At 72.8% G+C, this 115,343-nt stretch carries 81 protein-coding genes, 4 tRNA genes and 42 pseudogenes (2 of these 127 running past the window's edge); 78 read left to right on the top strand and 49 right to left on the bottom strand.

From position 1 onward, the window contains the following. Nucleotides 1-724 (bottom strand): annotated as a pseudogene (locus tag UG55_RS31770) (MMPL family transporter) (its annotated part extends 206 nt beyond the left edge of the window); the annotation flags it as partial. Nucleotide 725: 1 nt separating this feature from the next. After that, nucleotides 726-1,451 (bottom strand): MMPL family transporter (locus UG55_RS31765; protein WP_242423650.1); only part of this gene is annotated, 726 nt, incomplete at its 3' end. A gap of 579 nt (nt 1,452-2,030) precedes the next feature. Between UG55_RS31765 and UG55_RS03095 the strand changes: the two genes are divergently transcribed. From UG55_RS03095 to mnhG, 9 genes and pseudogenes are all read left to right on the top strand, one after another. Then, a complete protein-coding gene (locus tag UG55_RS03095) occupies nt 2,031-4,784 on the top strand; it encodes a bifunctional SulP family inorganic anion transporter/carbonic anhydrase (protein WP_242423649.1) in 2,754 nt (917 codons plus the stop codon). A gap of 172 nt (nt 4,785-4,956) precedes the next feature. Next, on the top strand, nt 4,957-5,481 hold the full coding sequence (locus tag UG55_RS03090; RefSeq protein ID WP_066062392.1) for a DinB family protein: 525 nt from the start codon (nt 4,957-4,959) through the stop codon (nt 5,479-5,481). A gap of 1,497 nt (nt 5,482-6,978) precedes the next feature. Continuing rightward, nucleotides 6,979-9,722: pseudogene (gene mbhE, locus UG55_RS03080) on the top strand (hydrogen gas-evolving membrane-bound hydrogenase subunit E); the annotation flags it as partial. Between the two features lies 1 nt (nt 9,723). Further along, a partial coding sequence (locus UG55_RS31760) for an MnhB domain-containing protein (RefSeq protein WP_255360408.1) occupies nt 9,724-10,011 on the top strand: 288 nt, incomplete at its 5' end. Next, nucleotides 10,008-10,583: a Na(+)/H(+) antiporter subunit C gene (locus UG55_RS03075; protein WP_066062389.1), complete on the top strand. Its 576-nt coding sequence runs from the start codon at nt 10,008-10,010 to the stop codon at nt 10,581-10,583. The genes UG55_RS31760 and UG55_RS03075, both read left to right, overlap by 4 nt. Further along, nucleotides 10,580-12,187, top strand: coding sequence for a Na+/H+ antiporter subunit D (locus tag UG55_RS03070; protein ID WP_066062710.1), 1,608 nt, complete (start codon nt 10,580-10,582; stop codon nt 12,185-12,187). Before UG55_RS03075 ends, UG55_RS03070 begins: the two co-directional genes overlap by 4 nt. Further along, nucleotides 12,184-12,792 carry a Na+/H+ antiporter subunit E gene (locus UG55_RS03065; RefSeq protein ID WP_066062386.1) on the top strand — a complete coding sequence of 203 codons (609 nt, stop codon included), beginning with the start codon at nt 12,184-12,186 and terminating at the stop codon, nt 12,790-12,792. The genes UG55_RS03070 and UG55_RS03065 overlap by 4 nt, the downstream gene beginning before the upstream one ends. Next, nucleotides 12,789-13,055 (top strand): monovalent cation/H+ antiporter complex subunit F, encoded by a 267-nt coding sequence (locus UG55_RS03060; RefSeq protein WP_066062383.1) that lies wholly within the window; start codon nt 12,789-12,791, stop codon nt 13,053-13,055. Before UG55_RS03065 ends, UG55_RS03060 begins: the two co-directional genes overlap by 4 nt. Beyond that, nucleotides 13,055-13,420: a monovalent cation/H(+) antiporter subunit G gene (gene mnhG, locus UG55_RS03055; RefSeq protein ID WP_066062380.1), complete on the top strand. Its 366-nt coding sequence runs from the start codon at nt 13,055-13,057 to the stop codon at nt 13,418-13,420. The genes UG55_RS03060 and mnhG overlap by 1 nt, the downstream gene beginning before the upstream one ends. Before the next feature lie 28 nt (nt 13,421-13,448). Here the strand turns inward: mnhG and UG55_RS03050 are convergent, their stop codons facing one another. From UG55_RS03050 to UG55_RS03035, 4 genes are all read right to left on the bottom strand, one after another. Continuing rightward, nucleotides 13,449-14,372, bottom strand: a complete 924-nt coding sequence (locus UG55_RS03050) for a PAC2 family protein (RefSeq protein WP_066062377.1) — start codon at nt 14,370-14,372, stop codon at nt 13,449-13,451. A gap of 133 nt (nt 14,373-14,505) precedes the next feature. Beyond that, nucleotides 14,506-15,291: a DUF1707 domain-containing protein gene (locus UG55_RS03045; RefSeq protein ID WP_083986331.1), complete on the bottom strand. Its 786-nt coding sequence runs from the start codon at nt 15,289-15,291 to the stop codon at nt 14,506-14,508. 777 nt (nt 15,292-16,068) lie between these two features. Then, nucleotides 16,069-17,244 (bottom strand): LCP family protein (locus UG55_RS31755; RefSeq protein ID WP_242423648.1); only part of this gene is annotated, 1,176 nt, incomplete at its 3' end. Nucleotides 17,245-17,418: 174 nt separating this feature from the next. After that, nucleotides 17,419-18,225 carry a class I SAM-dependent methyltransferase gene (locus UG55_RS03035; protein WP_066062374.1) on the bottom strand — a complete coding sequence of 269 codons (807 nt, stop codon included), beginning with the start codon at nt 18,223-18,225 and terminating at the stop codon, nt 17,419-17,421. A 396-nt stretch (nt 18,226-18,621) separates the two neighbouring features. Between UG55_RS03035 and UG55_RS03030 the strand changes: the two genes are divergently transcribed. Continuing rightward, on the top strand, nt 18,622-19,593 hold the full coding sequence (locus UG55_RS03030) for a sugar nucleotide-binding protein (RefSeq protein ID WP_066062371.1): 972 nt from the start codon (nt 18,622-18,624) through the stop codon (nt 19,591-19,593). 486 nt (nt 19,594-20,079) lie between these two features. Next, nucleotides 20,080-21,405, top strand: a complete 1,326-nt coding sequence (locus UG55_RS03025; protein WP_242423647.1) for a UDP-N-acetyl glucosamine 2-epimerase — start codon at nt 20,080-20,082, stop codon at nt 21,403-21,405. 19 nt (nt 21,406-21,424) lie between these two features. On the opposite strand, the gene UG55_RS03020 is transcribed toward UG55_RS03025, so the two are convergent. Then, nucleotides 21,425-22,303, bottom strand: coding sequence for an inositol monophosphatase family protein (locus UG55_RS03020; RefSeq protein WP_066062364.1), 879 nt, complete (start codon nt 22,301-22,303; stop codon nt 21,425-21,427). 134 nt (nt 22,304-22,437) lie between these two features. On the opposite strand from UG55_RS03020, the pseudogene UG55_RS31750 reads away from it, so the two are divergent. The 4 genes and pseudogenes from UG55_RS31750 to UG55_RS03010 all read left to right on the top strand — a co-directional run. Continuing rightward, nucleotides 22,438-22,795, top strand: a pseudogene (locus UG55_RS31750) (class I tRNA ligase family protein); the annotation flags it as partial. Nucleotide 22,796: 1 nt separating this feature from the next. Further along, nucleotides 22,797-24,046: pseudogene (locus tag UG55_RS31745) on the top strand (class I tRNA ligase family protein); the annotation flags it as partial. 1 nt (nt 24,047) lies between these two features. Continuing rightward, nucleotides 24,048-25,080, top strand: a 1,033-nt coding sequence (locus tag UG55_RS31740) for a class I tRNA ligase family protein (RefSeq protein WP_242423645.1), incomplete at its 5' end; no start/stop codon positions are given. A gap of 138 nt (nt 25,081-25,218) precedes the next feature. Further along, on the top strand, nt 25,219-25,737 hold the full coding sequence (locus UG55_RS03010; RefSeq protein ID WP_066062362.1) for a gamma carbonic anhydrase family protein: 519 nt from the start codon (nt 25,219-25,221) through the stop codon (nt 25,735-25,737). Nucleotides 25,738-25,873: 136 nt separating this feature from the next. Here UG55_RS03010 and UG55_RS03005 read toward each other — a convergent pair whose 3' ends face one another. Beyond that, on the bottom strand, nt 25,874-26,218 hold the full coding sequence (locus tag UG55_RS03005; RefSeq protein WP_242423644.1) for a DUF4235 domain-containing protein: 345 nt from the start codon (nt 26,216-26,218) through the stop codon (nt 25,874-25,876). A gap of 504 nt (nt 26,219-26,722) precedes the next feature. Between UG55_RS03005 and dut the strand changes: the two genes are divergently transcribed. The 5 genes and pseudogenes from dut to UG55_RS02985 form a co-directional block, all read left to right on the top strand. Continuing rightward, nucleotides 26,723-27,283 (top strand): dUTP diphosphatase (gene dut / locus UG55_RS03000; RefSeq protein ID WP_396230784.1); only part of this gene is annotated, 561 nt, incomplete at its 5' end. Further along, on the top strand, nt 27,264-27,953 hold the full coding sequence (locus UG55_RS02995) for a DUF3710 domain-containing protein (RefSeq protein ID WP_066062357.1): 690 nt from the start codon (nt 27,264-27,266) through the stop codon (nt 27,951-27,953). The genes dut and UG55_RS02995, both read left to right, overlap by 20 nt. A gap of 323 nt (nt 27,954-28,276) precedes the next feature. Then, nucleotides 28,277-28,466, top strand: a pseudogene (locus tag UG55_RS46605) (DNA-binding protein); the annotation flags it as partial. A gap of 1 nt (nt 28,467) precedes the next feature. Further along, nucleotides 28,468-28,663: OB-fold nucleic acid binding domain-containing protein (locus UG55_RS46600; RefSeq protein WP_396230783.1), on the top strand; the 196-nt coding region annotated here is incomplete at its 5' end. Between the two features lie 31 nt (nt 28,664-28,694). After that, on the top strand, nt 28,695-29,513 hold the full coding sequence (locus tag UG55_RS02985; protein WP_083986329.1) for a DUF3159 domain-containing protein: 819 nt from the start codon (nt 28,695-28,697) through the stop codon (nt 29,511-29,513). Between the two features lie 41 nt (nt 29,514-29,554). Here UG55_RS02985 and UG55_RS02980 read toward each other — a convergent pair. The 3 genes and pseudogenes from UG55_RS02980 to UG55_RS02975 all read right to left on the bottom strand — a co-directional run. Further along, nucleotides 29,555-30,227 (bottom strand): annotated as a pseudogene (locus UG55_RS02980) (potassium channel family protein); the annotation flags it as partial. Nucleotide 30,228: 1 nt separating this feature from the next. Further along, on the bottom strand, nt 30,229-30,322 hold a 94-nt coding region (locus UG55_RS45105; RefSeq protein WP_255360416.1), incomplete at its 3' end, for a hypothetical protein. A 25-nt stretch (nt 30,323-30,347) separates the two neighbouring features. Beyond that, the gene (locus UG55_RS02975; protein WP_066062351.1) at nt 30,348-31,010 is read right to left on the bottom strand and encodes a TrkA family potassium uptake protein; all 663 of its coding nucleotides are present in this window, start codon (nt 31,008-31,010) and stop codon (nt 30,348-30,350) included. 241 nt (nt 31,011-31,251) lie between these two features. On the opposite strand from UG55_RS02975, the pseudogene UG55_RS31735 reads away from it, so the two are divergent. The 7 genes and pseudogenes from UG55_RS31735 to UG55_RS02955 all read left to right on the top strand — a co-directional run. Then, nucleotides 31,252-32,506, top strand: a pseudogene (locus tag UG55_RS31735) (APC family permease); the annotation flags it as partial. 1 nt (nt 32,507) lies between these two features. Beyond that, nucleotides 32,508-32,826, top strand: a pseudogene (locus UG55_RS31730) (DNA-binding protein); the annotation flags it as partial. Between the two features lies 1 nt (nt 32,827). Then, nucleotides 32,828-33,290: pseudogene (locus UG55_RS31725) on the top strand (DNA-binding protein); the annotation flags it as partial. Then, on the top strand, nt 33,287-34,894 hold the full coding sequence (locus UG55_RS02965) for a class I SAM-dependent RNA methyltransferase (RefSeq protein WP_242423643.1): 1,608 nt from the start codon (nt 33,287-33,289) through the stop codon (nt 34,892-34,894). The pseudogene UG55_RS31725 and the gene UG55_RS02965, both read left to right, overlap by 4 nt. Nucleotides 34,895-35,685: 791 nt before the next feature. Continuing rightward, nucleotides 35,686-35,829: pseudogene (locus tag UG55_RS31720) on the top strand (1-deoxy-D-xylulose-5-phosphate synthase N-terminal domain-containing protein); the annotation flags it as partial. Between the two features lies 1 nt (nt 35,830). Next, a partial coding sequence (gene dxs / locus UG55_RS02960) for a 1-deoxy-D-xylulose-5-phosphate synthase (RefSeq protein ID WP_242423642.1) occupies nt 35,831-37,644 on the top strand: 1,814 nt, incomplete at its 5' end. Between the two features lie 142 nt (nt 37,645-37,786). Next, a complete protein-coding gene (locus UG55_RS02955) occupies nt 37,787-38,812 on the top strand; it encodes a lysylphosphatidylglycerol synthase transmembrane domain-containing protein (RefSeq protein WP_066062687.1) in 1,026 nt (341 codons plus the stop codon). Between the two features lie 87 nt (nt 38,813-38,899). Here the strand turns inward: UG55_RS02955 and UG55_RS31715 are convergent. The 7 genes and pseudogenes from UG55_RS31715 to UG55_RS02925 all read right to left on the bottom strand — a co-directional run. After that, nucleotides 38,900-39,540, bottom strand: a pseudogene (locus tag UG55_RS31715) (3-hydroxyacyl-CoA dehydrogenase family protein); the annotation flags it as partial. Nucleotide 39,541: 1 nt separating this feature from the next. Further along, nucleotides 39,542-40,055 (bottom strand): annotated as a pseudogene (locus UG55_RS31710) (3-hydroxyacyl-CoA dehydrogenase family protein); the annotation flags it as partial. Between the two features lies 1 nt (nt 40,056). Next, on the bottom strand, nt 40,057-41,062 hold a 1,006-nt coding region (locus UG55_RS31705), incomplete at its 3' end, for an enoyl-CoA hydratase/isomerase family protein (protein ID WP_242423641.1). A gap of 140 nt (nt 41,063-41,202) precedes the next feature. Further along, nucleotides 41,203-42,408, bottom strand: a complete 1,206-nt coding sequence (locus tag UG55_RS02945) for a thiolase family protein (RefSeq protein ID WP_066062684.1) — start codon at nt 42,406-42,408, stop codon at nt 41,203-41,205. A gap of 230 nt (nt 42,409-42,638) precedes the next feature. Next, complete coding sequence (locus tag UG55_RS02940) at nt 42,639-44,225, bottom strand: HRDC domain-containing protein (RefSeq protein WP_066062337.1); 1,587 nt, start codon at nt 44,223-44,225, stop codon at nt 42,639-42,641. A gap of 111 nt (nt 44,226-44,336) precedes the next feature. Beyond that, the gene (locus UG55_RS02935; protein ID WP_066062334.1) at nt 44,337-44,990 is read right to left on the bottom strand and encodes a DUF3000 domain-containing protein; all 654 of its coding nucleotides are present in this window, start codon (nt 44,988-44,990) and stop codon (nt 44,337-44,339) included. Nucleotides 44,991-46,537: 1,547 nt separating this feature from the next. Next, the gene (locus UG55_RS02925) at nt 46,538-46,936 is read right to left on the bottom strand and encodes a DUF3817 domain-containing protein (RefSeq protein WP_066062328.1); all 399 of its coding nucleotides are present in this window, start codon (nt 46,934-46,936) and stop codon (nt 46,538-46,540) included. Between the two features lie 165 nt (nt 46,937-47,101). On the opposite strand from UG55_RS02925, the gene hemE reads away from it, so the two are divergent. The 6 genes and pseudogenes from hemE to UG55_RS31690 form a co-directional block, all read left to right on the top strand. Further along, a complete protein-coding gene (gene hemE / locus UG55_RS02920; RefSeq protein ID WP_066062325.1) occupies nt 47,102-48,184 on the top strand; it encodes a uroporphyrinogen decarboxylase in 1,083 nt (360 codons plus the stop codon). 330 nt (nt 48,185-48,514) lie between these two features. Beyond that, nucleotides 48,515-49,927, top strand: a complete 1,413-nt coding sequence (hemG, locus tag UG55_RS02915) for a protoporphyrinogen oxidase (RefSeq protein WP_066062322.1) — start codon at nt 48,515-48,517, stop codon at nt 49,925-49,927. Nucleotides 49,928-49,997: 70 nt separating this feature from the next. Continuing rightward, entirely contained in the window at nt 49,998-50,858 is an 861-nt protein-coding gene (hemQ, locus tag UG55_RS02910) for a hydrogen peroxide-dependent heme synthase (protein WP_242423640.1), read from the top strand. Nucleotides 50,859-52,115: 1,257 nt separating this feature from the next. Beyond that, nucleotides 52,116-52,674: pseudogene (locus UG55_RS31700) on the top strand (nucleoside-diphosphate sugar epimerase/dehydratase); the annotation flags it as partial. Nucleotide 52,675: 1 nt separating this feature from the next. Continuing rightward, nucleotides 52,676-53,243, top strand: a pseudogene (locus tag UG55_RS31695) (sugar transferase); the annotation flags it as partial. Nucleotide 53,244: 1 nt separating this feature from the next. Next, the coding region (locus UG55_RS31690) for a sugar transferase (protein WP_242423639.1) at nt 53,245-53,572 on the top strand (328 nt) is incomplete at its 5' end. On the opposite strand, the gene cysC is transcribed toward UG55_RS31690, so the two are convergent. After that, nucleotides 53,566-55,335 (bottom strand): adenylyl-sulfate kinase, encoded by a 1,770-nt coding sequence (gene cysC, locus UG55_RS02900; protein WP_066062678.1) that lies wholly within the window; start codon nt 55,333-55,335, stop codon nt 53,566-53,568. The two genes, UG55_RS31690 and cysC, sit on opposite strands and share 7 nt — an antisense overlap. 128 nt (nt 55,336-55,463) lie before the next feature. Between cysC and UG55_RS02895 the strand changes: the two genes are divergently transcribed. Further along, complete coding sequence (locus UG55_RS02895) at nt 55,464-56,660, top strand: ATP-dependent DNA ligase (protein WP_066062314.1); 1,197 nt, start codon at nt 55,464-55,466, stop codon at nt 56,658-56,660. A gap of 41 nt (nt 56,661-56,701) precedes the next feature. Here the strand turns inward: UG55_RS02895 and UG55_RS02890 are convergent, their stop codons facing one another. The 12 genes and pseudogenes from UG55_RS02890 to UG55_RS31655 form a co-directional block, all read right to left on the bottom strand. After that, a complete protein-coding gene (locus UG55_RS02890) occupies nt 56,702-58,837 on the bottom strand; it encodes a hypothetical protein (protein ID WP_128422823.1) in 2,136 nt (711 codons plus the stop codon). Between the two features lie 18 nt (nt 58,838-58,855). Beyond that, nucleotides 58,856-59,323 carry a hypothetical protein gene (locus UG55_RS02885; RefSeq protein ID WP_199865009.1) on the bottom strand — a complete coding sequence of 156 codons (468 nt, stop codon included), beginning with the start codon at nt 59,321-59,323 and terminating at the stop codon, nt 58,856-58,858. A 190-nt stretch (nt 59,324-59,513) separates the two neighbouring features. Then, nucleotides 59,514-60,362 carry a pyrimidine reductase family protein gene (locus tag UG55_RS02880; protein ID WP_066062672.1) on the bottom strand — a complete coding sequence of 283 codons (849 nt, stop codon included), beginning with the start codon at nt 60,360-60,362 and terminating at the stop codon, nt 59,514-59,516. 276 nt (nt 60,363-60,638) lie between these two features. After that, nucleotides 60,639-62,426, bottom strand: coding sequence for a malto-oligosyltrehalose trehalohydrolase (gene treZ, locus UG55_RS02875; protein ID WP_066062311.1), 1,788 nt, complete (start codon nt 62,424-62,426; stop codon nt 60,639-60,641). A gap of 51 nt (nt 62,427-62,477) precedes the next feature. Beyond that, nucleotides 62,478-62,832 (bottom strand): annotated as a pseudogene (locus UG55_RS31685) (malto-oligosyltrehalose synthase); the annotation flags it as partial. A 1-nt stretch (nt 62,833) separates the two neighbouring features. Further along, a pseudogene (locus tag UG55_RS31680) lies at nt 62,834-63,342 on the bottom strand (malto-oligosyltrehalose synthase); the annotation flags it as partial. A 1-nt stretch (nt 63,343) separates the two neighbouring features. Continuing rightward, nucleotides 63,344-63,400 (bottom strand): annotated as a pseudogene (locus UG55_RS31675) (hypothetical protein); the annotation flags it as partial. Between the two features lies 1 nt (nt 63,401). Then, nucleotides 63,402-64,330, bottom strand: a pseudogene (locus tag UG55_RS31670) (malto-oligosyltrehalose synthase); the annotation flags it as partial. Nucleotide 64,331: 1 nt separating this feature from the next. Further along, nucleotides 64,332-65,054, bottom strand: a 723-nt coding sequence (locus UG55_RS31665; protein ID WP_255360407.1) for an alpha-amylase family glycosyl hydrolase, incomplete at its 3' end; no start/stop codon positions are given. Further along, nucleotides 65,044-66,511 (bottom strand): annotated as a pseudogene (gene glgX, locus UG55_RS02865) (glycogen debranching protein GlgX); the annotation flags it as partial. The pseudogene glgX and the gene UG55_RS31665, both read right to left, overlap by 11 nt. A 1-nt stretch (nt 66,512) precedes the next feature. Next, nucleotides 66,513-66,665: pseudogene (locus UG55_RS31660) on the bottom strand (hypothetical protein); the annotation flags it as partial. A gap of 1 nt (nt 66,666) precedes the next feature. After that, nucleotides 66,667-67,251, bottom strand: a pseudogene (locus UG55_RS31655) (glycogen debranching enzyme); the annotation flags it as partial. A 125-nt stretch (nt 67,252-67,376) separates the two neighbouring features. Between UG55_RS31655 and UG55_RS02860 the strand changes: the two are divergent. The 4 genes from UG55_RS02860 (at nt 67,377) to UG55_RS02845 (ending at nt 70,040) form a co-directional block, all read left to right on the top strand. Then, entirely contained in the window at nt 67,377-67,877 is a 501-nt protein-coding gene (locus tag UG55_RS02860; protein ID WP_066062304.1) for an NfeD family protein, read from the top strand. A 67-nt stretch (nt 67,878-67,944) separates the two neighbouring features. Next, nucleotides 67,945-68,868 carry an SPFH domain-containing protein gene (locus UG55_RS02855; protein WP_066062666.1) on the top strand — a complete coding sequence of 308 codons (924 nt, stop codon included), beginning with the start codon at nt 67,945-67,947 and terminating at the stop codon, nt 68,866-68,868. A 154-nt stretch (nt 68,869-69,022) separates the two neighbouring features. After that, nucleotides 69,023-69,556: a DUF3145 domain-containing protein gene (locus tag UG55_RS02850; protein ID WP_066062301.1), complete on the top strand. Its 534-nt coding sequence runs from the start codon at nt 69,023-69,025 to the stop codon at nt 69,554-69,556. A 193-nt stretch (nt 69,557-69,749) separates the two neighbouring features. Then, nucleotides 69,750-70,040, top strand: a complete 291-nt coding sequence (locus tag UG55_RS02845; RefSeq protein ID WP_066062298.1) for a DUF4193 domain-containing protein — start codon at nt 69,750-69,752, stop codon at nt 70,038-70,040. Between the two features lie 45 nt (nt 70,041-70,085). Here the strand turns inward: UG55_RS02845 and UG55_RS02840 are convergent, their stop codons facing one another. Continuing rightward, entirely contained in the window at nt 70,086-70,676 is a 591-nt protein-coding gene (locus tag UG55_RS02840; RefSeq protein WP_066062295.1) for an isochorismatase family protein, read from the bottom strand. Between the two features lie 81 nt (nt 70,677-70,757). Here UG55_RS02840 and UG55_RS31650 point away from each other — a divergent pair. From UG55_RS31650 to UG55_RS02830, 3 genes and pseudogenes are all read left to right on the top strand, one after another. Then, nucleotides 70,758-70,911: pseudogene (locus UG55_RS31650) on the top strand (DUF3097 family protein); the annotation flags it as partial. 1 nt (nt 70,912) lies between these two features. Beyond that, nucleotides 70,913-71,570 (top strand): DUF3097 family protein (locus UG55_RS02835; RefSeq protein ID WP_242423638.1); only part of this gene is annotated, 658 nt, incomplete at its 5' end. Between the two features lie 196 nt (nt 71,571-71,766). Then, nucleotides 71,767-72,696 (top strand): N-acetylmuramoyl-L-alanine amidase, encoded by a 930-nt coding sequence (locus UG55_RS02830; protein WP_066062290.1) that lies wholly within the window; start codon nt 71,767-71,769, stop codon nt 72,694-72,696. A 187-nt stretch (nt 72,697-72,883) separates the two neighbouring features. Here the strand turns inward: UG55_RS02830 and UG55_RS02825 are convergent. From UG55_RS02825 to UG55_RS02815, 3 genes are all read right to left on the bottom strand, one after another. After that, a tRNA-Val gene (locus UG55_RS02825) sits at nt 72,884-72,958 on the bottom strand. A gap of 13 nt (nt 72,959-72,971) precedes the next feature. Next, nucleotides 72,972-73,043 (bottom strand) — tRNA-Cys (locus UG55_RS02820). Between the two features lie 43 nt (nt 73,044-73,086). Continuing rightward, nucleotides 73,087-73,158 (bottom strand) — tRNA-Gly (locus UG55_RS02815). Between the two features lie 423 nt (nt 73,159-73,581). Here UG55_RS02815 and UG55_RS02810 point away from each other — a divergent pair. Further along, nucleotides 73,582-74,701, top strand: a 1,120-nt coding sequence (locus UG55_RS02810; protein WP_242423637.1) for a chorismate-binding protein, incomplete at its 5' end; no start/stop codon positions are given. Between the two features lie 220 nt (nt 74,702-74,921). Here the strand turns inward: UG55_RS02810 and UG55_RS02805 are convergent. Then, nucleotides 74,922-75,353, bottom strand: a complete 432-nt coding sequence (locus UG55_RS02805) for an SsgA family sporulation/cell division regulator (protein WP_018500117.1) — start codon at nt 75,351-75,353, stop codon at nt 74,922-74,924. Nucleotides 75,354-75,904: 551 nt separating this feature from the next. On the opposite strand from UG55_RS02805, the gene UG55_RS02800 reads away from it, so the two are divergent. The 3 genes and pseudogenes from UG55_RS02800 to UG55_RS02795 all read left to right on the top strand — a co-directional run. After that, nucleotides 75,905-75,976 (top strand) — tRNA-Val (locus tag UG55_RS02800). A 449-nt stretch (nt 75,977-76,425) separates the two neighbouring features. Next, nucleotides 76,426-76,669 (top strand): annotated as a pseudogene (locus UG55_RS31645) (HIT family hydrolase); the annotation flags it as partial. 1 nt (nt 76,670) lies between these two features. Continuing rightward, on the top strand, nt 76,671-77,094 hold a 424-nt coding region (locus tag UG55_RS02795), incomplete at its 5' end, for an HIT domain-containing protein (RefSeq protein WP_242423636.1). 147 nt (nt 77,095-77,241) lie between these two features. Here UG55_RS02795 and UG55_RS02790 read toward each other — a convergent pair. Next, complete coding sequence (locus UG55_RS02790; protein WP_066062284.1) at nt 77,242-79,500, bottom strand: elongation factor G-like protein EF-G2; 2,259 nt, start codon at nt 79,498-79,500, stop codon at nt 77,242-77,244. Between the two features lie 277 nt (nt 79,501-79,777). Between UG55_RS02790 and UG55_RS31640 the strand changes: the two are divergent. The 26 genes and pseudogenes from UG55_RS31640 to cutA all read left to right on the top strand — a co-directional run. After that, nucleotides 79,778-79,925 (top strand): annotated as a pseudogene (locus UG55_RS31640) (CDP-alcohol phosphatidyltransferase family protein); the annotation flags it as partial. A 1-nt stretch (nt 79,926) separates the two neighbouring features. Further along, on the top strand, nt 79,927-80,590 hold a 664-nt coding region (gene pgsA / locus UG55_RS31635), incomplete at its 5' end, for a phosphatidylinositol phosphate synthase (protein ID WP_242423635.1). A gap of 23 nt (nt 80,591-80,613) precedes the next feature. Beyond that, complete coding sequence (locus UG55_RS02780; protein ID WP_066062278.1) at nt 80,614-81,513, top strand: phosphatidylinositol mannoside acyltransferase; 900 nt, start codon at nt 80,614-80,616, stop codon at nt 81,511-81,513. Continuing rightward, entirely contained in the window at nt 81,510-82,670 is a 1,161-nt protein-coding gene (locus UG55_RS02775) for a glycosyltransferase family 4 protein (protein WP_066062275.1), read from the top strand. The genes UG55_RS02780 and UG55_RS02775 overlap by 4 nt, the downstream gene beginning before the upstream one ends. 94 nt (nt 82,671-82,764) lie before the next feature. Beyond that, a complete protein-coding gene (locus UG55_RS02770; protein WP_066062272.1) occupies nt 82,765-83,328 on the top strand; it encodes a hypothetical protein in 564 nt (187 codons plus the stop codon). 1,446 nt (nt 83,329-84,774) lie between these two features. Continuing rightward, nucleotides 84,775-85,721 (top strand): pyridoxal 5'-phosphate synthase lyase subunit PdxS (pdxS, locus tag UG55_RS02760; protein WP_304440377.1); only part of this gene is annotated, 947 nt, incomplete at its 5' end. After that, a pseudogene (locus UG55_RS31630) lies at nt 85,718-85,966 on the top strand (pyridoxal 5'-phosphate synthase glutaminase subunit PdxT); the annotation flags it as partial. The gene pdxS and the pseudogene UG55_RS31630, both read left to right, overlap by 4 nt. Nucleotide 85,967: 1 nt before the next feature. Next, nucleotides 85,968-86,329 (top strand): pyridoxal 5'-phosphate synthase glutaminase subunit PdxT (gene pdxT, locus UG55_RS31625; RefSeq protein ID WP_242423634.1); only part of this gene is annotated, 362 nt, incomplete at its 5' end. Beyond that, the gene (locus tag UG55_RS02750) at nt 86,326-87,081 is read left to right on the top strand and encodes a YebC/PmpR family DNA-binding transcriptional regulator (protein ID WP_066062261.1); all 756 of its coding nucleotides are present in this window, start codon (nt 86,326-86,328) and stop codon (nt 87,079-87,081) included. The genes pdxT and UG55_RS02750, both read left to right, overlap by 4 nt. A 136-nt stretch (nt 87,082-87,217) precedes the next feature. After that, entirely contained in the window at nt 87,218-87,754 is a 537-nt protein-coding gene (gene ruvC, locus UG55_RS02745) for a crossover junction endodeoxyribonuclease RuvC (RefSeq protein WP_066062259.1), read from the top strand. Then, nucleotides 87,751-88,518 carry a Holliday junction branch migration protein RuvA gene (gene ruvA, locus UG55_RS02740; RefSeq protein ID WP_066062663.1) on the top strand — a complete coding sequence of 256 codons (768 nt, stop codon included), beginning with the start codon at nt 87,751-87,753 and terminating at the stop codon, nt 88,516-88,518. Before ruvC ends, ruvA begins: the two co-directional genes overlap by 4 nt. A 43-nt stretch (nt 88,519-88,561) precedes the next feature. Beyond that, nucleotides 88,562-89,629 carry a Holliday junction branch migration DNA helicase RuvB gene (gene ruvB / locus UG55_RS02735; protein WP_066062660.1) on the top strand — a complete coding sequence of 356 codons (1,068 nt, stop codon included), beginning with the start codon at nt 88,562-88,564 and terminating at the stop codon, nt 89,627-89,629. 111 nt (nt 89,630-89,740) lie between these two features. Continuing rightward, complete coding sequence (yajC, locus tag UG55_RS02730) at nt 89,741-90,235, top strand: preprotein translocase subunit YajC (protein ID WP_066062256.1); 495 nt, start codon at nt 89,741-89,743, stop codon at nt 90,233-90,235. 348 nt (nt 90,236-90,583) lie between these two features. Continuing rightward, nucleotides 90,584-91,958 (top strand): annotated as a pseudogene (locus UG55_RS02725) (SecDF P1 head subdomain-containing protein); the annotation flags it as partial. Nucleotide 91,959: 1 nt separating this feature from the next. After that, nucleotides 91,960-92,629: MMPL family transporter (locus UG55_RS31620; RefSeq protein ID WP_242423633.1), on the top strand; the 670-nt coding region annotated here is incomplete at its 5' end. Nucleotide 92,630: 1 nt separating this feature from the next. Next, nucleotides 92,631-92,856: pseudogene (locus tag UG55_RS31615) on the top strand (protein translocase subunit SecF); the annotation flags it as partial. A 1-nt stretch (nt 92,857) separates the two neighbouring features. Further along, nucleotides 92,858-93,113 (top strand): annotated as a pseudogene (locus UG55_RS31610) (protein translocase subunit SecF); the annotation flags it as partial. Nucleotide 93,114: 1 nt separating this feature from the next. Further along, nucleotides 93,115-93,848, top strand: a 734-nt coding sequence (secF, locus tag UG55_RS31605; RefSeq protein WP_242423632.1) for a protein translocase subunit SecF, incomplete at its 5' end; no start/stop codon positions are given. A gap of 177 nt (nt 93,849-94,025) precedes the next feature. Beyond that, nucleotides 94,026-94,472 (top strand): annotated as a pseudogene (locus UG55_RS02715) (adenine phosphoribosyltransferase); the annotation flags it as partial. Between the two features lies 1 nt (nt 94,473). Continuing rightward, nucleotides 94,474-94,580 (top strand): annotated as a pseudogene (locus UG55_RS31600) (adenine phosphoribosyltransferase); the annotation flags it as partial. A 204-nt stretch (nt 94,581-94,784) separates the two neighbouring features. Beyond that, a pseudogene (locus UG55_RS02710) lies at nt 94,785-97,239 on the top strand (RelA/SpoT family protein); the annotation flags it as partial. A gap of 1 nt (nt 97,240) precedes the next feature. Then, on the top strand, nt 97,241-97,373 hold a 133-nt coding region (locus UG55_RS31595), incomplete at its 5' end, for a hypothetical protein (RefSeq protein ID WP_242423669.1). Between the two features lie 23 nt (nt 97,374-97,396). Beyond that, a pseudogene (locus UG55_RS31590) lies at nt 97,397-98,457 on the top strand (HD domain-containing protein); the annotation flags it as partial. 1 nt (nt 98,458) lies between these two features. Next, nucleotides 98,459-99,989, top strand: a pseudogene (locus UG55_RS31585) (TGS domain-containing protein); the annotation flags it as partial. Between the two features lies 1 nt (nt 99,990). Beyond that, nucleotides 99,991-100,045: hypothetical protein (locus tag UG55_RS45100; protein WP_255360414.1), on the top strand; the 55-nt coding region annotated here is incomplete at its 5' end. A 197-nt stretch (nt 100,046-100,242) separates the two neighbouring features. After that, nucleotides 100,243-100,572, top strand: a complete 330-nt coding sequence (gene cutA / locus UG55_RS02700; RefSeq protein ID WP_066062238.1) for a divalent-cation tolerance protein CutA — start codon at nt 100,243-100,245, stop codon at nt 100,570-100,572. A gap of 194 nt (nt 100,573-100,766) precedes the next feature. On the opposite strand, the pseudogene UG55_RS31580 reads toward cutA, so the two are convergent. Continuing rightward, nucleotides 100,767-101,424 (bottom strand): annotated as a pseudogene (locus tag UG55_RS31580) (XRE family transcriptional regulator); the annotation flags it as partial. Nucleotide 101,425: 1 nt separating this feature from the next. Further along, nucleotides 101,426-102,239: helix-turn-helix transcriptional regulator (locus UG55_RS31575; protein ID WP_242423631.1), on the bottom strand; the 814-nt coding region annotated here is incomplete at its 3' end. A 224-nt stretch (nt 102,240-102,463) separates the two neighbouring features. Between UG55_RS31575 and UG55_RS02690 the strand changes: the two genes are divergently transcribed. Continuing rightward, the gene (locus tag UG55_RS02690) at nt 102,464-104,254 is read left to right on the top strand and encodes a DEAD/DEAH box helicase (protein WP_066062229.1); all 1,791 of its coding nucleotides are present in this window, start codon (nt 102,464-102,466) and stop codon (nt 104,252-104,254) included. Between the two features lie 99 nt (nt 104,255-104,353). Here UG55_RS02690 and UG55_RS02685 read toward each other — a convergent pair whose 3' ends face one another. After that, nucleotides 104,354-105,190 carry a peptidylprolyl isomerase gene (locus tag UG55_RS02685; RefSeq protein ID WP_066062226.1) on the bottom strand — a complete coding sequence of 279 codons (837 nt, stop codon included), beginning with the start codon at nt 105,188-105,190 and terminating at the stop codon, nt 104,354-104,356. A 467-nt stretch (nt 105,191-105,657) separates the two neighbouring features. On the opposite strand from UG55_RS02685, the pseudogene serS reads away from it, so the two are divergent. Together serS and UG55_RS31570 are read left to right on the top strand one after the other, a co-directional pair. Then, nucleotides 105,658-106,718: pseudogene (serS, locus tag UG55_RS02680) on the top strand (serine--tRNA ligase); the annotation flags it as partial. A gap of 1 nt (nt 106,719) precedes the next feature. After that, a pseudogene (locus tag UG55_RS31570) lies at nt 106,720-106,920 on the top strand (serine--tRNA ligase); the annotation flags it as partial. On the opposite strand, the gene UG55_RS02675 reads toward UG55_RS31570, so the two are convergent. The 8 genes and pseudogenes from UG55_RS02675 to crtI all read right to left on the bottom strand — a co-directional run bounded on the left by UG55_RS02675 (nt 106,893) and on the right by crtI (nt 112,801). Further along, the gene (locus UG55_RS02675; protein ID WP_066062220.1) at nt 106,893-107,903 is read right to left on the bottom strand and encodes a phytoene/squalene synthase family protein; all 1,011 of its coding nucleotides are present in this window, start codon (nt 107,901-107,903) and stop codon (nt 106,893-106,895) included. The pseudogene UG55_RS31570 and the gene UG55_RS02675 overlap by 28 nt on opposite strands. 26 nt (nt 107,904-107,929) lie before the next feature. After that, nucleotides 107,930-108,889, bottom strand: coding sequence for a VWA domain-containing protein (locus tag UG55_RS02670; protein WP_066062217.1), 960 nt, complete (start codon nt 108,887-108,889; stop codon nt 107,930-107,932). After that, nucleotides 108,886-109,791 (bottom strand): annotated as a pseudogene (locus UG55_RS02665) (DUF58 domain-containing protein); the annotation flags it as partial. The gene UG55_RS02670 and the pseudogene UG55_RS02665, both read right to left, overlap by 4 nt. 1 nt (nt 109,792) lies before the next feature. Further along, nucleotides 109,793-109,932 (bottom strand): annotated as a pseudogene (locus tag UG55_RS31565) (DUF58 domain-containing protein); the annotation flags it as partial. Next, nucleotides 109,929-110,274, bottom strand: a pseudogene (locus UG55_RS31560) (ATPase); the annotation flags it as partial. The pseudogenes UG55_RS31560 and UG55_RS31565, both read right to left, overlap by 4 nt. A gap of 1 nt (nt 110,275) precedes the next feature. Further along, a pseudogene (locus UG55_RS31555) lies at nt 110,276-110,629 on the bottom strand (AAA family ATPase); the annotation flags it as partial. Between the two features lies 1 nt (nt 110,630). Continuing rightward, on the bottom strand, nt 110,631-111,143 hold a 513-nt coding region (locus tag UG55_RS31550), incomplete at its 3' end, for a MoxR family ATPase (protein WP_242423630.1). A 137-nt stretch (nt 111,144-111,280) separates the two neighbouring features. Beyond that, complete coding sequence (gene crtI, locus UG55_RS02655; RefSeq protein ID WP_066062207.1) at nt 111,281-112,801, bottom strand: phytoene desaturase family protein; 1,521 nt, start codon at nt 112,799-112,801, stop codon at nt 111,281-111,283. A gap of 342 nt (nt 112,802-113,143) precedes the next feature. Between crtI and UG55_RS02650 the strand changes: the two genes are divergently transcribed. From UG55_RS02650 to UG55_RS31545, 3 genes and pseudogenes are all read left to right on the top strand, one after another. Next, entirely contained in the window at nt 113,144-113,833 is a 690-nt protein-coding gene (locus tag UG55_RS02650; RefSeq protein ID WP_199865008.1) for a DUF4097 family beta strand repeat-containing protein, read from the top strand. A 141-nt stretch (nt 113,834-113,974) separates the two neighbouring features. Beyond that, nucleotides 113,975-114,579, top strand: a pseudogene (locus tag UG55_RS02645) (methylenetetrahydrofolate reductase); the annotation flags it as partial. Nucleotide 114,580: 1 nt separating this feature from the next. Then, the coding region (locus tag UG55_RS31545) for a methylenetetrahydrofolate reductase (protein ID WP_242423629.1) at nt 114,581-114,877 on the top strand (297 nt) is incomplete at its 5' end. A gap of 136 nt (nt 114,878-115,013) precedes the next feature. Here the strand turns inward: UG55_RS31545 and UG55_RS02640 are convergent. Then, nucleotides 115,014-115,265, bottom strand: a complete 252-nt coding sequence (locus tag UG55_RS02640) for a hypothetical protein (protein ID WP_066062198.1) — start codon at nt 115,263-115,265, stop codon at nt 115,014-115,016. On the opposite strand from UG55_RS02640, the pseudogene UG55_RS31540 reads away from it, so the two are divergent. Continuing rightward, nucleotides 115,228-115,343, top strand: a pseudogene (locus tag UG55_RS31540) (CDP-alcohol phosphatidyltransferase family protein) (its annotated part continues 276 nt past the right edge of the window); the annotation flags it as partial. The gene UG55_RS02640 and the pseudogene UG55_RS31540 overlap by 38 nt on opposite strands.

Below are 115,343 nucleotides of genomic sequence, written 5' to 3'. Positions count from 1 at the left end.
CGCTCGTCGCTCGGCCCGACGGTGGGCGTCACGATGATGACGGCCGCCCGCCCGCTCGGCGAGAGGAGTGGCGGCCTGACCACCGCGACGTCCGGCGTCGCCGCTATGCGGTCGACCAGGCCGCCGAGCTCGGTGGCGGGAACCCTGCGCAGGTCCACCGCGACGATCAGCGGGCCGTTGGCACCCGGTCCGTACTCGGCCGCGATCAGGTCGTAGGCGCGTCGCTGATAGGTGGACTCCGGCTGGCTGCCGGCGTCCTGCGGCCAGGTGCGCATGCCGAGGATGGGCGAGGCGATCAGCAGCAGGAGCAGCAGCGCGCCGATCGCCCACGGCCCGGGACGGCGGCCGACCCGATCCGCCCAGGCCGCCGTCAGGGTGCGCCGCGGCGCCGGGCGCGCGTCGGTCTCGCCCGCGGTGTCCGCAGTGGTGCTCGCAGTGGTGTCCGCGGCGAGGGCGGCCCGAGCGCGCCGCCCGAGCAGCCGGGTGCCGGCCAGTCCGCACAGCGCGGGGACGAGGGTGACAGCGGTGACGACGATCGTCACCACCATCGCCGCGGTGGTGAAACCGGTGGTCACGTAGGTGTTCAGTCCGACCAGCCGCAGACCCAGCAACGACAGCACGACGGTGACCCCGGCGAACAGCACGGAGACACCGGCGGTGCCGTTTGCGCGGGCCGCGGCCTCCCGCACGGTCAGTCCGCCGCGCAGGCCCTCGACGTGCCGGGNGACCAGCAGCAGCGCGTAGTCGATGCCGACTCCGATGCCGACCATGGACGCCAGGGTCGGCGCGATGGCACTGACGTCGGTGCTCGCCGAGAGGAGCGTGATCCCGGCGGTCCCGATGCCGAGGCCGATCAGCGCGACGGCCAGCGGCACGCCGGCCGCGATGATCGAACCGAAGGCCACCAGCAGGATGACCAGGGCGAACGCGATACCCACGGCCTCAGCCCGCCCGTTTACCTCCTGGATGTTCTCGGCGACCTGGCCACCGAACTCCGTCGTCAGACCGGCGTCGGTCGCGGGCGTGGCCGCGGCGACGAGGGCGTCGATCGCCTCGACGCCGTCCAGGTCGGTGACCGGCCGGTCGTAGTTCAGCGTGAACAGCGCGGTGTCGCCGTCGGCGGAGAACACCGGGGGGCTGACCACCGCTACCTCGGGCACCTCCGCGAGCCGCCCGGAGACCGTGGTGGCGAGCTCGGCGCTGACCCGACTGCCGTCCGTGGTGTGTAGCAGCACCCGGGCCTGGGCCTCCGCCAGCGCGGGGAACTCGGCGCGCAGCAGGTCGGTGCCCCGCTGGGATCCGGTGCCCGGGGCGTCGTAGTTGTCGTGGGGCTCGCCCCCGAACGCCGCCGCGAGCACGGTGGCGATCACGAGGGCCGCGACCCAGGCGCCGATCACTCGCCAGGGCCGGCCCGCGGCCGCCCAGCCCACCCGGTACAGGAACCCGGACATCACTTCTCCTCGATGTGTGCTGGGCGGCTGGCCTGTGCCGTCCAGGCGACGGTGTGCCGCCCGCGCGTGCCGGGGTGGGACGTCGGTGTCACCTGTGGTGATGGTGGCGGCGGTTCTGACTGTGGCATCGATCTGGGCCCTGATGTCGCGCCGTGTCCCGATGTGTCGGGCACGTGACGGCTCCCGCCCGGCGAAGAGGCCCGCCTCCGGGCGCGCCGGTGAATCCGGCGCGGAGGAGTTTCCGAGTCGGGCCGAAAGCCCCGCGCCGGGACGGGACACAGGTAGTCGGGCGTCCGGACCTTTACTCCCAGGTCGGTCGCGACGGCCACTCTATGATTTCGAAGTGACGCGGCGAGCGTCCATTTCTGGTTTCCCGCCTGGGTATCGCACCCGGCGACAGCATCCCGCCTACCACGGAGTGGTGGTGTGGGCGGGAGTTCCCGCATCAAGTCACGTAACGTGTTCGAACCTGTACTACTCAACATCGAGATCTTGATGGCCTGACGCTGACGTTGCGCCCTCGCCGAGGAGACGATCGTGCACGCCGAGCACCACGAGCCAAGGAACCGACCACGGCCGGTGACGTCCACCCCGGCCGCGTTGCCCTATCCGTCCGAGATCGATTCCCGGCCCAGACACGGCCCGGCGGGCCGGCCGCCCAGCGGCGAGCGCACCACGAGCAGCCGGCACGAGGAACATCCGAGCTTTCCGGGCATCGAGGAGCCGGGAGTGGGGATCCTCGCCGGCCGCGGTGGCATCTCCACCGGTCCGGCGGATCATGCCGCCCCGGGTCAGCCCGGCCTGGCGGATCGCACCGGCCTGGGCGAGCCCACGGACGCCGACCTCGCGGACCCCGTCGCGGGAGCCGATCACGCGGGCGCGGCGGGGACCGCGGGCACAGCGGCGGCTGCCGGGCGGTTGCGGACGCGCCCCGCGGGGCGCGCTCCAGGTGGTCCTGGGGGGCACCGCGCGGCGACCCGCGGCCCGCGCAGACGTGCCCGGGGCGCCGCCTCGGCAGCCCCCGCGGAACCCGCCGCGGTGGGCTCCGCGGGCCGGGGTCACGGTTCGCCGCGAGGGGTCTGGCGCGCCGACCTCGAGGCGTCGGTTGTGGTCTTCCTCGTGGCCCTTCCCCTCTCGTTGGGGATCGCGGTGGCCTCCGGCGCGCCGGTGGTCGCGGGCATCATCGCGGCAGTCGTCGGCGGGATCGTCGCCGGCGCCCTCGGGGGAGTCCCCCTGCAGGTCTCCGGGCCGGCGGCGGGTCTCACCGCCGTGGTGGCGGAGATCGTCCTGACGCACGGGTGGCGGGTGGCGTGTTTCGTCACCGCCGCGGCCGGGGTGGTGCAGGTTCTGCTCGGGCTGAGCCGCGTCGCCCGAGCCGCGCTGGCGATCTCGCCCGCGGTGGTGCACGGCATGCTGGCAGGTATCGGGCTGACGATCGTCATCGGCCAGCTGCACGTCGTTCTCGGTGGTACCGCCGGTTCGTCGGCGTGGGACAACCTGGTCGTACTGCCCGGCGAGCTCGCGTCACCCGCCGTCCCCGCCGCCGCGCTGCTCGGCCTGATCACCATCGTTCTCACCGTGCTGTGGCCCAGGCTTCCGCGGCCGGTTTCGGCCGTGCCGGCGCCGCTGGCGGCGGTGTCGGCCGCCACGGTCGTGTCGCTGCCGTTCGACGTCCCGCGGGTGTCCCTGCCGGACAACCTGCTCGGTGCCATCGCGCTGCCCGAACTGCCCACCGGCGGGGCGTGGGGGGCGGTGGTGCTGTCCGTCCTGACCGTGGCCCTGGTCGCGAGCATCGAGTCGCTGCTGTCCGCCGTCGCGGTGGAGGCGATGCACTCCGGGCCGCGCGGGGACCTCGACCGCGAGCTGCTCGGCCAGGGCGCGGCCAACACCCTGTCCGGACTGCTCGGTGGCCTGCCGGTCACCGGAGTGATCGTCCGCAGCTCGACCAACGTCCAGGCGGGCGCCCGGAGCAGGCGGTCCGCGATCCTGCACGGCCTGTGGATGGCCGGCTTCGCGTTGCTGCTGGCCCCGGTGGTCGTGCGCATCCCGCTGGCCGTCCTCGCCGGCCTGCTGGTCGTGATCGGTATCCGACTCGTCGATCTCGCCCACATCCGGGCGATCGCCCGCCACGGCGAGCTCGCGATCTACCTGACGACGGTGCTCGGCGTGGTGCTGCTGAACCTGCTGGAAGGTGTCCTGCTGGGCATCGCCACGGCGCTGCTGCTGGCGCTGCGCCGCACGCTGGTGGCCCCCGTCCACGTCCACCCGCCGACCACGCCGGGCTCGCCCTGGCGGGTGGTGGTCGAGGGCGCGCTGACCTTCCTCTCGCTGCCTCGGTTGTCCCGCCGGCTCGCGGAGGTGCCGCCGGGTGCCCCCGTCCGGCTTGACCTCGCCACCGACTACCTCGACCACGGCGCACACTCGATGCTGGACGGCTGGATCGCCGAGCGGCACCGCGCGGGGGCCGCGGTGACGGTCGACCCGGTCGGAACCGGTCCGCTGGCGCTGCCGTCCGGGCCGGTCGGGCCCCAGCAGGGCGGCTTCCTGTCGAGCCTGCTCGGCGTGCGCCCCGGCGGCCGGCATGCCCGGGCGCAGCCGCCCCGCTGGCTGGCACCGTGGTCGTCCTGGCAGCACGGCCAGGACCACGACCGGCGGCACCTGCTCAACGGTGTGGACGAGTTCCATCACCGGACGGCGCCCATGATCGAGCCCTATCTGACCGAGCTGACCGCCGGGCAGAGCCCGTCGACGCTGTTCATCACCTGCAGCGACTCCCGGCTTGTACCGAACGTCATCACCAGCAGCGGGCCCGGCGACCTGTTCACCGTGCGCACGCCGGGGGCCTTCGTCCCCGGCCCACAGACTGTCGGCGATTCGACGCTGGCCGCGATCGAGTACGCGGTCGCGGTGCTGGGGGTGCGCACGATCGCGGTCTGCGGGCATTCGGGATGCGGGGCGGTGAACGCGCTGTTCGACCGCGACGCGCTCGGCGCTGTCCCGGGAGCCGAGTCGCTGCGCAACCTGCGCGCCTGGCTGCGGCACGGCGAGCCGGCGGTGGCCCGCGCCGAGCGCGCGGCGGGGGGGCTGCCGGCGGACGCCGACGAGCTGAGCCGGATCAGCGTCGCCCAGCAGCTCGTGGCGCTGCGGGAGCTGTCCGTGGTTCGTCGCGCGGAGGCGGCGGGACGGCTGCATCTGGTCGGGATGTGGTTCGACATCGCCACCGCCCGTGCGATCGTCCTGGACGAGGCCACCGACCGGTTCGAGGTGCCTTCGGTGAGCCTCGCGCCGGCGCTCGAAAGCGGCCAGCGGCTGGCGGACGCCACCGGCAGCTGAGCTGTGGCCGAGTGTGCTGCCGCCGGTGAGCGGTGGCCGGGACGGTCGGGTCCGGCGGCGATTCAGGACCGAAGCTGTCCGCGACCGGTTCTACCTTGGGTTCAAGTGAGACAGGCAACCGGGCGAGTCCTCGAACACGACGGACGCGGCCGCACTACCCGCGAGGTGGGACATGGGCAGCACCCTGGAGATCGACGGCGTCACCGCGGCCGGGACGGTCAGCGAGAAGGAGGACCTCCTCGAGACCCTGGCACGGCACCGCCAGTTTCTGCGTTACACCGTTCGCGACCTCGACGACGATCAGGCGGCCCGGCGCACGACCGTGAGCGCGCTGTGCCTGGGCGGCCTGATCAAGCACGTCACGGCAGTCGAGCGCAACTGGATCTCCTTCATCCTCGGTGAGTCGGAGGAGGCATCCGAGGAGCAGTGGGTGGACCAGTTCCGCATGCTGCCGGGCGAGAGCCTCACCGGACTTCTCGCCGCCTACGAGCGGACCGCCGAGCGCACCACGGCCGTCGTCGAAGCGCTGCCGGATCTCGGCGTGAGCAGAGCGCTGCCGTCCGCGCCCTGGTTCGAGCCGGGTGCCCGTTGGTCGCACCGGCGGGTGCTGCTGCACCTGATCGCGGAGACGTCGCAGCACGCCGGCCACGCGGACATCATCCGGGAGGCCCTGGACGGCAGCCGCACCATGGGGTGAGCGCACACCCTCGGCCCGGTGCAGGTCGGGCCGGGGCCGGTTCACGGCGGTGACTTTCGGCCGGAGGCGCTATGCCCCGCCGGTCGGAGTCACGCCGGTCGGAGTCACGGCCGCCGGATCGTCCTGCCCGGCATCCGCGGCGGCCGTCGGCCTGCCGGGGCGGGGTGGGCGAGCGGCGGCCCGGCGGCCCCGGCCGGTCCGGCCCCACGGCTTCAGGGTCGACAGGAAGGTGGCTGTGATGAAGAGCGCGTTCATCAGGCAGGCGCCGGTGATGATGGCGGCCGTCGGGGTGTCGTACTGCACCGATCCGTCGGCGGTCGCGTGGCCGGCCCGCACGATCAGAGTTCGCATGAAGAGCGCCGCGAAGATGATGGCGAAGACGGTGATCACGAGCTTCGCCGCGACCCACCAGNGACGTAACAGGCCCCAGCGGCTCCGCAGCGAGATCAGGATTCCGGTGGCGAGGGTCAGCAGCGCGAGCGGGATATTGAGAGACCGATCCAGCACGTGCATGAGCTCGTATGCGGGATGCCGGATTTCGTCGTTCGCGGAGGCCGTGACCGCGAGCGCGAGCTGGCCGAGAGCCACGCCGTTCCAGCCGACGCTGACCAGGACGTGCGCCGTCAGCAGAAGCTGGCGGGTGACCCGCCGCCGCGGTTTTGCCGAGGTCTTGGCGGAAGCGATCGCGGTGGCGGTCATGCCTCGACTCCGAGGGTCGGTGGAACAGGCCGGAAAGTGCGGTCGCGCGGCCCCGGTCGTCCGTGCCGCCCGAGTTACCCAGTTTGGCGGAAATCACAACACATCGCATCTTCTGGCCGAATGGTAGCTCGTTGGTGCCATGATCGCGGGTCAATGCCGAGGTGCGTCCTCCGGCGCGAAGGCCGTTATTTTCGCGGATGGTGCTGGTCGGCCACGCCGAGGGAGCCGAGGGTNGCCGCAGCGGTTGGGGTGCGTCCGTGGTGCCGGCCGGGCGCGGCGGGGAAGGTCGCTACCAGGAGTAAGCGGCAATGCCCATCGATTGAGTTGTGTATGCTCAATGAACGCAGGTCGCAGAGGTCGTGGCGGTCGGGGCGCTAATGCGCCTGACCTCATTGGTAACAGCGCGTGAGAACTGTGACGAGGCTCTCCGTCCGTCGCGACCTGGCGGAGCTGTGGTGCTGGGCTGGGCTGTGCTACTTGCGAGGGTCGCCCGGCCGGGTCCGCGTACCGGCTGGAGGCTTGCTCGGCCCTCTCGGCGCCGAGCCGTGGACCACGCTGTCCGCAGGCCGCTCGCCGTAAGGCGCCGGTTCTCGGTGTCGGCGGCCGGCTCGGCCGTGGTGGTGTGACGGTTGCTCCCGTCCTGGCGGGTGGCGGTCGGGACGGGCCTGCCCGTGCGCTGGCGCGGCGGGGACGGCTGTTCCCTGCGCAGCGTGACACCTTGACAACTTGACACTGGGGATGTGAACCGATGGCCAGATCGACGAGACCGTCCGAAAGCAGGCATGAGCGGAGCGCCGCATGCCTGTCGCCCTAGTCGCCCACCTCGTCGTCGCCGCCGCGCTGCCGGCCCTGACGGGCCGGCTCGGGCGGGCCACCTTCCTGCTCGCGGCCGCGGTGCCGGGAGCGACCTTCGTCTGGCTGGCGACCCGCATCCCGCCGGTGCTGGATGGCGCCGGGGCCGCCCACGGCATGGCGCGCCAGCCGGCCCAGGACGGACTCACGCAGGTGGTTTCCTGGGCGGGGGCAATCGACCTGCAACTGGCCTTCCGGCTTTCCCCGCTGGCGTTGCTGATGGCCCTGCTGGTCACCGGCGTCGGCGCGCTCGTGCTGGTCTACTCCTTCGCCTACCACCATCAGGCTGATCCGCAGAACTGTGATCCGCCGGACTGGGATCCGCACCGTCCGGTACCGAATCCCGCGTCCGGATCGGTGATCGCCCCCGGCGCCGACGCGCGGCCGGGACCGCGGCCGGGTGGCACCAGCGCGCCGCTGTTGGCGTTCGCCGGCGCGATGCTTGGTCTCGTCCTGTCGGACGACCTGATTACTCTTTATGTTTTCTGGGAGCTGACGACCGTCCTGTCATTCCTGCTGATCGGGCAGGACGGGGTCAGCGCGGGCAACCGCCGTTCCGCGGTCCAGGCGCTGCTGACCACGACGCTCGGCGGCCTGCCGATGCTGCTCGGTTTTGTGCTGCTCGGCCAGGCCAGCGGCACCTACCGGATCTCCGGGATACTCGCCGCACCACCGTCCGGCACGGTGGTGACCGTCGCTCTCGTTCTTGTCCTGGTCGGGGCGTTGTCGAAGTCCGCGCAGATTCCGTTCCATTCGTGGCTGCCGGCGGCCATGGTCGCGCCCACTCCGATCAGTGCCTATCTGCACGCGGCGGCGATGGTGAAGGCCGGCGTCTTTCTCGTCGCGACCCTGACCCCCGCGTTCGCCGGAGTGGCCGAGTGGCGGATTCCCGCGGTGGTCATCGGTGCGGCGACGATGCTGCTGGGCGGGCTGCGCGCGCTGGGGCAGACCGATCTCAAACGCCTGCTCGCCTTCGGCACCATAAGCCAGCTCGGCTACCTGACCGCACTGGTCGGCTTCGGCTCACGGACGGCGGCACTCGCCGGGGCCACCCTCATCCTGGCACACGGGCTGTTCAAGTCCGCGCTCTTCATGGTGGTGGGCGTCATCGACCATCAGGCCGGCACCCGGGACATCGGAGAGCTGTCCGGCCTGTGGCGGAGCATTCCCGGCGTGTGCGCGGTCGCGGTGCTCGCGGCGGCGTCCATGGTCGGCCTTCCGCCGTTCCTCGGGTATCTGGGCAAGGAGGCCGCTTTCGACGCCTTCGTCCACGGTGGGCCCGGTGAGCTGGCGCTGCTGGCGGTGATCGTGGCCGGAACGGTGCTCACCACCTGCTACACGCTGCGGTTCCTGTGGGGGGCGTTCGGGTCCCCGGCGGATCGCCCACCGCGGGCGGTGATCAGGCCGGCCGCGCTGTTCGTGATCCCGGCGGCGGTGCCGGCGGCCGCCGGGCTCGGCCTCGGGATCAGCTGGCCGGCGGTGGACCGCCTCGTGGCCGCCTACGCCGATGGGTTCGCCGGCGGCGGGGAGCGGGCGGAGCGGTACCACCTCGCGCCCTGGCACGGTCCTGGCTGGCCGCTCCTGCTCACGGTGATCGCCCTCGGCGGCGGCACCCTGCTCTTCGCGGCCCTGGCGAAGGTCCGGCCGCGCGGGTGGCGGCTGCCCACCGTCCTGGACGCGCAGCGCGGCTACGAGCAGGCCGTGCGCGCCCTCGACCGGCTGGCGGTCGCGGTGACCGGGCGGCTGCAGGCGGGCTCCCTGCCGGCCTACCTGGGAGTGATCCTGGTGATGCTGCTGGCGGAGCCCGGTCTCGCGCTGCTCACCACATCGTCCTGGCCCGAGCACCTGCCGCTGTGGGACTACCTCATCCAGGTTCCGCTGGCGGTCGGCGTGGTCCTCGCCTCGGTGGCCGTCGTCCGGGCGTCCGGGCGGCTGACCGCGACCCTGCTGCTGGGCACGGTCGGCTATGGCATCGGCGCGCTGTACGTGGTGGAGGGCGCCCCGGACCTCGCCCTCGCCCAGTTCCTGGTCGAGACCCTGTCGCTGATCGCGTTCGTGTTCGTGCTGCGCAGGATGCCGGTCCGCTTCTCGACGGCGGACCGGTCGGCACCGCTGCGACTCGGCCGGATCGCCGTGGCGGTGTCCGTCGGGGTGTTCGTGGCCGGCTTCGCGATCGTGACCAGCGGGTCCCGGGCCGGGCAGGCGGAGGTGAGCAGCGAGTTCATCGCGCGCTCGCCGGTACAGACCGGTGCGACGAATGTGGTGAACGCGATCCTGGTGGACTTCCGGGCGTTCGACACCCTCGGCGAGATCTCCGTGCTCGCGGTGGCAACGCTCGGGGTGGCGTCGCTCCTGCTGTACACGGGCTCTCCGGAGGGGCGCCCGACCGGTCTTCGCGCGGGGGCCGCTTCCGCCGAGGGCGGGCGCCCACCGGTTCCGGGGCGATCGGTCCTGTTGGAGGTCACGACCCGGGCGGTGTTCCCCGTGGTCCTCGTGTTCTCCCTGTATCTGCTCTTCGCCGGCCACACCAGAACGGGCGGTGGTTTCTCCGGCGGGCTCGTGGCCGGGCTGGCCTTCGTCCTGAGGTATGTGGCCGGTCAGCGGCAGCGGGTGGGCGCCGCGGTGCCGGTGATCCCGACGAAGGTGATCGGCACCGGCCTGGTGGTCGCGGCCACCGCGGGCCTGGCACCNGCGTTGGCCGGCGACCCCGTCCTGGAGAGCTTCGTGTTCAAGGGAGATCTGCCTGTCCTCGGTCATGTCGAACTGGCGACCAGCGTCTTCTTCGACATGGGTGTCTATCTCCTGATCATCGGAGTGGTCCTGGAACTGCTGCGCACTCTCGGCACCGCGGTCGACAAGGAGGCCGACGCCGAGCGCGCGGCCCTGCTGGCACCGATCGACGCGCCGGCCGGCGCACTGGCCCGGACCAGCGCACCGGTCCGGACCGGCGGGGAGACCCAGGAAGGCAGGCCCCTGTGAGTCCGGTGAACCTGACCTCGGCCCTCGTGGTCGGCGCCCTGTACACGGCAGGCACCTACATGCTCCTGCAGCGTTCCCTCATGCGGGTGCTGATCGGGCTCGTCCTGCTCGGGCACGGCACGACCCTGCTCCTGCTGCTGGTCGGCGGGGAAAGCGGGCTGCCGCCGATGGTGGGGTCGACCGGCCCGGAGGCGATGTCCGATCCGCTCCCGCAGGCCATGGCCCTCACCTCGATCGTCATCACCTTCGCGTTGACGACGTTCCTGCTCGCCCTCGCCTACCGGGCCTGGACTCTGCTCGGCGACGACGAGGTCCGCGACGACATCGAGGACGCCCGCATCGCCCGGACGGACCAGAGAGCGGATCGCCGGCTCGACCGCCGTGGTGGCCGCCGCGAGGACCCGTCACATCCCCGGGGTCAACGGCCCGCCGGGCCCGCCGGGCCCGCCGGGAACGCGGAGCCGGCCGGTGGGCCGGCGGAGCCGCGTACGGAGGCCATCCGGCGTGAACCGGGCGAACTGGCCGTGCCCGGACTGCTGGAACGCCAGGACGTCGGCGGGTGGCGCCCGTGAGCATCCTCGCCGTCCTGCCGGTGGTGGTCCCGCTGCTCGCGGCGGGCGCGGTGCTGGTCCTGCGGGGCTGGGTCCTGGCCCGCCAGGTGCTGGCCCTCACCGTCATCGCCGGCGTCGCCGCGGCCGCGGCCGCGATCGTCGTGATCGCCGACACCGATGCCCCGCTCGTGGCGCACCTGGGCGGGTGGCCCGCGCCGATCGGCGTCACGCTGGTGGCGGACCGGCTCTCCGGTCTGCTCCTGTTCACGTCGGCGGTCGTGACCTTCGCGGTCCTCGTCTACGCGATCGGCCAGGGCGTCACCGAGAAGGCCCGGCCCGGCCAGGGCGCGGTCTTCGACTCGGTGTACCTGGTGCTCGTCGCCGGGGTGGCGCTCGCCTACCTGACCGGTGACCTGTTCAACCTCTTCGTGGCGTTCGAGGTCATGCTGGTCTCGTCCTATGTGCTGATCACCTTCGCCACCACCCCGGGACGGATCCGGGCCGGGATGACCTATGTGATCGTCAGCATGACGTCCTCGCTGCTCTTCCTCACCATGCTGGCGCTGGTGTACGCGGCGACCGGGACGGTCAACCTCGCGGATCTCGCGGAACGGATGCGGGCCCTGCCCCCCGGGCTGGCGGAGACGGTCGGACTGATGGCGCTCGTCGTCTTCGGGATCAAGGCCGCCGCGGTGCCGCTGCACTTCTGGCTGCCCGACAGCTACCCGACGGCCCCGGCCCCGGTCACGGCCGTTCTCGCGGCTCTGCTGACGAAGGTGGGCGTCTACGCGCTGCTGCGCACCCACACCCTGGTGTTCAGGCATGACAAGGCGTGGGTGCTACTGCTGGTCACCGCGTGCGCGACCCTGCTGGTCGGCGCGCTGGGAGCCATCGCCCAGGACAACCTGAACCGGATGCTGTCCTACCTGCTGGTCAGCCATATCGGGTACATGCTGTTCGGGCTGTCGCTCTTCACGGTCCTCGGGCTGACCGGCGTGATCATCTACATGGTGCATCACATCCTTGCGCAGGCGGCGTTGTTCCTGGTCAGCGGCCTGATCACGCGGTATTCCGGGACGCCGGTGCCCCGCCGCATGGGTGGGCTGGCCGCGGTCATCCCGGTGACGGCGGCACTGTTCGCGCTGCCGGCCCTCAGCCTGGCGGGAGTGCCGCCGTTCTCCGGCTTCGTCGCGAAGCTCGCGCTGCTGGAGGCCGGGGGTGAGGTCGGGAGCTGGCCGGTCTACCTCGCCCTGGCCGCGGGCCTGATCACCAGCCTGCTCTCGCTCTACGTCATGGCACGGGTGTGGACGCTGGCCTTCTGGGGCCCGCGGCGGGCCGAGGAGCCCGCCGCGGCGCGCCCCGCCACCGTGCCGGCTGGAGTTCCGCCGGCTGGAGTTCCGCCGGCTGGAGTTCAGTCTGCTGTCGACCTGGCCGGCGGCGCGGAGACGGTGACCCGTCCGATGGTTCTCGCGACCGCGGGGATCGTCGCGGCCGGGCTGGCGGTCGCGGTTCTCGCGGGGCCGCTGGCCAGCCTGAGCGAGCGGGCGGCGGAGGATCTGCTGGAGCCCTCGGGGTACATCGAGGCGGTCCTGCCCGGCTCGGGCACCACGGGGGCGGGAAGATGAGCCCCGGTTCCACCGGCGCTCAGGAGGCAGGCGCTGCCGCGGCCGCGCGCGCCCTCCTGCGGCGCCCGGGACGCCTGATCTGGCTGTGGGCCGTGTGGATGATGCTGTGGGGCAGACCCACGCCGCTGACCGCGATCAGCGGTGTGGTGGTCGCGGCCGCGGTGCTGCTCCTGTTCCCGCTGCGCGCGGATGCCGACGCCACCGGCCGCTTCCGGCCGTTGCCCGCGCTCGCGCTGCTGGGCCGGCTCCTGGTCGATCTCGTGCCGTCGGCCCTGTCGGTGGCGAAACAGATGATCGTTCATGGGCCGCGGACCCGGTCGGCGATCATCGAGGTGCCGTTGACCGTCTCCTCCGAGGTCGTGGCCACGCTGACGGCGAACGCGATCTCGCTCGCGCCGGGGGCCTTCGTCCTGGAGGCCGACCATGAGGCCGGCACCATGTACGTCTACGTCCTCGCCGCCGAGGACGACCGCACGCGGGCGGCGGTCCGAGCCTCCGTGCAGGACATGCAGCACCGCGTGCTGGACGTCTTCGGCGGCGACGAGCGCACCCACCGCGAACGGGCACCGAATCGCCGCCGTCGCAACGAGGAGGAGAAGCGATGACAGCCGTCTACACGATCACTCTTGTCCTGCTCAGCGTCGCGGGGATGCTCACCCTGGTCAGGGTGCTGGCGGGCCCGTCCGACCTCGACCGCATCGTCGCGCTGGACGTCCTGGTGATCCTCATCGTCGCGGGGGTGGCCGTCGAGATCGGGATGCGCGGGGAGGGCTGGAACATCGCGCTCGTCGCCGTCGTCGCGCTGCTGGGCTTCCTCGGGTCGGTCACCGCGGCCCGACTGGTCGAGCGACAGGGAGCGGAGAACTGATGGCCCGGGATGTGATCTCGGCTGTGCTGCTGCTGACCGGGGCGGTGTTCTGCGTGCTCGGCGCGTGGGGCCTGATCCGGTTCCCGGACGTCCCGTCCCGCCTGCAGGCCGCCACGAAGCCGCAGACGGTCGGTCTGGTGGCGATCCTGCTCGGCAGCGCCGTCCAGCTCGCGCCCCGGCACGCTGCCGGCCTGCTGCTCGTGGCTCTGCTGCAACTGGTCACGGCGCCGGTGGTCGCGCAACGGGTCGGCCGCGCCGCCTACCGCACCGGGTGTGTGCGGCACGACCTGCTGGCCGTGGACGACCTGGCCCGCCAGCACGGGCGGCCGGCCGGCACCTGGCCGACCGGCCCGGCTCCGCGCTGACCGCCCGGCTCCGCGCTGACCGCCCGGCTCAGCCTGGCTGCGGGCCGCCCGGCTCACTCTGCTCGGCGAGGAAGCGCTCCAGCTCCGCAGCCAGCTCGTCGGGGGTCGGCAGCGGCTCCGCGCTGTCGACGACAGGCAGGTGGGAGCCCTCGCGACCGCGGTGGAACGCGTCGTACTGCTCCTCGATCGCCCGGACGACGTCCGCGGCCTCGCCGCCGTTGGTGATCTGACTGTCGATCTCGCCGCGGACCTCCTCCGCGGCCGACCGCAGACCGTCCAGCGGCAGCAGCAGCCCGGTCGATCGGGACACCGCGCTGAGCAGGGCCTCGGTCGCCGCCGGGTAGGTCGCCTGGGACAGGTAGTGGGGGACGTGTGCCGCGAAGCCCATCGCGTCCGCCCCGGCCCGGCCCAGCTCGTACTCGAGCAGGTGACCGGCGCTGCCGGGAACGGAGACCCGGCGGATCCACGGGTCGTTGCCGATCAGCAGTTCCTTGCGGGTCGCGTGCGCGGTGACGCCGCAGGGCCGGGTGTGCGGCACCGCCATGGGGATCGCGTTGAGACCCACCGACATCCGGACGCCGAGATCTCTCATGATCATCCGCACCGCGCTGGTGAACCGCTTCCAGTGCAGGTCCGGCTCGGGCCCGGACAGCAGCAGGAACGGCGTGCCCGCTTCGTCGCGCATCACCTCGATGCCGAGGACCGGGTCGTCGTAGCTCTCCCAGTGGTCCTCGTAGAAGACCATGGGTGGCCGCCGGGAGCGGTAGTCCATGAGCTGGTCGATGTCGAACGTCACGATCCGCTCGTGCGGGAGCGTCGTCGTCAGGTGTTCGCTGGCCAGGCCGACCGCACCGCCGGCGTCGACGACACCCGTCATCGCCTCGATGAGGATGGGGCGGCCCAGGTCTTCCAGGTCACTCCTGATTTCGTAGAGCTCTCTGGGGTCAAGCATCGGTCGAGCCCTCCCTCACCGATCTGGTCCGAGGGGGTTCCCCGGTGGCACCCTCGGACTAGAAGGTCGCCGCGGCGGCTCCGCATTCCCGGACATGATCGAGAGTACCAACGTCGCCGCATGTCGTGGGCTGTCAGCCGCCCGCGGGCTCGGGCGGCTGACCTAGCAGTGCGGCGCTGGTGACCCGGACGTCGCCGATCAGACCGGCGAGGCGCAGCCGGAGCCGGGGCGTTCCGGGCCGGACGGGGACCGCGGCGAGCTCAAGACGGCGGTCGCCGAGCACGATCAGCCCGCTGACGTCGACCGCCACGCCGTCGGGAACGCTGATGACGAGGTCGCCGAGCAGGGAGAGGAAGCGAAGGTCGACCGCGGTGTCGGCGAGGATGTTCTCGTCCAGGAGTGCTCCGCGCAGGTCGAGGGTCCAGTTCCCGAGCACGTTGACGATCGTTGTTCGGCGGGCGAGCCGCCAGCGCCCGAGCCGCCGGCCGTCACCGAGCAGGCTGACGATCCAGGTGGGGCGCATCCGGCTCCCGCCGCGCTCCGCGGCTTCGGTACCGGCACCCGCCGCTGCCGCCGCTGCCGCCGCTGCCGCCGCTGCCGCTGCGTCAGCCGAGGGGGCGCCGCCCGCGACCGCGGGGCCGGTGTCACCGCTGTCCGGCTGTCCGAGGCCCGCACGTTCGAGATCAGCCTGGGTTCGAGCCGTCCAGACCTGCCCCATCCGCTGGCTGAACTCGTCGAACGTCAGCCCTCCGCCGGCACAGGCCGCGCGGAGCCGGTCGGTGTGCGCGCGGCGGTCGGCTCCGCTGACGGACCACCGCTGGACGGCCGGCGCCGGTATGCGCGGTGTGCCGGCACCGCCGGTGGCCACGGCGGCCCCGGAAGCGGGTGCGTGGTCGTGACCGGGAGAGACGGCTGGCATGTCCTGACCGTAACGGGACGTCCGCGGGGCTGGCCGTGGCGGCCACCGCACCTCGGTGGGGACGCCGGCGTTCGCCCGACCCGAGGCCGGCGGTCCGAGGGCGGCGGGAATCAGCGGGAATCAGTAGATGCAGGCGGCCGCGGCGGTCACCGGTGCCTCGCCCGCTTCCCCTGTGTCCGCCGCCGCTGTGTCCGCCGCTGTGTCCGCCGCGCCCCCCGTCCCCGCCGCCGCGGAGACTGCGGCTGACGGGCTGGTCGGCGCGGTGGCGACCGTGCGGCCGGTGGCGACCACGTTGGTCCAGCTCGCCCGCCGGACGCCGAGCGCCGTGCTGGCGGGGGCGGTGGGCCACGGCCAGGACCAGGTGCCGGGGCTGGTCGGCGCGGCGGAGGGCGGTGCCTCCGGTGCGACCGTGGCGCCGGGCCGGGGCGTGGCCTCCGTGCCGGCGCCCGTGCCGGTACCTGTGCCCGTGCCCTGTTCCGGCTCGGTCGAGCCGTCAGGTGCCCCGGCGCCCGCCGGGGAACCGGTGGCTGCCGGCGTGGACGACGGCCGCGGCGACGGTGCGGCGGCCGTGGACGGCGGCGGGGTTCGCATGCCGTCCGACCGGCGCGACTCGCCGCCGGCCGGCCCAGTGGGGGTGAGCGAGCCACTGAGCTCCAGCGGGTCCATGAAGGTGTCCGCTGGCTCGAAAGGCGTCGTGTCGCCGGTGATGTCCCGGAAGAACTGCCGCATCTCGTCGGGGTCGTAGAGGAAGTAGAAGGCGGGCGCCGTGACCTGCCNGGTGATCGGCACAGTGGCGAACGACACGGCGCCCGTGGTCATGCCGTGCATCCGGCTGGCGAGCGCGCGCAGCTCGGACAGGCCGGTCTCCTCGTCCAGGACCACCGAGTGGGTGACGGCGTTGAGGAAGGAGGCCAGCCTGGTCGGGCTGAGCAGCACCTGTTCGCTGGCCACCTTGCGGAACATCGCGGCGAGGAACGCCTGCTGGCGGCGGATGCGGGAGAGGTCCCCGTCGGCGAACCCGTGCCGCTGCCGGACGAAGGCCAGGGCGTTCTCGCCGATCAGGTGGTTCGTTCCGACCTGGCCCACAAACCCGGAACTCGGGTCGTTCAGGTTCGTCGACCGCACCCGTCGGTGGTTGTCCAGCTCGTGGACCTCCACGTAGGGGGAGGAACGCAGGCAGACGTCGATGCCGCCGATGGCGGAGGTCATCTGCTGGAAACCGGTGAAGTCCAGCTCGGCGTAGTGGTCGATGCGCAGGCCCGCGACCTGCTCGAGGGTGGCGACGAGGAGCGCGGGACCGCCCGCGCTGAAGGCGGCGTTGACCTTGTCGGCACGGGCCCGGTGCCGCTGCCCGTCCTCGTCAGTCCAGGCCGGGATGGGAACGCGCAGGTCGCGGGGGATGGAAACGACCTGGGTGGTGCCGTCGGACGACAGGTGGGCGATCATCATCGTGTCCGACCTGGCGCCGCTGACTTTCGCGGCGTCCGAGCCCGTGCGCACGTCGGAGCCCACGAGCAGCCAGGTCTCGGAGCCGACCGGTGCCGGTGGTGGGCGGGTGACGGTGATGTCGGCTGGCGGCGCGATCGTCTCGCGGTCTATCTGGCTGTCGTACCGGGTCACGACGACCCAGCCGGTGACGGTGGCCACGACGATCGTGAGCGACAGCAGTGAGGTCAGGACGAGCAGGAACCGGCGCAGGGGTCCGCGCCGTCGGGGCCGGGCCGATCGGTCGGGACTCGGCGGCCCGCCCGTCTCCTCGCCGTCGGCCGCGTCAGCCTCGCTGATCTCGCTGATCTCGCTGACCGGGTCGGCCGGGTCGGCCGGGTCTGGCGGGTCGGCCGGCGGCGGAGTACCGGAAGCGTCGTCTTCGCGGAGAGGTCGCTCACCCTCGGTGACGACGTGCGGAACCGGCCCGGAGGGTTCGTACGCGGGCCGCGCACGTTCCTCCGTCATCCTGCCGCCTCTCACCGCGCCGGGAACCGGAGCAGGGCTGCCGGTGAATGTCGACGATAGGTGAGCGGATACTGATGTTGCCTGGCTGACGAGGTGGATGTCACCAGGTTCGTCCTGGTCAGGCCCGTAAGTCCTGGTCAGGCGCGGTCTGCGGGCAGACCTGGGCGGACCGGGTCAGGCCCGCACACCTACCAGATGGAGTGAGGCCGGATCGTTCTCGGCCAGCCGGCTGCTCGGAGTCGGCAGGGATTCGATCTTGAAGCCGGCCCCGACCAGCCGGCGCTGGGCCGTGTGCTCGTCGTAGTACCAGCCGCCCGCCGGCCCGCGGCCGCCGTTTCGCCGCTGCCAGGTGACGAGTTCGTCGGCGTCGATCTCGCCGCGCACGTAGTGGTCGACCGCCTGGCGCAGATCCGGCAGGACGAGGTGGAGCGTGCCGCCGGGCCGCAGGACCCGGGCGTACTCCGCCAGCGCCCGGCCGGCCAGCCGCGGCGGGAGCTCCTGCAGGACGTGCGCGCACAGGAGGTGATCGACGGAGCCGTCGGCCAGCGGCAGGCGCCGTCCCGCCCGGTGGCGGGCGATGACTGCCGCGCGCCGGGCCTCCCACTGCCCGCGGACGGACCAGCGGCGTGCTCGCCGGGCCCGGTCCCCGGACCGGACGCGGGGCGGCCGGGGAGCGAGGCGGGCAATCATGGCGGCGAGCCGCGGCTGCCGGGCCGCCCGCCAGCCGGCCGCCCCGGCTCGGCGCAGCGCGTCGAGCGTGCGCGAGGCCCGCAGGGCCCGCCGCAGGGCGCGGGCCCAGGCCAGCGCGGGGTAGGCGGTGACGAGCGCGGGCGCGTAGCCCGGGTCGAGGTTCACGAAGTCCGTCAGCACCAGGTGGGAAGAGGTGATGTTCACCCACAGCTCGCCCCGGCTGTTGCGGTGGTGCCGCAGGCGCCGCGCCCGGGCTGGCGCCGCGGTGAGCCGCCCCGTCCTGTCTGTCATCCGCCCCGTTCTCATCCAGTGGTCCGTCACGGTCCGCGGGAGCCGTCAGTCAAGTCCCGACCAACCCGAAGAGTTCCTATGCTGATGCTGAGAGTAATGCAATCTTGGCGGCTTTCCGGTATCTCCGACCTGGCGTGACGAAGCTGTCGCTCCGAGGTTGCCCATGGCGCGCCGCGGGGTGGCCCGGCTTTGCCGGCGGCTCCGGCGCGTCACGCTTCGGATAGCGATCAATTGACTACGTAGGGCCATACTTGGCTGGCGTTCATCGGATGGAAGCGACCGGAACGCCGGGCGGCCGGGCGCGGGTGGCCGAGGGGCCGGTGGTGCCGGCCAGGTGGCCCGGAGCTGCCCGGAGTGTTGACCCCCGGCGGGACCGTGGTCGGTGAAGGAGAACTGATGCGCGTACTGGTCCTCGGCGGCGACGGAATGCTCGGTGGTGAGCTGGTGCGCCGACTGGTCCGCGACCACGACGTCACCGCGACCGTCCGGACCGCCGTGCCGCCGTCGCCGCCGCCCGCCGACCGCGTCCTGTGCGGAGTGGACGTCCGGCATCCGGACAGGCTGGTCGAGGCGTTCGCCGTGGCCCGGCCGGATGCCGTCGTGAACGCCGTCGGCCTCGTCCCGCGGCGGATCGAGGAGGACGGCGCGCCGGCCGCGATCGAGGTCAACGCGCTGTTCCCGCACCGCCTCGCGCGGTTGTGCGCTGCTGCGCGGGCCAGGCTGGTGCACGTCTCGTCCGACCGCGTGTTCTCCGGCCGGCTGGGGGAGTACCACGAGGCGGACGTGCCCGACCCGGTCGACCTGCACGGGATGACCAAGCTGTTGGGCGAGCTGGGCGAACCGGGAACACTCACCCTGCGGACCGCCGTCATCGGGCTGGAGACGTCCGCCGCGCCCACGGGTCTGATCGAGCGGTTCCTGGCGGCCAGCGGCTCGGTCCCGGGGCAGCGCCGGGTGGTCAGCAGCGGGGTCACCGCGGCCGAGTTCGCCCGGTTCGTGCATCTCGCTCTCGTCGGGCATCCGGACCTGACCGGAATTTGGCACCTGGCCGCTGAGCCGATCACCAGCTTCGACCTGCTGACGATGCTGGCGGCCCGGCTCGGCCGGCGCGATCTGGAGATCGTCCCGCACGACGACGAGGTATGTAACCGCGTGCTGACCGCGCGCCGGCTGTGGTCGGTGACGGGCTACCGGCCACCGGCATGGCCGGTGATGGTGGACGAACTGGCGGCCGCGATCGAGCGCCGCGAGATCGAGGGCGTCACCACCCGGCGCGATCCCGCGCGGGTCAGTGACCTGGTGGCTGGGCAGCGAGCGGCCTCGCCGCTGCCCAGCTCGACTCCGAACGGGGTTCACACCGACGCCTGACGGGCGGACCGAACCGGTGGATCTTCTCCGGTAGAAGAGGAGAACGACGTGTCGAGAACGACGGGCGGCACCGACAACCCGGGCGGCACCGAGCCCGGTGGAGAGTCCGACGGCGCCGAACTGGCCCGGACGGGCTTCTTCCGGGCATGGTTCCCGGGGGCGAGGCCCAACCGCCAGCGTGGCGCGGCCACGTCGAGACCACCGGGGGCCACAGATGCCCACGGCGAATCCGACGGCGCAGGCGCAGGCGTCGCCGCGGCCCGCGGTGCCGAGGCAGCCGGCGAAGCCAGTGCGCGGGTGCCGCACCGGATACCGGCGGCCAGGTCGGGCCCATCCGCAGCACCCGGCCCATCCGGCCCATCCGGCCCACTGGACGAAGACCCCGCGGAATCCCGGGACGAGGCTGCTTCCGGTTCCGTCCCCGGCTCCGCCGGCCCCTCCGTTCCCACCGCCCCGTACGCCCCCACCGGGCCGACCGTGCCGACGGTGCCCAGCCGCCGGCTGTCGCCGGACCGGCAGGAGTCGGCCGGCCCGCGCACCGTGCCACAGCGTGGGCCGCTAACCGAGGTTCTGGGTGAGCCGTCCCCGGTACCGAGGGGCCGGCCCGGCCCGGCCGAACACCGGCCGCGGGTCATGGTTCTGGTCGGCACCCGGCCGGAGCTCGTCAAACTCAGCCGGGTGATCGTCGCGCTGGAGCGGGCGGTCGACCTCTGTCTGGTCCACTCGGGGCAGAACTACGACTACGAACTCAACCAGGTCTTCTTCGACGAGCTCGGCATCCGCAAACCGGACCACTTCCTGGACGCCGTCGGGGCCAGTGCGGCGGAGACCATCGGCCGGGTGATCGCCCGGGCCGACGCGCTGTTCGCGGACGAGTCACCCGACGCGCTGCTGCTGTACGGGGACTCCAACACCACGCTGGCGGTGATAGCGGCCCGGCGGCGCCACATCCCGGTGTTCCACCTGGAGGCCGGGAAGCGCTGCTTCGACGCCCGGGTGCCCGAGGAGACGAACCGGCGGCTCGTCGACCACCTCAGCGACGTCAACCTCCCGCTCACCGAGCACGCCCGGCGCAACCTGCTGGCCGAAGGGCTGCCAGCCCAGCGGATCTTCGTCACCGGCTCGCCGATGAAGGAGGTGATCGCCGCCTATCTGCCGCTCGTCGAGGCCTCCCAGGCGCTCACGACGCTGGGCGTCACACCGGGACACTTCCTGGTCGTCAGCGCGCACCGCGAGGAGAACGTCGACCGCCCGGAGCTGCTCGCCGCCCTGCTGGAGACGTTGAACGCGCTGGCGGCGCGCTACCGGGTGCCGGTCATCGTGTCCACCCATCCGCGGACCAGGGACCGCATCGAGGCGCTGGACGCGGCGGGGCGGGCGCCAGCTCTCGACGGGCTGGTCCGGCTGTGCCGTCCGTTCGGGTTCGCGGACTACACGGCGCTGCAGCGGGCCGCGCTGTGCGTGGTCTCGGACAGCGGGACGCTGACCGAGGAGGCGTCGCTGCTCGGCTTCCCCGCCGTGCTGATCCGGGAGGCGCACGAGCAGCCCGAGGGGGTGGACCACGGGGTTGTGGTCTCCTGCGTGCCGCGTCCCGACCGGGTGCTGGCCGCGGTCGGCCTGGCCACCGGCGAGGCCCGGCACGACCGGGGCTCCCGGGTCGTGCCGGGCTACGACGTGGACGACGTGTCCCGCCGGGTCGTGCGGATCATCGTCGGCAACATCGACTACATCCGCCGGACGGTCTGGTTCGAGCGCCCGGCGGACGGTGCCGGCGAGTCGAAACCGGGCGGAACCCCGCTCGCGTTCCCCTGAGCGGCCGGCGATCGCCGGCTCAGTGCCCCAACTGGTCGCTGTCGGCTCGGGGGTGCTCGGCGAGCAGGGCGGTGAGGGCCCCGAACAGCGCCGGGGGAGCGGCGACCACCAGGTCCTCGCTCTGCCGCCGGCCGTCCAGGCCACCGACGAGCAGGCCCGCCTCGGCCGCGACCAGTGCCCCGGCGGCGTGGTCCCAGGGGTGCAGGCCGCGTTCGTAGTAGGCGTCGACCGTTCCGGCCGCGGCGGCGCACAGGTCGAGGGCGGCGGCACCCATCCGGCGGATGTCGCGCACCTTCGGCACCACTCTGGTCAGCACGGCCACCTGCGCCGTCCGCCGCCGCTCGGTGTAGCCGAAGCCGGTCGCGACCAGTGCGCGGCGCAGATCCGTCACCGTCGAGCCGGTGAGCGTCTCGGGCCGCCCGGTCCCGCTCCGGCGCAGGGCGCCGCCGCCGCGCACCGCCGTGTAGGTGAGCCCGAGCGCCGGAGCGTGCACCACGCCGGCGACGACCTCGCCCGCGACCTCGGCCGCGATCGACACCGCCCAGTTGGGCAGGCGGTACAGGAAGTTCACGGTTCCGTCGAGCGGGTCGACGATCCAGCGGACCCCGCTGGTGCCGGAGGTGTCCGAACCCTCCTCCCCGAGCAGCCCGTCGTGCGGGCGGGCCTCCCGCAGCCGGCGGGCGACCAGCGCCTCGGACGCCCGGTCCAGCGCGGTGACGATGTCGGTCGGCGAGGACTTCGTCGCCTCGGCCTCGACCGTGCCCGCGCGGCCGGCGAGCAGCAGGGCACCGGCCTCACGGGCGACGTCCAGGCCGAGATCGAGCAGGTCGGCGGGAGCCGGGAGGGCGTCGGCGGGGGCCGGGAGGGTGTTGTCGGGGGACGCGTCCACGGGTCTCATCCTGCCAAGGCCGGCAGCCCGCGTGGGCCGTGGCGGCCCTCGCGGGCGGCTCGCGACCGGCTCGCGACCGGCTCGGCCCACCGGGCGGCTCCCGCCGCCGGGGGGACGATCGCGGGACCCGTAGGATTGTGCGCGTGGTGGCAACGGACAGTACGGAACGGCCGACCCGCGCGGTGCCCGGCAAGCCGACTTTGGACGGTATCGAGGCACGCTGGTCGCGGGAGTGGCAGGAGCGCGGGACCTACGCCTTTGACCGGTCGGTTCCGCGGGAGCGGGTCTACTCGGTGGACACCCCGCCGCCGACGGTAAGCGGCTCCCTGCACGTCGGCCACGTGTTCTCGTACACCCACACCGACCTGATCGCCCGCTTCCAGCGGATGCGCGGCCGCGAGGTCTTCTACCCGATGGGCTTCGACGACAACGGGCTGCCCACCGAGCGCCGGGTGCAGAACTACTACGGCGTGCGGTGCGACCCGTCGCTGCCCTACGACCNCGGGTTCACCCCGCCGGAGAAGCCGGGCAAGGAGCAGATCCCGGTCTCCCGGCGCAACTTCGTCGAGCTCTGCGAGCAGCTGACGATCGAGGACGAGAAGGGCTTCGAGGAGCTCTGGCGCCGCCTCGGGCTGTCGGTGGACTGGACCTACACCTACGCGACGATCGACACCCGGTCGCGCGCCGTCGCCCAGCGGGCCTTCCTGCGCAACCTCGCCCGTGGCGAGGCCTACCTGGCCGAGGCGCCGACCCTGTGGGACGTCACCTTCCGCACCGCGGTCGCGCAGGCGGAGCTGGAGGACCGGGAGCGTCCCGGCGCCTACCACACGCTGGCGTTCCCGCGGCCCGGCGGTGAGCCGGTGGTGATCGAGACGACCCGCCCGGAGCTGCTGCCGGCCTGTGTCGCCCTGGTGGCGCATCCCGAGGACGAGCGTTACCAGCCGCTGTTCGGGCAGACGGTGCGCACGCCGCTGTTCGAGGTCGAGGTTCCGGTGGTGGCGCACCGGCTGGCGGATCCGGAGAAGGGCTCCGGCATCGCCATGATCTGTACCTTCGGCGACCTGACCGACGTCACCTGGTGGCGTGAGCTGCGGCTGCCCGCGCGTGCGGTGATCGGCCGCGACGGCCGGCTGATCGCGGAGGCACCCGAGGCGATCACCTCGCCGGCCGGCAGGGAGCACTACGCCCGGGTGGCCGGGAAGACGATCGCCGCGGCCCGGGTGGCCATCGTCGAGGCCCTGCGGGAGTCCGGGGCGCTGCTCGGCGAGCCGCGGGCGATCACCCACCCGGTGAAGTTCTACGAGAAGGGTGACCGGCCGCTGGAGATCGTCTCCACCCGGCAGTGGTACATCCGCAACGGCGGGCGGGACGAGCCGCTGCGCGAGCAGCTGCGGGCGCGCGGCAGCGAGCTGAGCTGGCACCCGGACTACATGCGGGTGCGGTACGAGAACTGGGTGGACGGCCTCAACGGTGACTGGCTGATCAGCCGGCAGCGGTTCTTCGGCGTCCCCTTCCCGGTGTGGTACCCGCTGGACGAGGCGGGCGACCCGCGTTACGACGCTCCGATCGTCGCGGCCGAGTCCGCCCTGCCGGTCGACCCGTCCAGCGACCTGCCGCCCGGGTACACCGCCGAGCAGCGCGGGGTTCCCGGTGGCTTCATGGCCGACCCGGACGTCATGGACACCTGGGCCACGTCCTCGCTCACGCCGCTGATCGCCAGCGGCTGGGAGAGCGACCCGGCCCTGTTCGCCCNGGTGTTCCCGATGGACCTGCGCCCGCAGGCACACGAGATCATCCGGACCTGGCTGTTCTCGACCGTGCTGCGCAGCCACGCCGAGTTCGGTGCGCTGCCGTGGTCGGACGCGGCGATCTCGGGCTGGATCCTCGACCCGGACCGCAAGAAGATGTCGAAGTCCAAGGGGAACGTCGTCACGCCGATGGGCCTGCTCGAACAGCACGGCTCGGACGCGGTCCGGTACTGGGCGGCCTCGGGCCGGCCGGGCACCGACACGGCGTTCGACGTGGGCCAGATGAAGACCGGCCGGCGGCTGGCCATCAAGATCCTCAACGCGAGCCGGTTCGTCCTCGGGCTGGCCGAGGCGGGTGACTCAGCCGACGCCGGGCAGCCGGGTCACGCGGGCCAGGCGGTCGCGGCCGGTGGCGGCGCGCCGGGCCCGGAGGCCGTCACCGAGGCGCTGGACCAGGCGCTGCTCGCCGAGCTGGCCCGGGTCGTCGCGGCGGCGACCGAGTCCTTCGAGGCCTACGACTACACCCGGGCGCTCGAGGTCACCGAGACGTTCTTCTGGCGCTTCTGTGACGACTACGTCGAGCTGGTCAAGGGCCGCGCCTACGGGGCGCACGGAGCGGCCGGCGCCGCCTCGGCCCAGGCCACGCTGTCGATCGCGCTGGCGGCGCTGCTCGCGCTCTTCGCCCCCTTCCTGCCCTTCGTCACCGAGGAGGTCTGGTCCTGGTGGCAGGAGGGGTCGGTGCACCGCGCGAGCTGGCCGGAGGCCGAGCGGATCCGCGCGGTGGCCGGTGACGGCAACCCCGAGCTGCTGGACGCCGTCGGAGCCGCGCTGTCGGCGGTCCGCCGGGCGAAGTCCGAGGCGAAGGTCTCCATGAAGGCCGAGGTCGCCACCGCCCGGGTCAGCGGCGAGGCGGGGACCGTCGCCCTGGTCGAGCGGGCCGCCGCGGACCTGCGCAGCGCCGGCGGCATCTGGGAGCTGACCCTGGCGCCGACCAGCGGTGAACTGGCCGTCGACGTCGTGCTGGTGCCGACCGGCTGACCGGCTGACCGCGCCGAGGCCGACTGGTCGACCGCCGGGCGCCTGCACCGCCTGGCGGGGCCGGGCGTTCCCGGTGCCGGAGTGCCGGGGCAGGAACGGTGCGGCGCGGGCGGATGCCTGATCGGGCAGGATGGGCTCGTGGCCATCTACGCGCTGGGGGATCTGGTCCCCTCCATCGACCCGTCCGCTTTCGTCCATCCTGACGCCACCCTGATCGGGAACGTCTCGATCGGGCCGGAGTCCACGGTCTGGCCCGGAGTCGTGATGCGTGGGGACCACGGCGAGATCAGGGTCGGAGCGCGGACGTCCATCCAGGACGGTTCGGTCATCCACGCGACCGCGCTGTTCCCCACGATCGTGGGTGACGACTGCGTGATCGGGCACATCGTGCACCTGGAAGGGTGCACGATCGAGGACGGCTCGCTGGTGGGTTCGGGCTCGATCGTCCTGCACGAGGCCCGGGTCCGGCGGGGGGCTCTCGTCGGTGCCGGCGCGGTGGTCGGCAACCGGGTCGAGGTCCCGGAGGGGGCCATGGCGCTGGGGATCCCGGCGAAGATTCGGGAGGGCGCCGCCTCCCAGGAACTGATCCGGCTGGCCGCCGAGTCCTACGTGGAGAACGGCCGGCGCTTCCGCAAGGAGATGCGCCGCATCGACTGATCGACGGGCACCCGCTTCAGCGGGAGGCGGGCGGTGCGGACCGGGCGGTCCGCACCGCCCGATCCGCTGCCGCCCCGGTCGAGGTGTCACCCGCGGGCTCACCCGCCTGCTGCGGCCCGCGCTGCCGACCGCCCGGCTAGGCCGAGTTCGCCGCGGAGCTTGTCGTCTGCCGCGCGGCCTTCGCCGACCCACCGTTCTTCGAGGTCATGCCCGGCGGCAGCGAGCCGGTCGCCCGCACCCAGCCGCGCGCCGCCGTCCGCTCGGCGGCCAGTCGGCCGAGCCCCACGGCCAGGCCGGACGCCGCCGCCCAGACGATCGCCTCGGGCCAGGCGGTGTCCGGATCGGCCGGGTTCTTCGGCGGGTCGGTCTTCCTTATCCTGCGGTACGCCACGGTGACCGCCCGGCTCGCCGCGGTGCCCGCGAGCGCCGTCGCCGCCCCGCCGACGACCTTCCATCCCATCTTCGATCCCGGTCCGGCCACCCCACACCTCTCGTCGGTCCGCCCCGCCGGACTGTCCGCCGGGGCGTGCTGTTTCGCATCTCGTGGAGCCGTTCAGGCTCTGAGAGTTACCACGCAGCCGCTGAGTTGCCACGCAGTCTCTGTCCTACCCGTCTCTGCCCTACCCCGGCGCGCGGATACCTCCTCGCGGCGCCGGTCGTCCGGCCGGGGTGGTTCAGGTGGGTCGTTCAGAGCGGGTGGTCCGGCGCTCTCGGGCCGCCAGCCATGCGCCGGCAGTCGCCGCCGGGCGGGTCGTTAGTGTCGCGGACAGCCCGCCCGGGTGGTCAGGGGCACCCAGGAGAATCCTGATGTCCCCCTCCGTGAGCACCATCGCCCGTTGGGTGGTGGGCTGAGCCGGAAACGGGACATGTGTCAGATCTTACCGATTGGACATGATTCAATGCTCATCGTGACAAGGCGGCGGTTCCTTCTCGTCGTGGACGGCGGGGTCTCCACGCCGTTGGCCCGATGACCGCGGCCACCCCNCCACCTTCCGCCGTCCCGCTTCAGGGCGAGATCTCGGCCGGTGGTCCGCCGCCCGCGCCGCCCGCGCCGCTGGAGGTGCTGGTGCGGCGGCTGGATCCGGATCTCCCGATCCCGGCGTACGCCCAGCCGTCGGACGCCGGCGCCGACCTGGCCACCACCCAGGACGTGACGCTGGCGCCGGGGGAGCGGGCCATCGTCGGGACGGGGCTCAGCATCGCGCTGCCCGCCGGCTACGCGGCCTTCGTGCACCCTCGCAGCGGACTTGCCGCGCGTCATGGACTCACCGTGGTCAACGCCCCCGGTACCGTCGACGCCGGTTACCGTGGAGAAATCAAGGTGAATCTCATAAACACCGATCAGAGTGAGTCGATCACTCTCCGTCGGGGAGACCGGGTGGCGCAGCTCGTGATCCAACGCGTGGAGCACGCCGTCTTCCGTGAGGTCGCAGAGCTCCCCGCCTCCGTGCGGGGAACCGGCGGGTTCGGGTCGACGGGGGGGTTCGGTCCCTCCTCCGACGGTGGGCCGCGAAGGGAGGAGCACGGTGTTCGGTCGCGGTCGTAAGGCGTCCGCCGAGGTGTCCGCCGAGGCGGGCGCGACTCGGGCGGGCAGGGTGGATGTCGATCGGGTCGGTCCCTTCGACGCCGCCGAGGCGCCCGAGGACGACATGCATCGTCTTGATCTCGGTGCGTTGCGCGTACCGGCACTGCGCGGGGTGCAGGTGCAGTTCCAGGTGGAGGAGTCCACCGGCCGGCCGCTGACGATCGTCGTGACCGACGGGCGCAGTGCGATGGAGCTGGCCGTCTTCGCCGCTCCGAAGACGGCGCCGCTGTGGGACGAGGTCCGGGCCGAGATCCTGGAGACGCTGCGGGCGTCCGGCGGTGTCGAGGGGGAGGGCCCCTTCGGGCCGGAGCTGCGTATGCGACTGCCCACCAACCGCCCCGGGGAGACCGTTCCCGGTCGCATGATCGGCATCGATGGGCCCCGCTGGTTCCTGCGCGCCGTGGTGACCGGGGCGGCCGGTCAGGACCTCTCCGCCGGGCCGTTGCTGGACGAGACACTCCGGCGGATGGTGGTGGTGCGGGGTGACGAGGCGATGCCCGTCCGCGACCCGCTGCCGCTCCGACTGCCGAAGGAGGTGGCCGACCAGAACTCTGACGGCCAGCCGGAAGGCGCGGCGGAGAGCCGGCCGGCGATGCCCGCCCCCGGGGTGCGGATCAGCGAGACCCGCTGACCGTCGGCGAGACCCGCTGAACCGATCTGCGCCGTCCGTCTACCGCGTCCGCCGGCCCGCCGCGTCCGCCGGCCGAGCCGCCCCCGCCCGCCGGCCGAGCCGCCGAGCCGGCCGGCCGGTGCGCCGAGGCCGCGGGTGGGCTCGCGATATGCACCGTCCTGACCGGATCGGTGGTGGCGGGGGTCCGTCCACCTCATAATCCCGGTTCAGGGCGCCGATGCATGGCCGTCTGGTGGGTTTTCCACTCACTGGTCAGACGACGTCCCGAGGTTCGTGAATCCGTCGCCCGGGCGGTCGGGAGCGGTTCGACGATCGGAGGAGCCGTGGGCGAAGGGCGCAGCTGGTGGGGGCGACGGTTCCACCAACTGACAGCGGACAACCAGGAGCTCGAGGACGAGGATCTGCGCCGTGCCTCGGTCGAGGCCGGGGCGGCGCCGATGCTGGCCTGCCGGGACCGGGAGGAGGCCTGCGTCGCTGGATCGATCCGTTCGGTGACCGTGCGGGCGCGTTCTGNGGCGCCCAGCCTTGAGGTCGACCTCTATGATGGGAGCGGAACCGTCACTCTCGTGTTTCTTGGCCGCAAACATATCGCGGGCATCGAGGCCGGCCGCTCGGTGAAGGCCTCCGGTCGAGTGGTCCTGCGCGACGAGCGAACCACGATCTTCAACCCGCGATACGAGCTGCTGCCAGTCTCCTCGACCAGCGCCTGAACGGTGCCCGGAGGACAGGACGCCATCGCCCATGCCGCCAGCCTCGCCGTCGGACCAGCAGCCCCCGCCCGCCCCGGACCGGGGGGCTGACTCAGCACCAACGCTGGCCGAGGCGGTGGGCGGCCCGCGCGGGATCATCGACAGCGCCATCCCGACGGTGGCTTTCGTCACCGTGAACGCCGAGGCCGGCCTGACCGCGGGGATCATCGTCGCGATCGCGGCCGCCTTCGGGCTGGTCGCCCTGCGCCTAGTCCGCCGTGAGCCGGTCCAGCAGGCGTTCTCGGGCCTCTTCGCCGTTGGCTTCGCGGCGTTCATCGCGTCCCGGACGGGCCAGGCGGAGGGCTTCTTCCTCCCCTCGATCGCCAAGAACGCGGTCTGCGCGGTCGTCGGGCTGTTGTCCGTCCTGGTCGGCAGGCCCGTCGGCGGCTACGTGATGGTCGGTTTCGACAAGCGCTATGCCGGCTGGCAGGAGAAACCGGCACTGCGGCGGGCGGCCGTGTGGGCGACCCTGGTCTGGATCGCCGTGTTCGGCCTGCGGTTCGTCATCCAGGGCCTGCTGTACCTCGCCGGTGAGACCGGCTGGCTCGCGGCGGCGAACATCGCCCTGGGCCTGCCCCTCTTCGGGGCCGCCGTGCTCGCGACGTTCGCTATCGTCCGTCGCCTCGCGCCACCGGTGGATGACGCCGTGCCCGTGGATGACGCCGTGCCCGCGGGCGACGCCGTGCCCGTGGACGGTGCGGCCCCGGCGGTGGTCGGTGGGGTGCTGCTGGCGGATGGCGAGGCCGCCGGCCCGGCCGAACACGGGTCGGCCGAGGGCGCCGAGCCGACGGTGCGCCGGCCCGGGAACTGATCCGCGCCCGGCCGGGACTGATCCGGAGGGGTGGCCGCCGGTCACAGCGGCCCCGGCGAGCCCTCCCGGTGGGGGTGCCCTTCCGGCACCGCGCCGAGCAGGGTCGCGAGGTGCTCCTCGGCCTCGCTGGTGGTCGCTACGGCCAGTACCTCGTCTCCCGACTCCAGTGCGCAGTCCGCGGACGGCACGATGGGGTGCCCGTCCCGCAGGATGACGACCAGCGCCGAGTCCGGCGGCAGGTCGACGTCGCCCAACCGCAGGCCGACGACCGGGGCGTTCGCCGTCAGGGTGAGCTCAACCAGGGAGGCGTCGCTCTGCCGGAACTTCATCAGCCGCACCAGGTCGCCGACGCTCACCGCCTCCTCCACCAGCGCGGTGAGCATGCGGGGCGCGGAGACGGCGACGTCGACACCCCACGAGTCGGTGAACAGCCACTCGTTCTTGGGGTGATTGACCCGGGACACCACGCGCGGCACGCCGAACTCGGTCTTCGCCAGCAGGGAGACGACGAGGTTGACCTTGTCATCGCCGGTGGCGGCGACCATCACCGCGCAGGTGCTGAGATCGGCGTCGTCGAGTGAGGACAGCTCGCACGCGTCGGCGAGCAGCCACTGGGCCGCGGGCAGTGCGTCCCGGAGGACCTTGTTGGGGTCCCGCTCGATGATCAGTACCTCGGAGCCGTTCTCCAACAGCTCCGCGGCGATCGAGCGGCCGNCCTTGCCCGCCCCGGCGATCGCCACCCGACGCCCTCGGCGGGCAACCGGGCCGCTCTGTTCCACCGGTTCCAGCCCGCCCGCGTTCACCGTCATCGCCACGCCTCCATGCCCTCGTAGGTCAGTCGTGCCCGGGACCTGCGTGGATGATGGCGTCGGCCGCGGTGGCCCGAGCCTTCGTCACCGCGATGTGCAGGACGTCACCGTCCTGGACGAGGGTTCGCGCGTCCGGCAGCCGCCCCTCACCGAACCGGGTCACGCACACCACCCGGACCTCGGCCCGGGACTCCAGCTCGGTCAGCCGCCGGCCCACCCAGCCGCGGGCGGGGGTGACGGCGGTGACCATCACCGTGCCGGAGGTGTCCGTCCACTCGGGCGTCACGGCCTCCGGGATGAGCCGGCCCAGGATCTGGTCGCGGGTCCAGCGCACGGTGGCGACGGTGGGGATCCCGAGCCGCTCGTAGACCTCGGCCCGCCGGGGGTCGTAGATCCGGGCCACCACCCGCTCGACGCCGAACATCTCCCGGGCGACCCGGGCAGAGATGATGTTCGAGTTGTCGCCGCTGGAAACGGCGGCGAAGGCGGTGGCCTCGGCGATGCCCGCCTCGATCAGGGTGTCCCGGTCGAAGCCCATGCCCGTCACCCGCCGACCGCCGAAGCCGGGGGAGAGGCGGTTGAACGCCGCGCGGTTCTGGTCGATCACGGCGACCGAATGGCCGAGCCGTTCGACAGCACCGGCCAGAGACGAGCCGACCCGGCCGCAGCCGAGGATCACGACGTGCACGGGAAGTGAGCGTAGTCCGACCGGGGTTGCGGGGTCGATGCCTCGGCCTCGGCCGTTCCGCCGGCCCGGTGGGGTCCGGCCGGCGCGGGGTTCTCCGCGGTGCGCCAGGTCACACAGGACGGGTGCGCCACGTCACACCCTCTGGGGAGGTGTGACGGAGGTCGGTAGCATCGCCGCGTGGCGCTCACAGACCGGTTGAAGCGCGGCTTCGTCGGTCGTCCCATCGGCAGTGACCGACTCNGGGAGACCCTGCTGCCGAAGCGGGTCGCACTACCCATCTTCGCGAGTGACGCACTCTCCTCCGTTTCCTATGCCTCCGAGGAGATCCTTCTCGTCCTCGCGCTCGGTGGCCTCACCCTGCTGCACTACACGCCGTGGATCGCGGGCGCGGTCGTGGTCCTCATGCTCACCGTGGTGGCGTCGTACCGGCAGAACGTGCACGCCTACCCCAGCGGCGGCGGTGACTACGAGGTCGCCTCGGTCAACATCGGGCCGCGGGCCGGGCTGCTGGTGGGCAGCGCGCTGCTGGTGGACTACGTGCTCACCGTCGCGGTGTCGATCTCGGCCGGTGTCGCCAATCTGACGTCGGCGGCCACGGGGCTGGCCGATCACAGGGTGCTGTTGGCCTCCGTCCTGGTGGTCCTGCTCACCCTGGTGAACCTGCGCGGCGTGCGTGAGTCCGGCAGCGCGTTCGCCATCCCGTCCTACGGCTTCATCCTGGGCATCCTGGTGATGATCCTGACCGGGCTCGCGCAGACGCTGCTGGGTGACGCCCCGCGGGCCGAGAGTGCCGAGTACCAGGTCCACGCGGAACAGGACTTCGCCGGTCTGGCGTTGCTGTTCGTCATCCTGCGGGCCTTCGCATCCGGTTGCACCGCCCTGACCGGCGTCGAGGCGATCAGCAACGGTGTCCCGGCCTTCCGCCGGCCCAAGAGCCGCAACGCGGCGACGACGCTGCTCATGATGGGGGCGATCGCCGTCACGATGTTCGTCGGCGTGACCACGCTGGCGCTCATCTCCGACGTCCACGTGGCGGAGAACCCCGCCGATCTCATCGGGGGTGACGGCGGGCACCAGCGCACGGTCATCGCCCAGATCGCGGCGGCGGTTTTCGGTGACGGTTCGCCCGGCTTCGTCTACGTCACGGCGGCCACGACGCTGATCCTCATCCTGGCGGCGAACACGGCGTTCAACGGCTTCCCGGTGCTCGGCTCGATTCTCGCGCGGGACGGGTACCTGCCGCGCCAGCTGCACACCCGCGGCGACCGGCTCGCCTACTCCAACGGCATCGTCCTGCTGGCCGGCTTCGCGATCATGCTCATCGTGGTGTTCGACGCGCAGGTCACCGCGTTGATCCAGCTCTACATCCTGGGCGTCTTCATCTCGTTCACGCTGAGCCAGGCCGGCATGGTCCGGCACTGGGCACGTCTGCTGCGAGTCCCGGGTGCCACCACGACCGGGGCGGTGGCCGGGACCGCGGGTGCTGCCGCCGCGGCNGGTGGCAACGGGGGAGCCCGGATCGACGACCAGCTGACCGGACGCGTGCCGCTGGAACCCGGCATGCGTGGCCGGGTCCGGTGCTACCAGGTGGTCAGCCTCCTGGGCGCCGTCCTCACCGGCGCGGTTCTCGTCCTGGTGTTGATCACCAAGTTCACCCGCGGGGCCTGGATCGTCTGCATCGCCATCCCGGTGATCTACCTGTGCATGCAGGGCATCCGGCGCCACTACGACCGGGTCGCCGCCGAGCTGACGCCCGAGCCCGGTCCACCGACACTGCCGTCCCGCGTCCACGCGGTCGTGCTGGTGAGCAAGATTCNCGCGCCCACGCTGCGTGCGCTGGCATACGCGAAGGCCACCCGGCCGCACACACTGGTCGCCACGACCGTCGCGGTGGACCCGGCCGAGACCGAGCGGCTGCGGCAGGCCTGGGAGGAACGTGACATCAAGATCGACCTCGTCGTCCTCGCGTCGCCCTACCGGGAGGTCACCCGGCCGGTGCTGGAGTACGTCGCCGGTATCCGGCGGGAGAGCCCGCGGGACGTGGTCGCGGTGTTCGTCCCGGAGTACGTGGTCGGGCGGTGGTGGGAGCATCTGCTGCACAACCAGAGTGCCCTGCGGCTGAAGGCCCGGTTGTTGTTCCAGCCCGGGGTGATGATGATCAGCGTTCCCTGGCAGCTGGAGTCCAGCTCCCGCGCCCGCGGCAGGCGCGAACACGCAGGTGTGGGAGCGGTCCGGCGAGGCCGGGCCGCCCTTCCCGTCGACGTCGAAGGCGAATCATGAGCAGCGGCGGCAGCGGGGCTGGCAGCGGCGGCGGGGCCAGCGGTGGTGGCGGTGGTGGCGCCGCGCGTCGGGCGGCTCCCGCCCGGCGCACCGGTGGGCCGGGGCAGGACAGCCGGGCCGAGCGCGCCGATCGGTCGGCCCGCCGCCGGGCGACCGGCGCCGTGAGCTCCATCGGAACCGGCCGGGCCCAGCCCGGTCCCACCGGCCGGGCCCGGGCGACCGGCGGGGCGGGGCGTGCCGACCGGACGGCGCCAGCGGCCCCGGCGCCCCCCGGCGAGCTCGTCGAGCTGGAGGTCGGGCCGGTCGCGCACCACGGCCTGTGCGTCGCCCGGGCGGACGGGCGGGTCGTCTTCGTCCGGCACGCGCTGCCGGGCGAACGTGTCCGGGCCCGGATCACCGACGTCTCCCATGACCGGTACTGGCGGGCCGACGCGATCGAGATCCTGGTCGCCTCCCCCGACCGGGTCGAGCCACCCTGCCCGCACGCCGGCCCCGGCCGGTGCGGGGGGTGCGACTGGCAGCACGCCTCACTGGAGGCGCAGCGGCAACTCAAGGCGCGGGTGGTCGAGGAGTCGCTGCGGCGGATCGCGGGCCTGGAGCTCGCCGTCGAGGTCGAGGCGGTCACGACCGAAGCACCGGACGGTCTCGGCTGGCGGACGCGGATGCGCTTCTCCCGGTTGCCGGACGGCGGGGTCGGACTGCGTGCGCACCGATCGCATCAGGTGGTGCCCACCCCTGACTGCCGGATCGCGGACCCGCTGCTCGCGGCGGTGATCGCGGATCCGGCCTTCCTCCTGGACGTGGCGCCGCCCGAGCGCACCGGGCAGGCCGTGGAGCTCCTGGCGATGCCACCTTCGGCGCAGGTACCCGCGGTGGATCAGGGCGGTGCCGTCGCGTATTCGACCAGATCGGGGAACTGGCGGGCGTTCCCCGTGCGATCGGGGGACGGGCCGCGATCCCCAGGAGCGGACGAGGGCGCCGAGGTGACCGAGGTCGTCGAGACCGTCGAGGGCCGCTCGTTCCGCCTGGAACCGGGGGTCTTCTGGCAGATCCACCCGGCCGCGGCGGCGACTCTTGTCGCGGCGGTCCGGGCGGCGGTCGCGGCCAGGCCCGGCGACACGGCTCTTGATCTGTACTGCGGGGCCGGTCTGTTCGCCGCGTTCCTCGCCGTGGCCGTCGGGCCGGCGGGAAAGGTCATCGCGCTGGAGTCCGAGGAGGCCGCCGTGCGGTCCGCCGCGCGCAGCCTTGCGGACCTGCCGTGGGTCTCGCTGCGCGCGCTGCGGGTCACCCCGGCGACGGTGCGCGGGCTGATCGGCACCGGTTCGCCGTCCGGCGGGGGTGTCGACGTGGTCGTCCTCGACCCGCCGAGGACCGGAGCCGGTCGCGAGGTGATGGCCGAGCTGCTCGCGCACCGGCCGCGCCGGGTGGTGTACGTGGCGTGTGACCCCGCCGCCCTCGCGCGTGATCTCGCGGCCGCCGCGGCTGAGGGCTACCGCCTCACCGCGTTGCGCGCCTTCGACATCTTTCCGATGACCGCGCACGTGGAGTGCGTCGCCACCCTGGAACCGGCACCCGCGGAGCCGCCCGGTCAGACCGGGGCATAAAAGCCGTGGCGCGTTGAGGAACGTCCGGAAAAGGGCTGTTCGTTCCCGGCCGCCTACCTGGCTGAGACCTGCCCGGTTCGGCCGGCACGTGCTTTCCGTGGAATTCACCGGCTGGCCCTCCGGTTGCCGCCCGATCGGCCGATCGGCCGATCGGCGGGGACGGGCGGCGGCGCCGGGTGATGGGGATCTGTACGGGTTCGACGGGCCTCGCGCGGGCCGCCGCGGGGGTCTCGGCCGGCTCCCGGCGCCGGGCGGAGGGTCGAGTCGGCGGGCGCGGCGGCCGCGCGCCGGTGCGGTCGGCCCACCCGCGGAGTCCACGTGCGGTCGTGACTTCCGGATCCCGGCCGTCCGGCCGGCTGGCCGGATGTGGCCGGGCCGAAGGACGCTGACCCTGGGTGACCAACGCTCGCACGTCCGGGGGCGCCCGTAACAGCCATCGCAATGTCACGAGAATGTCACGGGAAGATGACATGTGGATGGAGGGTCGAGCGAAGATCCCAGTGGTGGGAGAAAAAGCGCCGCCCGATGGCTCCCCGAGCCGTGGCCGGCTGGCGCGAACCATGTGGTCCGTCATCGCCGTCGACGCGTCACGCCTGGTTCACCGGCACACTTGCGTGGTTACCCGTCGCACATTCCCGGCCGCGGGAGGTGGATTCTACCGCGACTGGGCAGAATACCTGACGCTCTCCGGGCAACTCACATGTCGGGAGCCTGTCTGCGGAGCCCGGGGGGTGCTGCGTAGACTTTGCCGGACCCGGACCGATCCCCTTTCGGGGGAGGGAGAGCACGCCGTGTCGCTTCTGTCGACGATCGACAGCCCGCAGGACGTCAAGCGCCTCGACCACGAGGAACTGGTGGCGCTCGCGGCCGAGATCCGTGATTTCCTCATCCATGCGGTTGCCCGTACAGGCGGCCACCTCGGGCCGAATCTGGGCNCTGTCGAACTGACTCTCGCAATTCACAGGGTCTTTGACTCACCATTTGACCGTGTCCTGTGGGACACCGGACATCAGTCATATGTCCACAAGATTCTCACCGGCCGTCGAGAAGCTTTCGACCGCCTTCGTCAGCGTGGCGGACTCTCCGGCTACCCGAGCCAGGCCGAGTCCGAACACGACATCATCGAGAACTCCCACGCCTCGACCGCCCTGTCCTACGCGGACGGGCTGTCCCGGGCCTACGCACTGCGCGGCGAGAACCGGGCCGTCGTCGCGGTCGTCGGCGACGGCGCGCTCACCGGCGGCATGTGCTGGGAGGCGCTGAACAACATCGCGGCCTCCGACCGGCAGGTCGTCATCGTCGTCAACGACAACGGCCGGTCCTACTCGCCGACCATCGGCGGGCTGGCCGACCATCTCGCGTCGCTGCGGCTGGCACCCGAGTACGAGCAGGTCCTCGACGTCGTCAAGCAGGTGCTGGGGCGCACGCCGCTGGTCGGCGCGCCGCTGTTCGACGCCCTGCACGGCATCAAGCGGGGCATCAAGGACGTCGTCACCCCGCAGGGCATGTTCGAGGACCTCGGCCTGAAGTACGTCGGCCCGATCGACGGCCACGATGTGGCCGCGATGGAGTCGGCGCTGCGCCGGGCCAAGGACTTCGGCGGCCCGGTGATCGTGCACGCGATCACCCGCAAGGGCTTCGGCTACCCCGCGGCCGAGCAGGACGAGGCCGACAACTTCCACGCCGTCGGGGTCATCGACCCGGCGACGGGCAAGCCGGTGTCCGCGGCCAAGGGCACGTCCTGGACGTCGGTCTTCTCCGAGGAGATCGTGCGGATCGGGGCGGAGCGTCCCGACGTCGTCACGATGACGGCCGCGATGCTCCAGCCGGTCGGCCTGAAGGCGTTCGCCAAGGCGTTCCCGGACCGGGTGTTCGACGTCGGCATCGCCGAGCAGCACGCCGTCACCTCGGCGGCGGGCCTGGCGATGGGCGGCCTGAAGCCCGTCGTGTGCATCTACGCCACCTTCCTCAACCGGGCGTTCGACCAGGTCCTGATGGACGTGGCGATGCACCGCCAGCCGGTGACGTTCGTCCTCGACCGGGCCGGCATCACCGGTGAGGACGGCGCGTCGCACAACGGCATGTGGGACATGTCCTTCCTGCAGGTCGTGCCCGGCCTGGCGATCGCCGCGCCGCGGGACGAGGCCACCCTGCGCGCGGAGCTCGACGAGGCGATCTCCAACAGCGACGGCCCGACGGTCGTGCGCTACCCCAAGGGCAAGATCGCGGCGCCCACGCCGGCGATCGATCAGGTCGGCGGGGTGGACGTCCTCTACCGGGCGCCGGCGGTGGCCCGGCACCGCGAGGTGCTGCTGGTCTCGGTCGGCGCGATGGCTCCGACCTGCCTCGACGTGGCGGCCCGGGTCGCCAGCCAGGGCATCGGCATCACCGTCGTCGACCCGCGCTGGGTCAAGCCGCTCGACCCGGCCCTGGTCGACCTCGCCCGTGAGCACGACCTCGTGGTCACCGTCGAGGACAACGGCCGCGTCGGCGGTGTCGGCGCGTCGCTGGCCCAGCTCCTGCGGGACGCCGACGTCGATGTCCCGCTGCGCGAGTTCGGTGTCGCCCAGCGGTTCCTCGACCACGGCAAGCGGGACGAGGTGCTCGCCGAGGTCGGCCTCGCGCCCCAGGACCTGGCCCGCAAGGTCATCGAGGCTGTCGCCCGCCGGCAGAACTCGCTGGTGGACGACGAGGTCGGTGCGACCGACACGGACAGGTCCGACCAGGCGCCGGCCACCGGCCAGGCCTGACCGTCGCAGCCGGGCCGCGCCTGTCCCGCGCGGCCCGGGTGCCCGTGGATCAGCGCGCGGTGTCGCGGGTCGACGGCCCGGCGCCGGCCGCGCGGACGGGACGCCATAGTCTGACCCAGTGAGCGGTGTCGACGGGGCGGACCTGCCCGGGGGCGGGCGGGCCGGTGACGGTCCGGCCCGGCCCCGGGGCGCACGCTGGTGGGCGGTACGCGGCGCGCTGCTGCTCGCCGCGGTACTGCTCGGCGTGGCGCTGGTGGGGCAGTGGAACGACGTCCGGGACTCGGTCGGTGAGCTGACCGTCCTCGGCCTGGTCGGCTCAGCGGTCGCCACGGTGGCGGCGGTCGGCGCGACCGTGCTGTCCTGGCGTGCGGTGCTCGGCGGGCTCGGGGCGGTACTGCCGCTGCGGGCCGCCATCCGGATCTTCTGCGTGGGTCAGATCGGCAAGTACATCCCGGGCAGCGTCTGGCCGGTTCTCGCCCAGATGGAACTCTCCCGCGACTACGGGGTCTCCCGGCCGAAGTCGGCCTCGGCGAGCCTGGTGGTGCTGGCGCTGGCGGTGCCCTGCGGTGGCGTCACCGCGGCTGCCACGCTTCCCTTCGTCTCCCGCGAGGCCCTCACGGACTACTGGTGGGCGCTGGCGGTCGTGCCACTGTTCGCCGTCGTGCTGTACCCGCCGGTGCTCTCCCGGCTGCTGGGCCGGGCCTTCCGCCTGCTGCGCCGCCCGCCGCTGGCCGAGCCGCTCACCGCCCGGCCCATCCTCGCCGGCGCCGGCTGGCTGATCGCCGGCTTCGTCTGGTACGGCGTCGGCACCTGGTTGCTCGTGCGTGACCTCACCCCGGCCGTCGACGGCGCCCGGCTGGTGGCTCTCTGCGTCGGCGCCTACGCGCTCGCCTGGACGGCGGGGTTCCTGGTCCTGGTGCTGCCGGCGGGGGCCGGGGTCCGCGAGGCCGTGCTGGTGCTCGCGCTCGCCCCCGCCCTGCCGAGTGGCCCGGCAACCCTCATCGCCGTCGTGGCGCGGCTGCTGGCCACCATCGCGGACGTCGTCTGGGCGCTGGTCGGGGTTGCGCTGCGCCCGCGGGGCGAGCCCACCCCGGACGAGCGGCCCTCGCCGGTGCTCCCGGCCGAGCCGGGCGCGGACCCGCGGGAGACACCCAGCCGGGCGAGGTGACCAAAGCACGCGGGCCCGGTCCGGGCGGGTGCGTAACCCGCTCGGACCGGGCCCGAGATGCTGACCGGCGGTCAGATGGTCAGATGGTCAGGCGATGGTGGCGACGCCGGGCGGGCTGAAGCGCTGGCCGGTCGCCCGCTCGCTGATCCCGGTGCGATCCAGGTACGGCGTGATGCCGCCCAGGTGGAACGGCCACCCCGCCCCGAGGACCATGCACAGGTCGACGTCCGCGGCCTCGGCGACGACCTTCTCGTCCAGCAGCAGCCGGATCTCCCGCGCGAGCGCCACCAGCGCCGCCTCGCGAACCTGCTCCGCGGTCATCGCCGTCGCACCGGCACCGGCACCGGCGCCCGCGTCGCCGCGGACGAGCGCGGTGACCTCGTCGTCCACGACCTGCCGGCCCTGCGGGTCGGTGGTGTAGAAGCCGGTCTTGCCCGCGGCGACGACCCGGGCCAGGCCGTCCGGTGAACGGAAGCGGTCCGGCCAGGCGCTGTGCAGCGTCTGCGCCACGTGCAGCGCGACCGGTGGGCCCACCAGCGACAGCAGGACCAGCGGCGACATCGGCAGGCCCAGCGAGTCCAGGGCGGTGTCGGCCACGTCGATCGGCGTTCCCGACTCGGTGGCGGCGAGGACTTCGCCCATGAACCGGGTCAGCAGGCGGTTCACGACGAAGGCGGGCGCGTCCGCGACCAGGACGGCGTTCTTCCTGAGCTTCTTCGCGACGTCGANGGTGGTCGCGATCGTCGGGTCGTCGCTGGTGGGCGTGCGGACGACCTCGACCAGCGGCAGCACCGCGACCGGGTTGAAGAAGTGCAGGCCCGCGACCCGCTCGGGGTGGGTGAGGTCGGCGGCCATCTCGGTCACCGACAGCGCCGAGGTGTTCGTGAGCAGCAGCGTCTCCGGCTTGACGTACGTCTCCAGCTCGGCGAGCACCGACTTCTTGATCGCCATGTCCTCGAAGACGGCCTCGATGATGAGGTCGGCGTCCGCGAACGCGTCCTTGGTGAGCGATCCGCTGACGTTCGCCTTCAGCCGGTTCGCCCGGTCGGGGGAGATGCGCCCGCGCAGGAGGAGGTTGTCGAACTCCTGGTGGACCCGGGCGACCCCGGCGTCGAGCCGGGCCTGGTCGAGGTCGGTGAGAACGACCGGCACCTCCAGCCGCTGGGCGAACAGGGCCGCGAGCTGGCTGGCCATCAGGCCGGCGCCGACGACGCCCACCTTCGTCACCGGCCGGGCCAGCGAGNGGTCGGGGCCGCCCACCGGGCGCTTGGCCCGCTTGTTCACCAGGTCGAAGGCGTAGAGGCCGGCGACCAGCTCCTCGCTGGCGCCCAGGTCGGCCAGGGCCGCGTCCTCGGCGGCGTAACCGGTGTCGCGGTCCGCGGTCTCGGCCAGCGCCATCAGTTCGAGCGCGCGGTAGGCGGCCGGGGCGGCGCCGTGCAGCCGGGCGTCGGCCAGGGCACGCCCGCGGTCGAGTGCCGCGGCCCACGCCGCTCCCCGCTCCACCGGCTGCCGGCCGGCGGCGGGGTCCACCTCGCCGCGCAGGACTTGGCCCACCCAGCGCAGGGCCTCCTCCAGGAAGTCGGCGGGCGCCAGCAGCAGGTCGCCGATCCCGAGCTCGAAGGCCTGCTTCGCGCGCAGCGTCCGGTTCTGGCTCAGCGCGTTGTCGATCATTACCGTGACGGCCTTCTCCGGGCCGATGAGGTTCGGCAGGAGCTGGGTGCCGCCCCAGGCCGGCACGAGGCCGAGGAAGACCTCGGGCAGCGCGAGCGCGGCGATGTCCGTCGACAGCGCCCGGTAGTCGCAGTGCAGGGCCAGTTCCAGCCCGCCGCCGAGGGCCGCGCCGTTGACGAGGGCGAAGGTCGGGACCTTCCGGCCGGCGAGGCGGCCCTCGCCGACCCGGCGCAGGGCCGTGTGCCCGAGTTCGCCGAGTGCGGTCAGCTTGGGCCTGACCTCTTCCGGATCGGTCAGCGAGGACCGGTAGGACAGGTCCGCGCCGACACAGAAGATGAACGGCTTGCCGGTCACCGCCACCGCGGCCACCGGCGGGTCGTGCTCCTCGATCTGGTCGACCGCCGCGAGCAGGGAACGCAGCCCCGCCGGGCCGAAGGTGCTCGGGCGGGTGTGGTCCAGCCCGTTGTCGAGGGTGATGAGCGCGACCGGTCCATCAACCCCGGGAAGCTGTACATAGCGGACATGGGCCTGCGTGACGACCTCGTCCGGATGTTCAAGAGTCACCGCGGCGCTGCTCATGCTCCGTCTCCCATTTCGGCCGAAGATGCTGAGGTTCGAGGGTCCCGGCCGACCTGGCTGTCGACCGTGGGTGCCCGGGAACGGCGGGCGGGCCCCGAGGGAGGGGCCGCCCGACCGTGTTCCCGGTGAGGCGGGCCGGCTCAGGCGGCCTGGTGGTGCGGGTTCTCCCAGATGGTGGTCGCGCCCATCCCGATGCCCACGCACATCGCGGTCAGGCCGTAGCGCACCTCGGGGTGCTCCTCGAACTGCCGGGCGAGCTGGGTCATCAGCCGCACGCCGCTGGAGGCGAGCGGGTGGCCGTAGGCGATCGCGCCGCCGTAGGGGTTGACCCGGGGGTCGTCGTCGGCGATGCCGAAGTGGTCGAGGAAGGCGAGCACCTGCACGGCGAAGGCCTCGTTCAGCTCGAACAGGCCGATGTCGTCGATGCTCAGGCCGGTGCGGGCCAGCGCCTTCTCCGTGGACGGGATCGGGCCGACGCCCATGACCTCGGGGTCGACACCGGCGAAGCCGAAACCGACCAGGGTCATCTTCCGGGTCAGGCCGAGCTCAGCGGCCACGTCGGCCGCCGCCAGCACGCATCCGGTCGCGCCGTCGTTGATGCCGGCCGCGTTGCCGGCGGTGACCCGCCCGTGCGGCCGGAACGGCGTCTTCAGCCCGGCCAGCCCCTCCACGGTGGTGCCGGGGCGGGGCGGCTCGTCGGCGGTGACCAGCTCCCAGCCGCTCTCCAGGTGCCTGGCGGCCACCGGGACGAGATCGGGCTGGATCTGCCCGTTGGCGTAGGCCTTGGCCGCCTTGGCCTGCGAGGCGACGGCGTAGGCGTCGGCCCGGGCCCGGGTGATGCCCGGGTAGCGGTCGTGCACGTTCTCCGCGGTCATGCCCATGACCAGTGCCGAGGGGTCGACGAGCTTCTCGGAGACGAACCGGGGGTTGGGGTCGACGCCCTCGCCCATCGGATGGCGCCCCATGTGCTCGACGCCGCCGGCGATGGCGATGTCGTAGGCACCGACGGCGATGGCGGAGGCGGTCGTGGTCACGGCCGTGACGGCGCCCGCGCACATCCGGTCGATGGCGTAGCCCGGCACCGATCTCGGCAGCCCGGCCAGGATGCCCGCGGTCCGCCCGATGGTCAGGCCCTGGTCGCCGATCTGGGTGGTGGCCGCGATGGCGACCTCGTCGACGCGCTCCGGGGGCAGCGACGGATTGCGCCGGATGAGCTCCCGGATGACCTTGACCACCAGGTCGTCCGCCCGGGTCTCGGCGTAGACCCCCTTCGCCTTGCCGAACGGCGTGCGGACGCCGTCGACGAACACCACATCACGCACCGAACCCTGCGCGCTTACGAACACACCGGCCTCCTCGACGCCCTTGTCCGTCGACGGCGAGTACTCGACTCCCGCCGCCACCGGTGTCGGGCCGGAAGCCTGAAGGTGGTGCCGACCGCGACGGACACCAGCCTACGGCAGGAGTTACCCGTGGGTAGGTAATGGGTGTCACGTCTGATGGTCGAGGAGTGCCCTGGATTGCCGGCTAAAATCCGCGATCGCCGTGGGCCGGATTCCGATCAGCCGGATTCCGATCAGGAGGCCGGCGGCTGCCCGTCAGCGGCGGCGGGTTCCGCGTCGCCGGCGGGCGGGCCGGCCGGTCGCCGTGCCCTGGTGGCCCTGCGCGGGGCGGTGCCGCCGGCCTGGCCGCCCTCGGTCGTGCCGCCGTCTTCGGTCGTGCCGCCGTCTTCGGTCGTGCCTCCGCCGGGGGTCGTGCCTCCGCCGGCTCCGTCCGCCGTGGGGTTCGAGGCGTTGTTCCGGGCGGCCTTCGGGCTGGTGGCGGTGCCCGCGGGCGGGTCCACCAGCGCGGTGGCCACGGCCGCCGCCGTGAGCTCCACCTGCCAGGGCCGGGCCCCGCCCGCGATGAGTGCGGCCGTCACCGACGCGGTGTCCCGCGGGGTGGGTGGGGTCCAGGTGACCCGGCGGGCCACCGCGGGTTCGAGCAGGTTCTCCACCGGCATGCCCAGTGACGTGGCGATGGCGTTCAGCGCGGAGCGGACCCGGGCCAACCGGGCGGCGGCCACCGGATCACGCTCCGCCCAGCGGTTCTGCGGCGGCAGGCCGTCGCCGCCGGGGCCCGCGGAACTGGGGAGCTGGCTGTCGGGCAGCTCCGCGGCGGCCCGGAGCGCGTCCATCCAGGTCGTGGCCGACCGGCGCAGCTTGGGTCCCGAGAAGATGGGCAGCCGGGTCAGGGCGGCGGCGTCCTCGGGGGCCTTCAGGACAGCGTCCATGATCGCGTTGTCGGGCAGTATCCGCCCGGGGGCGATGTCACGGGCCCGGGCGACCTTGTCCCTGGCCTGCCACATCGACCGGACGGCGGCGAGCTGGCGCCGGGTGCGCGCGCGATGGATCCCGCTGGTGCGGCGCCACGGCTCGGCGCGGGGCTCCCGCGGGGGAGCGGCGGCGATCGCGGCGAACTCCTGTGCCGCGAAGTCGATCTTGCCTTGTTCGATCAGCTCCGTCTCCAGCCGGTCACGCAGCTCCACCAGCAGCTCGACGTCCAGAGCGGCGTAGCGCAGCCATGGCTCGGGCAGGGGTCGGGTCGACCAGTCGGCAGCGGAATGCCCCTTCTCCAGCCCGTAGCCGAGCACCCGCTCGACCATGGCGCCGAGCCCGACCCGCTCATAGCCCAGCAGTCGGCCGGCGAGCTCGGTGTCGAACAGGCGGGTCGGACGCAGCCCGAGCTCCGCGAGGCAGGGCAGGTCCTGACTGGCCGCGTGCAGGACCCACTCGGTCCCGCCCACCGCCTCCTGCACGACGGTCAGGTCGGGCAGCGCCACCGGGTCGATGAGCAGGGTGCCGGTGCCGCGGCGGCGGATCTGCACCAGGTAGGCACGCTGGCTGTACCGGTAGCCGGAGGCGCGCTCGGCGTCGAACGCGACCGGCCCGGTGCCGGCAGCGAGGCGTTCCGCGGCCTGCGCGAGCTGCCGGGGGTCGTCGAGGACGGGCGGAACGCCGTCCGCGGGCTCCAGCAGGGGGATCGGTACGGCCGCTGACGCCTCGGCGGCAGCCTCGGCTGCCGCACCTTCACTGACCAGGTGCGTTGAGTCAGGAACCGTCGACGTCACGATCGGCGATGGTACGTGTGAATGAGCGTGCTGGCAGCCCAGTCGGTCGAGCATTCGGGCTAATTATACGCTTAGTGTTCGTCTTTGGCGTCGAGGTAGTCATCCCGGACGCGTTCTGTTGACATAGCCGCCGCGCAGTGTCCCCACGGGGAAGCGCCCAGTGACTCAGGCTCGACGCGCAGGTAGCGGAACAACCCCGGAGAGACGCGGCGGGAGACCCGCCATCGCGGCCAGCAGATCGGCGAACGAATGCAGGTGTGCCGCGACTTCCGCGGGGTCCCAGGCGTGCCCCGGTGCGGCCTCCCCGCCCGGGCTCGCCGGGACAGGCCCGGTGAGCCCCGACCCGGCCCAGGTCGGCGACCACGAGCAGCGCAGCTCCACGTCGAAGTTGTCGCCGTCGGCAGCCAGCACGCCGAACCGGCGGGACGACGTGGTCGTCACCGTGCCGCCGAGCGCGCGGACCTCGGCGCCGTGCGACTGCAGCGACTCCCGCAGCCAGGACCAGGCGACACCGGGCAGCAGCGGGTCGTCCGCCACCTCCGGGTCCACCGACGCCCGGGCGTAGCAGACCACCCGGCTCGGGCCCTCCCAGGCGTCCTGCCCGTCGGGGTCGAACAACAGCACGAACCGGCCGGACGCGGTCTCGTCGTCGCCGGTGAGACCGCCGGCCAGCGCGTAGGCGAACGGCGCGATCCGGGACGGCGCGGGGATCTCCCGAATGGTGACGTCGGGCCGCAGGTCCTCCAGGCAGCCCCGGAGAGCGTCGGTGGCGGCGGTGAAGAGGGCAGGCGCGGTGAGCGGTGGCCGTGTTCCCCCCATGGCCGCAACGTTAGGTGCTGCACCGTGATCACGCTGGCCGGACGTCGGAGAAGGGCGCTTGGGGTTCTCCGTGCGGGCCTGGCCGGTTCTGGGCCACGACGGCGGGGCATGCTCCGGCTTCGGCGGCGCCGCGGGACGGGTTCCGCCGGCCGGCGCGGGGCCACCCAGCGCCGTCGCCGGGCGCAGCGGCGGGCGGTACGCGGCAGGCGGGACCTCCGGGCCCGGCTCCGGGCTGTGCAGGCTCACGTGGCGGCCCTGAGAACGGGCACGCCGGGGGCGGGGAGGCTGTCGACGAGCATCGCGTGCCCGCACACGGTGCAGGCACGCTCGGGGCAGTCGCTACCGTGACCGTGTGCACACGGTGGCCGCTCGAAGAGCCGCTCGCCCGCGCACCCCGCGCAGTAGCGGATGCGATCCTCCGTGCCCACCAGGACCTGGTCCACTCGCGCATCACTCCCCGGGCACGGTCGCCTCGTCCGCCTGGCCGCGGCCCACGGGTTGCCGGGGAGGGCGGGAACCTCGACCGGAGATCACTCCGAACCGGGCCCACCGCGAGCCGCGCGTGCCGCGCGCCACCCNGGCCGCAGGGCACGGACGCGCCCCGGCCGCTGCCCAGCTGGGAGCGCCGCCGAGGAGTCCTGCCTCCGTTGGCCGGTCGGAAAGGGCCGAACGCTGGACATTGCGGACCGTTGCCGCCCATTCCGACTGGACTGACGGTGCCATGAGTAAGGCGGTTCTCCGCGCATTCCCCCCGGCGTGTCGCGTGCGGCCGGCTGTGCGTGGTGCGCGATCGAAGCCCCATCCGGGTGGGTGGGGGCGATTCGTGCCGGCTCGTGGGCACGGGCTCGTGGGTACGGGCTTGTGGGCCAGGCGTTTCTCGTGGATCAACGCGGTGGTTCGGGGTGGCGGTTCGGGTGGTTGACCCGAGGTTTTCGGGTGGTTGACCCGAGGTGGCGGTGGCGGTGGCGGACTCGGGGTCGGGGTCGGGGTGCGGGTGGCCGGCTCGGGGTCGGGGTGACGGACCTGTCTGATGGGACGGGGCGCCCCGGTGGCGAGGCGGTCGGGAGGCCCGTGGTGCGACGGCCCCGGGCCGGTGTCGGGACACCACCGCCCTGTCCCTTCCGGCGTCCAGCGCCGGGCCCGCGGGCATCTTGGCCGGCGGCCGCCCGGCCGAGTCGCGGCGATCGGGCCGCTGCTCCCCGGTGGAGCCCGCCGCGATGCCGCCACCAGGGTGTTCAGAGGGCGTACAGGCCCCGAAACGGCCGTCGCCCACCCTGTGTCACGGGTCCGCGGGTGTTCGCCGACGGCGGCTGAAGGGCTCGTTGTGTCTCCGCTTCCAGCGGGGTTGCACCCCCTCCACCGCCGGGGTTGTCAACACCTCTCCCGAGGAGACACAGCGAGCTCTTCAGTCGCCGCATCGCCACTACGCCGCCCGCACCCGAAACGCTGACCACCACCGTCAGACCACCCGCCCGCACCCACCGCACCCGCCCGCACCCGCGAGCTGGGTCCCTCGGCCCGCCACGAGGCGGACTGCGCGAAGCTGCCTAGTTCGCGGGCGCGGAGCGCGCCGCTCCTCCCGCGGGGCCGGGCTGGCGGGGCGCCCCGCCCTGGCTGCTGTCGTCCCCGGCGGAGGCGGACAGGGGGCGCAGCCAGTGCCGCTCCACGAAGAACGGCGCCACCGGCAGTACGGAGGCCCCGAGGGCGAGCAGCGTGCGGCCGGCGCGCCACCGCCGCAGCACCGACACGTACAGCACCAGCAGGCAGTATGTGACGAACAGGGCGCCGTGCAGCGGGCCGAGGATCCGCACGCCGATTTCCTGGTCCGCCCCGTGCTTGACGGCGGTTGCGACCAGCAGCAGGAGGAACGAGGTGGCCTCCGCGAGCGACACGGCCCGGGCTGCGCCTACCGGCCAGAAGCCGTCCTGAGCGGCGGGTTCGGACATCAGATTCTCCTCGACGGTCGCCGTGCCGCACCGGTGCGCTGTGGTCTCCGGGGGCCTGGTCTGATGGTGGACTGGCCCGATCGACTTCTACTGCCAGTAGAAGATATCGCACACAGTCGTGTGCCCCAGCCGGCATCTGTTCGCCCGGCGTGCAACGATCGGGCCATGTCCCTCGGAAGTACCGCCGTCGCGCCGCCTCGTTCCGGGGTTTCGCCCCGCCGAGTGGGCCTTGCCGCGACCTCGCCGTTTCTGCGCGCCGCGGCCGGGGACCGCCCGGACCGTGTGCCTGTCTGGTTCATGCGCCAGGCCGGTCGGGTGCTTCCCGAGTACCGCGCGCTGCGCGCCACCACAGCCATGCTCGACTCCTGCCGCAACGCGGACATGGTCACGGAGATCACGCTGCAGCCCGTCCGCCGGTTCCGGCCGGACGCGGCGATCTTCTTCTCCGACATCGTGCTGCCGCTCGCCGCGGTCGGTGTGGAAGTCGACATCGTCGCCGGAGTCGGACCGGTGGTGGCCCACCCCGTCCGGGCCCGCGCGGATCTCGACGTCCTGCGCCCGCTGCAACCCGACGACGTGCCCTATGTCAGCACGGCCGTGGGATCGCTGGTCCGTGAGCTCGGGGCGACGCCCCTGATCGGGTTCGCGGGCGCTCCGTTCACGCTCGCGAGCTACCTCATCGAGGGAGGACCCAGCCGGAACCACACCCGCACCAAGGCACTGATGTACTCCGAGCCGGAGCTGTGGCACGACCTGCTCGGCCGGCTCGCCGACATCACGGCCGGCTTCCTGCGCGTGCAGGTCGACGCCGGCGCCGACGCCGTGCAGCTGTTCGACTCGTGGGCCGGTGCGCTCAGCGAGGACGACTACCTGCGGTACGTGGCCCCGCACAGCCGCCGCGTGCTGTCGGCCTTCGCCGACGACGGCATCCCGCGGATCCACTTCGGGGTGAACACCGGGCAGCTGCTCGGCGCCATGGGCGAGGTCGGCGCCGACGTCGTCGGGGTCGACTGGCGGGTCCCGCTGGACGAGGCGGTCACGCGGATCGGCCCGGGCCGGTCCGTGCAGGGCAACCTCGACCCCGCCGCCGTCTTCGCCCCGTCCGACGTGCTGGCGGCGAAGGTGCGGGACGTCTGCCGGCGGGGGGCCGCGGCTCCCGGGCACATCTTCAACTTCGGGCACGGTGTGCTTCCGGAGAGTGACCCCGGTGTCCTGGCGCACATCGTGGACCTCGTTCACCAGTTCTGAGCGGGTCCGGTCCACCGCGGCACGGCGCGGCGTCCACTGGCCCGACCGGGGGATGACCGGGGCCGGGGCGAGCGGACGCACGCGGGGCCCGGCACGGCGGGTACCGGGCCGGACGCACGTCCGGCCCGGCTCCCGGGACGGCAGGACGTGTACTGACGGGACCCACGGTGTCGCGGACGCGGATCCACGGACCAGACTGGGTCCCGGCGGGACACGGGTTTCGACCGCGTGGCCGGGCGTGTCCGCCGGCAGGAGGCCGGCGTGCACACGCCGGCGGTATCCCCACCGGTACGGCCGTATCGGGGACGGCGTGAGGGGGCTGGGAGACACGTGCGGGTCGTGATCATAGGTGGGGGCATCGCGGGGCTGGCCGCCGCGAACGCCCTCGCGGGCAAGGCCGAGGTCACCGTGCTCGAGGCGGGGGACCGGGTCGGCGGCAAGCTGCGGACGACCCCGATCGAGGGGCTCGCGGTGGAGGAGGGCGCGGAGTCGTTCCTGGTGCGGGTGCCGGAGGCGCTCCGCCTGGCACGACACGTCGGCCTCGGGCACGCTGTCGTGCACCCGGCGACCACCGCCGCGTCGCTGTGGGTCGGGGGGCGGCGCCGCCCGATCCCGCCGAACACCATGCTGGGCGTCCCGACCGACGTGTTCGGCCTGGTGCGTTCCCGGGTGCTCTCCCCGCTGGGGCTGCTGCGCGCCGCGGCCGACCTGGTGCTGCCGCGGACTGCACTGCCGGACGACCCCACCGTGGGCGGCTACGTCGGTGCCCGGGTGGGCCGCGAGATCGTCGACCGCCTGGTGGACCCGCTGCTGGGCGGTGTGTACGCCGGCCGTGCCGACGCGTTGTCACTGCGGGCCACCGTCCCCCAGCTCACCCCGATCGCGACCGAGGACCGGTCGCTGCTGCTCGGCGCGCACCGGGTCCGGGCCCGGACGGGACCGGCGCCGGCGCACACGCCCGTGTTCGCCTCGCTGCGCGGAGGTCTCGGCCAGTTCGCCGAACAGGTCGCGAGCTCCAGCGGCGCGCAGGTGCGGACCGGCCTGATGGTCCGTGAGCTGCGGCGGACGTCCGAAGGCTGGCAGGTGAGCTGTGACCCGATGGGCGGCGGCGAGGTCCCGGCGCCCATCACGGCCGACGCGGTGATCCTCGCCGTGCCGGCGGGTGCCGCGCGCGACCTGCTGAGCCCGATCGCTCCGCACGCCGCGGCGCCACTGGCGGGAGTGCCCTACGCGTCGGTGGGGCTGGTCACCCTGCTCTACCGGGGTGCGTCGCTGCCGGCTGGGAGCGGCCTGCTCGTGCCGGCCCGGTCCGGGCTGTCGATCAAGGCGGTGACCTACCTGTCGGAGAAGTGGCCGCACGTGGCGGCGGGCAGTGGCCTCACCGTCGTGCGGGCCAGTGTCGGCCGGGCGGGCGCCGAGGGTGAGCTGCGCCGGGGCGACACCGAGCTCGCCGGGGTGGTCGCCGCCGAGGTCGCCCAGGTCACCGGAGTCATCGCTCGTCCGATCGCCTTCCGGGTCAGCCGTTGGGGCGGCGCGCTGCCGCAGTACCTGCCCGGGCACCCGGGCCGGATCGAATCCGTCCGGCGGGCGTTGCCGGCCGGCCTCGCACTCGCCGGAGCGGGCTATGACGGGGTCGGGATCCCGGCCTGCATCCGTTCCGGCGAGGCCGCCGCGGAGGCCGTGCTGAGCGGGCTGCGTGCCGGCGGCGCCCCGGCGGCGGAGTCCGAGCCCGCCGGAGCCTGACCGGGCCCGGCGGCACCGGAGGCTGGCCGAGACTCTCCGCGATCTCGCCTCCCGGGTGGACAATGGTGTCATGTCAACAGGCGACGACGTCCAGCGCAGCGGCACCTCATCGGCGTCCGCGCCCACCTCGGGTGCCCAGCACCCGGCCCCGCCCACCAGCGCCGCCCGACCGCCTGCCGCGGCGGCGCACGGCGGGGCCCCGCACGGCTCCGGCTCCGCGGCCGTGACCGACCCGGTCGCTGCCGACGGCAGGTCGGCCCGGGAACTCAACGACGAGCTGCTCTACACCGGTTGGTCGGTCTTCGCGGCCCGGCGCCCGCTGCCCGCGGACCGCACCGAGATCACCGCGGAGGCCGCGGCGCTTCTCGACGGCGCGCTGGCCAAGGACGTGTACACCCGCGGCGTGTACGAGATCTCCGGGTACCGGGCGGACGCCGACGTGATGATCTGGTGGACCTCACCAGACCCGGACCTGCTCCAGGAGACCTACCAGCGGTTCCGGCAGACGGCCCTCGGGCGGCATCTGGAGCCGGTGTGGTCCGCGGTCGGTCTGCACCGCCCCGCGGAGTTCAACCGGAACCACATCCCGGCCTACGTCCGCCGCGAGGACCCGCGCGGCTACATCTGCGTCTATCCGTTCAACCGTTCGCTCGAGTGGTACCTGCTGCCCGACTACGAGCGCCGCGGGCTGCTCGCCGAGCACGGAATGATGGGCCGCGAGTACGAGGACGTGCGGGCGAACACGGTCGCCGCGTTCGGCCTGGGCGACTACGAGTGGCTGCTCGCCTTCGAGGCCGACGAGCTGCACCGGATCGTGGACTGCATCCGGCACCTTCGTGCCAGTGCGACGCGGCGCCACACGAGGCTTGAGACGCCGTTCTACAGCGGCGCGCGCAAGCCGCTGGCGGACGTCGTGCGGGCACTGCCGTAGTGACCTGACCCGGATCGGCGCCGCCGGTGGCCTGATCCGGTCGTGGCCTGATCCGGTCGGTGGCCCGATGCGCTGGGCCCCACCGAGGGGAGGTCGGCACCTGCCCGGGCGCCCCCACCCGTCCGGCAGGCGCCGACCGCCCCGTTGCTGCCCCCACGGCCGGGCGAACGATGTCGACCCGGGCGGGCAGAAACCACCGGTGGACGAGGGCCCGAAGGGCCGCGGCCGACCGGTGGACGGCGGCCGGGCGCTTCCCGGACCGGCCATGACTGACAGTAGCATCGCCGCTGGTTTCTGTCTGCTACCCGTCAACGGAGGCGACCAACGGTAGACGTTGGGCGGCACAACTCGGGTGATCGGGCAGTTTTTCTACGGAGGGTTACTGGTAGACGGAGGGCTCCCGTCACTCTTTGTGATGGGAGTGCGTGGGCGTCCATCGCGAGCTGTCGTGAAGAAGGCTTCCGCGCCGGGCGGGGCGATGGTCCGCTGTGACGCGGGTGCCGGTAACGTTGCCGCCTGACCATCGAGCGCCGCATGTCGGTGCTGGTGCGGGCCACATCCGGGCCGTACCGCGGTCCGCGTCGGGAGCCCATCGCCGCGCGCGGACCGCGCGGACGGTGTGCCGCAGACCGGCGCGGCCGCCCGGGTCACACGGTCGCGGGAGGCTCGGAGTCGGTGATGTCGCGAGTGGACAGGTCGCAGGGGCAGGTGCCCGCGAGCGCCGCTGTGGCGTGGGACGCCCCCGGTCGCGCGTACCGACTACAGGGCCGCACGTGTATGGGCGAACCGCCACACCAGAGGGTGATTCCTGATCGACAATTGGCCCGGCAGGGGGAGATCCGGGAGGTGGTTGCCGCGCGCCCGGTCCGTCGAACGGTACTGACAAGCCGAAGGCCAGGGGGGGTCCTGCAGTGACGGATACGGTTTCCGGCGGGTCGAGATCTTTCGGAGGTGGCCCGCGGGGATCCGGCGGGCCCAGGCCATCCGGCAGCCCCTGGCCAGCGGGCGCGACGGGCGTGGTGCCCGATTCCCGCGGCTACTTCGGGCAGGACGAGGCGGTCCATGCCGGTCCACCGGCCCAGCATGACTGGGCCGCGGCTCCGGCCCCACCGGGCTGGCCGGCCCCGCGGGTGGGGCCGGACCGGGAGGGCCGGGAGGGCCGGGAGGAAAGGCCAGCGTTCCCGCCGGGGGGGCGGCACGCCTGGCCCGCGGACGGGGGGCCGTACTCCTTCGCGCAGGTCCACCCGACCCCGGACNCGAGGGACTACCGCGCCCAGATCGGCTGGGAGCGGCGATACGTCCGCCTGCTGGTGCTCTTCGACGCGATCGCCTGCGTGGTCTCCGTGGGTCTTGCGTACTTCGTGCGTTTCGGCGATGTCGTCGACTTCGAGACCAAGCCGGTGTCGTCGAGGCCCTACATCATCATGACGGTCCTGCTGCCGCTGGCCTGGGTCCTGTCGATGTCGCTCAACCGTGCCTACGAGAGCAGGTTCCTCGGCGGCGGCTCGGAGGAGTTCCGCCGGGTGGTGAACGCCGCGGCCCGGCTCACGGCGCTGGTGGCGGTGGCCTCCTACGCGACCAAGGCCGAGATCGCCCGAAGCTATGTGCTCATCGCGTTCCCGGTGGCGACGATGTTGTCGGTGGCCGGCCGGTCCGCGGGCCGCGGCATCCTGCACCGGATGCGGCGGCAGGGGCGCTGCCTGCACCGGGTGCTGGTCGTGGGAGCGGGTGAGTCGGCGGCCACCCTCGTCCGGCTGGCCCAGCGCGACCCCACCTCCGGGTGGTCCGTCGTCGGCGTCTGCCTGGACCGGCTGCCNGGCCGGCACAGCCACGACCGACCCGAACGCAGCGGGTTCGACCTGCTCGGCGTGCCCATCGTCGGCACCTCGGAGAACCTGCACACCGCCATCCAGGCCACCCATGCCACCACGGTCGCCATCGGGCCGCAGATGGACGGAGAGACCCTGCGGCGGGTTCTCTGGGCGCTGGAGGGAAGCGACGTGGACGTCCTGGTCAGCTCCGCGCTGACGGACGTCACCGGGCCGCGGATCTCGATCCGGCCGGTCGCCGGCCTGCCGCTGCTGCACATCGAGGAGCCCGAGCTCAGCGGCACGCGCCGGCTGATGAAGATGGCCTTCGACCGCGTCGTCGCCGGTATCGCGATCCTGCTGTTCTCGCCGCTGCTGATCGGGCTCGGTCTGGCGGTGCGGCTCACCAGCCGCGGCCCGGCGATCTTCAAGCAGACGCGGACCGGCCGCGGTGGGGCCGAGTTCCGGATGTACAAGTTCCGTTCGATGTACGTCGACGCCGAGGCCCGCAAGGCCGAGCTCGAAGCGCTCAACGAGCGGGGCGAGGGCCTGCTGTTCAAGATGCGCGACGACCCCCNGGTCACCAAGGTCGGCAAGTTCCTGCGGAAGTGGTCGCTCGACGAGCTGCCCCAGCTGTTCAACGTGGTCAACGGCACCATGTCACTGGTCGGGCCGCGTCCGCCGCTGCCCTCCGAGGTCGCCCGCTACGAGGACGACGTGTACCGCCGGCTGATGGTCAAGCCCGGCCTCACCGGGCTGTGGCAGATCAGCGGGCGCAGCGATCTGGAGTGGGACGAGTCGGTGCGGCTCGACCTGCGTTACGTGGAGAACTGGTCACTCGCCATGGACTTCGTCATCCTGTGGCGGACGCTGTTCGCGGTGCTCCGCCGCGAGGGCGCCTACTGAGGTTCGCCCTCGATCCAGCCGTCCCGGGCCAGGTGTGCCAGCACCTGGCCCACGGCCTCGGCGGGTGACAGCTCCGCCGTGTTCACGACGACGTCCGCGTTCGTCGGCTCCTCGTAGGGGTCGGACACGCCGGTGAAACCGGGGAGCACTCCCGCGCGGGCCTTGGCGTAGAGGCCCTTGCGGTCTCGTTGCTCGCACACCTCTCGTGGCGTCGACAGGTACACGAGCACGAAGCCCGCGCCCCGGGCCGCACTCATCGCCCGGACCTGCTCCCGCACCTCGGCGTAGGGCGCGATCGGTGCGCAGACCGCGGTACCGCCGGCCCCCGCGACCTCCGCGGCGACGAAGCCGATGCGGCGCACGTTGGTCTCCCGGTCGGCGCGGGAGAAACCCAGGCCCTGGGACAGGTGCGTCCGCACGACGTCCCCGTCCAGCAGGGTGACCCGGCGGCCTCGTTCCAGCAGCCGGCAGACCAGCAGCCCGGCCAGCGTCGACTTGCCCGCTCCGGAGAGCCCGGTGAACAGGATCGTCAGCCCGCGCCGGGACCGCGGCGGGACGGCGCGGACGAGCTCGTCGGCCACCCCCGGCGGCGTCAGCTCCGCCGGCAGCGGGGCACCCACGTCCAGCAGGGCCGCCAGTTCGCCGGACCCGGGAGCGCCGATCGCCGGCCCGGTGAGGCTCCCGCCGCAGCCGTAGACCTCGGCGAGGTGCGCGCGCAGGGCGATGATCTCGGCCGTCGTGTCGATCAACGGCCCGCCGGCCTCGGGCTCGTCGGGCAGCCCCCCCGGCGAGGTGGCGCTCATCGTGGGCTCGCGGGGGGCCGCGAGCTCGCTGGCCGGCACCACCGGTACCAGTACCAGCATGCTCCGGTGACCGCCCGGCTCCGGGCCGGCCGCCTCGGGCGGCGAGGCCGCCGGTCGCCCCCGGGCGCCGTTACCGCGGACCGCCTCCGACGCGAACGGCTCATGGGCCAGCGTGGCCTCGGCCGGCCGCGGGGCTGCGTCGATCGCGTTCAGGGCCGCGAGCAGGCAACGCACCCGGAGATGGTGGGCTCCGTCGGCCGGATCGGCACCGCCGACCGGAGCCAGAATCACGCAGTGCCGGCCGCGGCGGGTCAGCGCGCGGATCCGCCCGACGTCCGCCGTATGCAACAGGCCGTCAGCCCAGACTGCCCAGGGTGCGCCGGTCCCGGACGCCGTCCAGCCGCGGGCGGCGAGCTCGGCCCGCAGCTGTGCCGGGGTGAGCCGCAGCGCCGGGTAGTCCGGGTGGCTGGGGAGCTCCAGGCCCTCGACCGTTCCGACCAGACGCGTCCGCGCGTGGCCCGCGGATGTTCCGGCGGGCACGGGTTCGACCGCCAGCAGCCGCAGCGCGGCGATCATCACCCCCTCGCGGTCCCGCAGCGCGACGTCCGTGCCGGTGGTCAGCTCGGCCGCGACCTCCGCCGGCACCGACAGCTCGGGCACCGGCGGGCCACCGGGCTCCCGGACCTGGTCGAAGTAGCTCGGCGCGGGGCCGAAGGCACCCAGCAGCATCAGCTCCAGATCGGCGAGCTGGCGGGCGTCCAGGACGATCGAGGGCCAGGACAGCGAGGCGGCACGCAGCTCACGGGCCCGCTCGGGCCGGACGATGCCGCTGGGCTGGCCCGCTGGCGCGTGGAAGTGGTCCTGGTCCTCGGGGGCGGCGGGCAGACCGGCCGCGTCGTGGACACCGCCGCGCGGGTTCCGGGCGAACGAGCCGACATCGTTGTCGGAGGTGGCGCTCACACCGCGACGGTAACGGGTCCGCCACGCCTCGGTGAACCGCACGGCGCCGCCCGGGGGTGCACATCCGACACACGACCGCAGCCCCGGCATGCTCGCGGCGGCCCGTCCCGTGCGCGAGTATCGGTCCCGTGGACCTGCCTGTGTCGCCGCCGGTGAAGCCGATGCTCGCCCGGGCCACGGCCAGAATCCCCCCGGGCATGTTGTACGAGCCGAAGTGGGATGGTTTCCGCGCGCTGGTGTTTCGCGACGGTGCCGAACTGGAGATCACCTCGCGGAACACCCGGCCGATGACCAGGTACTTTCCGGAGTTGGTCGAGGTGCTGCTGGCGGTCCTGCCAGACCGCTGTGTCCTGGACGGCGAGATCGTGGTCATCGGCCCCGGGGGTCTGGACTTCGAGGAGCTCGCCCAGCGGGTCCACCCCGCGGCCAGCCGGGTCGACCGGCTCGCGCGCGAGACTCCGGTCTCGTTCGTGGCCTTCGATCTGCTCGCGCGCGGCGACACCGCGCTGATGGGCCAGCCGTTCGCGCGGCGGCGGGCGGCGTTGGAGGATGTCCTCGGCGGCAGGTCCGCGCCGGCGCTGGCCACCGCGGCACGGGAGGAGGCCACGGCGGAGCGCGCCGCCACCGGGCCCGCGCCCGGGCGTCTCCCGGCCGCGGTCTACCTCACGCCGTCGACAGCTGACCTGGGGCTGGCCACGGAGTGGTTCCACCGTTTCGAGGGCGCCGGGCTCGACGGCCTGGTCGCCAAGCCGCCCGACGGGCGCTACGAGCCGGACCGGCGTTCCATGATCAAAATAAAGCACGAGCGCACCGCGGACTGTGTCGTCGCCGGCTACCGGCCCTACCGCAATGATCCGGCGGCGGTCGGCTCCCTCCTGCTCGGCCTCTACACCGACGACCACCTGCTCTCGGTCGGGGTGACATCGGCCTTCCCGATGGCCCGCCGCCGGGAGCTGGTGGGCGAACTCGCGGACCTGGTGAGCCCGATCGCCGGGCATCCCTGGGACCGGCCCGGGGCCCGAGCCGGGGCCGGAGCCGCCGGGGAGACGGAAGCGGGACTCGCAGGCGCAGCCGTGGCCACGCGGACGCCGTGGGACGCGGGCGAGAGCAGGTGGTCCCGAGGCCGGGATCTCTCCTTCGTCCCGTTGCGGCCCGAGCGAGTGGTCGAGGTGCGGTATGACCATATGGAGGGACCCAGGTTCCGCCATACGACCCAGTTCGTCCGGTTCCGCCCTGACCGTGATCCGCGCGAGTGCACCTATGCGCAGCTCGAACGCCCGGTGAGCTTCGACATCGCCGACGTCCTGGGTCTTCCGCCGGCCTGACCCGGCTGACCGCGGGCATCCGTCGTTCATCGCGCGCTCCGTCATCGCGGTGCCGGGTCCTCGGCGGCCGGAGGCTGGGCCCACCCCGGCCCCCACCCGGGGGCCACGTCAGCCGGGAGCCCGCCGAGCGCCGACGACAACCGGTCGTTGTTCGCCACGATCGCGGGGCTGGCCAGCCAGCGGGCGTAGGCCGAGCGCTGCTGAAGGCTCATGGCCTCCACGGCGATCGGCTCGTCGCCGGGGCCGAGGAAGTCGTCCCGCGGGCCGGTGATGAAACCGTCGGAACGGGGATCCCCGGTGTAGACGCGGATCGAGCCGTCATCCGCCGTCACGCGCACCGGACGCGGCGGGTCGCTGTCCCGCCGGCGCCACAGGTCCGCCACGGAGGCGCGGTAGCGGGACTGCCAGCCGGGATACCGCCGGAGCCCGGCACGCAGGTCGGCCAGGATCGCGCGGGAGCCCTCCGTGGGCAGGGTGGAGACGGCCTGCCGGACCCGCGCCTCCACGATCTCGACGGTCAGCCCGCGCGCGAGGTTCGTGAGTGTCCTGACCAGGCTCGTGCCGTCGATGGACTTGGCCGTCTCGGCCAGGATGTCCAGCAGCACCGCGGTGCGTCGCTGGTGGGCCGCCAGCGCCGCCGCGTAGGCGTTGAGTTCCGCCTCGGCGGTGGCCGTGAGGGCCGTGCCGAAGAAGGCCGCGACCTCGTTCGACTGGTGGTAGGCAAGCGCTCGGGGACTCGCCGGGTAGTGCCCCGTGTCGGCCCGGTTGTAGCCGCGGGTCGCCGCCCAGGCCCGCTGCTCCAGGTCGGCGGCGAAGGTCACGGCGTCGGCCGCGAGCAGCGGGGCGCTGGACCCACCGCGCAGGCTTGCCCGAAGCAGCGCGGCCCACCGCCCGGCGTCGAGCCCGAGGCCGGGCACGTCGGAGCCGTCCTCCGCGGAAGCCGACGCCGCAGCGGAAGCCGACGCCGCAGGTGCCGGCCCGCCGGGCGGCAGCGGAGTGGTCACGGCCGCATAGAGATCATCTCGCCAGGCGTGCAGTACCTGACCGTAGGCGGCGCTCATGTGGGGGGAGACCCGGCCGCCCCCGCCGCCGGACTCTCCGCCGGCCCCGGACACCAGGTTGACGAGGCGAGTCACGAAGTCCTGGGCCGCGGCCGGCGCCGCTGCCCGTGCGGCGGCGCCGCCGGCCGCGGCGACCAGGTCCGCGCGCGGGCCCTCCAGCCGCGCGGACCAGGCGTCGCCACCAGGGCGCAGGCCCGCGGGCAGGCCGTCACCGAGCAGCTGGGAGGCTCCCAGGATGCGGGGAAGATGGCGGGCGGCGAACGTCGGCGCGAGCCGTGGATCCGCCGCGATCGCGCGCAGCAGCGCGGCACCGTAGTCCTGGTGGGCGGGCCCGGGCGGCCATGTGCTCCCCCGGCGGTCGCCCCGCGGCCCGACCTGTAGGCCGACGTCACGCAACGAGGTGTCGGCCGTGCCGAGGAACAGATCACCGAGGAGCCCCAGCAGCTTTGGCGCGAACCGCCCATGCCCGAGCAGCGGCCCCAGCAGGGTGGTCTCCACCCGGTCGGGCCGCCCCTGCCGGTTGAAGGCCCGCAGCCAGGACCCGGTCAGGTCGCGCAGGCGGCTGTAGACGGCGAGGCCGCGCCCCAGGACTTCCACCGCGCGCGGCTGGGCGGCGGGACCCGCGGGCTCGAACAGCCGGTGCAGGAGGCGGGCGAGATCAGTGGGTCCGAGACGGTCGTAGAAACCGGCGACAAGATCCGGATCCGTCACCCGGCCGTCCAGGATCGCCAGGACCTCGGCGATCCGGTCCCGGCCACCGGGATCCGGCCGCAGCAGGCGATCGGCAAGCGCGCGGCCCGCGGCCGACGCCTGCTCGGACGTCTCGTAGGCGTCGGGAGCCACCGGGAGGAACACCGCACGGCCCTGACCGCCGGCCCACGGGTCGGCGGCTTCGGCCAGCACCAGGCGGCGGTGCAGCCGGGGCACCTCCCGGTCGGCCCAGGCGTCCACGGCTCGCAGGCGGGCTGGTGTGTCCACCGCCAGCGGGACGGACCCGACGTGGTCCGCCAGCAGGCGCTGCTGCGCCCGCACGGCCTGGCGGAGGTCGCCCATCTTCGTGATCATTCTGTGCAGTGCGTCGGGATCGATGACGACCCGGTCAGCTGGCCCGGACACGGCGCGCCGCCCGCCGGGCTACCGCGGGCCGACCCGCGGCGCGGGCATCGCCCGGGCGGGCCCGGGATGCCGTGCCCGTGGATCCTCGGGGCCCACCTGCTCGGGTTGGGTCGCGAGCAGCTGCCGGCAGGCGGCCACGCAGACATCGACGCTGCCCAGCGCGGCCGCCCGCTGATCACTGGCCTGATGCCACCAGTCGTCGGCCGCCCGGCCCTGCCAGCCGCCCGCGTCGGCCTCGGTGAACAGGGCGCCGAAGACCTCCGCGAGGGCGGCCCGCCCGGTCACCGCCGCCACCAGCGTGGCCTCGACGGCCTCCCGGTAGCGGTTCGGGCTCGGCGTGGCCGGTGTGACCTGCGCGGCCGGTGCGAGCTGTGTGGCCGGTGCGAGCTGTGTGGTCTGTGTGAGCTGTGTGGTCTGTGTGGTTCGTGTTGGCTGCGCGGCCCGTGTGGGCTGCGCGCCTGTGCCGCTGGGATGTGGGGGAGTCATCGAGGCCGCCGTCCGCCGCAGTGATCCGTCAGGTTCCGCGGCCGGGCCCGCGGGATGCGGGGTGGCCGGCCTCGGAGTCAGGAACGACGCTAGCCGCGGGCGGCGGGGCCGGGCCCGGCCCGGGCGGGGCTGTGGACAACGCGGATTCGTTCGGTCGGGCGGGCCCCGGCTGACCGCGCGGCGCGGGAGCTCAGGCGGCCGGGGCCGGGGTGTCGCGACCGAGGCGGAGGAAGAGCACCCCGTCCTCCTCGAGGACGTGCACGAGCCGCAGACCGATCGGCGCCGACCACGGTGGGCCCATCATCATGCCGAGTCGGCCCGGCCCGGCGAGCACCGGCGCGACCGTCACGCACACCTCGTCGAGCAGGCCGGCCGCGGCGAACTGCCCGTGCAGGGTGGGCCCGCCCTCGGTCAGGACGCGCCGCAGCCCCCGGGTGGTGAGCGCGGCGAGGGCGGCCGGTGGCTCGACGGACCGTTCCCCGCAGATCACGATGTCCGCCACGGGCTCCAGTGCGCGCCGCCGGTCGGGCGGAGCGGCTTCACAGGTCAGCAGCAGCGGGCGGACCGGCCCGCCGAAGAGCCGGGCCTGTGGGTCCAGGTCGAGGCGGCCGCTGACGACCGCCACCGGGGGGATGGGCGCGAGCCCGGCCGCGACCCGCCGCTCCTGCCGCTCGCGGGGCACCGGGACAGGACCGTAGTTCTCGGTGCGGGCGGTGCCGGCGCCGACCAGCACGACGTCCGACAACCACCGCAGGAGGCGGAAGACCTTCAGGTCGGCCGGGCCGCCCAGCGCACCCGAACGGCCGTCGATCTCGATCGCGCCGTCGACCGACGCGACGAAGTTGGACCGCACGTGCGCCGCCCCCGCCGCGGGCTCGGGAACGGCGTAAACGGCGTCGAGGTCAACGGTGCCCCCGCTCGCGGGGCCGGAGCCGGCCGCGGCAGGGCTGTCCGCGGCAGGGGTGCCGGCGGCAGGGCTGCCAGCGGTGACGGCGCTGTCCGACGGAACCGGGATGCCAGCGGACAGAAGGATGCGCATCCCCACGACTGTATCCGGGCGACCGCCACCCGCGCCGCGACACCGGCGCCGCACCGCCAGCGCGGTCCGCACCCGGGCTGCTGCCAGGATGGATTCGTGAACACGTACGTCGCGCTCCTGATCGGTGTCCTGATCGTCAGCCTCGCCGGGCTCGGTCTGCTCTATCGCGGCCTGTCCCGCGCCTCCGCCCGCCGTCGCAACGCCCGCTGATCACGCGGCCGCGCACGGGCCGGCCCGTGCGCGGCCGGTAGCCGCCCTTGCGGCCGGCGGCCCCGCTCAGGGCGCAGGCAGGAGCCGCACCACGACGACGGACTCGCCCTCCAGTTCGACCCGGCCCGGCATGTAGGCGAACCCGGGGCTGGAGGCCGCCGGCGCGTCGAAGGGCACGCCTTCCACCGGCACGGCCTGGCGTTCGGCGGCCAGGTTGCAGACCACGGCCACATCGCCGCCGCGGGCGAGCCTGCGCAGCACGAACCAGTTCGCGTCCTCGTCGTAGGTGCAGCGCACCGACGCCAGCGAGGGATCGCTGAGCTGCGGCAGCCGGCGGCGCAGCGCGATCAGCCGGCGGTACCAGTCGAGCAGTGACGCGTGCCCCGGCCGGTCGCGTTCGGCCCAGTCCAGGCGGGACCGCTCGAACGTCGCCGGGTCCTGTGGATCAGGCACGTCCTCCGGTCCCCAGCCGTGGGCGGCGAACTCCCCTCGCCGACCGGTTCGCACCGCCTCCGCCAGACGGGGGTCGACGTGGTCGGTGAAGTACTGCCACGGTGTCGTGGCACCCCACTCCTCGCCCATGAACAGCATCGGCGTGAACGGGGCCGTCAGCAGCAGCGCGGCGCCGATCCGCAGGTGGCCGTCACTGAGGGTCGCGCTCGCCCGGTCGCCGGTCGCCCGGTTGCCGACCTGGTCATGGTTCTGCAGGAACGTCACGAACCGGTAGGCGGGCGTCCGCGGCGGCACCGGTCGTCCGTGCGAGCGCCCACGGAACGTCGAGTACCCGCCGTCGTGGACGAACGCGGAACCCAGGGCCTTGCCGAGGGTCTCGAACGATCCGAAGTCCCCGTAGTAACCCTGCCGCTCGCCGGACAGAGCGGCCCACAGCGCATGGTGGATGTCGTCGGCCCACTGCCCGTCGAGCCCGTGCCCACCGGCGTCGGGTGCCGTGATCATCCGCGGGTCGTTGAGGTCGGACTCCGCCACGGCGAACAGCGGCCGGCGCTGCTGCGTTCCCAGCCGGTGGACCGCGTCGGAGATCTCCTCCAGCAGATGCCGGGCCCGGTTGTCGACGAAGGCGTGCACCGCGTCGAGGCGGAGCCCGTCACAGTGGTAGTCCCGCAGCCAGGTCAGCGCGCTGTCGATGATGAAGGCGCGGACCTCGTCGGAGCCCGGGGCGTCCAGGTTCACCGCCGGGCCCCACGGTGTGCTGTAACGGTCGGTGAAGTACGGCCCGAACCGGCCGAGGTAGTTACCGTCCGGCCCCAGGTGGTTGTAGACGACGTCCATGATCACGCCGAGGCCGTGGCGGTGTGCGGCGTCCACGAACCGCTTGAGGCCCGCCGGCCCGCCGTAGGGCTCGTGCACGGCGAACAGCCCGACTCCGTCGTAGCCCCAGCCGTGCCGCCCCGGGAAGGCGTTCACCGGCAGCAGCTCGACCAGATCGACACCGAGGTCCACGAGATGGTCGAGCCGCTCGATCGCGGCGTCGAAGGTGCCCTGCTCGGTGAACGTGCCGACATGCAGCTCGTACAGCACGCTGCCGGAGAGCGGCACCCCGCGCCAGTGCGTGTCCGTCCAGGGGAAGCGGGCGTGGTCGACGAGCCGGGAGCGCCCGTGGACGCCGTGTGGCTGCCAGGCCGAGCGTGGGTCGGGCAGTTCCTGCTCGCTGTCGTCGACGAGGAAGGCGTAGTCCGTCCCGTGCCGGGCGGCCGGGACCTCGACGGTCCACCAGCCGCCGGCGGCGCTGGACATCCTGTGGACGGCGTCCCGGCTCCCGTCGGAGCCTCCGGCGTCGGCGACGACGAGGCTGACCGTCTTCGCGGCTGGTGCCCACACCCGGAAGTAGCTCATGTCTCCTGTCTACCGGTAGAGGCCCGCCTGTCGGCTCCCGGGCGCGGCACGCTAGGGAGTGCGGACCAGCAGGCTCACGGGGAAGTCGCGCAGCAGCCGCAGGACGTAGGCTGTCCCGCCGTCATGCCGCCGGCCGGTGAGCACATCGGCCCAGCGGCCCTCCGGGAGGGTGACCGTGGTGTCCCGCCAGCCGCCGCCGCGCCGCAGCCCGAGCACCAGCCTGGGCACGACCGTCACCACCGACTCGGAGCGGCAGAACGCCACCACGTGCTCGGCGGCCGAGCCGGACGCCCACAGCGGCCGGTAGGTCCCCTGCTCGCCGAACCATTCCGGATTGTCCCGGCGGATGCGCAGGGCGCGCGCCACGACCAGCAGCTTCGCCGCCCCGGAGTCGTCGAGCACCGGCNGGCGCCGCGGGGCCGCGAGCTCCGAGCCCGGCTCCACGCCCAGCTCGGTGAGCATCTTCGTCCGCTCGCCGAAGTTGACCGGGCGGCGGTTGTCCGGGTCCACCAGCGAGTGGTCCCACAGCTCCTGGCCCTGGTACACGTCGGGGACGCCGGGCATCGTGAGCTGGAGCAGCTTCTGCGCCAGGCTGTTCTGCCGGCCGAGCTCCACCAGGGTGGAGACGTAGGTGTCGAGCGCGGTGACGAACTCCTCGTCCTCCAGCGTGCACTCGATGTAGTTGGTCAGCGCCGACTCGTAGGCGGGATCGGTGTCCGCCCAGGTCGTGTAGTACTTCGCCTCCCGCACTGCCTTGATCATGTACTGGGTGACGCGCTCGGCGGAGATCGGCCAGGCGCCGACGAGCGTCTGCGCCAGCAGGTACATCGTGACGGGGTCGGGCCAGCCCGCCTCGGGGTCGGCGTGCCGCTCGCCGAGACGCGCCAGCCGGCGCACGATGTCCGCCCAGCCCCGCNGGTCCTCCGACAGCACGGCGAGCCGGGCCCGGACGTCCTCGGAGCGCTTGGTGTCGTNGGTGGACAGCGTCGTCATGGTCAGCGGCCACGAGCGCTGGGTGGTGATGTTCGCTTCGTGGAACTCGTTGACGGCACTGCGCGGGTGCCCCGTCGGGTAGGCCGGGAAGTCGCCGGGCGCCCCGCCGACCTCGTTGAGCGCGACCATCGGGACGTAGCGGTAGAAGGCCGTGTCCTCGACGCCCTTCGCCATCACCGGGCCGCACGTCTGCTGGAAGCGCACCACGAACTCGGGGGGCCCGCCGAGGGCCAGGTCCTCGATGAGGTCGATCTCGCTGGCCCGGCCGGGCAGGGCCAACCGGGCCTGCTCACAGGCGCGGACGATGTGGCCGCGCGCCTCCAGGCTCGGGGTGCCGTCCGGCCGGATGTAGGCGCGGTACACCTCGAAGGCGGCGAGCACCTCCCGCAGCGCCTCCCGCAGGCCCGCCCGGGTGAGGTCGGCGCGGTCCCGGCGGGCCTCGGCGAGCGCGAGCCCGGTGAGGCGGTCGACCTCTGGCCGCAGCACGCTCGTCAGCACGTCCATCTTCGCCTGCCGCGCCACCGGCGCGAAGTCGGACGAACGCCCGGTGATCTCGGTGTAGAGGGTGGACATCGTGCGGGCGGACACCGGGTCCAGGAAGAGCCTCGTGAGCCGGTTCAGCGCCTCGTAGCCGGTCGTGCCGTCACAGGCCCAGCCGTCCGGCAGGGCCTCCTCCCGCTCGACGATCTTCTCGATGACCGTCCAGACACCGCCGGTGGCCTCGGCGAGCTGGCGCAGGTACTCCTCCGGGTCGGCGAGGCCGTCCGGGTGGTCGATGCGCAGCCCTTCCAGGTTGCCCGAGCGGACCTGCTCGATCAGCAGGCGGTGGGTGGCGGCGAAGACGTCGGGGTCCTCCTGGCGCAGCCCGGCCAGCGAGGAGATGTCGAAGAACCGGCGGTAGTTCAGCTCCGNGCCGCCGACCCGCCACCAGCACAGCCGGTAGTACTGCGCGTCGAGGGTGGCCGCGACGTCGGCCGGGTTGGCCGTGCCGGCCGCGACCGGCAGCACGTGGTCGTAGTAGACGATGACCCACTCGCCGTCCTCGTCCTGCTCGACGGTGATCTCGTCGGCGGCGAGACTGTCCGCGAGCGACTGGCCGAGCAGCGGCAGCAGCACCCGCCCCGGGTTGTCGGGGGAGTCCCAGTCGATGTCGAACCAGGAGGCGTAGGGGGAGTCGGGGCCCTCGCGCAGCACCGACCACCAGGCCGTGTTGGTGGTGCCGGGGGTCAGCACCGCCATGTGGTTCGGCACGACGTCCGCGATGAGCCCGAGTCCGGCCCGCCGGGCGGCGGCCACCAGGCGGCGCAGGCCACCGAGCCCGCCCAGTTCGGGGCTGATCTGGCTGTGGTCGACGACGTCGTAGCCGTGCGTCGACCCGGGCGCCGCCTCCAGGATGGGTGACAGGTACAGGTGGGAGACCCCGAGTGCCGCCAGATAGGGAATGATCACGGCGGCGTCGGTGAACGAGAACTCCATGTGCAGCTGGAGGCGGTACGTCCCGGTGGGGACGGCCCGCCGCTCGCTGCCACCCTGCTGGCCGTCCCGACCCGGGCCGCCGTCGCGGCGGCGGTCGTGCGGCGCGTGTCGTTCGGTGGCCCCGCGCCGGTCGGGGCCACCCGGCCGGTCAGCTGACACGGCGTAGCACGAGGGTGGCGCGGGCGTCGATCTCGAGCGGGTCCTCGGCCTTGACCACCCGCTCCACGTCGACGGCATCCAGCTCGGTGCCACCGAGCATCGCCGCGATCTCTGCGCTCGACTGGCGCGTGTCCACGATGATCTCCCAGGTGGTGCCGAAGTTGGCCGGTGGTACCCGGAACCGGATCGGCTCGTGGTGGGCGTTGAAGAACAGCAGGAAGGAGTCGTCGACGGTCGCCTCTCCGAGCGCGTTCGGATCCGGGATGCCGAGCCCGTTCAGAAAGCATCCGAGCGAGCGCGCCGTTCCGGACTCCCAGTCGGTGTCGGACATCTCGCAACCGTCGGGACGAAGCCAGACTATGTCCTTGGCGGCCGGGTCGACGGTTTCCGCGCCGTCGGGCCGCCCACCCGCGTTGTCCTCGCCGCCGGCCGAGCCGCGGATCGACTCGCCCTGGAAGTACCGCCGGCGCCGGAAGACCGGGTGCGCCCGGCGCAGATGTGCCACCTGGGCGGTGAAGTCGATGAGATCGGCGTTGCGCTCGGCGTCGGACCAGTCCAGCCACGAGACCGGGGTGTCCTGGCAGTAGGCGTTGTTGTTGCCGCCCTGCGTGCGGCCCATCTCATCGCCGGCCACCAACATGGGCACCCCCTGGGAGAGGAGCAGGGTGGCCAGCAGGTTGCGGGCCTGGGCCCCCCGCAGCCGGTTGATCGCCGGGTCGTCGGTGGGGCCTTCCACACCGCAGTTCCACGAGCGGTTGTCGTCGGAGCCGTCCCGGTTCTCCTCGCCGTTGGCCTCGTTGTGCTTCTCGTTGTAGGAGACCAGGTCGCGCAGGGTGAAACCGTCGTGGGCGGTGATGAAGTTGATGGAGGCCGACGGCCGGCGGCCGCTGCTTTCGTACAGGTCGGAGGAGCCGGTCAGCCGGGAGGCGAACTCCGCGATGCCGTGGTCCTGCCCGCGCCAGAAGTCGCGGACGGTGTCGCGGTACTGGCCGTTCCACTCGGTCCACAACGGCGGGAAGTTACCGACCTGGTAGCCGCCCTCGCCCAGGTCCCACGGCTCGGCGATCAGCTTCACCTGGGAGACCACCGGGTCCTGCTGGACGAGGTCGAAGAACGACGACAGCCGGTCGACGTCGTAGAACTCGCGAGCCAGGGTCGCCGCCAGGTCGAAACGGAAACCGTCCACGTGCATCTCGGTGACCCAGTAGCGCAGCGAATCCATGATCAGCTGCAGGACGTGGGGGTGCCGGACCCGCATGCTGTTCCCGGTGCCGGTGTAGTCCATGTAGTAACGCTGGTCGTCGTCGACCAGCCGGTAGTAGGCCTGGTTGTCGATGCCGCGGAAGCACAGCATCGGGCCCATGTGGTTTCCCTCGGCGGTGTGGTTGTAGACCACGTCGAGGATCACCTCTATGCCGGCCTCGTGCAGGTTGCGCACCATCCCCTTGAACTCCTGCNCCTGCCGCCCGGCACCGCCTGCGGACGAGTAGGCGTTGTGCGGCGCCAGGAAGGCGATGGAGTTGTATCCCCAGTAGTTGCGCAGACCGCGGCGCACGAGGTGCTCGTCGTGGACGAACTGGTGGACGGGCAGCAGCTCGATGGCCGTCACACNCAGCCGGTGGTAGTGGTCGATCATCACCGGGTGCGCGACTCCGGCGTAGGTGCCCCGGTACTCCTCGGGCAGACCCTCGTGGCGCATCGTCAGCCCGCGCACGTGCGCCTCGTAGATCACGGTCTCGTTGTAGGGCCGCCGCGGCGGCCGGTCACCGTTCCAGTCGAAGAACGGGCTGATCACGACTGACTTCATCATGTGCGGGGCCGAGTCCGCGGTGTTCACGCTCTCGGGGTCGCCGAAGTTGTAGCCGAAGACGGCCTGGTCCCAGTCGATCTCGCCGTCCACGGCCTTCGCATAGGGGTCCAGCAGCAGTTTGCTGGGGTTGCATCGGTGGCCCCGTGCGGGATCATAGGGGCCGTGGACCCGGTAGCCGTACCGCTGTCCCGGCAGCACGGTGGGCAGGTAGGCGTGCCACACGAACGCGTCCCGTTCCCGAAGGTCGATGCGCCGCTCGGCGCCGGAGGCGTCGAACAGGCACAGCTCGACACGTTCGGCGACTTCGGAGAAGATCGCGAAATTGGTGCCGGACCCGTCAAAGGTGGCGCCGAGGGGATAGGGGCTGCCTGGCCAGACCTGTGACATACGCACGAAGCCTACGGCCCGCCACCCCTCGTCGACCCGTGGGCGCGCGAACCGCGGGCGGCCGTTGACCGACACCGTATAGGTTCTTGTTGATCGTTGCTGTCGCGACCGGGGGGAGCAACCCCATGGCGGACGAGGTCGTCTGGGTCATCGTGGCCGGTGCGCTGTTGGTCGGCGAGCTGTTCACGCTCGACCTGGTGCTGGTCATGTTCGCGCTCGCGGCGCTGGTGGGTGCCGGGCTCGCCGCCCTGGGCGCGGAGCTGATCGTGCAGCTGGTCGCGTTCGCCGTGACCTCGGCCGGGTTGACGCTCGGTCTGCGGCCCGTCGCTCGGCGGCACCTCACCCGCGGGCCGCTGCTGCGTACCGGGACGGAGGCGCTGGTCGGGGCGAGCGCCGCGGTCCTCGAGCGGGTGGACGGGACGGACGGGCGCGTCCGGCTCGCCGGAGAGGTGTGGTCCGCTCGTTCCTTCCCGGAGACGGACGTGCTGGAGGTCGGGGCGACGGTGTGGGTTCTGCGGCTCGACGGCGCCCGAGCGGTCGTGTGCCGCGGCGAGGTGAACCCGCCGGCCGTCAGCGGTCCCGAACCCGGGCCCGGTGGGCCCGGTGGGCCCGGGCCAGCCGCGTAGTCGACCCGTCGAACGGCGGGAACGCACGCCGGGGACCTGGACCTCGGCCTTGAGCAAGGAGCTGCAGATGGGCGGAGTCATCGCGGCCGCGGTCGTGGCGCTGGTGGTCCTGATCTTTCTGGTCCGGTCCGTCCGGATCGTGCCGCAGGCCCGGGCGATGGTGGTGGAGCGTCTGGGGCGCTACCACCGCACCCTGACACCGGGGCTGGCGATCGTGGTGCCGGTCGTCGACCGGGTCCGGGAACGCATCGACCTGCGGGAGCAGGTGGTCAGCTTCCCGCCGCAGCCGGTGATCACCGAGGATAACCTCGTCGTCGGCATCGACACCGTCATCTACTTCCAGGTCACCGACCCGCGGGCGGCGACCTACGAGATCGCCGACTTCATCCGGGCCATCGAGCAGCTCACCGTCACCACCCTGCGGAACGTGATCGGCGGCATGAACCTGGAGGCGACGCTGACCTCCCGGGACCAGATCAACGGGCAGTTGCGCGGGGTGCTCGACGACGCGACCGGCCGGTGGGGCATCCGGGTGAACCGGGTCGAGCTCAAGGCGATCGACCCGCCCCGTTCCATCCAGGACTCGATGGAGAAGCAGATGCGCGCCGAGCGGGACCGGCGGGCCGCGATCCTGACCGCGGAGGGCGTGAAGGCGAGCGAGATCCTCCGGGCCGAGGGCGAGAAGCAGGCCGCGATCCTGCGCGCGGAAGGCCACAGGGAGGCACAGATCCTGGCGGCGGAGGGTGAGGCGAAGGCGATCGGCACCGTCTTCGACGCCATCCACGAGGGGGATCCGGACCAGAAGCTCCTCGCCTACCAGTACCTGCAGATGCTGCCGCGGCTGGCCCAGGGGCAGGCCAGCAAGCTGTGGATCGTGCCCAGCGAGCTGACCTCCGCGCTGCAGGGCCTCGCCGGGCCCGGGGGGCTGTTCGACGTCGAGGCCCGCGCCGGCCGTGGCTCCCGGGGAGCCGCGGAGGGTGATGGCGCATAGCTGAGGTGGGGGACACCACATGTGGCACCAGGGGAGGGGGGAGGTCTAGTCCTGGCCCGCTGGTCATGGCACGATCGACTGGCACTCGAGGGGTCCGATGTGACGAGACGCAGGGGAAGGCGTTCCTCGTCGACGGAGGTCCCGCGTGGTGGCAATGTCATCGACAGCCCGTGAGCTGTCATCCGGCTCGTCGTCCTTCGTCGTGCCGGGCAAGTTGGCGGTACTGGCATGCCCGCCGGCACTGTGCCCGCACCTGGAGTTCGCCGTGTCCGGAGCCCTGATCGCCCCGGTTTCGCTGACCTGGACGGCCCAGCCGGGCCGGCCGGGCTTCCTCTGTGCCGGGCTGGAGTGGCGTGCTTCTCCCGGGACGGCCGGCCGGCTCGCCACCGTTCTGCGCCGGCTGGGCCAGGTGACCTTCGAAACGGTCGAGGGTCCCTCACCGGGCTGTGACGCGGAGCGCTACTCGTTCACTCCCGAGCTCGGGCTGCACCGCGCCGCCATCGCCGCCAACGGAGACGTCGTGGTGGGGGAGGCCGCACTGCTGGCGCTCCTGGAGCGCGGCGAGGCGCGGGAGCCCCTCTCGCGGGGCCTGCACCGGCTGCTGGGCACCGCCTGGGACGACGTACTGGAACCACTGCGCCGCGGTGCGCACGGCGCACCGGTAACCTGGCTGCGGCGCACCGGATGATCCGGTCTCCCGGACAGGTCGTGCCCGGGGTGGAACACCCCGGCGGCGGGGTGCCCGCGCCCTTGTGAGTACCCGCTCATCCATCTGTGGTCAAGCCCACATCGTGTTCCCGTGGGCCGGACGGGCACATACCCCCGGGGTCGTGCGTTGTGGGTTGCGCACGACGAGAGCACAACCATTCTGGGAGAACTCAGTGGCCACCGATTACGACACCCCCCGTACAGCTGATATCGAGGACTCCGAGCAGAGCCTGGAGGCGCTCAAGGCCCGGCGGGCGGACGCGGCGGCCGACCTCGGCGACGACGCTGATCCGTTCGAGACCGAGCTCGGCCTGCCGGGTGCCGATCTGTCCGGCGAGGAACTGACTGTCCGCGTCCTGCCACGGCAGGCGGACGAGTTCACCTGCACCAGCTGCTACCTCGTCCACCACCGCAGCCAGCTCCACGATGCCCGGCGGATGGTCTGCCGGGACTGCGCCGCCTGAGCGCGGCTGGATCGTGGGCTGGAAGCGGCCCGCGCCGGGCGGGCGTCATTCAGGGACCTGCACGCCCGCCGCCAACATCCGGGCGACCGCGCGCTCGCGGTCGCCCGCGGCCAGTTCCACGAAGCGCGTGAGCGGGAGCGGAACCCGGGCCGCGAGACCCAGCGCCCGCGCGTCCAGCGCGGTCTCCTGGACGCAGTAGTCGCCGGCCAGGCCGACGACGACGACGCTGGTCACCGCGTGCGCGGCGAGGCGTTCGCCGAGCACCGTGGCGGAACGCTCACCCGAGCGCGCGTCCCGGACGGAGAACGCCGAGTAGCCGTCGCCCCCGTCGACTCCCTTGCGGATGATCTCGCCCGCGATCGTCACGCCGGGGTGCATCTGGGCGCCCGGCGTGTTTCGCACGCAGTGCGGCGGCCAGATCCCGCCGTCGGTGACGAAGTGCGGTGTGGACGGCGGATGCCAGTCCTGGGAGTAGAAGACCGGGGAACCGGCGAGGGTCGCCGCGGCGATCTCTCGGTTCACCCCCGGAACGATCTCTTCGCCGCCGTTGACGTAGAGGCTGCCGCCGACCGCCGCGAAGTCGTTCTGCATGTCGATGACGAGAAGCGCGACTCCGGCCCCGTAGCGCGTGTCCATCGCCCTACTCCGATCCGTTTCCGTTCCGGCGGCGGCGTGTCGCCGGGAATGCCCACCCCTGCCCCACTGTAGGTTGCGGGCGTGCGCAGCCGCGACTACGGACGCGATGTCCTGGCCGAGTCGAGGTCCAGGGCATCCCGACGCCCTCGGACCGTCGATATCGAGCTCGGTCTGGTCGTTGAGGACGCCGACTCGGGGTACTGCGGGGCGGTGGTCGGTGCCGAGGCCGGCGGGGNGACCCTCGAGGACCGCCACGGCCGCCGGCGGATGTTCCCACTCGCCGAGGGCGCGTTCCTGTTGGAGGGCGAGCGGGTGACACTGGTCCGCGCGCGGCCCGCCGCGCCGTCCCGGCCCGGCCGCACCGCCTCGGGGTCGGTCGCGGTTCCCGGCCAGCCCGCTCGGGTGGCCAGGGCGAGCCGGATCTATGTCGAGGGCCTGCACGACGCCACGCTGGTCGAACGGGTGTGGGGCGACGACCTGCGAATCGAGGGAGTCGTCGTCGAGCCGTTGGACGGCGTCGACGAGCTGCCGGGAATCGTCCGTGGGTTCCGGCCGGGGCCGGGACGCCGGCTCGGGGTCCTGGTCGACCATCTCGTTCCGGGCTCCAAGGAGAGCCGGGTGGCGGGCGCCGTCGTCGGTGAGCACGTGCTCGTCACCGGCCACCCCTACATCGACATCTGGCAGGCGGTGAAACCGGCGTCGGTCGGGATCGCGGCCTGGCCGGAGGTGCCTCGCGGGCAGCCGTGGAAGGAAGGCGTCTGCGCCGCCCTGGGGGTCACGGATGCGGGCGAGATGTGGCGGCGGGTGCTCGCCGCGGTCAACACCTACGCAGACCTGGAACCAGGCCTGTTGCGGGCGGTTGAAGAGCTGATCGACTTCGTCACCGCTCCGTGACGGATGGGGCGGGGTGGGGTGACCGGTCGCAGGGCCGACGAGTCGGGGCGTATAGGGTTACCGGCGGCTGGTCTGGGCGTTCGGGCTCGCCGTCCCGGTCCGGGGCGGGTGCCGCCCGGCGCTGGAGCCGCGCCCTGATCGCCTGAGCCTGGATCGGCTGGGCCGTAGGGGGGCGCACAGGGAGCGGGGGGCGTCCATGCCCAGGAGCTCACCCGGGAGCTCACCGAGGAAGTTGCCCAGGGCGGTGGTGTCGCCCTTCACGATGCTCGCGGTGGCGGCCGTCCTGGCCATCGCCGTGGCCGTGGCCGGCCTGGCCTACTGGCCCCGGGGCGACCGGGGCGACGGGGCACGCCGGTCGGGCACCGAGGCCGCGTCGCTGCTGGGTGGCCAGGGCCTGGCGGGGCGGACGGTGGTGCTCGACCCCGGTCACAACGGTGGCAACGGCAGCCACTCGGCGGATATCGGCCGTCGCGTCGATGCCGGTGGGTTCCAGAAGGAGTGCGACACCGTCGGTGCGCAGACCGCGGACGGGTACCCCGAGCACGCCTTCAGCTTCGACGTGGCGACGAGGGCCGCGGACGCCCTGCGCGCGCTCGGCGTGACGGTGATCCTCACCCGGTACGACGACGAGGGTGTGGGACCCTGCGTCGACGAGCGGGCCCGGATCGGCAACGCCGCCGAGGCCGACGCGGTGGTCTCCATCCACGCGGACGGAGGGCCGTCGGCGGGCAGCGGGTTCCACGTGATCGCGCCGGCGGCCAGTCCCGACGGCGGAAACGGCGGCATCCTCGGCGCGTCGGCACAGCTGGCCGACCTGCTGCGGGAGTCCTTCGGGGCCGCGACCGGACAGCCGCGCGCGGACTATCTCGGCGAGGACGGCATCACGGTCCGGTCGGACCTCGGCGGGCTGAACCTCTCCCGGGTCCCGAAGGTCTTCCTCGAATGCGGGAACATGCGCAATCCGGGCGACGCCGCTCGGATCAGCGATCCCGCCTGGCGCCAGCAGGCCGCGGAAGGGCTCGTCGACGGGCTCGTCACGTTCCTGGCCGGAACGGGCGGCTCGGGGCCGCCGAGCACGGGTGTCGGTGCGCAGGGCCCCGTGCCCCGGCCGAGAACCGTCACGTGACGTGACGCCCGAGGGCCGGCCGGCCGAGTGAGGCTGACCGGCCGGCTGGCCGGGTCACGGCCCGGCTGGCTGGCTGGCTGGGATGAACCCCGAACGCTTCTCGGCCGTTTCTCCCGGGCAGGCCGGAAACGAAAACGGCCACTCCGGGTGGAGTGGCCGTACTCGTTGCGCCGCAGCGCTTACGGAGTGGTGGGCGATACTGGGATTGAACCAGTGACCTCTACCGTGTCAAGGTAGCGCTCTCCCACTGAGCTAATCGCCCGTAACAGGATCAGAGGCGGAGGCGGGAATCGAACCCGCGTACAGGGCTTTGCAGGCCCTTGCCTAAACCACTCGGCCACTCCGCCATGAAAGGCCGTTATGGCTTCATCTCTGACCACACCGCTTCCGAGCGGACGACGGGATTCGAACCCGCGACCCTCACCTTGGCAAGGTGATGCTCTACCACTGAGCCACGTCCGCATGCTCCGCAGATTTCCCTCCCTCGAAGANGGAGGGCGGTCGGCCGACCGGATCGGCTTCCCGCTTGGCGGTGCAGGTAGCACTCTAGCGGACGATCGGGGCGGTCGTCGAATGTGCGCGTCGCCGTGCCGGGATGTCGCCCGAATGTCGACCGTTTGTCGATCGTGCGTTGAGCTGGCGGTCACTCTCTGCGTCAGGTGTGAGGTGTGGTCGCCCGGCGTCGCCGGGCTGCTGGTCCGGAGCGCCGGGCGAGGGCCTCGGGCCGCCGGGCGGGTGAGGCGACGACCACCTCCGGCCCAGGCGCGGCCGGCCACGGCGGTACCGTGATCGGAGTGACGGCCTCGGACAGGGGCACCACGAACGGGGGAACGACCTTCAGGAGCGGCGCGTAATGCGGTCACGGGTGGCTGGTTCGACCGTCCNCCGGGCGGCCCGGGGCCGGCAGTCCTATCTCCTCGCGGGCGGCCTGCTCGCCACCGGCGTGTCGGCGGTCTCGGATGATCTGCGTGTCCTGGACGGCGGCGGCTTCTGGGGCGTGGTCGTCGACTTCGAGGGTCGGGCCCGCTGTGTCCGCTTCCGTGACGTGCGGGCGGCCCCAGATGTCACCTCGCTGGCGGCGGCGCCCTGGCAGGGCCCGCCCCGGGCAGCGTGGACCAGCAGCCTGGACGCGGCCGCGTACGTCGCGGGGGTCGAAGCGGTGCGCGCACAGATCGCCGCCGGTGAGGTCTACCAGGTGAACCTGTGCCGGCTGCTCTCGGCGCCGCTCGGCTCCGGTGCGGCCGGGCCCGACCTCGCGGCTCTGGCGGCGGTGCTGGCCGCCGGTAACCCCGCTCCCTACGCGGTGATCCTGGATGCGCCCGAGGCGGACCTGCGCATCGTGGGGGCGTCACCGGAACTGTTCCTGTCCAGGGATGCCGACATCGTCCGTTCCGGCCCCATCAAGGGCACCGGCAGGACGGCGGTCGACCTGCGGGACAAGGATGTGGCCGAGAACGTCATGATCGTTGACCTGGTTCGGAACGACCTGGGGCGGGTGGCCAGGCCGGGCAGTGTCACCGTGCCGGCGCTGTGCCGGGTCGAGGCCCACCCGGGGCTCGTCCACCTGGTCTCCACCGTGCAGGCGGCGCTGGCTCCGGGCGTGGGCTGGGCCGAGCTGCTCGCGGCGACCTGCCCGCCGGGGTCGGTCTCCGGGGCGCCCAAGTCCAGCGCCCTGCGGATCATCGAGCGTCTGGAGCCGGTGGCCCGAGGTCCCTACTGCGGCGGCATCGGCTGGGTCGACGGCGACACCGGGCGGGGCTGGCTGTCGGTGGGCATCCGGACGTTCTGGCTGGCCGACGAGCGGATCTGGTTCGGCACCGGCGCCGGTATCACCTGGGGGAGCGACCCGCAGGCCGAGTGGCAGGAGACCGAGCTGAAGGCCGCCAGGCTGCTGTCGCTGGCCTCGTCGTCGCCGGCACCCGGCCGTGGGCGGGCGGGGGCCGAACAATCGCCCGGGCCCGAGGTGGGGCAGGGCACCGACGCGTGTGTTCCGGCGGCGAGCTGACGGATCGATCGGCCCGGTGGTCGGCCCGGGGATGCCTGGCGCGTCGAACGGACCCCAGGCAGCCGGACGCAACGAAGCCGGACAGGCACGAAGCCGGACACAACGAAGCGCCTGGTGGGGAGTCCCCACCAGGCGCTCAGGTTGGACGGGAGCTGACTCGTACCGGAAGTGCCCGCACCGGCCGGCCCCGGGGTCGGACACGGCGCCGACCCCGGTGATGTCACCGTTCGGGGCCGCCCCAGATCAGCAGCGCGAGTTCGGCGTCCAGATCGATGACGTCGCTCTCCCCGCCGAGGGGTACCGCTGAGTATGTTCGGCGCAGGAAGGCCAGGACCTCGGCCCTTGGCATCTCGAACAACGCGTGACCGGACGGACTGGACAGGGACAGACAGACGATCCGCCCGCCCGACTGCGCGGCGGGCCAGACCTGGACATCGCCGTCGCCGGCCGGCCGCCGTACGCCATCGCTCAGGAGCTGCCGAGCGAAGGTCCATTCGACGACCTCATCGGCCCCGGTACGGAAGCCGATGCTGACCGCGTACGGGTCGGCCGGCTCGTAGCGAACCGTGGCGGCGACCGGAACCGGAGCACCACCGGGAACGACGAGCCGAAGGGCGAGTTCTGCGGTGATCGAATCGTGACGAATAGTCATCGGGCGGCCNCTCATGGTGCGTGGTGCGGGCGAGCACCCGTGTAACGAGATAGTTCCCTCTCTGAGTCCCGTTTGAAACAAGGTTATGCCAGGACAACATCCGTTACGGCGATTCGGGCGAGTTGCCCTGCCCGGGAAGCCCGGCCGGAGTCCCCAGAGAAGACCCGGTCGGGACGGGCCGCGACTGCTGACCGATGGTGGTCAGGCGATCGCTTTCCGCGTTCGACTGAGGGTTCCCCCGAGCACAATGGCCGTTCTACCGAGGCCGTGCCACTCATAGCCTTCCCTGTCCGGACCCGTCTCAACCCCGGCGAGTCCCGGCCAACCCGGCGGTGTCCCGAGGATCGGCCGGAGAGCAGACATGCCCACATCCGTCCGACGGCCACCCCCTGTCCTTCGCCCGGTCGTGTCCGTGTAAGCTGAGTCCAGCCCCGGCGAGGACGCAACACGTCGGGTTGGCGGGGCTGGTCTGAAGGGCTTTGAGGCCAGGTGGTGCCCGGTGTCGGCAGATTCGGCACGGGGTGCCGGTCAGATGGCCCTTCGGGTCGCGCGGGCGTATAGCTCAGGGGTAGAGCGCTGCCTTCACACGGCAGAGGTCCGTGGTTCGAAACCACGTACGCCCACACCGCCGCGCGGCGCTCTTGCCGCGTCCTGCATGGTCAGAGCGCCTCGCGCCTGGCGTTCCCGTTTCGGAGGCCGATCGGCCCGGCCGTCAGGTCCCGCCCCTTTGCCCAGGCCAGCGGCCTGTGCACCGCGGGGAGGCTCTGGTGGCGCCCGCGTGCCGTGACCGCCTCCGCCGATGCGCCGGAACCGACCCGCCTGGTGTCCGTGCGTCTAGCCTGCCCACGCTGAGATCTTGGTGCTCACTTTGGCCGCGGTGGCACTTTGGTGGGGGTTCGGCCTGCGGGGCGCCGCGGGGTCGCCCGCGGGCGGCAGTCGTGCCTCGCACGCGGAGCTGCCGGACCTTCGAGCGAAAGCGTCGCGGCTCGCCGCCCGGCGGCAGCCGCCCGGTGGGTACCGTGGTCCGGACGGGGGAGCGGCGTCGTCGGGGTGGCCCGGCGGTCGCTCCGCACTGGCTCGCGGGCGCGGGAGGCGGCAACGTGCGCAGGGAGGCTCATGTCGGAGCGGCCGGCCGCCGCCGGCGACGGTTCGCACGCCTGGTGGGCCTGTCCCGATGAGCGCAACCGCCGCTCCGGATGGGACGCCGCTCGACGAGCAGGCCGGAGTCGGGCATCCCGACGCCTTCCAGCGCCTCTACACCCCGCACCGCATGGCCTACATCAAGGGGGCGGGCCGGTCGCCGGAGGACGAATGCCNGTTCTGCGCGATCGTCGCGATGACCGATGAGGACGGGCTGGTCGTCGCCCGCGGAAAATCCGTGTACGCCGTACTCAATCTCTATCCGTACAACGCCGGCCATCTGATGGTGGTGCCGTACCGGCACGTCGCCGACTACGCGGCGATGAACTACGACGAGACCGTCGAGATGTCGCTCTTCGTGCAGCACGCGCTGCGGGCGTTGCGGGTCGCCAGCGGTGCGCACGGGTTCAACACCGGTATGAACCTGGGCACGGTGGCGGGCGCCGGGATCGCCGCGCATGTGCACCAGCACGTCGTGCCCCGATGGGGCGGTGACACGAACTTCATGCCGGTGGTCGGGGCCACCCGCGTTCTGCCGGCGCTGCTCGGTCAGACCCGGGAACTGATCGCCGAGGCCTGGGAGAGCACAGCGTCGGCCTGAAGCCACAGCGACGGCCTGAAACCTCGGAGCCGACCTCACCCATGGCTGGTCGGGCGGCCCGAGGTGGCGTGCGGGGGCCTGGCACACCGCCGCGGGCGGAGCGGTCGTTTGCGGATGGTGTCACTGGGCCCGGTACCGGGCGGCGGCTCAGTCCCGGGCCGCCACCTGGGCCGCGAGCTGCTCCGGAAGACGCTCGTAGCCGTGGTGGCGGCGGGTGAACACGCCCGTGCCGTGGCTCACGGAGCGCAGATCCACGGCGTAGCGGGTCATCTCCATCGCCGGTACCTCCGCGTGGATCACGGTGCGGGCCGGCCGGTCATCCGGCTCCCGCGCCGCGTCGGCGCCCCCCGCGGGCGCGACGCCCACGACCCGGCCCCGGCGGCTGGAGATGTCGGTCATCACCGGGCCCACGTGCTCGTCCGGGACGTCGACGTCGATCTCCAGGATGGGTTCGAGCAGAACCATCCCGGCGGTCTCCGCGGCGTCGCGCAGCGCCAGCGCACCGGCCGTCTGGAAGGCCAGGTCGGAGGAGTCGACGCTGTGTGCCTTGCCGTCGATCAGCCGCACCCGTAGGTCGACCATGGGGAAGCCGGCGATCAGACCGCGTTCCAGCTGGCCGCGGATGCCCTTCTCCACCGAGGCGATGAACTGGCGGGGTACCGCGCCGCCGACGACCTCGTCGACGAACTCGAAACCACCCCCGGCGGGCAGTGGCTCCACCCTGATCCGGCAGATCGCGTACTGCCCGTGCCCACCGGACTGCTTCACCAGCCGGCCGACCCCCTCGGCGGGGCCACGCAGGGTCTCCCGCATCGGCAGGCGCAGCGGGACCTTCTCCAGGGTGACGCCGAAGCGGTCGCGCAGGCGTTCCAGGACCAGGTCGGTGTGGGCCTCGCCCATGCACCACAGGACGAGCTGGCCGGTGTCGGGGTCCTGAGTGATGGTCAGGGTGGGATCCTCGGCGGAGATCCGGCCGAGGGCGGCCGACAGCTTGCTCTCGTCCGACCGGGCCTGGGTGCGCACGGCGGTCGGCAGCAGCGGCTCGGGCATGCTCCAGGCCGGCAGGTAACGCGGGTCGTCGGGGTCGGAGAGCGTGTCACCGGTCTCCGCCGTCGACAGCCGGGTGATCACGCAGATGCCGCCGGCGGGACACTCGTCCACCGAGTGCAGGGACAGCCCGACCGCCTGGGAGAGCGCGCCGACCCGTTCGTTGTCCTCGTGGTCGGGATGGCCGGCCGCGGCCCGGCCGTGTCCGGACACATGGACGGCCGCATCCGGCCGCAGGACGCCCGAGAAGACCCGGACCAGGGACATCCGGCCGATGTACGGGTCGGTCGTGGTGCGCACGATCTCGGCGACGAGCGGCCCGGACGGGTCACCGACCGCGGGCGGGCAGGGGGACCCGTCCGGGCGGGTGAGGCTGGGCAGCGGGTGCTCGCGCGGCGACGGGAACGAGTGGACGAACAGATCGAGCAGCTCGACGGTGCCCAGCCCGGGCAGGAGCTCGCGGATGTCCCGCTCCACGCCCGGCGGGGTGATGACCGGCAGCACCGGATAGAACGACCCGCGGGCCACCGCTGTCTCCAGGTCCGCCAGCAGGATCTTCGGGTCGAGCTCCGCGCCGCCCAGATAGCGGTCGAGCAGCGTCTCGTCCTCGCTTTCGGCGATCACTCCCTCGATCAGCGCACCGCGCGCCTCGGCCTGCGCGCCGATGAGCTCGACCGGGCGCTCATGCTCGTGGCGGCCCTCGGCGGTGTAGTCGATCAGCCGTCCGGTGACCAGACCGACCAGCCGGCGGTCCGGCACCCGCCGTCCGTTGCCGCTGACGCTGGAGCCCGTGGGCGCGCCCGCCTCCGTGGAGCCGCCGTGGGCGGGCGTGCCGGACCCCTCCAGCAGGTACACGGGCAGAACGTTCGAGCCGAAGGCCTCCTGGCAGGCCATCACCATGGAGTCGAAGTCGGCGAGGGGATGATCCAGCCGGGTGACGGCGATCGCGCGGGGCATGCCCACCGCGGCGCACTCGTCCCAGAGCATCCTGGTGGAGCCGTCGATCCCCTCCAGCGCGCTGATGACGAACAGCGCCGCGTCCGCGGCCCGCAGCCCCGCGCGCAGCTCACCGACGAAGTCGGGGTAGCCGGGGGTGTCCAGCAGGTTCACGGTGGTGCCGCGATGCCGCAGCGAGCCCAGGACCAGCGAGACACTTCGCTGCGGCGGTTCCCCGCCGGGGGCCGTGCCGGCGCCGCCCCCGGCGGCACCCACCCCGGGCCAGGCTCCGTCGCCGTCGGGTGCGCGCAGATCATCCGTCTTTTCCGCGACCTGGAGCAGATGCCGCAGCAGCGTGGTCTTGCCGGCACCGGTGTGACCGACTAGCACGATGTTGCGCACGTCGCCTGGCGTTGCTGACATTCCGCCTCCCAATTCCGGCCGGGCGGGCCGTGGGCGCCGGACTGGTGCGGCCGGCGGGGGCCTGCCTGAACGGCCAGCGCCCGGTGTCGGCGCGGCCTTCGCTGCCTGGATCCGGGCGGCGAGGCCGGCCGTGGCGCTGGTGCGTACCACGAAGAGTCCCCCGATGTGACGGGGAGAACAACTCCAGGCGCGACCGTGACGGGAAATGAGCGGATCGTGACGGCGGTACTGTGAGACCGCCCAACCCGGGCGGCACGCCACAGACGACGGGACGGACATGCTCGCAAGCAAAGCGCGACCCCAGATCCAGAAGGTGCTCGATCCGTTGAGCCAGTGGGCCGCGCGGTCGTCGGTGTCACCTGACGTGGTCACGGTGATCGGGACGATCGGCGTCGCCGGTGGTGCGCTCGGTTTCTTCACCCGCGNGGTGTTCTTCGTCGGCACCCTGGTGATCACCCTGTTCGTCTTCTCCGACCTGGTTGACGGGGTTATCGCCCGAGCCCGCGGGATCTCCTCGAAGTGGGGCGCCTTTCTCGACTCGACCTCCGACCGGGTCGGCGACGGCGCGATCTTCGGGTCCCTGGTGATCTGGTACGCCGGTGACGGCGACTCGCTTCCGCTCGCCGGCGCGGCGCTGCTGTGCCTGGTCGCCGGCTCCGTCACCTCGTATGTCAAGGCCCGGGCCGAAGGGCTGGGATTCACCTGTGACGTGGGCTTCGCCGAGCGCGGTGAGCGGCTGCTGATCCTGCTCGTCGCGGCGGGCCTGTACGGGCTCGGCGTGCCCTACCTGCTGCCGGCCGCGCTGTGGTTCCTGGTCGGCGCGACCTTGCTCACGGTCACCCAGCGGATCGTGCACGTACACCGCCAGTTCGTCCGCTCGGGCCGGCCGACCCTCGCACCGCCAACCGCTCCCGGAGCCGCCGCCGATGCCGGTACCGGTACCGGTGCGGGCGCGGGCGCGGGGGCGAGGTCCGGCGAGCCGGGCCCGGCCGGGGCGGGCAAGCCGGAGTCGCCCGCGGTCAACTCGGCCGGTGGCGGCGGCGCGCACCTCGGTGTGCCGCCGGTTCCGCGGGCTGTCGCGGGCAGCTGAGCGGGCGAGGGAACCGGCCCCGGATGACGTTCGCCGGCCGGCTGACGCTGCTCGCCTACGTCGCGGGGTGGCGGCTGGTTCGACTGCTGCCGGAACCGGTGGCGGCCTGGTGCTTCCGGCGGGCAGCCGACGTCGCCTGGCGCCGTGGCGGCCGCGGAACGACCAGGTTGCGGGCGAACCTGGCCCGGGTGGTGCCGCCCGGCACCGACCTGGACGCGTTGACCCGGTCCGCCCTGCGCTCCTACGCCCGGTACTGGCTGGAGGTCTTCCGGCTCCAGGACATGCCGGCGAGCCGCGTCCTCGACCGCATGCGGGTGCTGGACGAGGACAGGCTGCGCCGCGCCCACGCCGCCGGCCGGGGCACCATCCTGGCGCTGCCGCACATGGGGAACTGGGAGCAGGCCGGTGCCTGGCTGGTGGCCACCGGCGTCCCGTTCACCACCGTCGCCGAGCGGCTGCGCCCCGAGGCGTTGTTCGAGCGGTTCCTGCAGTTCCGCACCGCCCTGGGCATGGAGGTCATCCCGCTGACCGGCGGCGAGCAGCCACCGTCCGACCTGCTGACCGAGCGGCTGCGCGCCGGCGGGATGCTCTGCCTGCTGGCGGACCGTGACCTTTCCGCCGCCGGAGTGGCCGTCACCTTCTTCGGGGCGCCCGCGACCATGCCCCCCGGTCCGGCCGCCCTCGCCCTGCGCACCGGTGCGGCGCTGCTGCCGGTGACCCTCTGGTTCGACGACGACGGCTGGAGCGCACGGATCCACCCCGAGGTCGCGCACACCGACATCCCGACGATGACCCAGCGACTCGCGGACGAGTTCGCCGCGGGTATCGCCGCGCATCCGGCCGACTGGCACATGCTCCAGCGGATCTGGCGTGAGCCCCGGGGCGAGCGTGAACCCCGGGGCGCGGGGGAGGGCCGGCCGTGAGGATCGGACTCGCCTGCCCGTACACGTGGGATGTCCCCGGCGGAGTCCAGGCGCACGTGCGGGACCTGGCCGAGGCGCTGCTGGACGCCGGCCACGAGGTGTCCGTGATCACGCCGGTGGACGACGAGTCCGCCCTGCCGTCCTATGCGGTCGACGCCGGCCGGGCGGTACCGGTGCCATACAACGGCTCGGTCGCGCGACTGCTCATGGGACCGGTGTCGGCCGCGAGGGTGCGCCGCTGGCTGCGCGACTATGACTTCGACGTGCTGCATGCCCATGAGCCGACCGCGCCCAGCATCAGCCTGCTGGCATGCATGCTCGCCGACGGCCCGCTGGTCGCGACCTTCCACACGGCGAACCCCCGGTCGCGGTTCCTCACCGCGGCGCACAGCGCGCTGCAGCCGTCCCTGGAGAAACTGAGCGCCCGGATCGCCGTTTCGGAGGCCGCCCGCCGCACGCTCGTGGAGCATCTCGGGTCGGGTGCGATCCTGATCCCCAACGGCGTCGCGGTGCGCGCCTTCGAGGGCGCGCGCCCGCTGCCCGGGTACGGCGGGCGTCCCGGGGCAGGTGGGCCCGGGCCGGGGGTACCCACCGTGGTGTTCCTCGGGCGGATCGACGAGCCCCGCAAGGGCCTGGACGTGCTGATGGCCGCGTTCCCGCCGCTGGTAGAGCGGGTGCCGGACGTCCGCCTGCTGGTCGCCGGCCCGGGGGACATCGAGGCCGTCCGCTCGCGGATCGATCCGTCCCTGCTGGGCCGGGTCGACCTGATGGGGCTCGTCGCCGAGGCGGACAAGGCCTCGGTCTTCGCCTCCGGCACGGTGTACTGCGCGCCCAACACCGGGCAGGAGAGCTTCGGGATCGTGCTGCTGGAGGCGATGGCGGCCGGCACGCCCGTCATCGCCAGCGACATCGACGCGTTCCGGCGGGTGCTCGACGACGGCCGCGCGGGTCGGCTGTTCGGGGTCGGTGAGCCGGCCGAGCTCGCCGCCGGCCTCGCCGAGCTGCTCGAGAACCCGGCGGAGCGAGCGCGGCTGGTCGAGCGTGGCCGCGAGGTCGTCGCCCGGTACGACTGGCGGGTCGTGGCCCAGCGCATCGTGAGCGTCTACGAGATGGTCGCCGGAGACATGCCGGTGTCGGTGGTGGCCACCGAGAACTGACGCTGGCGGACGGGGGTCCGCTCACCTGCCTGTGCCTTTCACGTGGTCGGTCCCGGAGGGGACCTGGCCCACGGGGTTGGCTACGCTGCGCCAGATGACAGTCGTCGTGGCCGTGGTCGTGCTTGTTGTGGCGATCGCGACCTATCTGACCTGGCTCGCGAGCCGGCTCGACCGACTGGCGAGCCGGGTGGACGCGACCCGGGCCGGTCTCGTCGCGCAACTGGTGGCGCGGGCCGAGGCCGCGCAGGCGCTCGCGCGGCGATGTGACCTGCCCGATCTCGCCGCGGCGGCTGAGCGGGCGTGTGCCGGTCACGCCGCACTGCTCTCCGGGAACGGCGCCGACAGTGTGGCGGCGGAGGCCGAGGACGCCGAGAACGCGCTGAGTCGGGCGCTGCGTTCCCCCGGAGTGGTCGCGGTGGGGCGGCGGGCCCCGGACGACGTGCGGGCGGTGGACGCCGCGGCGGCCCGGGTGGCGCTCGCCCGCCACTTCCACAACGACGCGGTCGGTGATGTCCGGTCACTGGCCGGGCGCCGGCTCGTGCGGTTCCTGCACCTGGCGGGGCGCCGGCCGCTGCCCGCCTACTTCGAGATCGACGACACCCCGCCCGCCCGCGGGGACGGGCCACCGCACCCGAACGACCCGGCCGCGGTCGCCTGAGTCCGTGCCACCATCTGGCCGTGGCCGTGGCCGTGGCCGTGGCCGTGCGCGGCTCAGGCGTCCCGCGTGTCCGCTCCACCGCGGCCGTCCTCGCCGCCGGACGGCCCGCCGTGGCCGGGGCCGGGCCGGGGATCAGTGGGAATCACCTGCTCCGAACCGGGAACCGGTGCCAGGCAGAGGACGAAGTCCTCGCCGCCCGCCGTCTCCGGGTAGCTGGCGGTGAACTGCGCCCAGAGTTCGCACGGGGCGGCGGAGTCGCCCCGCAGTCGGGTGAGAACGAGGTACTGGGCGTCGGGTGCCGCGCAGTCGACGATCGCGATGCTCTTCCCGTCCCAGCGGACGCAGTCCCCGGAACGGGCCCGGGTGGCGCTCGGGCTGCTGCTGGTGATCAGCACGATCACCAGGCCCACCACGGCGAGTGGAACGAGCAGGCCCAGGGCTNCGGGACGCTGGGTCAGCGGCCGCTCGGGCCGTGGCCTGGGCCCGAAGGCGGGTCCCGGCGGGGGCAGCTTCCCGATCTTCGTCTGCGCGACGAGGTTCAGCAGGAGGACGACCGGGCTGATCAGCAGGGAGGCGAGGCCCCACCAGCCCAGGCAGAGCGTGCGCGCGCTCATGGCCCGGACGGTGGCCGTCCCACAGACCGCGCAGAACGGGCCTGGCTTGGAAAGGAAGCGCATGAAGACGACGAAGCCCTGGTGCTCGCGGATCGTCGTCCGCACCGCCGGGGGCGCCCCGCACACCCGGCACTGAAGCACCGCGGGCCCGTGGACCGGCCATCCGGGACCCGCGGACCGGCCGACGGCAGGGCGCCGGCTCGCGCCGGGAGGCCAGCCCGCCGGCCCGCCGACGGGTGGCCCCGGTTGTGGTCCGTTGCCCGGCGGTGGTCCGTAGCCCTGCGGTGGTCCGTAGCCCTGCGGTGGTCCGTATTCCGGCGGTGGTCCGTAGCCCGCCGGCCCGCCGGCGCTCTCACCCTGGCGGGGGGCGGGAGCGGGGCCAGGCCAGCCTCCGGGCGGTGGCGGGGGGTACGGGCCTGTCATGGTTCTCCAGAAGTCGCTCCATATCGCGGCAGGGCAGGATACTCCGGGAAGGATGCTGGGCGATTTGTCCCGGACATCCGATCTGCCCGGTCGGGTGTGCTGATCGCCACTGCCCGCGGCGATCTCCGTGAGGCCGGTGACGGGGTAGGACAGACGCGGTCCGGCCGTACGATGGATTCGCATCCATGTCCCTCCGGGTCTGTCCAGCCCGGAACGACCGCCGGAGAGCCAGCTCTCCCGCGCGGCCCGACGTCAGGCCGGCCGATCGCCCGCGCCCGGCCAAGCCACCGCCGGACCGTTGCAGCCGGGCAGCTCGGTGGTCACCGCCGATTGGCGCCACCGCCGACGCCGCCTGAAAGAACTGTCCGAACTACCCGAAAGAGACACCACATGATGTCCGACGGCCCGNCCGCCCCCGCCCCTGCCACGGGCGCATCGCCATCCGGCCCCGTCGCGCCGGGCGACGGCGCGGAACGGCACGCCGGCACCGCCAAGGTGAAGCGCGGCATGGCGGAGATGCTCAAGGGCGGCGTCATCATGGACGTCGTCACCCCCGAGCAGGCGCGTATCGCGGAGGACGCGGGTGCCGTCGCGGTGATGGCGCTGGAGCGCGTGCCCGCGGACATCCGTGCCGAGGGTGGCGTCTCGCGGATGAGTGACCCCGACATGATCGCCGGGATCGTCGACGCGGTCTCCATCCCGGTCATGGCCAAGGCCCGGATCGGGCACTTCGTCGAGGCCCAGATCCTTCAGGCGCTCGGTGTCGACTACGTGGACGAGTCCGAGGTCCTCACGCCGGCCGACCCGCACCACCACATCGACAAGTGGGCGTTCACGGTTCCCTTCGTGTGCGGGGCCACCAACCTGGGGGAGGCGCTCCGGCGGCTCTCCGAGGGCGCCGCGATGATCCGCTCGAAGGGTGAGGCCGGCACCGGCGAGGTCTCCAACGCCGTGGTGCACATGCGCACCATCCGAGCGGAGATCGGGCGGCTGTCGGCGCTGCCGGCCGAGGAGCTGTACGCCGCCGCGAAGGAGCTGCGGGCGCCGGTGGAGCTGGTCACCGAGGTCGCCCGGCTGGGCCGGCTGCCGGTCGTGCTGTTCACGGCGGGCGGCATCGCCACGCCGGCGGATGCCGCGCTGATGATGCAGCTCGGGGCGGACGGGGTGTTCGTCGGCTCGGGCATCTTCAAGTCCGGTGATCCGGCTCGGCGGGCTCGGGCCATCGTCGAGGCCACGACGATGTACAACGACCCCGGCGTGCTGGCCAAGGTGTCGCGCGGCCTGGGCGAGGCGATGGTCGGCATCAACGTCGGTGAGCTCTCGGCACAGGCGCGTTTCGCCGACCGTGGCTGGTGAGCGCTCCGCGGATCGGCGTCCTGGCGCTACAGGGCGACGTGCGGGAGCACGCGCGCGCGCTTGCCGGCGCCGGCGCCGAGGCGAGTGAGCTCCGCCGGGCCTCCGAGCTGGAGTCGGTGGACGGCCTGGTTCTGCCCGGGGGTGAGTCCACTACGATCGGGCGGCTGCTGCGGGTGTTCGAACTGCTGGAGCCGCTGCGCGCGGCCGTGGCCGGTGGTCTGCCGGTGTTCGGCTCGTGCGCGGGCNTGATCCTGCTCGCGCGGGACGTGATCGACGGCCGTCCGGACCAGCCGCTGGTCGGTGGGCTCGATGTGGTCGTTCGGCGCAACGCCTTCGGCCGGCAGGTGGAGTCCTTCGAGACTGATCTCGCGGTGGCGGGTGTCGAGGGGCCCCAGGTGCATGCTGTCTTCATCCGGGCGCCCTGGGTAGAAAAGGCGGGGGACGGTGTGGACGTGCTGGCCCGCGTCGGAGACCGTCCGGTCGCCGTCCGGCAGGGCCCGCTGCTCGCCACGTCGTTCCATCCAGAACTGACGGGGGACATCCGGGTTCACCGGCTGTTCGTCCAGATCGTCCGATCCGAGCTCGGGCTCAAGAGGGGCAGGTCATGAGCGGTCACTCCAAGTGGGCGACCACCAAGCACAAGAAGGCGGTCGTCGACGCCCGCCGCGGGAAGCTGTTCGCCAAACTGGTCAAGACCGTCGAGGTGGCGGCGAAGACCGGCGGTGGGGACCCGGCGGGTAACCCGACTCTCGCCGACGCCATCGCGAAGGCCAAGTCCCAGTCGGTGCCGAACGACAACATCGAGCGGGCGATCAAGCGGGGCTCCGGGGAGCTCGCCGGTGGCGTGAACTACGAGTCCGTCACCTACGAGGCCTACGGGCCGAACGGGGTCGCGGTGCTCGTCGAGTGCCTCACCGACAACCGTAACCGGGCCGCCTCCGACGTCCGGGTGGCGATCACCCGGAACGGCGGCACCCCGGCCGATCCCGGCTCGGTGTCGTACCTGTTCAACCGCAAGGGTGTCGTGCTGATCGACAAGACGCCCGAGCTCACCGAGGATGACGTGCTGATAGCCGTCCTCGACGCGGGCGCGGAGGAGGTCAACGACGTCGGCGAGGCGTTCGAGGTCGTCTCGGAGGCAACCGATCTGCACGCCGTGCGGGTGGCGGCGAGCGACGCGGGTCTCGCGGTCTCCTCGGCGGACATCTCCTGGCTGCCCTCGGTGAGTGTCCCGCTGGACGCTGAGCCGGCCCGGAAGGTCCTCAAGCTGGTCGATGCACTGGAGGATCTCGACGACGTCCAGAACGTCTGGTTCAACGCCGACATCTCGGACGACGTCATGGAGCTCGTGTCCAGCTGAGCCCGCCCGAGCTGGTCGCCTGGCCGCCATGGGTGGCCGGGCACGGGTCGAGCTTGGTTCGGCGTGTCGCGGATGTCGGTGTTGCCCCGGCCACTAAGATCGAACGGATGTTCGTTGACGTGGCCGGGAGGGCCTGTTGCGTGTTCTCGGGGTCGATCCGGGGCTGACCCGGTGCGGCATCGGCGTGGTCGATGGCGGGCAGGGGCGCCGGGCGAGCCTGGTCGACGTCGGCGTGGTGCGCACGCCGGCCTCCGACGAGGTGGCGCACCGGCTGCGTGCTGTCTCCGAGGGCATCGAGGAATGGCTGGACCGGCATCGTCCGGACGCCGTCGCGGTGGAGAAGGTGTTCAGTCAGGCGAACGTGCGCACGGTGATGGGCACGGCCCAGGCCGGCGCGGTCGCCATCGTGATGGCGGCCCGCCGTGGGCTGCCGATCGGCCTGTACACACCCAGTGAGGTCAAGGCCGCGGTGACCGGCAGCGGGCGGGCGGACAAGGCGCAGGTGGGTTTCATGGTGACGAGGCTGCTTGATCTTGCGGAGGCGCCGCGGCCGGCCGATGCCGCCGACGCGCTCGCTCTCGCCCTGTGTCATCTGTGGCGTGGGCCGGCGCTGGCCCGGATGCGGGCCGCCGATCCGCGCGCCGCCCGGGCCGTCCCGGGGGCTCGGTCGTGATCGCATCCATCAGCGGGACCGTGGAGGTGCTCTCGCCCGCCTCCGCCGTCGTGGACGTCGGCGGGGTCGGGATCCTGGTGTGGTGTACGCCCTCGACGCTGGCCGGGCTCCGGGTCGGTGAGCGGGCCAGGTTGGCGACGACGCTGGTCGTCCGCGAGACGGAGCTTACGCTGTACGGGTTCACCGAGGCGGACGAGCGCGACGTCTTCGAGATTCTGCAGGGCGCGGCCGGGGTGGGCCCACGGCTCGCTCAGGCGGTGCTCGGCGTGCACTCGCCGGATGCGGTGCGCCGGGCCGTCGCCGAGGAGGATCTGGCGGCCCTCACGAAGGTTCCGGGCATCGGCCGCAAGAGCGCCCAGCGGATCGTCCTCGATCTGCGGGACCGGCTGGGCCCGCCATCCGCTCCGGTCTCGGCTATGCGCCGGGCGGCTCCGGTCACCGTCCCCGAGGCGCGCCTCGGCAGCGCGGCCGAGCAGGTGCGGGACGCGCTGGTGGGGCTCGGCTACTCCGCGCGGGAGGCGCAGGACGCGGTGGTCGCGGCGGGCGCGAACCTCGCCGGCCCGGCTGTCGACGCGGCCGGCGCGGGTGCTCCCGACGGCGCCGGTGCTCCTGTCGGCCCCGGCCCCGCTGTCGGTACCGGTGTCGGTACCGGCTCCGCTGTCGGTACTGGTGTGGACGGGTCCGACACCGGTCTGGTCGGCGCGGGCGGCGTCGACCCGGCCGCGCTGCTGCGTGCCAGCCTCGCGATCCTGCGGCCGCGATGACGGCGGGGGTCCGGTCGCTGCCGGCGGTATCCCGGAGGTGGCCGTGAGCGACGACGGCGGCGGCCTGGTCTCGGCGGCGGCGGCGGCGGAGGAGAAGGCTTTCGAGGCGGGCCTGCGCCCGCGGACCCTGGACGAGTTCGTGGGGCAGCGGAAGGTCCGCGAGCAGCTGTCCATCATGCTGGAGGGCGCTCGCGGACGTGGGCGCCCGCCCGACCACGTCCTGCTCTCCGGCCCGCCGGGGCTGGGCAAGACCAGCCTGGCCATGATCGTTGCGGAGGAGTTGGGCGTCCCGCTGCGGATGACCAGCGGCCCGGCGATCGAGCGGGCCGGCGACCTGGTCGCGATCCTGACCGCGCTGACTCCGGGCGAAGTGCTGTTCCTCGACGAGATCCACCGCATCGCCCGTCCCGCGGAGGAGCTCCTGTACGCCGCGATGGAGGACTTCCGGGTCGACGTGGTGCTGGGCAAGGGCCCCGGCGCGACCGCGATTCCCCTCGATCTCGCCCCGTTCACGCTGGTCGGCGCCACCACCCGGTCGGGGCTGCTCACCGGTCCGCTGCGCGACCGGTTCGGGTTCACCGCCCACATGGACTTCTACGACGCCGACGAGCTGGCTCTCGTGCTCACGAGGTCGGCCCGGCTGCTGGGTGTGGAGCTGACCGAGGGCGGGGCGAACGAGGTCGCGGGCCGCTCGCGGGGCACCCCCCGGATCGCCAACCGCCTGCTGCGCAGGGTCCGTGACTACGCCGAGGTCCGCGCCGACGGCGTCGTCTCCCAGGAGGTCGCCCGGGCGGCCCTGCGGATCTATGACGTCGACGCGCTCGGGCTGGACCGGCTGGACCGGGCGGTGCTCGACGCGCTCGTCCGCCGCTTCGGCGGAGGTCCGGTGGGTCTCAGCACACTCGCCGTCGCGGTCGGCGAGGAGGCGGACACGGTCGAGGACGTCTCGGAGCCGTTCCTGCTGCGGGCCGGTCTGCTGGTGCGCACGGCGCGGGGGCGGGTCGCCACCCCGGCGGCGTTCGCGCACCTCGGCCTGGAACCGAGCGAGGGGGGACTCGGCAGGTCGCAGCTGCCCGCGGCGCTGTTCGGGGATGATCCGGTGCCGGGGTGAGTCCGGTGGCGAGGCTTTGACCGGCTTCGCCGGGAATCGCACCACCAGCCTGCCCGCGGGGGGCGCGGCGCGCCTACGTACGATCAGCCGCGACACTCAGGAGGGCAGGACGTGCAGGTACTTGTGACCGCGACGATCGCGGCGGACAACGATGGCGGAAGTTCCATCAGTGGACTGATCTTTCCGCTGCTGATTGTCCTGTTGATCGTCTATTTCTTCTCCACCCAACGCCGCCGTGCGCGGGCACAGCAGCAGCAGCTTGCCCAGATCGTTCCCGGCACCCTGGTCGTGACCACCGCCGGCCTGTACGCGACGGTGGTCGAGTCGGACGGTGCCGACGTCCTCCTCGAGGTGGCCCCGGACGTGGTCTGCCGCTTCAGCCGCAACGCCATCGCGCGTGTGGTCAGCACCCCGGAATCCGCGAATGACGGGTCGGCGGACACCGATGGGGGCGAGGACGGCGCCGGTTCCACCGACGGCGCGACAGGAACCGACGGCGCGACCGGAACCGACAGCCCGACCGGAACCGATGAAGCGGTGCCGCCGGCTGACGGCGACACCGATGGCACCGGTGAAACCCCTGGTCGGCTGCGCAAGGAGCTCTAGGAGGGCTGTCGGCGGACGCTCTGCTGCTTGCGGTGACCGTGCTCGGCGGTTTCCGGGCGACCGGAAACCGCCGGTCGCCCGGCGGCGCGAGGCCGTGACCGAACACCGTGCTCTCGTCGCCGTCAGCGCCGGAAGTGGGCCGTCCCCGCTTCCGGCCGCCGGCCCGGAATGCGGCGGGCCGGTGAGCGCGGCGGTGTCGCTGTGGTGTTTGCTGTCGCTGGCTGTCACGCGCCCGTCGACGACTGGTGGTGTCACGGCTGGGCGGTTGGAACGTACCCTCGGTGGCACTCGTTCGGAACCGTTGGGCGCCGCTGGATTCGGTGACGGTGTGTGAGGAAGGACTAGGCGTTGGCACGTCGCTCGGCACGAGCCTCCGGAGGTATCTCCGTCGGCGCTCGGCTCGGAGCACTTGGTGCTCTGCTCGCCGTCCTCTACGGCCTCATGGCCATCTCCGGCACCTGGACTCCCAAGCTGGGCCTCGATCTGCAGGGTGGAACGAGCGTCATCCTGACTCCCCGGTCGGTGACCGGGGGATCGATTGACGACTCCGCGCTCAACAAGGCCGTCGACGTCATCCGTGAGCGGGTGGACGGTCTCGGAGTGGCGGAGGCCGAGGTTCGCCGCACGGGTGACACCATCGAGATCTCGGTCCCTGGCCGGGGCCGCAACGACGTCGTCGCGCTCGTGGGCCAGACCGCCGAGCTGCGTTTCCGCCAGGTCTACCAGGCAGATGTCGCGCAGTCCTCCGCGCCGGAGACGCCCGCCACGGCGGCGACTCCGGAGGCGGGGGCGACGCCCGAGGCCGGCGCGGCGACCCCCGCGCCGACGGGCACGGCGGCTCCGGTCTCGCCGGAGCCGACCGCGACCGCGTCGCCGGCCGCGCAACAGCCGGCCGCGCTCGGGAGACCAGGGAGCGCCGGGGGCGGCCTGGTGGCGCAGCCAGCGGCCTACACCGGTGGCGCCGGTGGCCCGCGGGTCCAGCTCGCGGCCGCCGCCGCGGCTTCGTCCGCACCCGGCGCGTCCGCCAGCCCGGCCGCGCTCAGCCCGGCCGAACCCAGTCCGGCCGGTTCCGCCGCGCCGTCCACCGGTGCCGGTGCGACCGCCACGGATCCCGCGGGCCCGCCGGCAGAGGTCGTGGAGCAGTTCGCCAATCTCACCTGTTCGGCGAACGGTGTGAACAACGGCGCGGTCGGCCTGGACCGTCCCGAGGACTGGATCGCCGCCTGCGACCGGACCGGAACGACGAAGTACCTGCTCATGCCGGCGGCCCTGGTCGGCACGGACGTATCCACCGCTTCGGCGGGCCTCCTCAGCGGTGGCGCGGCGAACGTCACGACCGGCAAGTGGGTCGTCAACGTCGAGTTCACCGGCAGTGGCCAGAGCAAGTTCACCAAGCTCACCGGGGACACGGTCGGCAGCCAGGTCGCGATCGTGCTCGACGGCGTGGTGCAGTCCGCGCCGCAGACGAACGAGCGCATCTCCGGCTCCGCCCAGATCTCGGGCGACTTCTCGCAGTCCGAGGCCCAGGACCTCGCGGACGTGCTCCGCTTCGGCGCGCTGCCGCTCTCCTTCGAGCGTTCACAGGCGGAGTCGATCTCGCCGACCCTGGGGCGTGAGTCGCTGCACGGCGGCCTGCTCGCCGGCGGAATCGGTCTCGGCCTCGTGGTCCTCTACTCGTTCCTGTACTACCGGGCGCTGGGCGTCGTCGTGGTCACCTCGCTCGNGGCCAGCGCCGCGCTCAACTACGCCGCGGTCGTGCTCCTCGGGGACGCGATCGGCTTCACGCTGACGCTCGCGGGTATCGCCGGTCTCATCGTCTCGATCGGTGTGACGGCGGACTCGTTCGTCGTGTACTTCGAGCGGGTCAAGGACGAGGTGCGCGACGGCCGGAGCGTGCGGACCTCGGTGGAGCGGGCGTGGCCGGCGTCCCGGCGGACCATGCTGTCCGCGGACACGGTGTCCTTCCTGGCCGCGGCGGTGCTCTACATCCTCTCGGTGGGGTCGGTGCGCGGGTTCGCGTTCACCCTCGGTCTCTCCACCCTGGTCGACGTTCTGATCATGTTCATCTTCACCCGGCCGCTGGTCACGGCGCTCGTCCGCTGGCCGTTCTTCTCCACCGGCAGGTTCTCGGGCCTCTCGGTGCCCGCGGGCGGTGGCGCGCTGGCCGAACGGCGTCCAGGGCTGGTCAAGCGTGGTGCGGCGGCTGGTGGCCTGGCCCCGGCCGGGTCAGCCGGCTCCGGCCCGGCCGGGGCGGACGCCGGCGAGGAGCGGGACGGCGAGCCGCGGGACTCGGGTGGCTCCGGCCCGCCGGGCACGGGCCCGCGGCTGGCGAAGCCGGGGACGTCGCGGCAGGGCACGGGCCGGCGCACGGCCGGGCAGAGGCGGGAGCACTGACATGTCGATGCTGAGCCGGGTCTACCGCAGCGACTTCCATATCGACTTCGTCGGCCGCCGGCGAGTCTGGTACATCGTGTCCGGGGTGCTCCTCACGATCTGTGTGCTGAGCATGATCGTTCGCGGTTTCAGTCTGGGTATCGAGTTCTCCGGCGGGGCGGTGTTCCAGCTCCCGGCGAACGGCGGCACCGTCGAGCAGGTCGAACAGCTCCTCGGCGAGAACGGGGNCAACCCGGCGGACAGCGTCGTCCAGCAGCTTGAGACGTCGAAGCAGTTCCGGGTGCAGACACCCACGTTGTCCGAGGAGCAGACCCAACAGCTGCAGGACGCCTTCGCGGAGCGTTTCAAGGTCGCGAACCCCGAGGAGAACATCGCCGTCTCGACGGTCGGGTCATCCTGGGGTTCCACCATCACAAACAAGGCGATCAAGGGACTGATCGTCTTCCTCGTGCTGGTGATGATCTACCTGTCCGTACGGTTCGAGNGGAAGATGGCGGTGGCCGCGATGGCCGCTCTCATCCATGACCTCGTGGTCACGATGGGGATCTACTCCATCGTGGGATTCGAGGTGACGCCGTCGACGATCATTGCGGTGCTGACCATTCTCGGTTTCTCGTTGTACGACACGGTCGTCGTCTTCGACCGGGTCCGTGAGAACACCGCCGGGATGGCGACGTCGAGCCGGCGCACCTATGCGGAGGCCACCAACGACGCGCTCAACGAGACCTTGGTCCGTTCCCTGAACACCTCGCTGATCGCGCTCATTCCGGTGGCGTCGCTGCTGTTCGTCGGGGCCGGGCTGCTGGGCGCGGGGACCCTGAAGGACCTGGCGCTGGCCCAGTTCGTCGGTATCGCCTCCGGCACCTATTCCTCCCTGTTCTTCGCGACCCCGCTGCTGGTCGATCTCAAGCGCGGTGAGGCCGACGTCCGCGCACTTGACGCGCGGGTCATGCGAGCCCGGGCCGCCCGGGCCCGGGCGGCCCGGGCGGCCGAGACCGCACGGGCCAGCCAGGGCGGCGACGACCTGGCACCCGCGATGAGCCCGAACGGGCCGGACACGCGCGAGAACGGCGACGCTGTGGGGGTCGCGAGCGGGATGCGCCCCGCTCCGGCCGGCGCGGCGGCGGGACGTGTCGGTGTCGGGTCCTCGCCGCGGCGCGGCCCCAAGGGCAGGCCGACCCAACCGCGTCGTTCAGGTGGTAAGAAGCGATCGCGTTAGCCGCCCGGAACCTGGACCGGTGCTGACAGCGAGGCGGGGTGGCCCCGGTGGGCCGGACTCGGCTCCAAATCGGGACAAGCGGGCTGTCGGCGCGTAAATCTGGACGAAACCGGCACGCGGCGTGGCACACCGCCGCCCTGGCGGGCGGCGACAACCAGGATCGGAGAAGTCACCACGATGACGAGCATCGACAGCGGGCCGGATCTGGGCGCGGCCGCGGGGGTACTCGCGGCCCATGTCCGTGACGTCCCGGACTTCCCCAAGCCCGGAGTCGTCTTCAAGGACATCACCCCGCTGCTGTCCACCCCGGCAGCCTTCGGTGTGGTCATCGGCGCCCTGGCGGACCTGGCCCGGGGCCTCGGGGCCACCACGATCGCGGGGATCGAGGCGCGCGGGTTCCTGCTGGCCGCGCCGGTGGCCGACCGGGTCGGCGCGGGCCTGGTCCCGGTGCGCAAGGCGGGCAAGCTGCCGGGCGCCACGCGCAGCGAGTCCTACGAACTGGAGTACGGAACGGCCACCCTGGAGATCCACGACGACGCGGTGGCCGCGGGGGAGCGGGTCCTGATCGTCGACGACGTGCTCGCCACCGGCGGAACCGCCGCCGCGGCCCACAACCTGCTGCGCNGGTGCGGCGCGGACGTGGTCGGCCTGGCGGTGCTGATGGAGCTGGTCTTCCTGTCGGGGCGCGACCGGACCGGTGCCCTTGACGTCACGTCGATCATGCGGATCTGACCGGTCCGCCGGATGCCGCCGCTGTTCGCTCACGCCGGGTGGTCGTGGATGGTGCGACCGGCGGCACCGTGGCCATCCGCGGTGTGGCCGCGTTCCGGGCCGTCCGGGGTTGCGGAAGGCCGAGAGTGCCCGCAGCGTTAACCTCGACGTCAGGAGCCCTTCGCACATCCGTGCCATGGCTCACGTGCGAAGCAGGAGCGGCCCGTGCCAGAGGCGCCGCCGGTGACCACCGGCGCCGTGCCGGCGGTCGCGTCATCCACCGGGGAGACGCGGCCGGTGCCCCCTGCCCCCGAGATGGATGAGCCGAGCGCCCAGGCCGTCGAGGACGCCGCCGGCGGCCGGGCGGCCAGCGGTGGGGCCGGGCCAGGTGGCGGTACCCCCACCGGGAGGGCGGGGCGGATCAGCGAGCCATCGGATCGTCACGACGGAGCGTTCCCGGATCCCGAGGGCGACGATCCGGCGGAGGGTTCCCCGGTCGTGCCCCGGTTGGGGCACGAGTCCCCGCCCCTGCCACGGCGGGTGCGCGGGCGGTTCTCCCGGCTCGGCACGCACCGGGCGACCCCGCCGTCATCGCTCGACCCGGTGCTGCGCGGGCTGGTGGCCAACCATCCGAAGGTCGACATCGGCCCGGTGCAGCGCGCCTTCGAGTTGGCCGACGCGGCGCACGCGGGCCAGGTCCGCTTCTCCGGGCACCCGTACATCACCCACCCCATCGCGGTCGCGAGCATTCTGGCCGACCTCGGGATGGACATCCCGACCCTGTGCGCGGCCCTCCTGCACGACACGCTGGAGGAGACGGACCTCCCGCCGGAGACGATCCAGGCCGAGTTCGGCCCGCAGGTGCTGCAGATCGTCGACGCCGTCAGCAAGCTGAGCCGGGTCAAGGTCGGCGAGGCGGCCCAGACGGAGACCATCCGGCGCATGGTGGTCGCCATGGCCCGGGATCCGCGGGCGCTGGTGGTGAAGCTCGCCGACCGTCTGCACAACATGCGGACGCTGCGCTTCCTGCCCGAGCACAAGCAGGAGCGCAACGCACGCGAGACGCTGGAGATCTACGCGCCACTGGCCCACCGCCTCGGCATGAACTCCCTCAAGTGGGAGCTGGAGGACCTGGCGTTCGCCGCGCTGTTCCCGAAGCGCTACGACGAGATCGTCCGCCTGGTCGCCGACCGGGCCCCCAGCCGGGACGTCTACCTCAGCGAGACGTCGTCCCAGGTGCAGGCCCAGCTCGCCGAGGCGCGGATCAAGGCCGTGGTGACCGGCCGGCCCAAGCACTACTACTCGATCTACCAGAAGATGGTCGTCCGCGGCCGGTCCTTCGAGGACATCTACGACCTGGTGGGGATCAGGGTTCTCGTCGACTCGGTCCGTGACTGCTACGCGGCCCTGGGCACCGTCCACGCGAACTGGAAGCCGATTCCGGGCCGGTTCAAGGACTACATCGCGATGCCCAAGTACAACATGTACCAGTCACTGCACACGACGGTCATCGGGCCGGAGGGCAAGCCGGTCGAGCTGCAGATCCGGACCCATTCGATGCACAACCGCGCCGAGTACGGCATCGCGGCGCACTGGAAGTACAAGGAGGACGGCGCCGGCTCGCGCCCGTCCAGCTCCGCCCGGCGCGCGGGGGCCCGGAGCGGCGGGGGAGCCGGCGGTACCGACCCCAGCCTGCGGAACTGGCTGCGGCAGGTCCTCGACTGGCAGCGGGAGTCGGCCGATCCGGGGGAGTTCCTCGACAGCCTGCGGTTCGACGCCGCCGCCGACGAGGTCTTCGTCTTCACGCCGAAGGGCGACGTGATCCCGCTGCCCCTGGGCTCGACGCCGGTCGACTTCGCGTACGCGGTGCACACCGACATCGGCAACCAGTGCGTCGGCGCGCGGGTCAACGGCCGGCTGGCCGCGCTGGACACCGAGCTGGAGAACGGCGACGCCGTGGAGGTGTTCACCTCCCGGGCGCACTCCGCCGGCCCCAGCGAGGACTGGTTGACCTTCGTCCGGTCGTCGCGGGCCCGGACCAAGATCCGGCAGTGGCACGCGCGGGAGCGCCGCGAGGACGCGATCGTCGCCGGCCGCGACGCGATCGGGCGGGCCATGCGGCGCCACGGCCTGCCACTGGCCCGGCTGATGGCCGGCGAGGCCCTGCTGAACCTGGCGAAGGACATGCGCTACGCAGACGTCGCCGCGCTCTACGCGGCCGTCGGCGAGAACAACGTCAGCGCGCAGGCGGTGGTCAACCGGCTGCTGCAGAGCCTGGGCGGCCCCGAGAGCGCCGAAGAGGATGCGGCCGAGACCGAACTGCCGATCCGGGCCCTGCGGCGTGCCGGGGGCGATCCGGGCGTGCTCGTCACGGGTACGCCGGACGTCTGGGCGAAGCTGGCGCGGTGCTGCACCCCGATGCCCGGAGACGCCATCGCCGGCTTCGTGACCCGCGGCAAGGGCGTCTCGGTGCATCGCACCGACTGCGTCAACCTCGCCGGCCTGCGCGGTGGCCCGAACGACCGAATGGTCGCCGTGGAGTGGGCACCGTCGTCGGGATCTGTGTTCCTGGTGGTGATCCAGGTCGAGGCGCTCGACCGGACCAGGCTGCTCTCCGACGTGACCAGGGTGCTGTCCGACCACCACGTCAACATCCTGTCCGCCTCGGTGACCACCACGCNGGAGCAGGTGGCGGTCAGCCGGTTCACCTTCGAGATGGGTGACGCCAAGCATCTCGGCCACATTCTGGACGCCGTCAGATCCACCGACGGTGTGTACGACTGTTTCCGGGTCACCTCGGACGTACAGAGCTGACTGCGAGCGCGAGGGGGCACGCCGTGAATGCTGAGGCCGCGGGAGCGGGTCTGCCGGCGGGCGGCTTCTCGCCCGCGCTGTCCCGGGCGGACGGCGACCCTGACTCCCGGACGGTCGCCGCGGCCCGGCAGGCGAGCATGCGGCTGGCGCACCTGGCCCGCAGGATGGCCACGCCGCGCAGCCCGCAGGTGCCCCCCGAGCTGCGGGACCTCGTCGAGGCCCACCGGGACTACCACCCCAAGGCCGACATCGCCGCGGTGATCCGGGCCTACACCGTGGCCGAGCGCCTGCACGCCGGCCAGACCCGGCGCAGCGGTGATCCGTACATCAGCCATCCGCTGGCGGTCGCGGAGGTCCTCGCCGAGCTCGGGGTGGACACGACGACCCTCATCGCCGCCCTGCTGCATGACACCGTCGAGGACACCGGGTACTCGCTCACCGCGGTCGCCGAGGAGTTCAGCGCCGAGGTCGCGAACCTGGTCGACGGCGTGACCAAGCTGGACAAGATGCGCTTCGGTGAGGCCGCGGAGGCGGAGACCCTGCGCAAGCTGATCGTCGCCCTGGCCCGTGACTACCGGGTCCTGGTGATCAAGATCGCCGACCGGCTGCACAACATGCGGACGCTGGGGTACATGTCCCCGGCCAAACAGCAGAAGATCTCCCGCGTGACGCTGGAGGTCCTGGCCCCGCTGGCGCATCGCCTGGGGGTGAGCGTGATCAAGCGGGAGCTTGAGGACCGCGCGTTCGCCGTCCTCAACCCTGAGGAGCACCAGCGGATCTCGCACCTCGTCGACGACTTCACCGCGGCGGAACGGGTGAGTGGCGCGGTCGAGGGGATGGTCGAGCAGTTGCGGTGCGCGCTCGCCGCGGCCCGGATGGACGGCTCGGTCTCGATCCGGATCAGCCACATCTTCTCGATCTACAAACGGGCGCAGGAGCGGGGGCGCGCGCCCCGTGACTACAACGACATCGTCCGGGTGCTCGTCCTCGTGGACGACATCCCCGGCTGCTACGCGGCGCTCGGCATCATCCACGGCATCTGGCGCCCGGTACCTGGGCGGCTGCGCGACTTCGTCGCGACGCCNAAGTTCAACATGTACCAGAGCCTGCACACGAGCGTGATGGACGACGCCGGGCGGACCACCGACATCCAGATCCGCACCCCGTCGATGCACCGGCTCGCGGAGACCGGCATCATCGCGAAGCCGGTCGGCCCGGGCGCGGACGGCGCTCGGCTGGAGGGCCTCTCCTGGCTGCACAGCCTGTTGGACTGGCAGGTCGACACCGTCGACCCGGGCGAGTTCCTGGAGTCACTGTCCTCCGACCTGAACTCCGACGAGGTACTGACCTTCACCCCCAAGGGAAAGATGATCGCGCTGCCCGCGCGCTCGTCTCCGGTGGACGTCGCCTACGCGGTGCACACCGACGTCGGGCATCGGGCCATCGGCGCCCGGGTCAACGGCAGGCTGGTGCCGTTGCACACCAGGCTGCGTAACGGCGACGTCGTCGAGATCCTCACCTCCAACCTCCCGGGCGCGGGCCCGAGCGAGGACTGGCTCGATTTCGTGCGGACCTCCCGGGCCCGGGTCCGGATCCGCAAGCGCCTGGCCCGCCAGCGCCGGGACGTCCAGCCCCGCGGTGGGGCGGCCGCCGGGGCTGATTCCGGCGGGACGGAAGCGCGCCCCGGCAGCCCGGGCTGGCGCCGGGGTGGACAGCGGCCCGACGGGGGCGGTGCGGTGCGGGGCGGGTCCTGGTCCGTGACCGCCAGCACCTCCAGGTTCGTGGCCACCGAGCAGCGGGAGCGACCGGGCGAGGAGCTCCGGGAGTCCGGAGCCGTGCCGGTCGGCGCCGCCAGCCTGGACAGTGGTGCCGTTCTGGACAGTGGTGCCGTTCTGGACAGTGGTGCCGTTCTGGACAGCACCGCCGGTCTGAACACCACCGCCGGTCTGAACACCACCGCCGGTCTGAACACCACCGCCGGTCTGAACACCACCGCCGGCGTGCCGGCTGCGACCGCTGTCGGTGCCCCGGCCGCGCCCGCTCCCGCGCCCTCCGGGCTGTCGGCGGCGGCCGCGCCCTCCCGGCCGGGGCGGCGGGTCCGCCGGTCCGGCCAGGGAAAGCGGGATGAACGCTCCGGCGGCACCGGTGGTTTCCGCGGCGGTGATTCCGGCGAGAGCTTCTCGGACCGGGTCCCCGCCCGCCGGGGAACGCAGAACTGGGCGGGCTTCGCCGAGATCGAGGGCACGGATGTGCCGGTGCGGCTCGCGCGATGTTGTCTTCCGCTCCCGGGGGACAGAGTCGTCGGGTTCACCACGCACGGCAGCGCCGTCTCGCTGCACCGCCGGGAATGTGCGAACGTCGCGGCCTCGGCCGCCTCGCGGGAGAGGGTGACCGTGGCGGGGTGGACCGCTGCGGAGAGTCAGACCTTCCCCACCGAAATCGCGGTGGAGGCCTTCGACCGTTACGGCCTGCTGGCGGATATCACCGAGGTCCTCTCGGACACCTCGGCCTCGGTTCGCGCGGCGTCGACATCGACTTCGGAGGACAGGGTGGCGCATGCGCGCTTCACCATCGAGGTCACCGGCCCCGAGCAGCTCGACCGGGTACTGACGGCGGNACGGAGCGTCGGCGGGGTGTACGACTGTTACCGCGTCTGCCAGACGACGGCGTGACGGCACCCGCGAACCATCCGGGAGATTTATGCGCTCCGTGGCGCTATGACCCCGGACGTCGCATTTCCAGCATTCCGGGCCGGGTCCGGTCTTGTATCGAAAGGGCCACCCGAGGTCATCGATGAAAAATCGACGGTCTCGTCGGACGTTCGATGTAGAGTATCTCGCGTAGCCATCGGTTATGGGTGGGAGTACGCGTGGGATACCTTCAGGTCATCACGAGCATCGACTCACCAGACGCGGCGGACCGTATCGGCAGGGCGCTTGTCGAGCGGCGCCTCGTCGCCTGTTTCCAGGTTGTCGGGCCGATACGGAGTACTTACCGGTGGAACGGCGAGATCGAGCAGTCGGAGGAATGGCTGTGCCTCGCCAAAACAACCAGTGAACGGGTCGCCGAACTGATCGTGGAGATCACCGCCGCGCACCCCTACGAGACCCCTGAGGTCATCGCGACGCCCATCGTGTCGGGGCACACCGACTATCTGGACTGGATCACCGCGGAGACCGCTCCGCAGGCAACGACCTGATCCGCGGGTAGCCACCCGACAATCCGCGCGGTGCGGGAAGCCCTGGCGGTGATTCCGTCCAGTACTCCAGTACTAGGCCCACCCGGAGCCCGTATGTCCGCTGCCGGCCCCCGCGCCCGGCTGGTCCGGGCGCGGAGGCGTGTCAGAGGCCCGGACATCGGCCAAGTGTCTGGCCGGGGTGCCCAGCGTGGCCCTCAGACCAGAGCGCGCAGCTGTTCGTCGAGATCCCGGACGGCCTGGGTGTTCTGCCATGGGCGCAGGTGCTCCCGGACGCGGCGGATCCGGCCGAGCCCCAGGGAGAAGTCGGTCGCGGCCACGATGGCCAGTGCCTCGGCCGCGTACTGGGTGGCGGCTTCGATCTCCCGGCGCTGGATGTGGACCTCGGCCACGTCGCCCAACAGCAGGGACCGCTTCTTGGTGCCGCTGTGCGGTGCGGTCGCCCGCAGCGCCTCGCCCGCCGCGGCGTGGGCCGCGGCGGGGCGACGCAGCCGGGTGTAGGTCGTGACCTTGAGGCCGTCCAGCCGGCCGCGGTCGAAGAACTGGGTCCACACCCGGTCACCGTCGTTGGCACGGTCGAAGGCGTCCTGAGCGCGGTCCAGTGCCGCGAGAGCGGCCCGCCCCTCGCCGCGGGCCGCCTGCTCCTCGGCCTCACGCCCGGCCAGCCACGCCTTCGTCATGACGGTGCTGCCGCCCGCGGCCCGGCGCTGGGCCTCCGCCAGCAGTGCGCAGGCCTGGTCGTGCCGGCCGACCCCGGCGCTGTGGTAGCTCTCGTAGCCCAGTACGCAGGCCCACAGGGCGCTGTCATCCGCCTCGCGCGCGGCCTCGATCGCGACCCGGTAGTAGGCGAGGGCGNACGGGATGTCGTTCATGTCGAAGGCGAGCCAGCCGGCGAGCGCGGCCGTCTCGCCGGCCGTCGAGGCGAGGTCCCGGCGGGCGGTGGAGCGGCCGCTGGACTCCAGCAGCTGGGTGAGTGTGCCCAGATGCCCGGTGACCCGGGGGAACAGGGCCCGGGCGGGAACGCGCTCCTCCAGGCTGTACAGCCCCGCTGTGCACCGACTCAGCTCGTCGGCCAGTTCCGGAGTGACCGTGGTGCGCCGGCGCAGGGCGGCGGACAGCCGCTCCCACGGAGCGTTGTCGGGCCCGGCGGTGCTCAGCGGCACCACGGCGACGCCCCCGGCGGCCGCGAACAGCCGCAGGAATCCACGGCGCTCGACCGGAATGTCGCCGGACGGATCGGGGCCCGCTTCGGTCTGGATGAGAAGGGTTCCGGCCGGCCCGATCTCACGGGAAACCCTGTCGGTGGCGGCGGCTGTGACGCGGGCGGTGAGGCCGGTGTTGGGATCGTCGTCGACGAAGCCGAGCTCTGCCGAGGAGCGCTCGAACAGGGCACGCAGCAGCCGTTGGTAACGGAGGCTCGGCTTCTTGTCTCCCTTCTCCCACTTGCAGATCATGTTTCCGGTCACCCCGGCCTCACGGCCCTCGTGGATGACGGAGAACCGCCGCAACTCGCTCGCCAGCCGTTCCTGGGACCAGCCTCGTTCCTCCCGGCAGGTGCGAAGCCGAACGTTCGGGGTACGGACCGGGCCGGTCGGCGCCGGGCGGTGATCGTTCGGCTGCATGGTCCTTGGCGAGGTGTGACCCGCCGATGGTCCTGCCAGGCACTCCATCGGGACCTCCGAGTCAAGCGGTTGACTGCAGGAGCTTAACCGCGCATTGGCAAAGACGGTGATACCCCCTGTGTGGTCCTCGGATGACAGGAATCCGACAAATTATCGCGCGACCAAATGCGGTCCGTGACCGCCCGTGGCGTCGCTGTCCGTCCGCCGCATGCGGTCCGTGACCGTGCACGGCGTCGTCGTCCGTCCGCCGCATCACCATAGAGTCTGATGTCGTGAGAGCTGCTCCTGCGCCCCAAGGCCCCCGCGGCCCCCGCTCGCGCGGCCCCGCCCGGCCGCTGCGGGCCTGGCAGCGCGCGGCCCTTGACGTCTACCGCTCGCGCAGCGCGTCCGGCGCCCGGGACTTCCTGGCGGTGGCGACCCCTGGAGCGGGCAAGACGACGTTCGCCCTGGAGATCGCCGCGGATCTGCTGGCCGCCGGTGAGGTCCGGGCGGTGACCGTGGTGGCCCCGACGGACCACCTCAAGCGCCAGTGGGCGGAGGCGGCGTCGGCGGCCGGGATCGACCTGGACCCGACGTTCCGCAACGCCGCCGGTGCCACCGCGTCCGACTACACCGGTGTGGCCGTCACCTACGCCCAGGTCGCCGCGCATCCGGCACTGCACCGGATGCGTACGGCGGCCCGCCGCACCCTGGTCATCCTCGACGAGATCCACCACGCGGGGGACGCGCTGTCCTGGGGTGAGGCGGTGCGGGAGGCCTTCACCCCGGCCGCCCGCCGGCTGGCACTGACCGGAACGCCGTTCAGGTCGGACGTCAACCCCATCCCCTTCGTGACCTACCTGCCCGACGCCGAGGGCGTGACCCGCAGCCTGGCGGACACCAGCTACGGCTACGCGGACGCGCTGCGCGACGGTGTGGTCCGTCCTGTGCTCTTCCTGGCCTACTCCGGCGAGATGTCCTGGCGCACCAGCGCGGGCGCCGAGCTGAGCGCCCGCCTCGGCGAGCCGCTCAACAACGAGCAGACCGCCGCGGCCTGGCGGACCGCCCTCGACCCGCGCGGGGACTGGATGCCCGCCGTCCTGGCCGCCGCCGACACCCGCCTGTCGCAGGTCCGCCGGGGTGGCATGCCGGACGCGGGTGGCCTGGTCATCGCGACCGACCACACCAACGCCCGGGCCTACGCCGGGCTGCTGCGGGGAATCACCGGCGTCTCGCCGGTGGTGGTTCTCTCGGACGACCCCACCGCCAGCGCGAAGATCGCCGCGTTCCGCGAGTCGACAGACCGGTGGATGGTCGCCGTCCGGATGGTCAGTGAGGGCGTCGACGTCCCCCGGCTCGCCGTGGGTGTCTACGCCACCTCGGCCTCGACCCCGCTGTACTTCGCCCAGGCGGTCGGGCGTTTCGTGCGGGGGCGGGGGCGCGCGGAGACCGCGTCGGTCTTCCTGCCCAGCGTCCCCTCGCTGCTCGCCCTCGCCGGCGAGATGGAGGTGCAGCGCGACCACGCGCTGAACAAGCCCCAGCGCGAGCCGGACGCCTTCGACGACGACGCGCTGCGGGAGGCGAACCGCCGCCGGGACACGCCGGACAAGCCGGACACCCTGTTCACGGCGCTCGGCTCGTCCGCGCAGCTGGACCGAGTGATCTTCGACGGTGGCGAGTTCGGGACACCGGCCCAGCCCGGCTCCCTCGAGGAGGAGGACTTCCTCGGGCTGCCCGGTCTCCTCGAGCCCGACCAGGTCGCGGCGCTGCTGCGGCAGCGGGAGGCCGCCCAGCGCGCCGCGGCCGCCAAGGCATCCAAGGCGACCAGCGAGCCGGTGGTTCCCGCCGCGAGGCAGGGCGGAGCCGAGGACGACGCCCCTGGCGACCGCCCGGTCCACGAGCTGATCGGGGACCTGCGCCGGGAGCTCAACAAGCTGGTGGCCGCGCACTACCACCGGACGGGCAAGCCGCACGGGATGATCCACGCCGAGCTGCGCCGGGCCTGTGGCGGCCCCCCGAGCGCGCAGGCGAGCGCCGCGCAGCTACGGGCGCGGATCGACACCGTGCGGCGCTGGGCCGGCTGACGCCGGGCGCCCGCCGCCTGGCATCGCCGCACCAGGCGGAGCAGCCGGCCCGGGCGGCTCTCCCGCCCGGGCCGGCCCTGGTCGGGGCTCCTGGGCGAGTCAGGGCTCCTGGGTGATCTCGACGGACCGGATCTGGGCCCTGCTCGCCGGCGCGCCGTCGGACCCGCCGCCCTCGACACCCGGTGAGGTCAGCTTGTCCAGGACGTCCAGGCCCTCGGTGATGTGGCCGAAGACGGTGTAATTGCCGGCCAGAGCCGCCGCGCCCGCCTCGGTGGGGTCGGCGTAGTTGATGAAGAACTGGCTGCCGTTGCTGTCTGGCTGGCTGCTGTGTGCCATGGCCAGCACGCCTCGGTTGTAGTTCACACCCTCGGTGTTCTCGTTGGCGTAGCCGAAGGCGGGGCCGCCCGAGCCGGTCGCGCTCGGGTCACCGCACTGCAGCACGCTGATACCCGCGTCGGCCCCGCCGGTCTGGCGGTGGCAGGACGTGTCGGTGTAGAAGCCCGCCTCGGCGAGCGTGCGCAGCGCGTTGACGGTGCAGGGCGCCTTGTCGGCGTCCAGTGCCGCCGTGATCGTGCCCTGGTCGGTGGTGATGACCATCGTGGCCGGGTTGGTGTTCACCGTGGGGGCGGCCGCCGGCAGGTTCACGGCTCGTGATGGCGCCTCGCCGGTTGCTGTGTAGACGCAGTCGCCGACCTTGCTCGTCTGGCCGGCCGGCGCTGCCGAAGGCGCCGCCAGGTCGGCGACGTCGTTGTTGTCCGAGTCGCCGCTGAGCAGGACGGCCGCGATCAGTGACCCGACGATGGCCACGACGGCGACCGCCGCGATCACACTCAACCGTCGCCGTTTCCGCTGGTACGCCTCGCGACGCCGCTGCTCCTGGCGTGCCAGTCGCGCGGCGGCCAGTTCGCGCGCCCGCCGTTCCTTCGTGCTCGACACCCTCGCCGGCCTCCCGCTCCTTGTCCACGTGCCCACCGGACCGTTCCCGGGTGGTCACGGCGCTCCCGCATCCGCGTGGTCAGCCCGGGGGCAGCCTCCCGCCGCTGTCCGCGCGCCGGAACCGGGCTGCCTCGACGAGTCTGCGCACACGACCTGTGCGTGACCTGTGCGGAGGCGTCCCGCCGGTGTGCCTTGGTGCTCTGTCGGCGCGGTGTGCGGCCATTGGGGGCATGACCGGGCTCACTTCCGTCACACAGGGTACGCGCGGGGATCGTGGCGGAATCGNCACGCCGGGCGGGCCGCGGTGTCGTGCGGTCCGGAGGCGGTCGGGACGCGGTCGGGAGGCGGTCGGGACGCGCCCGCCCGGCCCGCGGCACCGGCGGACATGGCGCCCGAAGGAACGGGGGGTGTCGGAGGTGACTGATAGCGTCTGGCGCAGGAACCGACGCGAAGGCTGACACGAATTCATGCTCGACAAGCGCTTCATCCGGGACAATCCCGGCGCCGTGAAGGAAGCCGTCCGCCGCAAGGGCGTCGACCTCGATGTCGACGAGCTGCTTCAGATCGACCAGGAGAACCGCAAGCTGCAGTTCGAGGTCGACGAGGCGCAGGCCCGCCGCAAGTCGTTCGCCAAGCAGTTCGCCAAGGCCGACAAGGCTCGTCAGGCGGAGCTGCGCGCCGAGCACGCCGAGTTCGACAGGCATCTCCGTGAGCTGCGTGAGCGGCTGGCCCACACCAGCGCGCGGCTGTCCGAGCTGATGCTGCTGGCCCCGGGAATTCCCTGGGACGGCGCGCCGGTCGGGCGGGACGAGTCCGCGAACGTGGTCATCCGCACCGTCGGGACACGCCCGGAGTTCGACTTCCAGCCGTTGGACCACACCGAGCTCGCCGAGAAGCGCGGCTGGGCCGAGTTCGCCCGGGCCCGCAGGGTCGCCGGTGAGCGGGCCTACGCCCTGGTCGGTGACCTGGTCATGCTGGAGCGCGCGGTGCACTCCTATGCGCTGGACCTGCTGCGCGAGCGCGACTTCACCCCGGTGGCGGTGCCCGCGCTGGTGAAGGAGGCGCCGTTGGTCGGCACCGGCATGTTCCCGAAGGGCCGGGACGAGATCTACGAGATCCCCGCCGACGATGCCTTCCTCGCCGGTACCGCGGAGGTCGCCCTGGTGGGGCTGCACTCCGGGGAGATCCTCGACGTCGGCCAGCTGCCGATCCGCTACGCGGGTATCTCGCCGTGTTTCCGGCGGGAGATCGGCAGCGCCAGCCGGGACGTCCGCGGCCTTCTCCGGGTGCACCAGTTCGAGAAGGTCGAGCAGTTCGTCCTGTGCGTGAACGACCCGGCCGAGTCGGCGCGCTGGCACGCCGAGCTGCTCGCCACCGCCGAGCGCATCCTGACCGATCTCGGCCTGCACTACGAGGTAGTCGAGTGCTCGACCGGGGACATGGGCCTGGGCAAGTTCCGGATGAACGACATCAACACCTGGTTCCCCACGTTGGACCGCTTCCGTGAGACCCACAGCTGTTCGACGCTNCACGACTGGCAGGCCCGGCGGGCGAACCTGCGCTACCGGGACGCCGAGGGGAACATCAGGTTCGCGCACACCCTGAACAACACCGCGGTGGCCACTCCGCGCCTGCTCGCCGCCCTGCTGGAGAACTTCCAGACCGCGGACCATCAGCTCCGCGTGCCGGAGGTGCTGCGGCCCTACCTCGGTGGGCGCGACCTGCTCTGACGGCGGGGCCCGGCACCGTGGTGGCGGCTGGCGCGCCGGGAGTGCGCGGCCCGGACGAGACCAGGCACCGCGACGCCGAGCCGCCTGCCCAGCCCGACCGAGACCCGCCGGTCGAGAATCTGGTAGTCGGCCTGCTCGATCTCGTCCAGGATCCCGCTGTACAGCCGGAAGGCGGTCAGGACGCAGTCCCGCGACGTCGGGTGCAGCAGCCTGATACCCGGCCGGGCGGAGCGGAACAGCTCCCGGGCCCGGGCGATCTCGTGTGCCAGCAGGCGGCGCACCGGGCCGTCGACCACCCCGGTGGCCAGGCGTTCCCTGGTCACGCCGAACAGATCCAGTGAGGCCTGCGGGAGGTAGACCCGGCCGCGCCGCAGGTCCTCACCGACGTCGCGAAGGAAGTTCGCGAGCTGGAAGGCCACACCGAGATCCCGGGCGTACGGTTCCGCGGCGGCGTGCGTGGGCTCGAGAATAGGCAGCATCTGCAGACCGATGACGACCGCCGAGCCGTGGATGTAGACCATGAGGTCGTCCCAGGTGGCATACCCGGTGACCGTCAGGTCCATGGCCATCGACGCCAGAAACGCCTCGAAGTGCCCGGCCGGCAGGTCGAACCGCCGGATGGTGTGCAGGACGGCCGGGAGCACGGTCGCCTCCGCCCCCGGAACGCCACCCGGTTCCCCTGGGAAGCCCCCCGGCTCGCCGGAGGCCAGCGCGGCCAGGAAGTCGCCGCCCCACTGCCGCAGCCACTGCGCCTTCTGCGGGTCGGACAGTGTCGAGTCCAGGTCGTCCACGATCTCGTCGGCGTACCTGGCGAAGCCGTACAGAGCGTGTACGTGCGGGCGTTTCCACCTCGGCAGCAGCAGGGTCGCCAGATAGTAGGTCCGCCCGTGCGCCGCGTTCAGTTCGCGGGCGCACTGATAGGAGGCACGCAGGAACTCATCGGTGATGCCCGCGGCGTCCAGCTCGCCGCGCAGACCGCCCACACCGGACAGCCTAGTCCGGCCGCGGCTCAGGGCAGCCGGGAGGAGAAGGCCAGGGAGAGCGCCGCGGCGAGGAAGCCGAGGCCAAGCGCGAGCCCGACGAACCAGCTTGTTATCTCGCGGTATTCGGTGCGATACCCGATGGAGCTGCCCAGGCCGCGGTAGACGGACTGCAGCTCGTCCCCGGTGGTCGCGCGATGGTACGAACCGCCCGTCTGTTCGGCGAGCTCGCGCAGCGCGTCCTCGTTCACGGGCACGGGAATCTGCTGCCCGCCGACGTCGAGGGTTCCGTCGGAGGTGCCGTAGGCGATGGTGTCGACAGGTACCTCGGCCTCGCGCGCGGAGGTGGCAGCCTGGGTGTTCGGCCGGCCCCGGGTGGTCTCCCCGTCGGAGAGCAGGACGATCGCCGCGGGCGGCGGCGGCTGGCCGTCGTCCGACAGCTGCTCCCCGGTGGTGGCGATGGCCTGGAGCGAGGCGAAGATGCCCTCGCCGACCGCGGTGGCGGGGCCGAGCTGCAGGCCGCGGATTCCGGACCGGACCGACTCCCGGTCGGTCGAGGCTGGGACGAGCACGGACGCCGAGCCGGCGAACGAGACCAGGCCGAGGTTGATGCGCGGCGGCAGCTGGTCGACGAACGCCTGGGCGCCCTGTTTCGCGGCCTCCAGCCGCGTCGGCTGGATGTCGGTGGCAGCCATCGAGTTCGAGACGTCGATCGCCAGGATGATCGTCGCGCGCTCGCGGGGGACCCGTTCGGCCCGGGCGGGCCGGGCCAGCGAGATCACCATGCCGGCCAGGGTGAGCAGCAGCAGGACCGCCGGGACGTGGCGGCGCCACCACTGCGGCCGCCGCGGCAGCACCGTCGACAGCAGCGCGGTCGACGACAGCCGCGCCGCGTAGACCCGGCGGCGCATCGACACCACGATGTACGCCGCCGCCAGCGCGGCGACGGCGACGAAAAGCCACAGCCAGTGGCCAGCCAGGAAACTCACGAGAGGGCCGCCTGTCTGCCCGGTGCGCGGCCGGCGCCGGCAGGCGGCCGGGTGGCGGGTGCTGGCCGGGCGGCAGCCGGGGGCCGCCGCGCCGCGCCGCGGGTCGTCCGGATGGAGGAGACGTAGCGCACGATGTCGATCAGCCAGTCGGAGTCCGTGCGCAGCACCAGGTGGCCGGCGCCCACCCGGCGCAGGGCCAGCTCCACCTGGGCGCGGTGCTCGGCGGCGGCCCGGCGGTAACGCTCACGGAAGCGCCGTGACGAGGTCGGGATCTCCACCAGCGCGCCGGTCTCCGCGTCCACGGCGGTCAGCAGCCCCACGGACGGCAGCGCCAGCTCGGCCGGGTCGAGGATCTCCACGGCGAGCAGCTGGTGGCGCGCCGCGACCACGCGCATCGGCCGCTCCCAGCTCAGGTCGGTGGAGAGGAAGTCGCTGATGACCACCGCGAGGCCCCGGCGGCGGTGGGGCCGGTCCATGGCGGCGACCGCCGCGGCGAGGTCGGTGGCCCCGGAGTGGTCCGGCCGCCGTAGTGGGCGGTCGTGGGCACCCTCGGGGACGGTGAGCAGTGTCCGCAGCAGTGTCCGCAGCCCGTGGCGCCCAGGCCGGGCCGGAATCAGCCGCGGGCCGGCCGGGGTCAGCACGATGGCACCCATCCGGTTGCCGGTCCGGGCGGTGAGGAAACCGACCGCCGCCGTGGCGGCGATCGCCAGGTCCCGCTTCCGGATCCCGGTGGTGCCGAACTCCTGGCTGGCCGTGAGGTCGACCAGCGCCCAGGTCTCCAGCTCCCGGTCGGCGATCAGGTCGTGCACGTGCGGAACCGTCGTCCGGGCGGTGACGGCCCAGTCCATCCGCCGGACGTCGTCGCCGAGGTTGTATTCGCGGCTCTCGGCCTTCTCGGTGCCNTGCCCGGGGAGAAGGCCGAGGTGATCGCCGAGAAGCATGCCGTCGAGGCGACGGGTCACGGCCAGTTCGAGGCGGCGCAGCGCCCGTTCGACCGCCGGCGAGGTCGCCGCGGGCTGGGACGGTGTCCCCGAACCGGTCACCGGGCCGGCCCGCCCTCGAAGTACTCGGGGAACCCTGTCCGGGGGTCGGTGTGCCAGCGGCCCGAGTGGGTCGGCGGCCCGGGATGCTGCCCGCCGTGCATGCCCTGGTCCGCCGCGTTCTGCTGGCGGGGCGCGATCTGGGGGTGGGGCAGCGCGTCGAGGATCCGGCGGGCGATCTCCTCGGCGGTGAGGCCCTCGGCCAGCGCTTCGTAGGAGAGGACGAAGCGGTGTGGCAGGACGTCGAGGGCGACCGCGGCCACGTCGTCGGGGACGACGTAGTCCCGCCCGCGCAGCAGGGCGAGTGCCCGCGCGGCGGCGATGAGGCCGAGTGAGGCGCGCGGCNAGGCGCCGTAGGCGAGGTGCCCGCCCAGCTCGGGCAGGTTGACGTCGGCGGGCGAGCGGGTGGCGAGCACGAGGCGCACGGCGTACTCGGTGATCGCGTGGTGCACGAAGACGTCGTCCGCCCGGTGCTGCAGGCGGATCAGCGAGTCCGGGTCGAGAACGGCCTCGGCGCTCGGTGGCCGCACTCCCATCCGCCGGACGATCTCCAGCTCCTCGGCGGCGGTCGGATAGGGGACCGTCACCTTCATCAGGAAACGGTCACGCTGCGCCTCCGGCAGCGGGTACACGCCTTCCGACTCGATCGGGTTCTGGGTCGCGAGGACGAGGAAGGGCCGCGGCAGCGGATGGGTCACCCNGCCGAGTGAGACCTGCCGTTCCGACATGACCTCCAACAGCGCCGACTGCACTTTCGCGGGTGCCCGGTTGATCTCGTCCGCGAGTACGAAGTTCGCGAACACCGGGCCCAGCTCGACGTCGAACGATTCCTGGCTGCTACGGAAGATCCGTGTTCCGATGATGTCGGACGGCACCAGGTCGCTGGTGAACTGGATCCGCACGAAGGAGCCACCGACGACGGTCGCCAGGGTCTGCACGGCGAGCGTCTTGGCGACGCCGGGCACGCCCTCCAGCAGGCAGTGCCCGCGGGCCAGCAGCGCCACCAGCATGCGCTCGACCATGTGGTCCTGCCCGACGATGACCTTCTTGACCTCGAACAGCGCCCGCTCCAGCAGGACGGAGTCGGTGGTCGGGTCGCCCGCGGAAGGGGCTGGCGAGCCGACTGGGCGGCCGGGGAGCGAGCCCGGCCCGGAGGGCGTCCGGACCTCGACGTCGGATGCCGCCACGCCGGGATCGGTCGTCCACTCGTTCATGGCGCCATCTTCCCAGACGGCAGGTGGAATCGAGCGCCCAAGGACTCGGGACAGTGTGGTCGGAAGGCTCTTCTAAGGTGCCCTTCAGGAAGTTCTCCTCAAATGCCGGCGGAAAAGACCGGGAACATCTGATGGAATCAGCGATTGTTGATCAGCGCCCGGGTGCGGTAGCCGCGGTCGCGGCCGAGAACCCGCTCCGCCGCCAGCCGGCCGGAAATCAACACCATCGGCACCCCCACACCGGGCCGGGTCCCGCTGCCGGTGAAGACCACGTTCTCCAGCCCCGGCGCGAGGTTGGACGGGCGGAACGGGCCCGTCTGGGAGAACGTGTGCGCCGCCGCGAACGGTGCCCCCGCGGCCAGGCCCCGACCGCGCCAGTCGGCCGGTGTCGTCACCTGCTCCACCTCGATCGCCGCGGCGAAGCCCGCATAGCCGGCGCGCTCCAGGGCGGCCACGGCCTCGTCCCGGTACCGCGGCCCGATGACCGACCAGTCCAGGGGCGCGGTGAGGTTCGGGGTGGGGAAGAGCGCGTAGTAGCTGTGGCCGCCGACGGGCGCGGCGGACGGTTCGGTCACCGACGGAGTACTGACCAGGAAGGACGGATCACTCATCAGCTCGCCGCGCCGGATGATCTCCTCGAAGGTGCGCCGCCAGGCCCGCCCGAAGTGAATCGTGTGGTGCGTTGCCTCCGGGTGGGCCACCCGGGCTCCGGCGAGCAGCAGGAAACAGGACGGCGAGTAGCGCAGGCGCCCCAGGCGGGCCGGCGCGGCCGACGGGGGGAGCAGGTCGCGGTAGGCCACCGGCAGATCGGGGTTGAGGATCACCACGTCGGCGCGGACGCGCTCCCCGTCGGCCGTGTGCACCGCCACCGCCCGCCCGTTGCGGACCTCCACCCGGCTCACCTCGACGCCGTACCGGAAGGTCGCGCCGTGCCGGGCCGCCGCCTGCGCCATGGCCACGGCCACGGCGTGCGGGCCGCCCTCGACGTGGTAGACCCCCGCCACCGAGTCCATGTAGGCGATCACCGCGTAGAGCGCCAGCGCCTCGTGCGGGTCCAGGCCGGCGTACATCGCCTGGAAGGAGAACAACCGGCGGGTCCGCGGATCGCGCAGGTAGCGGCCGACCACCGTGTCCAGGCGGCGGAAGCCCCCGAGGGCGGCCACCCGGGCCAGTGACGGGCGCAGCAGGGCCAGCGGCGAGTCGACCTGGGCGTCGATGAAGTCCCGCATCTGGGCCCGGAACATGTCGGTGGTGAACTGGGCGAAGCGCCGGAAACCCGCGGCCTCGGCGGGCCCGCAGAGCTCCCGGATGGCCTGTTCGGTGTCCGCCGGGTCGGCGCGGACGTCCAGGACGGAGCCGTCCGCGAACCGGGCCCGGTACATCGGGTCCAGGCGGCGCAGCGTCAGCAACCGGTCGAGGTCCTCGCCCACACAGTCGAGGGCGTCCGCGATCAGCGCCGGCATGGTGAGCACGGTCGGCCCGGTGTCGAACCGGTAGCCCCCCAGCCGCAGCGACCCGGCCCGCCCGCCGGGTGCGTCCGCCCGCTCCAGCACGGTCACCCGCCGGCCGGCCCCGGTCAGTCGTAGTGCGGCCGACAGCCCGCCCAGCCCAGCCCCGACGATCACGACGTGCTCCGTCGGTCCGGTCACTGTTCGCATCAGACGTCCCCTCCGGCTCGGTCGGCCGCGACGGCCCGGTCATCGGATCCTCCGTGATCCGCCGGTCGGGGTGTCGGGCAGCCGGGTCCCTGACCCAGGTAGGCGTCACCTCGGTGGGGCCGGCGCGCCGGCGGCGGGACGCGCCGGTGCCCCCCCCCGCGCCGGCCGCGGCCGTCCGCCGACCTGCCGCGCCGCTCGCGGACGCGCCCGGTGCCGGTGCGCCGAGCCGGACATCTCACCCGCCGGCGGGTCGTCCGGCCCGGTCCACCGGCCCGCGAAACGGGTAGCGTTCGACCGTCCCGATGAAGGAACCCGTCGCGGGTCCCGATGCCCGGAGGTGTCGTGTCCGATCTCGTCGTCATCGCACTCGGCATCGTGCTGCTCGCGGTTGCCGGCAGCGCCTTCGTCCTGCTGCGGATGCCGCCGGAGGAGCTGGCGAGCACGGTGGGCGAGGTGCGGGCCGTCGAGGTCCGGCTCGCGGCCGGTCGGGTCGAGATCGGCGAGTACGACCGCACCGACGTGCGGGTCGAGATCACCGCGCGGCGCCGGCCGGGGCAGCCCAGGCTGGCGATGACCCGCGCGGGCGAGGTGCTGCGCCTGGACGGGACGGCCAACGACGCGAAGGTCCGGCTGAAGCTGCCGCGGGGAACGAAGGTCCGGGCCGAGGTCCGGACCGGTGAGATCACCCTCTGGGGCTCCGCCGGGGAGCTCCTGCTGGTCACCGAGACCGGCGGGATCACCGGGCGGGAGCTCAGCGGTGAGCGGGTGAGCGCCCGCAGCCGGGCCGGCGACGTCAACCTGCACTTCGACGGGCCGCCCCGCAACCTGTCCGCGGTGAGCGAGGACGGCATGGTGACCCTCGTGCTGCCCGAGGGCGACGACTACGGGGTCGAGGTCGAGACGGGTAATCCGCAGCTGGCCACGGTCGAGCTGCCGAGCGTGCCCGGAGCCGGGCGCCGGGTGCTGGCACGCAGTGTCTCCGGCCGGGTGCGGATCCGGCCGGCCTCGCCCCGCGGCCCCGTGCGGATCTGACCGCCGCGGCCTCAGCATCCGGCCCGGGACGCTTCGCGACCCTGTCCGATCCCGCCGGGGGAGCCTCGCGACCCTGTCCGGCCACTGTCCGGGCATGGATCACATCCGGGCTACGCTCGTCTGCATGACGGGGTTCCTCTCATGACGGCGGTCGGGAACGCGGCGCGGATGACGAGCAGAACGGTGGCGGAGTGCCTGGAGTCCGGGCGCACCTCGTTCTCCTTCGAGTTCTTCCCGCCGAAGACGGCCGAGGGCGAGCGGCAGCTGTGGACCGCGCTGCGCGAGGTCGAGGCTCTGCAACCGACCTTCGTGTCGGTCACCTACGGTGCCGGCGGCTCGACCCGGGACGGGACCATCCGGGTCACCGAGCGGATCGCCACGGACACGACACTGACGCCGATCGGGCACCTCACCGCGGTGAACCACTCCGTGGCCGAACTGCGTCAGGTCATCGGAAGCTATGCCGGCGCCGGAGTTCGCAACGTCCTGGCGCTGCGCGGCGACCCCCCGGGTGACCCGCAGGCGGACTGGGTGCGCCACCCCGAAGGCCTCGGGCACGCCGAGGACCTCGTCCGGCTGGTCCGCTCGCTCGGGGACTTCTGCGTCGGGGTCGCCGCCTTCCCCGACAAGCACCCCCGTTCGCCCGATCTGGAGACCGACGCGCGTTTCCTGGTGCGAAAGCTCGACGCCGGGGCGGATTTCGCGATCACCCAGTTCTTCTTCGGGGCCGACGACTATTTCCGGCTNGTGGAACGCGTTCGGCGACTGGGCTGTGACGCACCGATCATCCCGGGTGTCATGCCGGTCACCAATGTCGCGCAGATCGAGCGAATGGCTCAGCTGTCCGGCGCGGATTTCCCCGCTGATCTCGCTGTGCGGCTGCGGGCCGTCGCCGATGATCCCGCGGCTGTCCGCGCGATCGGCATCGAGGTGGCCACCGAGCTCTCCGAACGGCTGCTCGCCGGCGGGGCTCCCGGGATCCACTTCATCACGCTGAACCGGTCCGCCGCGACGCGTGAGATCTACAAGGCGCTCACCGACTGACGCCCGCCGGCCGGGTTCCGGTGGGGCGGGAGCCGGTGAAGCCCGCTCTGACCAGCCGCCGCTGGGCCGGTCGTCGCGGGTGGGAGCGGGTGGGCGGCTGGTCGCCGCGGGCGGCGCGGGGTGCCCGCAGCCGGGTTCAGTCCTGCTCCTCGTAGGCGTCGAAAACGCAGAGCAGCCATTCGTCGCGGAACGTCTGTTCCCGCACGAGAGCAAATCCCGCGTGGTTCGCCGCGTCGACCACGGCGGTGACCAGACCGAGATCGAGAGTGTTGAAGACCGGAGTGATACGCACGGCGAGGATCACCTGGTCGCGATGGGGACTGAAAACATGATCCGGGTCCAAATCCTCGATGGACTCAACGACACCGGTCGGCTGGTCGGATACCACGACGGAACTCTACGGCGCGGGCACGATGGGCGGCGTGAGTTTGCCTGTCCCTGACCGAGACACCTACCTGGTCGAATG

Origin of the sequence: Frankia sp. EI5c, assembly GCF_001636565.1 — a bacterium.
Classification (GTDB): Bacteria; Actinomycetota; Actinomycetes; order Frankiales; family Frankiaceae; genus Parafrankia.
The sequence above is the reverse complement of the archived record's forward strand: the minus strand, read 5'-3'. Positions and strand labels throughout refer to the sequence as shown.

Bases quoted from the DNA above. Each gene is read 5' to 3' on its own strand.
- UG55_RS03090 (WP_066062392.1), top strand. From the start codon at position 4,957: ATGGGCAGCACCCTGGAGATCGACGGCGTCACCGCGGCCGGGACGGTC.
- UG55_RS03065 (WP_066062386.1), top strand. From the start codon at position 12,184: ATGAGCCCCGGTTCCACCGGCGCTCAGGAGGCAGGCGCTGCCGCGGCC.
- UG55_RS03060 (WP_066062383.1), top strand. From the start codon at position 12,789: ATGACAGCCGTCTACACGATCACTCTTGTCCTGCTCAGCGTCGCGGGG.
- mnhG (WP_066062380.1), top strand. From the start codon at position 13,055: ATGGCCCGGGATGTGATCTCGGCTGTGCTGCTGCTGACCGGGGCGGTG.
- UG55_RS03050 (WP_066062377.1), bottom strand. From the start codon at position 14,372: ATGCTTGACCCCAGAGAGCTCTACGAAATCAGGAGTGACCTGGAAGAC.
- UG55_RS03045 (WP_083986331.1), bottom strand. From the start codon at position 15,291: ATGCCAGCCGTCTCTCCCGGTCACGACCACGCACCCGCTTCCGGGGCC.
- UG55_RS03035 (WP_066062374.1), bottom strand. From the start codon at position 18,225: ATGACAGACAGGACGGGGCGGCTCACCGCGGCGCCAGCCCGGGCGCGG.
- UG55_RS03030 (WP_066062371.1), top strand. From the start codon at position 18,622: ATGCGCGTACTGGTCCTCGGCGGCGACGGAATGCTCGGTGGTGAGCTG.
- UG55_RS03020 (WP_066062364.1), bottom strand. From the start codon at position 22,303: ATGAGACCCGTGGACGCGTCCCCCGACAACACCCTCCCGGCCCCCGCC.
- UG55_RS02985 (WP_083986329.1), top strand. From the start codon at position 28,695: ATGCCGCCAGCCTCGCCGTCGGACCAGCAGCCCCCGCCCGCCCCGGAC.
- UG55_RS02965 (WP_242423643.1), top strand. From the start codon at position 33,287: ATGAGCAGCGGCGGCAGCGGGGCTGGCAGCGGCGGCGGGGCCAGCGGT.
- UG55_RS02940 (WP_066062337.1), bottom strand. From the start codon at position 44,225: ATGCTCGACCGACTGGGCTGCCAGCACGCTCATTCACACGTACCATCG.
- UG55_RS02935 (WP_066062334.1), bottom strand. From the start codon at position 44,990: ATGGGGGGAACACGGCCACCGCTCACCGCGCCTGCCCTCTTCACCGCC.
- UG55_RS02925 (WP_066062328.1), bottom strand. From the start codon at position 46,936: ATGTCCGAACCCGCCGCTCAGGACGGCTTCTGGCCGGTAGGCGCAGCC.
- hemE (WP_066062325.1), top strand. From the start codon at position 47,102: ATGTCCCTCGGAAGTACCGCCGTCGCGCCGCCTCGTTCCGGGGTTTCG.
- hemQ (WP_242423640.1), top strand. From the start codon at position 49,998: ATGTCAACAGGCGACGACGTCCAGCGCAGCGGCACCTCATCGGCGTCC.
- UG55_RS02885 (WP_199865009.1), bottom strand. From the start codon at position 59,323: ATGACTCCCCCACATCCCAGCGGCACAGGCGCGCAGCCCACACGGGCC.
- UG55_RS02880 (WP_066062672.1), bottom strand. From the start codon at position 60,362: ATGCGCATCCTTCTGTCCGCTGGCATCCCGGTTCCGTCGGACAGCGCC.
- treZ (WP_066062311.1), bottom strand. From the start codon at position 62,426: ATGAGCTACTTCCGGGTGTGGGCACCAGCCGCGAAGACGGTCAGCCTC.
- UG55_RS02860 (WP_066062304.1), top strand. From the start codon at position 67,377: ATGGCGGACGAGGTCGTCTGGGTCATCGTGGCCGGTGCGCTGTTGGTC.
- UG55_RS02855 (WP_066062666.1), top strand. From the start codon at position 67,945: ATGGGCGGAGTCATCGCGGCCGCGGTCGTGGCGCTGGTGGTCCTGATC.
- UG55_RS02850 (WP_066062301.1), top strand. From the start codon at position 69,023: ATGTCATCGACAGCCCGTGAGCTGTCATCCGGCTCGTCGTCCTTCGTC.
- UG55_RS02840 (WP_066062295.1), bottom strand. From the start codon at position 70,676: ATGGACACGCGCTACGGGGCCGGAGTCGCGCTTCTCGTCATCGACATG.
- UG55_RS02830 (WP_066062290.1), top strand. From the start codon at position 71,767: ATGCCCAGGAGCTCACCCGGGAGCTCACCGAGGAAGTTGCCCAGGGCG.
- UG55_RS02805 (WP_018500117.1), bottom strand. From the start codon at position 75,353: ATGACTATTCGTCACGATTCGATCACCGCAGAACTCGCCCTTCGGCTC.
- UG55_RS02790 (WP_066062284.1), bottom strand. From the start codon at position 79,500: ATGTCAGCAACGCCAGGCGACGTGCGCAACATCGTGCTAGTCGGTCAC.
- UG55_RS02780 (WP_066062278.1), top strand. From the start codon at position 80,614: ATGACGTTCGCCGGCCGGCTGACGCTGCTCGCCTACGTCGCGGGGTGG.
- UG55_RS02770 (WP_066062272.1), top strand. From the start codon at position 82,765: ATGACAGTCGTCGTGGCCGTGGTCGTGCTTGTTGTGGCGATCGCGACC.
- UG55_RS02750 (WP_066062261.1), top strand. From the start codon at position 86,326: ATGAGCGGTCACTCCAAGTGGGCGACCACCAAGCACAAGAAGGCGGTC.
- crtI (WP_066062207.1), bottom strand. From the start codon at position 112,801: ATGCGAACAGTGACCGGACCGACGGAGCACGTCGTGATCGTCGGGGCT.